This is a genomic window from Rhodovastum atsumiense (assembly GCF_937425535.1).
GTDB lineage: Bacteria > Pseudomonadota > Alphaproteobacteria > Acetobacterales > Acetobacteraceae > Rhodovastum > Rhodovastum atsumiense.
This window is the reverse complement of the sequence record NZ_OW485601.1, coordinates 3722700-3833721: the sequence shown is the minus strand read 5'-3', so window position 1 is coordinate 3833721 and position 111022 is coordinate 3722700. Positions and strand designations below refer to the sequence as shown.

Annotated in this window: 103 protein-coding genes (2 of these 103 only partly in view); 49 read left to right on the top strand and 54 right to left on the bottom strand. The window is 69.2% G+C overall.

The window, feature by feature from the left end; genetic code table 11:
• The 6 genes from NBY65_RS17475 to NBY65_RS17450 form a co-directional block, all read left to right on the top strand.
• A protein-coding gene (locus tag NBY65_RS17475) for a complex I subunit 5 family protein (protein WP_150045453.1) crosses the window boundary here: on the top strand, positions 1 to 962 show its 3' portion. 541 nt of this gene lie to the left of the window's left edge; 962 of the gene's 1503 nt are visible here — the last part of the coding sequence; its start codon lies off the left edge, out of view; it ends in the stop codon at positions 960 to 962.
• Positions 959 to 2584 carry a complex I subunit 5 family protein gene (locus tag NBY65_RS17470; protein WP_150045454.1) on the top strand — a complete coding sequence of 542 codons (1626 nt, stop codon included), beginning with the start codon at positions 959 to 961 and terminating at the stop codon, positions 2582 to 2584. The genes NBY65_RS17475 and NBY65_RS17470 overlap by 4 nt, the downstream gene beginning before the upstream one ends.
• Positions 2585 to 2654: 70 nt before the next feature.
• The gene (locus NBY65_RS17465) at positions 2655 to 3731 is read left to right on the top strand and encodes an efflux RND transporter periplasmic adaptor subunit (protein ID WP_150045455.1); all 1077 of its coding nucleotides are present in this window, start codon (positions 2655 to 2657) and stop codon (positions 3729 to 3731) included.
• Positions 3731 to 6799 (top strand): efflux RND transporter permease subunit, encoded by a 3069-nt coding sequence (locus NBY65_RS17460; RefSeq protein WP_150045456.1) that lies wholly within the window; start codon positions 3731 to 3733, stop codon positions 6797 to 6799. Before NBY65_RS17465 ends, NBY65_RS17460 begins: the two co-directional genes overlap by 1 nt.
• Positions 6800 to 6839: 40 nt before the next feature.
• Positions 6840 to 8054 carry a patatin-like phospholipase family protein gene (locus NBY65_RS17455; protein WP_150045457.1) on the top strand — a complete coding sequence of 405 codons (1215 nt, stop codon included), beginning with the start codon at positions 6840 to 6842 and terminating at the stop codon, positions 8052 to 8054.
• A gap of 72 nt (positions 8055 to 8126) precedes the next feature.
• A complete protein-coding gene (locus NBY65_RS17450; RefSeq protein WP_150045458.1) occupies positions 8127 to 8561 on the top strand; it encodes a GNAT family N-acetyltransferase in 435 nt (144 codons plus the stop codon).
• Between the two features lie 104 nt (positions 8562 to 8665).
• On the opposite strand, the gene NBY65_RS17445 is transcribed toward NBY65_RS17450, so the two are convergent.
• The 3 genes from NBY65_RS17445 to NBY65_RS17435 all read right to left on the bottom strand — a co-directional run bounded on the left by NBY65_RS17445 (position 8666) and on the right by NBY65_RS17435 (position 10853).
• Positions 8666 to 9412, bottom strand: coding sequence for an SDR family NAD(P)-dependent oxidoreductase (locus tag NBY65_RS17445; protein ID WP_150045459.1), 747 nt, complete (start codon positions 9410 to 9412; stop codon positions 8666 to 8668).
• Positions 9413 to 9478: 66 nt separating this feature from the next.
• Positions 9479 to 9829, bottom strand: coding sequence for an ArsR/SmtB family transcription factor (locus NBY65_RS17440; RefSeq protein WP_150045460.1), 351 nt, complete (start codon positions 9827 to 9829; stop codon positions 9479 to 9481).
• Between the two features lie 73 nt (positions 9830 to 9902).
• Positions 9903 to 10853, bottom strand: a complete 951-nt coding sequence (locus tag NBY65_RS17435; protein WP_150045461.1) for a GlxA family transcriptional regulator — start codon at positions 10851 to 10853, stop codon at positions 9903 to 9905.
• Between the two features lie 114 nt (positions 10854 to 10967).
• Between NBY65_RS17435 and NBY65_RS17430 the strand changes: the two genes are divergently transcribed.
• The 3 genes from NBY65_RS17430 to NBY65_RS17420 are packed head-to-tail and all read left to right on the top strand — an operon-like array spanning position 10968 to position 13824.
• A complete protein-coding gene (locus NBY65_RS17430) occupies positions 10968 to 11786 on the top strand; it encodes an SDR family NAD(P)-dependent oxidoreductase (RefSeq protein WP_250265690.1) in 819 nt (272 codons plus the stop codon).
• A 29-nt stretch (positions 11787 to 11815) separates the two neighbouring features.
• On the top strand, positions 11816 to 12580 hold the full coding sequence (locus NBY65_RS17425; RefSeq protein ID WP_150045463.1) for an SDR family oxidoreductase: 765 nt from the start codon (positions 11816 to 11818) through the stop codon (positions 12578 to 12580).
• Between the two features lie 56 nt (positions 12581 to 12636).
• Positions 12637 to 13824, top strand: coding sequence for an MFS transporter (locus NBY65_RS17420; RefSeq protein ID WP_150044677.1), 1188 nt, complete (start codon positions 12637 to 12639; stop codon positions 13822 to 13824).
• 584 nt (positions 13825 to 14408) lie between these two features.
• Here NBY65_RS17420 and NBY65_RS17415 read toward each other — a convergent pair.
• Positions 14409 to 14957 carry a cupin domain-containing protein gene (locus NBY65_RS17415; RefSeq protein ID WP_150044680.1) on the bottom strand — a complete coding sequence of 183 codons (549 nt, stop codon included), beginning with the start codon at positions 14955 to 14957 and terminating at the stop codon, positions 14409 to 14411.
• Between the two features lie 88 nt (positions 14958 to 15045).
• Here NBY65_RS17415 and NBY65_RS17410 point away from each other — a divergent pair, with 88 nt between their 5' ends.
• Positions 15046 to 15927, top strand: coding sequence for a DMT family transporter (locus NBY65_RS17410; protein ID WP_150044682.1), 882 nt, complete (start codon positions 15046 to 15048; stop codon positions 15925 to 15927).
• A gap of 25 nt (positions 15928 to 15952) precedes the next feature.
• On the opposite strand, the gene NBY65_RS17405 is transcribed toward NBY65_RS17410, so the two are convergent.
• The 5 genes from NBY65_RS17405 to NBY65_RS17385 form a co-directional block, all read right to left on the bottom strand.
• Entirely contained in the window at positions 15953 to 16471 is a 519-nt protein-coding gene (locus NBY65_RS17405) for a hypothetical protein (RefSeq protein ID WP_150044685.1), read from the bottom strand.
• Between the two features lie 30 nt (positions 16472 to 16501).
• On the bottom strand, positions 16502 to 17020 hold the full coding sequence (locus NBY65_RS33830) for a septal ring lytic transglycosylase RlpA family protein (RefSeq protein ID WP_275266336.1): 519 nt from the start codon (positions 17018 to 17020) through the stop codon (positions 16502 to 16504).
• A gap of 25 nt (positions 17021 to 17045) precedes the next feature.
• Positions 17046 to 17705, bottom strand: coding sequence for a hypothetical protein (locus NBY65_RS17395; RefSeq protein WP_150044687.1), 660 nt, complete (start codon positions 17703 to 17705; stop codon positions 17046 to 17048).
• A gap of 289 nt (positions 17706 to 17994) precedes the next feature.
• The gene (locus NBY65_RS17390) at positions 17995 to 18354 is read right to left on the bottom strand and encodes a hypothetical protein (protein WP_150044690.1); all 360 of its coding nucleotides are present in this window, start codon (positions 18352 to 18354) and stop codon (positions 17995 to 17997) included.
• Positions 18351 to 19127 (bottom strand): DUF2092 domain-containing protein, encoded by a 777-nt coding sequence (locus tag NBY65_RS17385; RefSeq protein ID WP_162530834.1) that lies wholly within the window; start codon positions 19125 to 19127, stop codon positions 18351 to 18353. Before NBY65_RS17385 ends, NBY65_RS17390 begins: the two co-directional genes overlap by 4 nt.
• Before the next feature lie 237 nt (positions 19128 to 19364).
• Here NBY65_RS17385 and NBY65_RS17380 point away from each other — a divergent pair, with 237 nt between their 5' ends.
• Both NBY65_RS17380 and NBY65_RS17375 read left to right on the top strand, forming a co-directional pair.
• The gene (locus tag NBY65_RS17380; protein ID WP_150044696.1) at positions 19365 to 20375 is read left to right on the top strand and encodes a DNA/RNA non-specific endonuclease; all 1011 of its coding nucleotides are present in this window, start codon (positions 19365 to 19367) and stop codon (positions 20373 to 20375) included.
• 248 nt (positions 20376 to 20623) lie between these two features.
• Positions 20624 to 22720, top strand: coding sequence for a methyl-accepting chemotaxis protein (locus tag NBY65_RS17375; RefSeq protein ID WP_150044699.1), 2097 nt, complete (start codon positions 20624 to 20626; stop codon positions 22718 to 22720).
• A 43-nt stretch (positions 22721 to 22763) separates the two neighbouring features.
• Here NBY65_RS17375 and NBY65_RS17370 read toward each other — a convergent pair whose 3' ends face one another.
• The 3 genes from NBY65_RS17370 to NBY65_RS17360 all read right to left on the bottom strand — a co-directional run bounded on the left by NBY65_RS17370 (position 22764) and on the right by NBY65_RS17360 (position 24158).
• A complete protein-coding gene (locus NBY65_RS17370) occupies positions 22764 to 23273 on the bottom strand; it encodes a GNAT family N-acetyltransferase (RefSeq protein WP_150044702.1) in 510 nt (169 codons plus the stop codon).
• Between the two features lie 83 nt (positions 23274 to 23356).
• A complete protein-coding gene (locus tag NBY65_RS17365; protein WP_150044705.1) occupies positions 23357 to 23947 on the bottom strand; it encodes a DUF924 family protein in 591 nt (196 codons plus the stop codon).
• Positions 23922 to 24158 (bottom strand): hypothetical protein, encoded by a 237-nt coding sequence (locus tag NBY65_RS17360; protein WP_150044708.1) that lies wholly within the window; start codon positions 24156 to 24158, stop codon positions 23922 to 23924. The genes NBY65_RS17365 and NBY65_RS17360 overlap by 26 nt, the downstream gene beginning before the upstream one ends.
• A 161-nt stretch (positions 24159 to 24319) precedes the next feature.
• Between NBY65_RS17360 and NBY65_RS17355 the strand changes: the two genes are divergently transcribed.
• Positions 24320 to 26188, top strand: a complete 1869-nt coding sequence (locus NBY65_RS17355) for a DUF3857 domain-containing transglutaminase family protein (protein WP_150044710.1) — start codon at positions 24320 to 24322, stop codon at positions 26186 to 26188.
• Positions 26189 to 26213: 25 nt separating this feature from the next.
• Here the strand turns inward: NBY65_RS17355 and NBY65_RS17350 are convergent, their stop codons facing one another.
• Both NBY65_RS17350 and NBY65_RS17345 read right to left on the bottom strand, forming a co-directional pair.
• Complete coding sequence (locus NBY65_RS17350) at positions 26214 to 27200, bottom strand: alpha/beta hydrolase (RefSeq protein ID WP_239003112.1); 987 nt, start codon at positions 27198 to 27200, stop codon at positions 26214 to 26216.
• A 122-nt stretch (positions 27201 to 27322) separates the two neighbouring features.
• Entirely contained in the window at positions 27323 to 27850 is a 528-nt protein-coding gene (locus NBY65_RS17345) for a shikimate kinase (protein WP_150044713.1), read from the bottom strand.
• 148 nt (positions 27851 to 27998) lie between these two features.
• On the opposite strand from NBY65_RS17345, the gene NBY65_RS17340 reads away from it, so the two are divergent.
• Positions 27999 to 28799 (top strand): transporter substrate-binding domain-containing protein, encoded by an 801-nt coding sequence (locus tag NBY65_RS17340; RefSeq protein ID WP_150044716.1) that lies wholly within the window; start codon positions 27999 to 28001, stop codon positions 28797 to 28799.
• Between the two features lie 217 nt (positions 28800 to 29016).
• Here the strand turns inward: NBY65_RS17340 and NBY65_RS17335 are convergent, their stop codons facing one another.
• Positions 29017 to 29550 (bottom strand): REP-associated tyrosine transposase, encoded by a 534-nt coding sequence (locus NBY65_RS17335; RefSeq protein WP_150044719.1) that lies wholly within the window; start codon positions 29548 to 29550, stop codon positions 29017 to 29019.
• A gap of 79 nt (positions 29551 to 29629) precedes the next feature.
• Positions 29630 to 30424 (bottom strand): AraC family transcriptional regulator, encoded by a 795-nt coding sequence (locus NBY65_RS17330; RefSeq protein ID WP_239003114.1) that lies wholly within the window; start codon positions 30422 to 30424, stop codon positions 29630 to 29632.
• Between the two features lie 70 nt (positions 30425 to 30494).
• On the opposite strand from NBY65_RS17330, the gene NBY65_RS17325 reads away from it, so the two are divergent.
• Complete coding sequence (locus tag NBY65_RS17325; protein WP_150044722.1) at positions 30495 to 31121, top strand: MSMEG_1061 family FMN-dependent PPOX-type flavoprotein; 627 nt, start codon at positions 30495 to 30497, stop codon at positions 31119 to 31121.
• 82 nt (positions 31122 to 31203) lie between these two features.
• Here the strand turns inward: NBY65_RS17325 and NBY65_RS17320 are convergent, their stop codons facing one another.
• On the bottom strand, positions 31204 to 32577 hold the full coding sequence (locus NBY65_RS17320) for a serine hydrolase domain-containing protein (protein WP_150044725.1): 1374 nt from the start codon (positions 32575 to 32577) through the stop codon (positions 31204 to 31206).
• A gap of 209 nt (positions 32578 to 32786) precedes the next feature.
• On the bottom strand, positions 32787 to 34472 hold the full coding sequence (leuA, locus tag NBY65_RS17315; protein WP_150044728.1) for a 2-isopropylmalate synthase: 1686 nt from the start codon (positions 34470 to 34472) through the stop codon (positions 32787 to 32789).
• A gap of 235 nt (positions 34473 to 34707) precedes the next feature.
• On the opposite strand from leuA, the gene NBY65_RS17310 reads away from it, so the two are divergent.
• The gene (locus tag NBY65_RS17310) at positions 34708 to 35502 is read left to right on the top strand and encodes an AraC family transcriptional regulator (RefSeq protein ID WP_203330705.1); all 795 of its coding nucleotides are present in this window, start codon (positions 34708 to 34710) and stop codon (positions 35500 to 35502) included.
• An 85-nt stretch (positions 35503 to 35587) separates the two neighbouring features.
• On the opposite strand, the gene NBY65_RS17305 is transcribed toward NBY65_RS17310, so the two are convergent.
• Positions 35588 to 35755 carry a hypothetical protein gene (locus NBY65_RS17305; RefSeq protein ID WP_162530835.1) on the bottom strand — a complete coding sequence of 56 codons (168 nt, stop codon included), beginning with the start codon at positions 35753 to 35755 and terminating at the stop codon, positions 35588 to 35590.
• Between the two features lie 289 nt (positions 35756 to 36044).
• Positions 36045 to 37571: an acid phosphatase gene (locus NBY65_RS17300; protein WP_150044731.1), complete on the bottom strand. Its 1527-nt coding sequence runs from the start codon at positions 37569 to 37571 to the stop codon at positions 36045 to 36047.
• Between the two features lie 210 nt (positions 37572 to 37781).
• Between NBY65_RS17300 and NBY65_RS17295 the strand changes: the two genes are divergently transcribed.
• A complete protein-coding gene (locus NBY65_RS17295; protein WP_150044734.1) occupies positions 37782 to 39020 on the top strand; it encodes a cytochrome-c peroxidase in 1239 nt (412 codons plus the stop codon).
• An 8-nt stretch (positions 39021 to 39028) separates the two neighbouring features.
• On the opposite strand, the gene NBY65_RS17290 is transcribed toward NBY65_RS17295, so the two are convergent.
• On the bottom strand, positions 39029 to 39757 hold the full coding sequence (locus NBY65_RS17290; protein ID WP_150044737.1) for an ArsR/SmtB family transcription factor: 729 nt from the start codon (positions 39755 to 39757) through the stop codon (positions 39029 to 39031).
• 181 nt (positions 39758 to 39938) lie between these two features.
• Here NBY65_RS17290 and NBY65_RS17285 point away from each other — a divergent pair, with 181 nt between their 5' ends.
• The 5 genes from NBY65_RS17285 (at position 39939) to NBY65_RS17265 (ending at position 44143) form a co-directional block, all read left to right on the top strand.
• Positions 39939 to 41225, top strand: a complete 1287-nt coding sequence (locus NBY65_RS17285) for an MFS transporter (protein ID WP_150044740.1) — start codon at positions 39939 to 39941, stop codon at positions 41223 to 41225.
• A 143-nt stretch (positions 41226 to 41368) separates the two neighbouring features.
• On the top strand, positions 41369 to 42517 hold the full coding sequence (locus NBY65_RS17280) for an FIST signal transduction protein (protein ID WP_162530836.1): 1149 nt from the start codon (positions 41369 to 41371) through the stop codon (positions 42515 to 42517).
• Positions 42510 to 43208 (top strand): GGDEF domain-containing protein, encoded by a 699-nt coding sequence (locus NBY65_RS17275; RefSeq protein WP_150044746.1) that lies wholly within the window; start codon positions 42510 to 42512, stop codon positions 43206 to 43208. Before NBY65_RS17280 ends, NBY65_RS17275 begins: the two co-directional genes overlap by 8 nt.
• A 158-nt stretch (positions 43209 to 43366) precedes the next feature.
• Positions 43367 to 43828: a DUF2269 family protein gene (locus NBY65_RS17270; RefSeq protein ID WP_150044749.1), complete on the top strand. Its 462-nt coding sequence runs from the start codon at positions 43367 to 43369 to the stop codon at positions 43826 to 43828.
• A 45-nt stretch (positions 43829 to 43873) separates the two neighbouring features.
• Positions 43874 to 44143, top strand: a complete 270-nt coding sequence (locus NBY65_RS17265) for a hypothetical protein (RefSeq protein ID WP_150044752.1) — start codon at positions 43874 to 43876, stop codon at positions 44141 to 44143.
• Positions 44144 to 44150: 7 nt separating this feature from the next.
• Here NBY65_RS17265 and NBY65_RS17260 read toward each other — a convergent pair whose 3' ends face one another.
• From NBY65_RS17260 to NBY65_RS17250, 3 genes are all read right to left on the bottom strand, one after another.
• Positions 44151 to 44798, bottom strand: a complete 648-nt coding sequence (locus NBY65_RS17260; RefSeq protein ID WP_150044755.1) for an aspartate/glutamate racemase family protein — start codon at positions 44796 to 44798, stop codon at positions 44151 to 44153.
• Positions 44795 to 46117 carry a dihydroorotase gene (locus NBY65_RS17255; RefSeq protein WP_150044757.1) on the bottom strand — a complete coding sequence of 441 codons (1323 nt, stop codon included), beginning with the start codon at positions 46115 to 46117 and terminating at the stop codon, positions 44795 to 44797. Before NBY65_RS17255 ends, NBY65_RS17260 begins: the two co-directional genes overlap by 4 nt.
• Before the next feature lie 87 nt (positions 46118 to 46204).
• Entirely contained in the window at positions 46205 to 47146 is a 942-nt protein-coding gene (locus NBY65_RS17250) for an N-carbamoyl-D-amino-acid hydrolase (RefSeq protein ID WP_150044760.1), read from the bottom strand.
• A gap of 141 nt (positions 47147 to 47287) precedes the next feature.
• Between NBY65_RS17250 and NBY65_RS17245 the strand changes: the two genes are divergently transcribed.
• Positions 47288 to 48196, top strand: coding sequence for a LysR family transcriptional regulator (locus NBY65_RS17245; protein WP_239003115.1), 909 nt, complete (start codon positions 47288 to 47290; stop codon positions 48194 to 48196).
• Between the two features lie 174 nt (positions 48197 to 48370).
• On the opposite strand, the gene NBY65_RS17240 is transcribed toward NBY65_RS17245, so the two are convergent.
• The 5 genes from NBY65_RS17240 to NBY65_RS17220 all read right to left on the bottom strand — a co-directional run bounded on the left by NBY65_RS17240 (position 48371) and on the right by NBY65_RS17220 (position 53330).
• On the bottom strand, positions 48371 to 49153 hold the full coding sequence (locus NBY65_RS17240) for an ABC transporter ATP-binding protein (RefSeq protein WP_150045574.1): 783 nt from the start codon (positions 49151 to 49153) through the stop codon (positions 48371 to 48373).
• 2 nt (positions 49154 to 49155) lie between these two features.
• A complete protein-coding gene (locus tag NBY65_RS17235) occupies positions 49156 to 49944 on the bottom strand; it encodes an ABC transporter permease (protein ID WP_150045575.1) in 789 nt (262 codons plus the stop codon).
• Entirely contained in the window at positions 49941 to 50999 is a 1059-nt protein-coding gene (locus NBY65_RS17230) for an ABC transporter substrate-binding protein (protein WP_150045576.1), read from the bottom strand. Before NBY65_RS17230 ends, NBY65_RS17235 begins: the two co-directional genes overlap by 4 nt.
• A gap of 249 nt (positions 51000 to 51248) precedes the next feature.
• Positions 51249 to 52301: an NAD(P)-dependent alcohol dehydrogenase gene (locus NBY65_RS17225; protein ID WP_150045577.1), complete on the bottom strand. Its 1053-nt coding sequence runs from the start codon at positions 52299 to 52301 to the stop codon at positions 51249 to 51251.
• Between the two features lie 42 nt (positions 52302 to 52343).
• Positions 52344 to 53330, bottom strand: a complete 987-nt coding sequence (locus NBY65_RS17220) for an aldo/keto reductase (RefSeq protein WP_150045578.1) — start codon at positions 53328 to 53330, stop codon at positions 52344 to 52346.
• A 121-nt stretch (positions 53331 to 53451) separates the two neighbouring features.
• Here NBY65_RS17220 and NBY65_RS17215 point away from each other — a divergent pair, with 121 nt between their 5' ends.
• Positions 53452 to 54348 (top strand): LysR family transcriptional regulator, encoded by an 897-nt coding sequence (locus NBY65_RS17215; RefSeq protein WP_150045579.1) that lies wholly within the window; start codon positions 53452 to 53454, stop codon positions 54346 to 54348.
• A 15-nt stretch (positions 54349 to 54363) separates the two neighbouring features.
• Here the strand turns inward: NBY65_RS17215 and NBY65_RS17210 are convergent, their stop codons facing one another.
• Entirely contained in the window at positions 54364 to 55299 is a 936-nt protein-coding gene (locus NBY65_RS17210; protein WP_150045580.1) for a LysR family transcriptional regulator, read from the bottom strand.
• Positions 55300 to 55394: 95 nt separating this feature from the next.
• Between NBY65_RS17210 and NBY65_RS17205 the strand changes: the two genes are divergently transcribed.
• Positions 55395 to 56627 (top strand): MFS transporter, encoded by a 1233-nt coding sequence (locus tag NBY65_RS17205; RefSeq protein ID WP_150045581.1) that lies wholly within the window; start codon positions 55395 to 55397, stop codon positions 56625 to 56627.
• Positions 56628 to 56648: 21 nt separating this feature from the next.
• On the opposite strand, the gene NBY65_RS17200 is transcribed toward NBY65_RS17205, so the two are convergent.
• Together NBY65_RS17200 and NBY65_RS33825 are read right to left on the bottom strand one after the other, a co-directional pair.
• Complete coding sequence (locus NBY65_RS17200; protein ID WP_150045582.1) at positions 56649 to 57092, bottom strand: hypothetical protein; 444 nt, start codon at positions 57090 to 57092, stop codon at positions 56649 to 56651.
• 67 nt (positions 57093 to 57159) lie between these two features.
• Complete coding sequence (locus NBY65_RS33825) at positions 57160 to 57759, bottom strand: glycine zipper family protein (protein WP_150045583.1); 600 nt, start codon at positions 57757 to 57759, stop codon at positions 57160 to 57162.
• A gap of 273 nt (positions 57760 to 58032) precedes the next feature.
• Between NBY65_RS33825 and NBY65_RS17185 the strand changes: the two genes are divergently transcribed.
• The 4 genes from NBY65_RS17185 (at position 58033) to NBY65_RS17170 (ending at position 62191) form a co-directional block, all read left to right on the top strand.
• Positions 58033 to 58758 (top strand): response regulator, encoded by a 726-nt coding sequence (locus NBY65_RS17185; protein WP_150045584.1) that lies wholly within the window; start codon positions 58033 to 58035, stop codon positions 58756 to 58758.
• On the top strand, positions 58755 to 60149 hold the full coding sequence (locus NBY65_RS17180) for an ATP-binding protein (RefSeq protein WP_150045585.1): 1395 nt from the start codon (positions 58755 to 58757) through the stop codon (positions 60147 to 60149). Before NBY65_RS17185 ends, NBY65_RS17180 begins: the two co-directional genes overlap by 4 nt.
• 172 nt (positions 60150 to 60321) lie before the next feature.
• Positions 60322 to 61017, top strand: a complete 696-nt coding sequence (locus NBY65_RS17175) for a DUF3313 domain-containing protein (protein ID WP_162530902.1) — start codon at positions 60322 to 60324, stop codon at positions 61015 to 61017.
• A gap of 13 nt (positions 61018 to 61030) precedes the next feature.
• A complete protein-coding gene (locus NBY65_RS17170) occupies positions 61031 to 62191 on the top strand; it encodes an efflux RND transporter periplasmic adaptor subunit (RefSeq protein ID WP_203330748.1) in 1161 nt (386 codons plus the stop codon).
• Positions 62192 to 62434: 243 nt separating this feature from the next.
• Here the strand turns inward: NBY65_RS17170 and NBY65_RS17165 are convergent, their stop codons facing one another.
• The 3 genes from NBY65_RS17165 to NBY65_RS17155 form a co-directional block, all read right to left on the bottom strand.
• Positions 62435 to 63358 (bottom strand): IS110 family RNA-guided transposase, encoded by a 924-nt coding sequence (locus NBY65_RS17165; protein ID WP_408895628.1) that lies wholly within the window; start codon positions 63356 to 63358, stop codon positions 62435 to 62437.
• A gap of 224 nt (positions 63359 to 63582) precedes the next feature.
• Positions 63583 to 64323 (bottom strand): substrate-binding periplasmic protein, encoded by a 741-nt coding sequence (locus NBY65_RS17160; RefSeq protein WP_150045854.1) that lies wholly within the window; start codon positions 64321 to 64323, stop codon positions 63583 to 63585.
• A gap of 61 nt (positions 64324 to 64384) precedes the next feature.
• Positions 64385 to 65095 carry a methyl-accepting chemotaxis protein gene (locus tag NBY65_RS17155; RefSeq protein ID WP_150045855.1) on the bottom strand — a complete coding sequence of 237 codons (711 nt, stop codon included), beginning with the start codon at positions 65093 to 65095 and terminating at the stop codon, positions 64385 to 64387.
• A gap of 92 nt (positions 65096 to 65187) precedes the next feature.
• On the opposite strand from NBY65_RS17155, the gene NBY65_RS17150 reads away from it, so the two are divergent.
• A protein-coding gene (locus NBY65_RS17150) for an IS630 family transposase (RefSeq protein WP_150045318.1) occupies positions 65188 to 66257 on the top strand; the annotation gives its coding sequence in 2 pieces (ribosomal slippage) (positions 65188 to 65674 and positions 65674 to 66257; 1071 coding nt in all).
• Between the two features lie 294 nt (positions 66258 to 66551).
• On the top strand, positions 66552 to 67175 hold the full coding sequence (locus NBY65_RS17145; RefSeq protein ID WP_250265689.1) for a hypothetical protein: 624 nt from the start codon (positions 66552 to 66554) through the stop codon (positions 67173 to 67175).
• Between the two features lie 75 nt (positions 67176 to 67250).
• Here NBY65_RS17145 and NBY65_RS17140 read toward each other — a convergent pair whose 3' ends face one another.
• Entirely contained in the window at positions 67251 to 67733 is a 483-nt protein-coding gene (locus tag NBY65_RS17140) for a hypothetical protein (RefSeq protein ID WP_150042629.1), read from the bottom strand.
• Positions 67734 to 67906: 173 nt separating this feature from the next.
• On the opposite strand from NBY65_RS17140, the gene NBY65_RS17135 reads away from it, so the two are divergent.
• Entirely contained in the window at positions 67907 to 68785 is an 879-nt protein-coding gene (locus NBY65_RS17135; RefSeq protein WP_150042630.1) for a LysR substrate-binding domain-containing protein, read from the top strand.
• Between the two features lie 565 nt (positions 68786 to 69350).
• Positions 69351 to 69833, top strand: coding sequence for a DVUA0089 family protein (locus NBY65_RS17130; protein ID WP_150042631.1), 483 nt, complete (start codon positions 69351 to 69353; stop codon positions 69831 to 69833).
• 114 nt (positions 69834 to 69947) lie between these two features.
• Here NBY65_RS17130 and NBY65_RS17125 read toward each other — a convergent pair whose 3' ends face one another.
• The 4 genes from NBY65_RS17125 to NBY65_RS17110 all read right to left on the bottom strand — a co-directional run bounded on the left by NBY65_RS17125 (position 69948) and on the right by NBY65_RS17110 (position 74486).
• Positions 69948 to 71156, bottom strand: a complete 1209-nt coding sequence (locus NBY65_RS17125; protein ID WP_150042632.1) for an L-dopachrome tautomerase-related protein — start codon at positions 71154 to 71156, stop codon at positions 69948 to 69950.
• A 58-nt stretch (positions 71157 to 71214) separates the two neighbouring features.
• Positions 71215 to 72228, bottom strand: coding sequence for a zinc-binding alcohol dehydrogenase family protein (locus tag NBY65_RS17120; RefSeq protein ID WP_150042633.1), 1014 nt, complete (start codon positions 72226 to 72228; stop codon positions 71215 to 71217).
• Positions 72229 to 72280: 52 nt separating this feature from the next.
• Positions 72281 to 73264, bottom strand: a complete 984-nt coding sequence (locus NBY65_RS17115) for a zinc-dependent alcohol dehydrogenase family protein (RefSeq protein WP_150042634.1) — start codon at positions 73262 to 73264, stop codon at positions 72281 to 72283.
• A 259-nt stretch (positions 73265 to 73523) separates the two neighbouring features.
• Positions 73524 to 74486, bottom strand: a complete 963-nt coding sequence (locus NBY65_RS17110; RefSeq protein WP_162530694.1) for a hypothetical protein — start codon at positions 74484 to 74486, stop codon at positions 73524 to 73526.
• Positions 74487 to 74651: 165 nt separating this feature from the next.
• Here NBY65_RS17110 and NBY65_RS17105 point away from each other — a divergent pair, with 165 nt between their 5' ends.
• Positions 74652 to 75008 (top strand): hypothetical protein, encoded by a 357-nt coding sequence (locus NBY65_RS17105; protein WP_150042636.1) that lies wholly within the window; start codon positions 74652 to 74654, stop codon positions 75006 to 75008.
• 74 nt (positions 75009 to 75082) lie between these two features.
• Entirely contained in the window at positions 75083 to 75337 is a 255-nt protein-coding gene (locus tag NBY65_RS17100; RefSeq protein ID WP_150042637.1) for a hypothetical protein, read from the top strand.
• 4 nt (positions 75338 to 75341) lie between these two features.
• Here NBY65_RS17100 and NBY65_RS17095 read toward each other — a convergent pair whose 3' ends face one another.
• The 7 genes from NBY65_RS17095 to NBY65_RS17065 form a co-directional block, all read right to left on the bottom strand.
• Positions 75342 to 76199, bottom strand: coding sequence for a hypothetical protein (locus NBY65_RS17095; RefSeq protein WP_150042638.1), 858 nt, complete (start codon positions 76197 to 76199; stop codon positions 75342 to 75344).
• 136 nt (positions 76200 to 76335) lie between these two features.
• Positions 76336 to 78627, bottom strand: coding sequence for an Ig-like domain-containing protein (locus NBY65_RS17090; protein WP_162530695.1), 2292 nt, complete (start codon positions 78625 to 78627; stop codon positions 76336 to 76338).
• Between the two features lie 388 nt (positions 78628 to 79015).
• The gene (locus NBY65_RS17085; protein WP_150042640.1) at positions 79016 to 79705 is read right to left on the bottom strand and encodes an SDR family NAD(P)-dependent oxidoreductase; all 690 of its coding nucleotides are present in this window, start codon (positions 79703 to 79705) and stop codon (positions 79016 to 79018) included.
• Positions 79702 to 80445: an SDR family NAD(P)-dependent oxidoreductase gene (locus NBY65_RS17080; protein ID WP_150042641.1), complete on the bottom strand. Its 744-nt coding sequence runs from the start codon at positions 80443 to 80445 to the stop codon at positions 79702 to 79704. Before NBY65_RS17080 ends, NBY65_RS17085 begins: the two co-directional genes overlap by 4 nt.
• A gap of 74 nt (positions 80446 to 80519) precedes the next feature.
• Positions 80520 to 82814, bottom strand: coding sequence for an ATP-binding protein (locus NBY65_RS17075; RefSeq protein ID WP_150042642.1), 2295 nt, complete (start codon positions 82812 to 82814; stop codon positions 80520 to 80522).
• 265 nt (positions 82815 to 83079) lie between these two features.
• Positions 83080 to 84759 carry a hybrid sensor histidine kinase/response regulator gene (locus NBY65_RS17070; protein WP_150042643.1) on the bottom strand — a complete coding sequence of 560 codons (1680 nt, stop codon included), beginning with the start codon at positions 84757 to 84759 and terminating at the stop codon, positions 83080 to 83082.
• A 104-nt stretch (positions 84760 to 84863) separates the two neighbouring features.
• Positions 84864 to 86258: a PAS domain S-box protein gene (locus tag NBY65_RS17065; RefSeq protein WP_162530696.1), complete on the bottom strand. Its 1395-nt coding sequence runs from the start codon at positions 86256 to 86258 to the stop codon at positions 84864 to 84866.
• 325 nt (positions 86259 to 86583) lie between these two features.
• Between NBY65_RS17065 and NBY65_RS17060 the strand changes: the two genes are divergently transcribed.
• Together NBY65_RS17060 and NBY65_RS17055 are read left to right on the top strand one after the other, a co-directional pair.
• Positions 86584 to 87537: an FHA domain-containing protein gene (locus tag NBY65_RS17060; RefSeq protein WP_150042645.1), complete on the top strand. Its 954-nt coding sequence runs from the start codon at positions 86584 to 86586 to the stop codon at positions 87535 to 87537.
• Positions 87513 to 88034, top strand: coding sequence for a hypothetical protein (locus NBY65_RS17055; RefSeq protein WP_150042646.1), 522 nt, complete (start codon positions 87513 to 87515; stop codon positions 88032 to 88034). The genes NBY65_RS17060 and NBY65_RS17055 overlap by 25 nt, the downstream gene beginning before the upstream one ends.
• A gap of 12 nt (positions 88035 to 88046) precedes the next feature.
• Here NBY65_RS17055 and NBY65_RS17050 read toward each other — a convergent pair whose 3' ends face one another.
• Positions 88047 to 88367, bottom strand: a complete 321-nt coding sequence (locus NBY65_RS17050) for an integration host factor subunit alpha (RefSeq protein ID WP_150042647.1) — start codon at positions 88365 to 88367, stop codon at positions 88047 to 88049.
• Between the two features lie 491 nt (positions 88368 to 88858).
• Here NBY65_RS17050 and NBY65_RS17045 point away from each other — a divergent pair, with 491 nt between their 5' ends.
• Positions 88859 to 89068 (top strand): hypothetical protein, encoded by a 210-nt coding sequence (locus tag NBY65_RS17045; protein ID WP_150042648.1) that lies wholly within the window; start codon positions 88859 to 88861, stop codon positions 89066 to 89068.
• Between the two features lie 33 nt (positions 89069 to 89101).
• Here NBY65_RS17045 and NBY65_RS17040 read toward each other — a convergent pair whose 3' ends face one another.
• Positions 89102 to 90850, bottom strand: a complete 1749-nt coding sequence (locus NBY65_RS17040) for an ATP-binding protein (protein ID WP_162530697.1) — start codon at positions 90848 to 90850, stop codon at positions 89102 to 89104.
• A gap of 273 nt (positions 90851 to 91123) precedes the next feature.
• The gene (locus NBY65_RS17035; RefSeq protein WP_150042650.1) at positions 91124 to 93064 is read right to left on the bottom strand and encodes an acetoacetate--CoA ligase; all 1941 of its coding nucleotides are present in this window, start codon (positions 93062 to 93064) and stop codon (positions 91124 to 91126) included.
• Positions 93065 to 93543: 479 nt separating this feature from the next.
• Between NBY65_RS17035 and NBY65_RS17030 the strand changes: the two genes are divergently transcribed.
• The 5 genes from NBY65_RS17030 to NBY65_RS17010 all read left to right on the top strand — a co-directional run bounded on the left by NBY65_RS17030 (position 93544) and on the right by NBY65_RS17010 (position 101670).
• On the top strand, positions 93544 to 95751 hold the full coding sequence (locus NBY65_RS17030; protein ID WP_162530698.1) for a hybrid sensor histidine kinase/response regulator: 2208 nt from the start codon (positions 93544 to 93546) through the stop codon (positions 95749 to 95751).
• Between the two features lie 150 nt (positions 95752 to 95901).
• Entirely contained in the window at positions 95902 to 97473 is a 1572-nt protein-coding gene (locus tag NBY65_RS17025) for an SGNH/GDSL hydrolase family protein (RefSeq protein ID WP_150042652.1), read from the top strand.
• 101 nt (positions 97474 to 97574) lie between these two features.
• Positions 97575 to 98777 (top strand): NnrS family protein, encoded by a 1203-nt coding sequence (locus NBY65_RS17020; protein WP_150042653.1) that lies wholly within the window; start codon positions 97575 to 97577, stop codon positions 98775 to 98777.
• A 138-nt stretch (positions 98778 to 98915) separates the two neighbouring features.
• A complete protein-coding gene (gene hcp, locus NBY65_RS17015; protein WP_150042654.1) occupies positions 98916 to 100568 on the top strand; it encodes a hydroxylamine reductase in 1653 nt (550 codons plus the stop codon).
• Positions 100569 to 100629: 61 nt separating this feature from the next.
• Positions 100630 to 101670: a 2Fe-2S iron-sulfur cluster-binding protein gene (locus NBY65_RS17010; protein WP_150042655.1), complete on the top strand. Its 1041-nt coding sequence runs from the start codon at positions 100630 to 100632 to the stop codon at positions 101668 to 101670.
• Between the two features lie 99 nt (positions 101671 to 101769).
• Here the strand turns inward: NBY65_RS17010 and NBY65_RS17005 are convergent, their stop codons facing one another.
• Together NBY65_RS17005 and NBY65_RS17000 are read right to left on the bottom strand one after the other, a co-directional pair.
• The gene (locus NBY65_RS17005; RefSeq protein WP_203330594.1) at positions 101770 to 103155 is read right to left on the bottom strand and encodes a metallophosphoesterase family protein; all 1386 of its coding nucleotides are present in this window, start codon (positions 103153 to 103155) and stop codon (positions 101770 to 101772) included.
• A gap of 27 nt (positions 103156 to 103182) precedes the next feature.
• Positions 103183 to 103971 carry an IclR family transcriptional regulator gene (locus tag NBY65_RS17000; protein ID WP_150042657.1) on the bottom strand — a complete coding sequence of 263 codons (789 nt, stop codon included), beginning with the start codon at positions 103969 to 103971 and terminating at the stop codon, positions 103183 to 103185.
• 213 nt (positions 103972 to 104184) lie between these two features.
• On the opposite strand from NBY65_RS17000, the gene NBY65_RS16995 reads away from it, so the two are divergent.
• The 4 genes from NBY65_RS16995 to NBY65_RS16980 all read left to right on the top strand — a co-directional run bounded on the left by NBY65_RS16995 (position 104185) and on the right by NBY65_RS16980 (position 108854).
• Entirely contained in the window at positions 104185 to 105096 is a 912-nt protein-coding gene (locus NBY65_RS16995) for a dihydrodipicolinate synthase family protein (RefSeq protein ID WP_150042658.1), read from the top strand.
• A 74-nt stretch (positions 105097 to 105170) separates the two neighbouring features.
• Positions 105171 to 106460, top strand: a complete 1290-nt coding sequence (locus NBY65_RS16990) for an MFS transporter (protein ID WP_150042659.1) — start codon at positions 105171 to 105173, stop codon at positions 106458 to 106460.
• A 56-nt stretch (positions 106461 to 106516) separates the two neighbouring features.
• On the top strand, positions 106517 to 108238 hold the full coding sequence (ilvD, locus tag NBY65_RS16985; RefSeq protein WP_150042660.1) for a dihydroxy-acid dehydratase: 1722 nt from the start codon (positions 106517 to 106519) through the stop codon (positions 108236 to 108238).
• Between the two features lie 163 nt (positions 108239 to 108401).
• Positions 108402 to 108854, top strand: a complete 453-nt coding sequence (locus tag NBY65_RS16980; protein WP_150042661.1) for a tellurite resistance TerB family protein — start codon at positions 108402 to 108404, stop codon at positions 108852 to 108854.
• A gap of 119 nt (positions 108855 to 108973) precedes the next feature.
• Here the strand turns inward: NBY65_RS16980 and NBY65_RS16975 are convergent, their stop codons facing one another.
• Complete coding sequence (locus tag NBY65_RS16975) at positions 108974 to 109348, bottom strand: hypothetical protein (RefSeq protein ID WP_150042662.1); 375 nt, start codon at positions 109346 to 109348, stop codon at positions 108974 to 108976.
• A gap of 161 nt (positions 109349 to 109509) precedes the next feature.
• On the opposite strand from NBY65_RS16975, the gene NBY65_RS16970 reads away from it, so the two are divergent.
• Together NBY65_RS16970 and NBY65_RS16965 are read left to right on the top strand one after the other, a co-directional pair.
• Positions 109510 to 110088 (top strand): DUF2975 domain-containing protein, encoded by a 579-nt coding sequence (locus tag NBY65_RS16970; RefSeq protein ID WP_150042663.1) that lies wholly within the window; start codon positions 109510 to 109512, stop codon positions 110086 to 110088.
• A gap of 39 nt (positions 110089 to 110127) precedes the next feature.
• Positions 110128 to 110334 carry a helix-turn-helix domain-containing protein gene (locus NBY65_RS16965; protein ID WP_456316134.1) on the top strand — a complete coding sequence of 69 codons (207 nt, stop codon included), beginning with the start codon at positions 110128 to 110130 and terminating at the stop codon, positions 110332 to 110334.
• A gap of 118 nt (positions 110335 to 110452) precedes the next feature.
• Here NBY65_RS16965 and NBY65_RS16960 read toward each other — a convergent pair whose 3' ends face one another.
• Positions 110453 to 111022 carry the 3' portion of an SDR family oxidoreductase gene (locus NBY65_RS16960; RefSeq protein ID WP_150042665.1) on the bottom strand. It continues 183 nt past the right edge of the window, so 570 of the gene's 753 nt are visible here — the last part of the coding sequence; its start codon lies beyond the right edge, outside the window — the gene reads right to left on this strand; the stop codon is at positions 110453 to 110455.

Below are 111022 nucleotides of genomic sequence, written 5' to 3'. Positions count from 1 at the left end.
TGCTGTATCTGCTGGGCACGGCCCTGGTCTACGGCACCTGGGGCACGCTCGACATCGCGCTGTTGGCGCAACGCATCCAGCCCGGCCCCACCGCCGCCATCGCGGCGACGCTGATGACAACCGGGCTCCTGGCCAAGACCGCGCTGTTCCCCCTGCATCTCTGGCTGCCGCCGGCCCATGCCGGCGCGCCCGCCGCCGCCAGCGCCGTGCTGTCGGCCCTGGTGGTCAAGGCGTCGTTCTTCCTGATCGTGCGCCTGTGGTTCGACGCGATGCCCGGCGTTTTCACCCAAAGCGCGGCGCAGTTTCTGGCCGCGCTGGGCGCCGGGGCGATCCTGGTTGGCGGCGTGCTGGCGCTGCGCCAGGCGCGGCTCAAGCCGCTGATCGCCTGGTCCACGGTGGCGCAGATCGGCTACCTGTTCCTGCTGTTCCCGCTGGCCTCCGGCACCTCGCCGACGTGGAACCTCGTTGCCTGGACCGGCGGATTGCTGCAGGCGATCTCACACGCCCTGGCGAAGGCGGCGATGTTCCTGGCGGCGGGGCTGGTGGCCGGCGCGCTCGGCCATGACCGCATCGCCGGACTGGCCGGCCTCGCGCGGGTGCTGCCGATGACCGTGCTCGCGCTCGGGCTTGCCGGATTGTCGCTGGTCGGCGTGCCGCCGAGCGGCGGCTTCGCGGCGAAATGGCTGCTGCTGCGCGCCGCCATCGCCAGCGGCCAATGGTGGTGGGCGCTGGTGGTGCTGGGCGGCGGACTGCTCGCCGGCGGCTACGTCTTCCGCATCCTCGCCCCGGCACTCGGCGGCGCCGCCGAACCGCCACACCTGCGCGCCCGCGTATCCCGTGGCCGCGAAGCCGTGGTGCTGGCCCTGGCGCTCTGTTCCGTGCTGATCGGGCTGTTGCCGCTGGGCGCCTTCGGCCTGCTGCGCATCGGGCGGCCGGAGCTGATGACGGTGGCACTGCCATGACCGGCACAGGGCTGCTGCTGCTGGCCACGCCGCTGCTGCCGCTGGCGCTGCTGCCCTGCTGCCTCATGCGGCGCCTGCGGCAAGGCCTGCCGGCGCTGCTGGTGCTGGCCCCGCTGCCCGGGCTGGCGGCGGCGCTGCTGGCCGGTGCCGACACCACCCTGGCGCTGGACTTCCCGCAGCTCCGCATGGTCCTTGCCCTCGACCGGCCCGGCGCGATGTTGCTCGGCGTCTCGGCATTACTGTGGAGTTGCGCCGCCGCCTATGCCACGCCCTGGCTGGGCCGCACGCCGCAGTGCGGGCGCTTCGCGCTGTTCTGGCTGCTGACGCTGGCCGGCAATCTCGGCGTCTTCGTCGCCGCTGACCTGCTGGGTTTCTACCTTGCCTTCGCGCTGGTCAGCCTCGCCGCCTACGGACTGATCGTGCATGACGGCACGCCGGGCGCACGCCGCGCCGGTGCCATCACCCTGGCGCTGGCGATCCTGGGCGAAGTGTTCCTGCTGCTGGCTTTCGTGCTGCTGGCGCAGGGCACGCCGGGTGGCAGCCTGCTGGTGTCGCAGACGGTGGCAGCGCTGCCGGGCGCGCCCTGGAGCACGCCGGCGCTGGCACTGCTGATCGCAGGCTTCGGCCTGAAAGCCGGGCTGGTGCCGCTGCATGTCTGGCTGCCGCTCGCGCATCCGGCGGCGCCGACGCCGGCCTCCGCCGTGCTCAGCGGCGCCATCATCAAGACCGGCATCATTGGGCTGATCCGCTTCCTGCCCTTCGCCGCATCCCCGCCCGGCTGGGGCGAGGCCCTCGCCGCGATCGGCTTCGTCACGGCGTTCTACGGCGCCGCGATCGGCCTGACGCAGGACAACGCGAAAACCGTGCTGGCCTATTCCAGCGTGAGCCAGATGGGCGTGATCGCGGCGGTGCTCGGCCTCGCCTTGCAGACGGGCAATGGTGGCGCCCTGATCGCGGCGGCGTTCTACGCCCTGCACCACGCGCTGGCGAAAGGCGCGCTGTTCATGGCGGTGGGCATCGGCGCGCGGCGTGCGTGGCTGGTGCTGCCGCTGGCGACGGTGCTGGCGCTGGGCCTCGGAGGATTGCCGCTGACGGGGGGGGCGCTGGCAAAGCTTGCAATCAAGCCGGTGCTCGGGGACGGAGTCGCCGGATGGCTGGGCGATGCGTCGGCAGTGGCGACGACGGTGCTGATGGCGCATTTCCTGTGGGTTTTGGTGCTCGCGGCGCGCCGGGATCCAAGGGCTTTGCCCTTGGTGGAGGTCCAGGAGGCAAAGCCTCCTGGTGGGGTCCGGGGCAACGCCCCGGCCCTCGCGTGGCTGGTCACCGCCGGCCTTGCCCTTGTGGTCCCCTGGGCGCTGGCCCCGGTGGTGGGTCCAGGCGATGTCTGGCCGGTGCTGCTCGGCGGCGTGCTGGTGCTCGCGCACCGCCGTTGGTGGCCGCGCCTGCCGCGCATTCCCGCAGGTGACATCGTGGTATTTGGCGAATCGGCTGTGTGGCGGGCCGTTACCTGGGGCGCGATGGTCGAGGGCGTGGAGCGTCGCCTGCGTGCATGGCCCGTGGCGGGCCTGTTGCTCCTGGCGGTGATGACGGTGCTGGGCGCGACGTTGCTGGTGCATCCATGACGTGCTCTTGATGGCGGTGCGTCTGTTCGCTTCGATACGCTCCACGCGAGCATCCAAGGGCAGGCCCGTCATGGCGAGATCGCGTGTGTGCCTTGTTTCCCTGGCCGTGGCGCTGCTGGCCGGCTGCGATCGGGAGCCGGCAACGAAGATCGTCGAGGTGCGGCCGGTGCGCACGATCGTCGCCGCCAGCCAGCCGGCCGGCGAGATGGTGGTACTGACCGGCCATGTGCAGGCGCAGGACGAGGCCTCGATCGGTTTTCGCATCGCCGGGCGCATGATCGAGCGCTCCGTCAATATCGGCGACCGGGTGGAGATGGGACAGGTGCTCGCCAAGCTCGATCCGGAGACCGAGGTGAACGGCCTGCGTTCGGCGCAGGCGGCGCTGAGTGCCGCGCAGGCGCAACTGACCCAGTCCCGTGCCGCCTTCGAGCGGCAGCGGTCCTTGCTCGCCACCGGGCACACGCCGCGGGCGCAGTTCGACCTTGCGGAGAAGGCCATGCTCAATGCCCAGGCCGCGGTTGACGACGCAGAGGCGCAACTGCGCATCGCCGGGCGCCGCGTGCGCTACACGGTGCTGGTCGCGGATGCCCCCGGCACGGTGACGGCGCGCGGGGCGGAACCGGGCGAGGTGGTGCAAGCGGGCCAGATGATCGTGCAGCTTGCGCGGCAGGGCGGGCGCGACGCCGTGTTCGACGTGCCCGCGTCGCTGCTGCGCTCCGCCCCCGCCGATTCCGAAGTGACGGTGCGACTGACTGATGACGCGGCGATCGTGGCCAGCGGGCGGGTGCGGGAAGTGGCGCCGCAGGCCGATCCGGTGACGCGGACCTTCCTGGTCCGGGTGGGGCTCGCCGATCCGCCTGGGGCGATGCGGCTCGGCTCGACCGTGAGTGGCAGCGTGCAGATCGACACCGCGCCGGTGGTCTCGATCCCAGCTTCGGCGCTGACACGGGTAAACCAGCAACCGGCCATCTGGATCGTCGATCCGAACAACCTCACTGTCGCGCTGCGCAACATCGAGCTGCTGCGCTTCGATCCGGGCACGGTGGTGGTGGCGCACGGGCTGGAGCCCGGGGAGATCGTGGTGGTCGCCGGCGTGCAGGCGCTGCATCCCGGCCAGAAGGTCCGGCTGCTCGGGCCGCAGGTCTGATGACATTCAACCTGTCGAAATGGGCCCTCGAGCATCGGTCCTTCATCGTCTACTGCATGCTCGCGGCGACCGTGGCCGGGCTGCTGTCCTTCGTGCGGCTCGGCCGCAACGAGGACCCGTCCTTCGTCATCAAGACCATGGTGGTGCAGGCGGCCTGGCCGGGTGCGACGCTGGCGGACACGCTGGACCAAGTGACCGAGCGGCTGGAACGCAAGCTGCAGGAGACGCCCAGCCTCGATTTCCTGCGCAGCTACACCAGCGCCGGCATCACCACGATCTTCGTCAACCTCAAGGGCGCCACCCCGGCGCGCGAGGTACCCGACATCTGGTACCACGTGCGCAAGAGCATCGGCGACATCCGCCACACCCTGCCGGCGGGGGTGGTGGGTCCCGGCTTCAACGACGAGTTCGGCGACACCTTCGGCATCATCTACGGCCTGACCGCGGATGGCTTCACCCATCGCGAGTTACGCGACCATGCCGAGGCGATCCGTTCGCGCATGCTGCGGATTCCCGACGTCTCCAAGGTCGAGATCCTCGGCGCCCAGGACGACCGCATCTTCGTTGAGTTCTCGGTGGAGCAGCTGGCCGGCCTGGGCATCGACCGCGCCGCCCTGATCGCGGCACTGCAGGCGCAGAACGCGGTGGCGCCCTCCGGCACGGTGCAGACCGGCAACGAGAAGCTGACGCTGCGCATCTCCGGCGCCTTTGAGTCGGAACAGGACATCCTGGCGGTCAATTTCGTCTCGGGCGGCCGGCTGATCCGGCTGCGCGACATCGCCGAGGTGCACCGCGGCACCGCCGATCCGCCGCAGCCGCTGTTCCGGGTGAACGGACAGGACGGGATCGGCGTCGCCATCGCCATGCGCGAGGGCGGCGACATCCTCACGCTCGGGCGCAATGTCCGCAAGGCGATGCAGGAGATCACCGCCGACCTGCCGGTCGGCATCGAGCCGTTCCTGGTGGCCGATCAGCCGGTGGTGGTCGACCACGCCATCTCCGACTTCACCACCTCGCTGTGGCAGGCGATCGCCATCATCATGGGGGTGAGCTTCCTCTCGCTCGGCTTCCGTGCCGGGGCGGTGGTCGCCCTGTCGATCCCGCTGACCCTGGCGATCGTGTTCCCGACCATGGAGGCGGCGGGGATCGACCTGCAACGCATCTCGCTCGGGGCGCTGATCATCGCGCTCGGCCTGCTGGTCGATGACGCCATGACCACGGTCGACGTGATGACCTCGCGGCTGGCGCAGGGCGACAGCAAGGAAACGGCGGCGACCTTCGCCTACCAGTCGCTGGCCTTCCCGATGCTGACCGGATCCTTCGTCTCGGCGGCCGGCTTCGTGCCGATCGGCTTCGCGCGCAGCTCTGCCGGCGAATACACCTTCTCGATCTTCGCCGTCGTGGGCATCACGCTGATCCTGTCCTGGATCGTCGCGGTGCTGTTCACGCCGCTGCTCGGGGTGGCGATCCTGCGCAAACCCGATCGCGTCGCCGACCAGCCGGGGCGGGTGCTGCGCGGCTTCCGCGCCTTCCTGGTCGGCGCCATGCGGCTGCGCTGGCTCACGCTCGGCATCACCCTGGTTTGCTTCGTGGGCGCGCTGCTGGCCGTGCCGCTGGTGCCACGGCAGTTCTTCCCGCCCTCCGACCGGCCGGACCTGATGGTCGACCTGCGATTGCCGCAGAACGCGTCCATCTACGCCAGCGAAGCCACCGCGGCGCGGCTGGATGCGGTGCTGAAGGCCGATCCCGATGTCGATCACTGGAGCACCTATGTCGGGCGCGGCGCGATCCGCTTCTACCTGCCGCTTGATGTGCAGCTGCCCAACGACTTCTTCGCCCAGGCCGTCATCGTCGCCAAGGACATCGCCGCGCGCAAGCGGCTGGAAGCGAAGCTGGAAACGGTGCTGGCGGAGCAGTTCCCCGGCGTCGTCGCGCGGGTGTCGCCGCTCGGGCTCGGCCCGCCGGTCGGCTGGCCGGTGCAGTACCGCGTCAGCGGCCCGGATGCGAGCGAGGTGCGCGAGATCGCACTGCGCGTCGCCGCGGTAATGACGCCGCATGCCGGCGTGCGGCGGGTGAACTTCGACTGGATGGAGCCGGGGCGCAAGCTGCGCATCCGCATCGACCAGGACCAGGCGCGGCTGCTCGGCCTGAGTTCCCAGGCGATCGCCAGTGTGCTGAACAGCGTGGTGTCGGGCGCGCCGGTGACGCAGGTGCGCGACGGCATCTATCTGGTTGATGTGCTGGCGCGCGCGACCGACGAGCAGCGCGTCTCGCTGGCGACGCTGCGCAGCCTGCAGGTGGCATTGCCGAACGGTCGTACGGTGCCGCTCAGCCAGTTGGCGAGCTTCGAGTTCGAACAGGAATACCCGCTGGTCTGGCGGCGCGACCGCGTCCCCACCCTGACCGTGCAGGCGGACGTGGCACCGGGCGAACTGCCGGAGGCGGTGGTCGACGCGCTGGCACCGGCGATCGGGACGCTCAACGCGGAGCTGCCCGCCGGCTATCGCGTCGTGGTCGGCGGCACCGTGGAGGAAAGCCAGCGCTCGCAGGCCTCGGTGGTCGCGGTGATCCCGCTGATGCTGTTCCTGATGATCACCTTCCTGATGATCCAGTTGCAGAGCTTCAACCTGCTGTTCCTGGTGCTCAGCGTGGTGCCGCTCGGCCTGATCGGCATCGTCGCGGCGCTGCTGATCTTCGGCAAGCCGCTGGGCTTCGTCGCCATCCTCGGCATCCTCTCGCTGCTCGGCCTGATCGCCCGCAACGCGGTGATCCTGATCGAGCAGATCGAGACGGAGAAAGCGGAGGGCCGCGGCCCCTGGGACGCGGTGATCGCGGCGAGCCTGTCACGGTTCCGGCCGATCACGCTGACGGCGATCTCGACGGTGCTCGGGCTGATCCCGATCGCGGCGACGATCTTCTGGGGTCCGATGGCGATCGCGGTGATGGGCGGGCTGCTGGTGGCGACCGTGCTGACCCTGGTGTTCCTGCCGGTGCTCTACGTCACCTGGTTCCGCGTGCGCGAGCCCGCCGCCCGCACGGAAACCATGGCGGAGGCGCACGGCGACTGAACCGGCGGCGCCCGCCCCGGCTCCGTCATGGGGGGAGGCGATGGCGCGCTGGCTCGCCGCGATGCTGCTGCTGGTCCTGCCGGCCGCCTGCGCGCTGACGCGGGTGCCGGCGCCGCCCGGCCCGGACACGGAGGCGATCGCGGTGCTCGGTCTCCCCAATGCCCGGTTCTGGGTCGACCGCAGCCCGGAAGGTCTGTTGCAGGAAGTCATCCGGCTGTCCGAACGCGAGGCCGCGACCACGCCGCCCGGCCCGGACGGGCGCCGTCCGACGACCAGCTTCCTTGCCATCTCCGGCGGCGGCGACGACGGCGCCTTCGGGGCCGGGTTGCTGGTGGGCTGGAGTGCGGCCGGCACGCGCCCGCAATTCCAGGTGGTCACCGGCATCTCCACCGGCGCGCTGACCGCGCCGTTCGCCTTCCTCGGCCCGGATTACGACACGCAACTGCGCGAGGTCTACACGGGTTCCGCGCGCCGCGACATCGTGCTGCTGCGCTGGCTGGGCTCGGCGCTGCTGTTCGGCGAGGCACTGGCTGATACCGCGCCGCTCTATCGCCTGATCAGCCGCTATACCAACGAAGACATGCTGGCCGCCATCGCCCGCGAATACGCCAAGGGACGGTTGCTGCTGATCGGCACCACCAACCTGGACCTGCAACGCCCTGTGCTGTGGAACATCGGCGCCATCGCCGCCAGCGGCCATCCCGAGGCGCTGGCACTGTTCCGCAGCATCCTGCTCGCCTCCGCCTCGATCCCCGGCGCCTTCCCGCCGGTGATGATCGATGTTGAAAGCAGCGGCCGGCAGTATCAGGAAATGCACGTGGACGGCGGCGCCACGGCGCAGGTCTTCCTCTACCCGCCCTCGCTGCAACTCGGCCGCCGCCTGCGCGACCGTGGCATCCAGCGGGAGCGGATCGCCTATGTCATCCGCAACGCCCGCATGGACCCCGAATGGGCGAGCACCGAACGCCGGCTGATGCGCATCGCCGCGCGCTCGATCTCGACGATGATCCATTTCAGCGGGCTGAACGACGTGGTGCGGATCTACCAGACGACACGACGCGATCACATCGGCTTCCGGCTGGCCTATATCGACGCGGACTTCCAGATGGAGCACAGGCAGTCGTTCGAACCCGCCTATATGAGGGCTTTGTTCGAGTACGGGTATGAGAAGGCGCGCAACGGCTATCCGTGGCGGCTGAGGCCGCCGGGATTTGCGCAGGAAGGCCAGGCTTCGCGGCCCGATCCCGTTCGTTGAGAGGGCGTTTCACCGTCTGGACGCTGGTCGCCGTCTGTGGCGTAATCGGCATGAAAATGCGGGCTATCGGGCATGGTGTCTGTCAAGCCGGACCTCATACTGACCAGCACGCCTGACGAGGTGGCGCGCAGTTGCATTCTGGACCCGCTTCTGGCCTTCAATGTTGGCCGGGCGGGGGAGCACGGACGCACTCCCCTTGCCGTGCTCATCAAGGAGCCCACCGAGGGTACAATCGTCGGCGGGCTTTGGGGCCGAACATCCTGGAAGTGGCTAACGATAGAGCTGCTTTTTGTTCCGGAGGTTTATCGGGGCTCGGGATTGGGGTCCGAAGTGATGAGGCTGGCAGAAAACGAGGGCGCCCGACGTGGCTGCATCGGCGCCTGGGTCGATACATTCAGTTATCAGGCGCCCGGCTTCTACGAAAAATCAGGATTCATACGCTTCGGCGAAATCGAAGATTATCCGCCCGGACATAGCCGTATCTTCTTCCAAAAGCGCTTCCGTTAGGCGGTATCGGGATCCGCCCCGCAGCAGAACCGCCGACGGATGGACGGCACACGCGTATGCCGTCCATCCGTCTTCACCCCGGTTTCGATGGCACGCGGGAACAGCTACATGCCGCCGGAGACGAACAGGATTTCGCCGGTCACCCAGCGGGCGTCGTCGGAGGCAAGAAACACCGCGACGGAGGCGATGTCGGCCGGCTGTCCGATGCGGCCAAGCGGCGTCTGCTGCGCCGCCTGCGCGGCAAAACCGCCGCTGATGATGCCCGCGGCATGGGTGCCTTCCGTCTCGACCACGCCCGGATTGATGGCGTTGACACGGATCCCGCGGGGGCCGAGTTCCCTGGCGAGGCTCCGCGTGATCGCATCCACGGCGCCCTTCGTGGCATTATAGATGGAGAAACCCGGCGGCGTCAGGCGGGTCACCAGCGAGCTGATATTGACCACGCTGCCACCGTCCGGGCCGAACTGGGCAACGGCCGCCTTGGTCGCGAGCAGGAGGCCAAGCACGTTGGTGTCGAATTGCCGGTGGAACTCCGCCTCGGTGACCTCCTCGATCGGGCCGGACCGGTAGACCCCGGCGTTGTTCACGAGGATATCGACCTTTCCGAAAGCGCTCCGTGCCTCGGCGAAGATCCGGTCCACGTCGGCGGCCACGGCGACGCTTCCCTGCACCGCCACCGCCTTGCCGCCCTGGCCCACGATGTCGGCGACCACCTTGTCGGCGTCCTCGCGGCTGCTCGCATAGTTCACCACCACCGCGGCGCCCTCGGCCGCCAGCGATCTGGCGATCCCGGCGCCGATTCCCTTCGAGGCGCCGGTGACGACGGCCACCTTGCCTGCCAGCTTGCTCATCGCTCTGCTTCGACCTTTGCGGATAATAGTTAGATGGGTGTCTAAGTGTTCCGCATTGGCCGGATGTCAAGGCGGCGGTCGCAGGGCGCCGGCAAGCTGCCGCAGGTAGGCCTCGAAGGTGTCGCGCCGGAAGGTCAGGCGCGCGAACTTGCCCTCGCGGACGACGGCAATCAGCCCGGCTGCCTCCAGGCTCTTGATGTGGTGTGAAATAGTGGCGGCGCTGACCGCCTCGGCCGCCTTCAGGGCGCAGCACGGCAAGGGGCCGGGGGCCGACGCGATCTCGCTGATGATGCCGTATCGCCGGGGGTCCGCCAGCGCCCTTGCGATCGCGGCGAACTGCCGGTCAGACAGGCGGGATGGTGCGTCGGCTACCTGCTTGCGCCGCGAAGGCCTGGTCAGAGGCGGGGTCCTGATCATGCAGGAAATCTAGCGTATCGGGACGGCATTCACAGTCCCGGGACCGGACGGGCCGGGAAGCGGAACCGCAGGCCTACGCGGCGCTGCGTTCCCGTGCCGCCCGACGCATCACCTGCGGCGGCTGCCCGTAGACGCGCAGGAAGGATTCGCGCATGCGCCGCGGGTCCAGGAACCCCGTCTCGCGCGCCACCACATCGAGCGGATGGCGGCTGTCCTCCAGCAGGATGCGGGCCGCCTCCAGGCGCAGTTGCTCGATCGCCCGGGCCGGCGTCTGGCCCGTCTCGGCGCGGAAGGCGCGGCTGAACTGGCGCGGACTCAGGCTGGCCACCTCGGCCAGCCGCTCCACCGTCAGCGCCTGGCCGAGATTTTCCTTCGCGTAGATCAGCGCCTTCTGGATGCGGTCGGAACTGGCCGCGAGTTCCAGCAATTCCGAATGCTGCGACTGCCCGCCGGCGCGGCGATGGTGCATCACCAGCTTGCGCGCGACCGAGCGCGCCACCTCCGCGCCGAGGTCCTTCTCCACCATCGCCACCGCGAGATCGAGCCCGGCGGTCATCCCCGCCGAGGTCCAGATGGGGCCTTCATTGATGAAGATCCGGTCCTCCTCGACCTCGACCTCCGGGAAGCGCAGCTGCATCTGCCGGCCGAACAGCCAGTGGGTGGTGGCGCGGCGCCCGCGCAGCAGCCCCGCCTGCGCCAGCACGAAGGCGCCGGTGCAGATGCCGGCGGTGCGGCGGGCCTCCGCGCTGTGCCGGCGGATCACCGCGAGATCCGCCGCCGTCAGCCGGTCATTGGGCAGGTTGCCGCCGGTGATCATCAGCGTGTCGAAGGACGGATGCGTGGCAAGCGCCTGCGTCTCCACCTGGAAACCCAGCGAGCTGCGCACCATCCCGCCGGGGATCGAGGTCAGCACCAGCGTGTAGAACGGCTCCCGCGCCACCAGGTTGGCGAATTCGAACGCCGCCTGGGCGGAGAGCGCGGCGACCTGGAAGTCCGGGAAGATGACGAATCCCACCTGCGGCATGTGGGTCCCTCCTGCGTCAGCCGATGTCCTGAAAACGTATGTTATACGTCATTTCGGCCATGGGGAAGCCGGCCTACGGTCCGGCCATCGCAAGCAAACGATGGAGCCCCCGACATGACCCGCAACGACACCCACAGCGACAAGGGCACGGCCGTCGTTACCGGCGCGTCCTCGGGCATCGGCGCGATCTATGCCGACCGGCTGGCCCGCCGCGGCCACGACCTGATCCTGATCGCCCGCAGCCGCGACCGGCTGACGGCCCAGGCGCAGCGGATCAGCAACGAAACCGGACGCGCCGTCGAGGTGCTCGCCGCCGATCTCGCCGATCCCGCCGCGCTGGCCGGGGTGGAGGCGACGTTGCGCCGGGACGCCAGCGTGACACTGCTGGTGAACAATGCCGGCTTCGGCACCTTCGCGCCGCTGCTGGACAGCGACGTCGACACGATGGAAGCGATGATCCGGCTGAACGTCATCGCCCTCACCCGCCTGACCTATGCGGTGGCGCCGGGCATGGTGGCGCGCGGCACCGGCGCGATCATCAACATCGCCTCGATCGTCAGCCTCGCGCCGGAGCTGCTGAACGGCGTCTATGGCGGCAGCAAGGCGTTCGTGCACGCCTTCACCACCTCGCTGCAGCACGAGCTGGGCGGCAAGGGCATCCGCGTGCAGGCGGTGCTGCCCGGCGCCACCGCGACCGAGTTCTGGCCGCGCGGCGGGCTGAACCTGGAGCAACTGCCGCCCGGCATCACCATGCGCGCCGAGGACATGGTGGACGCCGCGCTCGCGGGCTTCGACCAGGGCGAGGTCGTCACCATCCCGGCGCTGGCCGACATCACCGAATGGCAGCGCTTCGAAGCCGCCCGCACGGCGATGGCGGCGCACCTGTCCGCGACCGCCCCCGCCCCCCGCTACGGCCTGCACCGGGCCGCCTGACCCCCTCTCCACCCCTGGGAGCAAAGACCATGGACCTGACCGGCAACACCATCTTCATCACCGGCGGCACCTCCGGCATCGGTCGCGGCCTCGCCGAGGCGCTGCACCGGCGCGGCAACCGGGTGATCATCTCCGGCCGGCGGCAGGATCTGCTGGATGCCGTCGCCGCCGCCAATCCGGGCCTGCGCGGCATCCGCCTGGACATCACCGACCCGGCCGACATCGAGGCGGTGGCGGCACGGCTGCGGCAGGAAGAGCCCACGCTGAACGTGCTGCTCAACAACGCCGGCATCATGACCTTCGACGATGCCTCCGCCGAAATGGACGACGCGGCGGCGCGGCGGCTGATCGAAACCAACCTGCTCGGGCCGATCCGCATGACCTCGGCGCTGATCGAAACGCTGAAGCACCAGCCGCGCGCGACCATCCTGTATACCAGTTCGGTGCTGGCCTTCCTGCCGCTGGCGGCGACGGCGGTCTATTCCGCCACCAAGGCGGCACTGCATTCCTATGCGCTGTCGCAGCGCTTCATGCTGCGCGAGACCAATGTGCGCGTGCAGGAAATTGCCCCGCCCTGGGTGGATACCGACCTGATCCACAAAAGCGGCGACGACCGCGCCATGCCGCTCGATGCCTTCATCGCGGAGACGATGGCCGCCCTCGCCACCGACGCCGAGGAAGTGCTGGTCGAGCGCGTCCGTCCGGCCCGCGCCAATCCCGGCCCCGGCGAGCACGCCCTGGTCAACCAGTTCAACCTCTCGCTGGTAGCCCGCCCCATCCCCGTGGCCGCCTGACCCACCGCACCGCGCCCGCCCACCTGTGGCGGGCGCCCCCCCTGCCGGAGCCCCCCATGCCCCCCGCCCTTCCCGCGCGCAGCCTGACCGCGCTGCGCATCCTCAGCCTCGCCTATTTCGTGCAGGCGACCGGTGCCATGGCGGTGATCGCAGCCCTGCTGCCGATCACCGCGACCTGGCAGCTCTCGCTCGCCCAGGGCACCTTCCTGATGACGGCCTTCGGCATCACCTTCGCCCTCGCCGCGCCGCTGCTGCAGGTGGCCATCGGCCATGTCGCCCGCCGCCGCCAGGTGCTGACCGGGCTGGCGATCTTCAGCCTGGCCGCGCTGGTGCTGGCGCTGGCACCGGACTACCCGGTGCTGGTGGCGGCGCGCATCGTCATGGGGCTGGGGGCGGCGCTGATCGGGCCGGTGCTCGGCGCGCTCGCCGCCGATCTGGTGGCACCGCAGCTGCGCGGCGCGGCCATCGCCACCGTGCTGCTGGGACTGAGCGTCGCGGGCGTGGCCGGCCTGCCGCTGGCGGCGTGGCTGGCAACGCATGCCGGCGTGCGCGTGATGTTCGCGGCGATCGGCGCCACCGGGCTGCTCACCGCACTGCTGATGCGGGCCCGGGTGCCGGAAGGGGCCAGCGGCGAGGGCACCAGCCTGCGGACCATGGCGCGGCTGCTGGCGGACCGGGGCAACGTGGCGGCGCTGCTGGTGGCGTTCTTCCTTGCCGCCGGGGTCTACACCAGCCTGTCGGTGATCGGCCCGGCGCTGCGGGACGCCTATGGCGCCGACGAGGGCATGACCTCGATCGCGCTGGCAGTGCTGGGGATCGCCGGCATCCTGGGCAACCTGGTGGTCACCCGCCTCGCCACGCGCCACGACGCCGGGCGGCTGCTGGCAGCAGGCATCGCCCTGCTGCTGGCCGACATCGCCCTGCTCTGCGTGCTGCCGCGCCACCTCGCGGTGCTGTTTCCCGCCCTGGTGGTCTGGGCCTTCGCCACCGACATCCTCTGGCCCTCGCAGCAGCGCCGCGTGGCCGAGGTGATGGCGGCCCACCGGGGCATCGGGCTGGCCCTCACCGCCTCGCTGATCTTCACCGGCATGGCCACCGGGGCCGCACTCGCCGGCCAGCTTTATCCGCGCCTGGGGGCCGGCGGCGTGCTGGGCGCCTCGGCACTGCTGCTCGGCCTGGCCTGGTCGAGCCTGCTGGTCCGCGGCCGGTGCGGGGGCGGCGTGCCCTCGGGCTGCACGGCCTGAGCCGGCGGAGGGCGCCCGGCCCGGGCAGGGCCGCGGCGCTTGACTCGGGCGCAACGGCGGAATTCATGCTCCCGTACGGCACCCGCAGCCAATTTCCCGCATGGATTCCGTTACATAAGCGATGATGGCCCGATCCTTCCTGTTGACCGCTTCCATCGGGGTTTTCCTGGCTTGCTCCGTGGCGACCGCCCAGGCACAGCTCACGAAACCTCCGCCCCCGGCCCCGGCCCCCGCGCCGCTGCAGCCCGAGGAAGGGGATATCTGGGCCGACGTGCGCGGCTGGACCCGTCCGTCCACACCACCGGGTGCCAGGCCGTCGAGCCGCCCGGTGGCGCCCGGTACCACCGCAAAGGCACCGGCGGGACAGTCCCAACCGGCAGGACGGCGCCCGGCTCGTCCTGCCCCCCCTTCGACCCTGGGCGCCCGATGAAGGGCCAGGGCGCTGGCGCTGCCCAAAAAATTCATGGGTTCCAAGGGCGAAGCCCTTGGCAGGTCCAGGGCGGAGCCCTGGTCGGGTGCGGGGTGAAACCCCGCCAACAGGATCACGATAGTTTCCAGCCCGGCGCCGGTTGGCACGGCCGGGGCTACAGGCTCGGGGGCGTGGCCGCCGCCACCACGACACAGGTCTCGGTGCCGATGTTGCGGAACCGATGCGGGATGCGGCTTTCGAAGAAATAGGCCTCGCCGGGGCCGAGCACCCTGACCTGGTCGCCGACCGTCACCTCCAGCTCGCCCCGGATCACCAGCCCGGCCTCCTCGCCGGCATGGCTGAGCATGGCCTCGCCGGTATCGGCCCCCGGCGCGTAGGTGTCTTCCATCATCTGCAGCGCATGGCGGCTGAGGTTGCGGCCGATCTGGCGGATGGTATGCCCGCCGAAGGTCAGGCACGTCAGGTCCTCGCGGCGGAAGAAGATCCCCTCCGGCGCGCCGCCATCCTCGCCGAGCAGCGCGGTGATCGGCAGGTTGAAGCTGGCGGCGATCTTCTGCAGCGAGGCCACGGTCGGGCTCATCGCCCCGCGCTCGATCCGGGCGATCGCCGTATGGCTCAGCCCGGCCCGGCGCGCGAGGTCACGCTGGGTCAGGCCATGGGCCGCGCGGATGGCCCGCAACCGGGCCGGGATGCTGACCTCCATGGCCACGCCCCCTTGCTTGACTCCGGCAACTTTAGTTTCCAGTCTCGGTGGTGACAAGCCAGCCCGGACCGGGAGCGCCATGGCCACCATGACCCATCCTGCACCGCCTCTTGCCTATGCCGCGGGCGCGCTGGCAGTGCTGTTCTGGGGCGCGACCCCGGCCGCGACGGCGCTGCTCGCCCGCGACATGCCGTCCTCGCTGGTCGGCGCCGCCCGCCTGCTGGCCTCGGCCGCCCTGCTGGTGCCGGTCGTGCTGGTGCTCCGGCCCCGGTTGCCGCGCGACGCGGGCGGCTGGGCGGCGCTCGGCATCAGCGCCCTGGTCGGGTTTGCCGCCTCCTTCGTGCTGCAGGGCCTGGGCATCGCCCGCACCAGCACCGCGCATGCCGCGCTCGTGCTGGCGGCGGCCCCGGTCATCACCGCGCTGCTGCAATTCCTGCTGTCCTGGCACCGGCCACGCCCCGTGTGGTGGCTGGGCAGCGCACTCGCCCTGTCCGGCGTCGCCGTGCTGATCCTCGGGCGCGGCCTGGCGACGGCCGCCGGCACCGCCTCGATCGCCGGCGACCTGATCGTGTTCGCCGGCACCGTCACCGTCAGCATCGGCTATCTGGCGGGGGCCCGGCTGTCGGCACGGATCGGCCTGTTCGCGGCCACCGCCTGGTCGATCCTGGCCGGCGCCCTGGTCATGCTGCCGCTGCTGCCCGCGCTCGGCAGTGCCGTGCCAGCCCTGACCCCGGTGGGGGGCGCCGCACTCGGCTTCCTCGCCGCCGGCTGCACGGTGATCGGCTTCGCCGCGTGGTTCTGGGCGCTCGACCGGGGCGGCGTGGCCTCGATCGCGCTGCTGCAATTCGCGCAACCGGTGGTGAGCCTGCTGATCGCCGCCGCCTTCCTGGCCGAGGACGTATCGCCGACGCTGCTGCTGGCGCTGGGGCTGATCCTGTCGGGCGTGTCTCTCTGCCGGCGCGGGCGCTGATCCCCTTTGCACCGGCGGGGCCCGGTCACGGCCACGCCCGAAACTTCGCGATGGCGCCATCAAAGGTCGCGACCTCGATCAGCCAGTAGACCAGCCCGCCGGTCGCGCCGGAAATCGCGTAGAGAGGCCATCGCGACGCCAATGTCTCGTACAGGTCGGTCAGGAACGGGGTCGGATGGGTGGCCAGGAAGTCCCCAAGCCCGTACAGCCATACCACGAAGGGAAGCATGGTGAGGCCCAGCAGGGCGCCGAACGCCATGGCACGCCAGGCGGTAGCAACACAGCGAAAGCCGATCAGCATCCGCAGCAGGGCGAAGGGGACCGACGCCACCAGCCACAGCAGCAACAGGATCATCATTTGCAGCATCAGGCCGAGGGCCAGGCTGTCGCCTTCGGGGACGGAAATGGAGACGTGGTTCCAGGCGATGGCACCGAGGACGAAGGTCACATCGGCAACAACCACCGCCGCCGTGTAGCCGAGCACGAAAGTACATTCACCCTCAGGACCAGCCGGCGGCGCGGCGTCGGCCCCCGGTTCAGTCATGCACGCCTGCCCCGCCGGCGCACCGGAGCCCTACCGGGCCGGGACCGGCTCGACCATGACATAGGCGATGCCGTGCCGGTCCATGCCCAGTGCACTGGCCGCCGCCGGGCTCAGGTCGATGATCCGCCCGCGCACATAGGGCCCGCGATCCACCACTTCGACCACCGCGCTCCGGCCGGTGCGCAGGTTCGTCACCCGCGCCGTGCTGCCCAGGGGCAGGCTCTTGCTGGCCGCGACGTGTTCGGTGGGACGGAAGCGCCGCCCAGACGCGGTGGGCTGCCCGACGAGGCCAGGCGAATACACCGAGGCACCGCCATGTTGCACCACCCCCGACATCACCGCCTGCTCCGGGTGCACCACCCCCCGGTCGTGACGGAACCGGGTGCCCCTGACGGCGGCGGCATGGTCGGGCGCATGCGCCCCCTTGCCGGGCTTGGCCGCACGCTGCTCGCCGGAATGATGGGGGGGCCGGGGGACGCCGGCCACAGCGGCACCGGCCGCGGACACGATGGCCGCGGCCGTGCAAACCGCGAGGAAACGCCGTCTCACGATCCGGGCCTGTGCGGCAGGAGCTTCAATCTGCCGGAACAGCCGTACGAGCGGCTGCCGGCCGGATGCGCTGCCCCTGCCAGTCGGGCAGATGATCGCCCCGATGGTCGGCAGGGATGTACCACCCGGTCCTGAACCCCGTCGGGTAAAGCGCGCGCAGCCGGGGATCGTTCTGGATCGCCAGGAAGACCGCCGTCCGCCGCGCCACGGACGCGGGCACCGGATCAGTCGCCGTCTCCATGGAAATCCAGGGGAACTGGTCAATCTTGCAGATGGTTTCCTCGCTCACCAGCACCAGGGCCGGCTTCAACCAGAGACGGACACCATCTGCGCCAATCGTCTTAACATAGTGCTGATGCAGCAACGTGTGGCTCCACCACACCGTGATGTCGGTCGCGGTCAGCAGCGCGCGCAAGCCGTCGCCGCTCTGCTCGCCAGCCGCCAGCGCCGCCGAGAATTCCGCGAAGGTAGGGTTCCGCCACACGATATGTGCCATCCTGTGCGCCTTCGCGGTGGCCAGTATTTCGGCAACGCCCGGCACGGCTTCCGCTGGCGCACCTGGCTGGCCTGCCGCAATGGCGGGTGGTTTGTTGTTACCGGTCACCGCGTCCTTCCCAACGGGCACAAAAAATACATTGGAGATCAGCCAATGAATACCGCATGACATTATGTCTGCCTGTTTCATGCTGGCTTTTACTTCAATGAATCCCGCTTATGCCTGTATACGTTTCATTCCGCGATCACGATGGGACATTTCCCTCTCAATCTCATTTCAAATCCGCAAGAGCGGCCTGAATGGGCTGGGCGCGGGCGGCCGCAGCCCGGCCCATTCAGGCAGGCAACGCCTGCTCTGCAAAGAACGTCACCGCCCCCGATGACTTCGATTGCAACGGGCGCGACGCCAGGATCTGACAGCGTTGTGAGCGGGCCGGCCGGCCCCCTCGGGGACCGGGTCCGGCCTCACGGTCACGGCCTCAGGGCACCACCACGACGGTGGGCGGCCGGTAATAGGCCGGCGGCGGAGGTGGCGGCGGCGGATAGTACGGCCGCGTCGCCGCGGCGCCGATCGCCGCCCCGGTGGCCACCCCCGCGGCGAAGCCGGCCGCCGGCGGCGGTGGCGGGTGATAGCCATAGGCGGGCGGACGATAGGCGGCCCCTCCGCCGGGGCCGACCGCCACCGCCGCCCCCGAGGGCGCCCGCACCGCCGCGCCACCGGCCGGCCCGCGATAGGCCGCGCCGCCATAGGCCCCCTGCACCGCGCCCCAGGCCAGTGCGGGCGGGGCCGCCAGCACCAGGCCACCGCCCAGCACCAGCCCGGCCAGGACCATCCTCATTCCGCCTGCTCCTGCCCGATCGCGACCCGGGTCGCCCCGGCCGGCACGCGGAAGACGAAATCCGCATCGGGCGGACGCAGGCCGATCTGCCAGTCGGAGATCTCGGCGATGAAGCGCGGCGCGCCGGCCAGCGCGCGATAGGTGACGATCACCCGGCGCGGCAGCGCCTGCTCGTTGTCCTCGAGCCAGAGCTCGATATCGATCCCCGGCGGCTGCGTCAGCACCAGGTGCTGGCAGGGCACGCCGTCGACCAATGCGCCGCCGATGACGGATCCCGCCGTCACCTCCGACAGCACCGCCTGCCCGGGCGATTCCGCCAGCAGGTCGGCCAGCGGGAAATCGGCCCGCAACTTCTCGGCGGCCACCCGCAGCATCGGCTCGATGCCGCCGGGCGCCGGCAGGATCGCGTACCGGTTGCTGTCCTCGTTGAACGCGACCAGGGCCTTGCCGTCGTACAGCAGCCTGACCGTGCCGTCATCGCCGGTCAGGTTCACCAGCAGCCGGTCGGGGCGGCGCACCACCACGTCGCCGACATGGAAGATGTGCAGCGTTTCCCCGCCGGGGCCGACATATTCGCGGATCGTGCGGTTGCGGAAGGAGAAACTCTCGGCGGACAGCGTGCGGCCCATGCGCAGCACCGCCTCCCGCGCCGCCTCGGCGACAACCGGCTTCTCCTCCGGCGTGGCCGCCCTTCCTGCCCCGGCCGTGAGTGCCACGGCACCGCCGATGGCGAACGCCATCAGCGCACGGCGACGAAGCGCATTCGTGCCCACTGCGTGCCCCTCCCTCGGGATGGCTGCTGCGGCGAGTGTCGGCATGGGGGCGCCGGCTTGTCCATGCAATTCCGGCAACGACCGCACCACGGCGGCGCGATGTCGCCGGGACGGCACAGGACTGCGCGCGCGACGATCGTGCCGCCGCCCGAGCTCGCGCGGCGGCGCAACGGCTGGTGCAGGCTGACGGATCGTGTGTGTCGGCCAGGCACGAACGCCCCTACAAACGCACGCATCATGGTCAAAGACTCCGATTCGTCCCGCCCCGCGGGCAGGCGCGGCCTGCGCCTGGCCCTGTTCGCCCTTCTGCTCCTCCCCGGCCTCGCCGGCTTCGGCCACACCGCCGCCGCCTTCTGCGCCGGGCAGCATCCCGGCGGGGTGGCGCCGGCGATCGTCCGCCCGCAGCTCGCGGCCGAGACGCGCGAGCTGTGCTTCCGCGAATTCGCGGTGATCCACAGCGGCATCTCCCGCACCCCGCTCGCCGTCGCCGAGCACCTCACCCGCGCCCAGGTGCAGGCGGCGCGCAAGATCGGGCGGGAGAACAATTTCCACGATGAGGACGCGCTGCCGCCCGAGCATCGCGCGCGGCTGGGCGATTACGCCCGCTCCGGCTTCGACCGCGGCCACATGGCGCCCTCCGGCGACATGCCCACGCCCGAGGCGCAGGCCGAGAGCTTCTCGCTCGCCAACATGGTGCCGCAGCACCCCGGATCGAACCGCTGCCTGTGGGAAGGGATCGAGAGCAGCGTGCGCGAACTGGCGATGCAGGACGGCGAGGTGTGGATCCTTACCGGCCCGATCTTCGAAGGCGGCAACCTGCAGCGGTTGAACGGGCGCGTGCTGGTGCCGACCAGCCTCTACAAGGCGATCTACGTGCCGTCGCGGCAACAGGCGGGGGCCTATGTCGCGCCGAACGCGCCGGGGATGGAATGGCGCGCCGTCTCGCTCGCCGAGTTGCGCGGCCTGACCGGCATCGACGCCTTCCCCTCGCTGCCGAAGGCGGTGCAGGACCGGGCCATGACCCTGCCGGAGCCGAAGCCGAGCAACGTGCGCGGCAGTTGCGACCGCGAGGGCGCGGCGGTGGCCTCCACCCAGCCGCGCGGCGGGTCATCCGGCCGCGGCCACGCCGCGCCGCAGGGTGGCGGCGGCCAGGGCATGAGCACGGGCGGCATCGTCTCACTGGTGCTCGCCGCGCTGTTCGCGCTGGGCGCGGGCGTGGTGCTCTACCGCATTCTCGGCCGGCGCTGAGGCGGCCCGCGACGGCGGCCCGGCCCCGCCGCCGTCGCACCGGGCAGGGTGCAGGACAATCGAAACCAGACCGTTATTTGGCAGGGCGTATTATTTTCGCGACAGGATGCTTGAATACGTTAAATCAATCTGAGGTTGATTTTTCTGGTATTATAGTAATAGATCATACCATCATTCCTGGCCAAGCGGCGGATCCCCCCCGACGGCGTCCGGTCGCGGCCCATCCTGCCCTGGCGGAGTCGGTTATCATGTCCTTGTCCCGCACCACCCCGACCGCCTGGTCGCTGGGCACGTTGTTCCAGGTGGTGCTCGGCGTGCTCGGCGCGTTGCTGCTGCTGGCCACCGTGCCAGAGACGCTGGATGCGACCCGTCGCCTGCAGGCCGCCGACGAAGCCACCGCCGTCGCCTTCGCCGCCCGCGACGCCTTCTCCGCCCTGCAGGCCGAGCGCTCCGAACGCGGCCCGCTGCAGATCGCCCTGCGCGCCCCGGAGCCGGTCTCCGACCTGTCCCGCTACCAGGCGGTGCCGGCCGCGTTGAACCCCGCCCTGGACCGGCTGCTCGCCGCCTGCGCGCGGCTGTCCTGCGGCCCGGCCGCCGAGGGGCTGCGCGGCGCGCGCACCGAGGTGGACACCGCCCGCGACGCCGCCTATGCGGCCCTGCGCCAGCCTTTGGCGGGGCGCCCGGCGGGGCTGGCCGATCGCTGGTACGCCACCGCCACGCGGCTGGTGGAGCCGACCGAGCAGGTGGTCGCGGTGCTCACCGATCGCCTGCGCGCCGGGTCGATGGCCGGCGCCCGCATGGCGGCGGTGAAGGATGCCGCCTACGCCCTGCGCGACGCCGCCGGGCTGGAGCGGACCGTGATCGCGACGATGATCCGCGACGGCCGCCTTCCCGCCCCCGCGGCGCGGCAGCAGATGCTGGAACGCCGCGCCGCGGCGGCGACCGCCTGGAAGCTCACCCTCGCCGCCATCGGCACGACGGAGGTGCCGCCCGCGCTGGCGGCCACGCTCGCCGAGGTGCGGGAGGCGTATTTCGGCCGCTTCGTCGCCCTGCGGGATTCGATCGAGGCGGCACTGGCGGCGGGGCAGGCCTCGCCGGTCGGCGTCGAGGCGATGGACCGGGCCATGGATGCCGCGCTGGCACCGCTGATGCGCCTGTCCGAGCTGCCGTTGCGGCTGGCCGGCGAGGCCGCCCAGGCCGAGGCGGCGCAGGCGCTGCGCGAGGTCGTCTGGTCCTGCGGCCAGGCCCTGCTCGCGCTGCTGGCGATCCCCGCCCTGCTGCTGCTGACGCGCCGGCACATGCTGCGCCCCCTGGCCCGGCTGGCCGAGGCGATGCACCTGCTGGCCCGCCGTGATTACGGCTTCGCCCTGCCGGACGGGCGGCAGCCGGCCGAGATCGCCGCGATGGCGGCGGCGGTGATGGTCTGCCGCGACGGGCTGCGCCAGGCCGACGCCCTCGCCGCCACCCAGGCCGCCGACCAGCAGGCCCGCGCCGCGCATGCCGACCGGCTGGAGGCCCTGCTGCGCCGGTTCGAGGGGCAGATCGGCACGCTGGTGACGCCGCTGCTGGGCGCCGCCTCCCGGCTGGAAGGCACCGCCACGGCCATGACCGCAGCCGCGAACGGCGCCGAGCGCCAGGCCGCCGAGGTGGCAACCGCCGCGGGCGCGGCCAGCGCCAGCGTCCAGGCGACGGCGACGCTGACCCGCGAGCTTGCCGCCTCGATCAACGAGATCGGCCGGCAGATGGCGCAGGGCAACGCGATCACCGGCCGCGCCGTCGCCGATGCCCGCCGCACCGATGCGATCGTGCAGGCGCTGGCCGGCAGCACCCAGCAGATCGGCCGGGTGGTGGAGCTGATCAACAGCATCGCCGGCCAGACCAACCTGCTGGCGCTGAACGCCACCATCGAGGCAGCGCGCGCCGGCGAGGCCGGGCGCGGCTTCGCCGTGGTCGCCGGCGAGGTGAAGAACCTTGCCACCCAGACCGCGCGGGCCACCGACGAAATCAGCAGCCAGATCCAGCAGGTCCGCGAAACCACCGGGCAGGCGGTGGCGGCGATCCAGGGGATCGTCGCCGCGGTCGAGGAACTCAGCGGCATTTCCACGACCATCGCCAGCGCGGTGGAGCAGCAGGGGGCGGCCACCGAGCAGATCGCGCGCAACGTCGCGCAGACGGCGACGCGCACCCAGGATGTCACCGGCAGCATCGGCGAGGTCAGCCAGGCGACCCGCGACACCGGCGCGGCCGTGCAGGGCGTGTTCGACGCCGCGGCCCAGGTCACGCGGGGCGTCACCGAGCTCAACCGCGAGATCGACGGCTTCGTCACCGGGATCCGCGCCGCCTGAGCCACGGCCGCAAGGCCAGGGCCCCTGGCGGGCTTCGGCCTGGTCAGGCGGCGATGGCCTGCCGGCCCTGCCAGTCCGGGCGCAGCAGCGACATCACCACCAGATCGGCACGGCTGCCGTCCGGGCGCTGAAAGGCGGCGCGCAGCCGGCCTTCCTCGACGAAGCCCTGCGCGGCATAGACATGCCGGGCCCGGGCATTCTCGGCCAGCACGTCGAGCCACAGGCGATGCGCCCGCGTCGCGGTGAAGATCCGGCGCACCACCCGGGCCAGGAACACGCTGCCGACCCCCTGGCCCGGCCGGGCCACGGCGATCCGCCTGAGGCAGACATTGCCATGCGCGTCGTGCAGATCGTGGATGAGGGCGAAGGCGCAGGGATCGCCCGCCGGGTCGGTGCCGATCAGATAGGCATGGTCGTCCGACGCCATCGCCGCCCGGTGCTGCGTTTCCGACCATTGCGCGATGATCCGCTCGAAGCCGGGCACGCGCTCGGCCGCCATGATGAAGTGCAGATCGCTGCGCCTGGCTTCTCGCACGACGACGCTGGGTTTCATGACTGCGGCCTCCCCCTCCCTGGTCGGCAAAGGTGATACCGTTCCGGCGCGGCCGTCAATTCCGGCGCAACGTCCTGATCCTGTCAGCCGGAATAGCCGCCCTCGTCGAGGAAGCGCTGCTCCTGCACCGTCATGGCACGGCCGAGGATCGGGTTGCGGTGCGGGAAGCGGCCGAACCGCCGGATGATGTCGCGGTGCCGCCGCGCGTGGGAAAGGTCCGGTTCGCCGAGGCGCGCGGCAAAGGCGACCGAGCGGTCCTGATCCACCGGGTCTTCCGAATGGCCGAAGGGCAGGCAGAAGAATTGCCGCAGGGCCGGCGCGACGCCGGTATCGGCGCCGACCGCGATCGCCCTGGCGGCGACGACGCGCGCCATCGCGTCGGTCGCGTACATCCGCGGGGTGCCCCGGAAGGCGTTGCGCGGGAACTGGTCCAGCAGCAACAGCAGCGCGAGGGCGCCTTCGGGCGTGGCGATCCAGCCGTCGCAGTCGCCGCGCGCCGCCGCCTCGTGCCAGGCGAGGAAGCGGTCGCGAAACCTGCGGTCGAAACCGGCATCCTTGGCGAACCACAGGCCAGGCCCGGCGTCGCGCCAGAAATCGACGACCGCGCGCGCCTCGGGCGGTACCGGCGGCGGGGCGGAAGACTTCGGATCACCCGGCTGCCCGGTCGCGGCCATCGCGCTCCCTCATCGCTGCCCCGGCACCGTCCCGGCGCCGGGAATACCGATCCCACCAACGCTGCACCGCTGCCAGCGCCCGCATTGCCGGCTTGCGCAGGAACGGCACGTCCCCGGCCAGCAGCAGCAGGCCGACCGGCACCATCCAGAAGCCCAGGATCGGAAGCAAGCCCAGGAAGCCCCCCGCGATCAACAGCAACGCCAGCGGCACGCGACTGCGGCATGGCGTTTGGCTTTCCGTTGCTTGCCGCAGATAGCGTGCCCGGGAAGGGCGGGTTTCCGCCCGGGCATATTGTTCCGGTTTGGCTATTTTCGCACGGACGGTCCCCATGCTATGCCGAACGTAACGAAATGTAAGTGCGGAGGCCTGGAATGTCAGTTTGGGTCCGGCTCGGGATCGTCGCCTCGGCTGCGACGTTCTCCGGCCTCGCGCTTGCGGCCGAGCCGCCGCTGCGTACCCGCGCGTTCCTCTGGGATATCGAGGTCCACGAAGACGGCACGGCGGTGGGAACGCAGCACCTGGAATTCGCCGTCGCTAACGATGCCATCGCCCGGCGCCAGGCCCAGCAGGCAAGGCAGTTCTCGGAAGCGATCGAGCAGGTGGAACTGGTCGAGGGCTACACGCAGAAACCGGACGGGCGGCGCATTCCCGTCGAGCCCCGCGCGGTGCGGACGCAGCTCGCGCCAGGCACCCCCAACCTGCCTTTGTATACCGACCGCAAGCAGATCGTGGCGGTGCTGCCCGATGCCGCCGGCGGGGACCTGCTGGTCACCACCTGGCGCTGGACCCTCACGCATCCCGTGGTCCCGGGCGAATTCTCCTTCGGCTGGGCCTTCCCGCGCACCACCCCCTGGGATAGCGTCGAGGTCCGCATCACCACCCCGGCCGGCAAGCCCTTGCGCACCGAGGCGCACGGGCCGGTGCTGGAAGAAAGCACGGCGACGGATGGACGGCATGTCTATCACTGGCATTACCGCGCGCCGGATGCGCTCGCCGAGGATCCCGCCGCGCTGGCGCCGTTCGACCGGGCGCCGCGCCTGTTCGCTTCGACCTTCGCCGACTGGCCGGCGTTCTCGCGCGACTACGCGGCCGTGGTGGCGCCGCAGGCGGCGGTGACGCCACGCCTCCGCACGCTCGCCGAGGAAGTCACCGCCGGCACCACCGACCGGCGCGAGCAGGCGCGCCTGCTGTACGACTGGGTCAGCCGGCATGTGCGCTGGGTGGCGATCTGGCTTGGCAACGATGGCTGGGTGCCGCACACCGCCGAGTCCGTGCTCGACCGCGGCTACGGCGACTGCAAGGACCAGGCGACGTTGCTGGTCGCCCTGCTGCGGGCCAGGGGCATCGCCGCCGAACCGGTGCTGATCAACCTCGCCCCGACCTATACCCTGAGCGAGCCGCCGGTCTTCCGCTTCGACCACACCATCACCTACCTGCCGGACTGGGACCTGTACGCGGACACCACGGCCGGCGGCGCGCCCTTCGGCACGCTGCCGCTGCGGGAATACGGCAAGCCGGTGCTGCGCGTCACGGCGGCGGGGGCGGCACCGGGCCGCATCGCCCCGCTGCCGCCCGAGGTGGCGACCGAACATCTGTCCACCCGCGCGACCCTGGCCGCCGACGGCACCGTCAGCGGCACGAGCACGACGCAGGCGAGCGGCCCTTATGTCACCGCGCTGCGCATCGTCGGGCGCGCGATTGTGGCGCAGGAACCCCGTGCGGCCGCGGCCCGGCAGTTGCGAACCCTGCACCAGGACGGCGAGGGCGAGTTCACCGCCGTCGCGGCGGAAGGCACCGAGCCGCAGGCCAGCAGCGAGGGACGGTTCGCGCTTGTCCCGCATCCGGGCTGGGTGGAGGGTGACAGCTTCATGATGCCGACCGGGCTGCGCCTGCTCCAGCGCACCGGTGATGGGCCGATCGGGCCACTGGAACGGCATGACCTGCCTGCACTGGAACCGACCCCCTGCCATGCCGGACGCCAGGAAGAAGAGCTGACCCTGATGCTGCCCTCCGGCACCCGTCCGGCGCGCCTGCCCAGGGACGTGGCAGTGGACGGCAGCTTCTTTCGCTACGAGAGCCACTGGAGCTTCACCGAAGGCGCGGTCAGGGTACGACGCTCGCTGGTGTCCACGACCGACCAGGCGCTCTGCGAGGGCGCCCGGCGGGCCGAGGCGGCGCGGGCGCTGCCGGCGATCCGCCGCGACATCGACGCGCGGATCAGCCTGGAAAAGATCGACTGAACGGCCGGGGAACACACCGCCCGGGTCAGCGGCTTTCCGTGTTGCTGGCGATGAAGCCGGCAATGGCATCGACCACGCCCGGCGCCAGGGGCCTGTCCGGATCCTGGTAGGCCGCGATGTTGTCGGAGCGCCCATCGCTCGCCACGGCCTTGAGGACATGGTTGGCCGCATCGACGAACACCAGCCTCGCCTCCAGGCGGGCGAGGCCCAGGCGTTCCGCATCCACCCGCCCGACCTGAAGATCCCGCAGGCCCTGCAGAATGAGCACGCGCCCGGGAACGGAGGCAATCAGCCGCGCCGGATCGCGTGCGAAGGCATCGATCAGGAAGCCCTGCACCTCGGGGCGGAACAGGGAGCGCAACGCGGGATCAATCTCCTCTGCCGCTACTCTCTGCCCGGCTTCGAGGGTGGCGATCACGGCCTCGACCTGGGGCAGCAAGACGGCGTTGGCGGGGTTTGCCCCAAGTTGGTCGCGCAGCACCTGGCCGAGCAGGCGGCCAGCGGTGGCGACCAGGATCAGCCCGCAGATCGCGCCGGGCTGCTGCGCCGCGACCAGCGCCACCAGCCCGCCTTCGCTATGGCCCAGCACCCAGACGCAGGCGGCCCCGGTCCGCTGCCGGAGGACGCCGATCCAGGCCCGCACATCGGCGGCATAGTCGTCGATGGTCACGGCATTGGCGTCGGGGATGGCATGGTGGCTGCCGAACAGGCCGCGCTTGTCGATGCGCAGCGAGGCGATCCCCCGCGCCGCCAGATCCTCGGCGAGCAGCCGGTAGGTGGACGCCCTGATCCCGAACGGGCTGTTGCCGTCGCGATCGGTCGGCCCGGAGCCGGGGATGATGAAAACGACGGGCGCGCCGGGAACCGGCGGCACCAGCAGCGTGCCCGCGAGCGGTCCGTTCGGTCCGGGTGCCTGCAGCGTGGTTTCCTGCGACATGTTCGGTTCTTCCGCCCGGCCAGGCCAGGCCAGAAGCAGGCAGGCCAGCACAAGGATTTCCAGCTTGGGCCGCATCCGCCCCTTCTGGCCGCGCTGCACCTTGCGCGAAAACCGATCTTGTCCGCAATGAAACAAACGCTGCACCGCGACCGGTGCCCGCATCGTCGGCTTTCGCGGGAAGGGCGGGCTTTCCCGATTCAGCTCATCGGCCCGATGCCGTTGCGCGAGGGCCGGTGCGCCACCCACACGGGCAGCAGGCGGGCGATGCGGCGGGCGGTCCCGGCGGCAGAGGACGCGGCATTGGCCAGCGTGGCCGTGGCGAAGGGGCGGCGGTGATAGCCCTCCGCGCGCATCACCCGCACCCGCGCCCGTTCCGGCGGTGACAAATTCCTGCCGCCACGGCCACGCAACGTCATGGCCAGCGGCGGCGCGAGGTTGAGCACCACCAAGGCCCGCCGCCCCCGGCCGCACACCGTCCGCAGCCGCCGCCATCCGGCCGCGTCGAGCGGATAGGCGATCACCAGCGCGGCCTGGCGCCCCGGCCGTGCCGCCGCGCGCAGCAGGGCATCCAGGGCCATGCGCCAGCGCCGGGGATTCGGCAGATGTGACGGCCCGGCAAGGTCGTCACCGTCGAGGAACCGCGACGCCGGCAGCCGCACGGCCAGGGCCTGGCCCACGGCGCTCTTGCCCGCCCCGATGGTGCCGTTGAGCCAGATGACCGGCATGGTTCCCTCGTCATGCGTTGGGCGATCAGCACGTTGCGCGAAAACCGATCTCCCCCGCAATGGCGGCGCAGGACGCCCTGGCTGGAGGATTGCCGCATATCCCGGCGCGGCGTTCAATATCGTCCCGTAACCACGGAGCGACTCCCCCATGCGCCATCTGCTGCGCCCGATCCTGCTGGCCCTCGTGCTGGCGGCTACGCCCCTTGCCTTGTTGCCCGCCGCCTCCACCCCGGCCCACGCGGAAAGCTCGAAGCTCGACGCCATCCTCGCCCGTGGCACCATCCGCGTCGGCCTGACCGGCGATTACCGGCCGTTCTCGCTGCTCGACAAGGCCAGCGGCACATTCGAGGGCCTGGATGTCGACATGGCCGAAAGCCTCGGCCGCGCACTTGGCGTGAAGGTGGAGCTGGTGCCCACCACCTGGGGCGGCCTGCTCGGCGACCTTGCCGCGGACCGGTTCGACCTTGCCATGGGCGGCATCTCGGTGACGCTGGAGCGGCAGAAGACCGCCTTCTTCTCCACCCCGCTGGTGCGCACCGGCAAGGCGGCGATCGCCCGCTGCACCGACAAGGACCGCTTCGACAGCCTCGCCGCCATCGACCGGCCCGGCGTGAAGGTGCTGGCCAATCCCGGCGGCACCAACGAGCGCTTCGACCGCGCCAACCTCAAGGCCGCGGAGATCGTGATGATTCCGACCAACACCGCGATCTTCGACGCCCTGGTCGCCGGGAAGGGTGACGTGATGATCACGGACTCCGTGGAGACCCGGCTGCAGCAGAAGCTGCATCCGCAGCTCTGCGCCATCCATCCGGACCGTCCCTTCGATTTCGGGGAACTCGCCTATCTGCTGCCGCGCGACGCCGTGCTGAAGGCATGGATCGACCAGTGGCTGCACGTCAGCCAGGAAACCGGTGAATACGCCCGCCTGACCGCCAAATGGCTGCAATGACCGGCGACTGATGCCAGGCCGCATCCGTCCGCCGGGACACCGGCCCGGCGGACGGATGCGGCAATCGATGCCGGGCGGCACGTTGCGATGGCGGATTGCGCTTCGCTTATCCGCCCTACGGCCGTCAGAGGCCGGTTGGTGTAGGGCGGATAAGCGAAGCGCAATCCGCCGATCGGTCCTCAATCTCCGCCCGCCGCTTGTTTCTTGACCAAGCCCCTCACGGCCGCTCGCCTGTCCCAGCCGGCTCCGCACAACCGCCGCTCCATCCGGCCGGATAGAGTCCCTGCATCACACAATGCCGGAACGTCGAATAAGCCCAATCCTGCGGCTGCGTGACGTAACCGTGCTTCACCGGATTGAAATGGATGTAATCCATGTGAGCGGCATAGTCTCTCTCGTCGCGGATCGTGTGCTCCCAATAGCGCCGTTGCCAGATGCCCCGTTCGCCACGGGCGATCATCACCGTCGACCGCGGCTCGCCGGCAGGCAACCTTTTGGAAAAGGCGGTCTTGATCGCGCGCCACCGCCCCGGAAAATCGGCATCGCCCGGCGGCAGGGTCCAAAGGCAATGCATGTGGTCGGGCAGCACGACCCAGGCATCGATGTAAAATGGCCTCCGGGCACGGACCTCGCGCACCGTGTCGCGCAGGGCCTCGATGCGGCGGACCAGCAAGTCGGAATCTCGGTCGCACAGAGTGACCGTGAAGAAAAATATTCCGCCCACGACGCGATTGCGACGATAGTCCGGCATGCGGGGAGTATGCGGTGATACCGGGGATCGCGGAAGGTGCTGATGGCGGATGGCGCTGCGCTTATCCGCCCTACGCTTGCTACCTTTGGTACCGCCCGAAATAAGCCGAGGGAGTCATGCCCAGCGTACGCCTGAACAGGGCGATGAACGCGCTGACACTGTCATAGCCGAGATCCAGGGCGACGGTGGTCACCGGTGCTCCGTCCGCCAGCAGTTCGAGGGACCGCATCAGCCGAACGCGCTGGCGCCAGGCGGTGTAGCTATATCCGGTCTCCGCGGCAAAGCGGCGGCTCAGGGTGCGTTCGGAAACAGCGGCCCAGGATGCCCACGCATCCATGCCGCGACGATCACCGGGATCGTTGAGGAGGGCACGGGCGATCCGGAGCAGGCGTGGATCCTTCGGCATGGGCAAGCTGAAAGATTCAACCGGAGCCGCGTGAAGTTCGTCGAGGATGATCAGGGCGACACGGAGACGCCGTTCGTCAAGCACCGGATCCTGCCAACTCGCCGCATGCAGCACCGCTTCGCGCAGCAGGCCCGAGGCCCGTATCGTGCAGGGGCGCTCCGGCAGGCCGGCACAGGACGGCTCGGCGACGTAGCAGCTCCAGCTGTCGAACAGGCCGTGCGAATAGCCGAAATGCAGCTGGTGCGGCGGCATCCACACGGCATGGTCGGGCGGGACCACCCAGGCTTCGGTCTCGGTCCCCGCGGTTACCACGCCACGCCGGATCGCCGTGATCTGGCCACGGGCGTGGCTGTGCAGTTCGGTGCTGCGAATGGCCTGGCGGGCATCAGCAACCGCGACGATCAGCGGTTCGCTGGCATTGCGGGCGGCGAGGCTGAGCTTGCCCTCAAGAATGGCGGGAACTCGCAATCGATTGGCCGGTACAGCTTAGCGGCGCCAGCCCCCATCGGCTATCCTGAAAGACCGACAGGAGCCCGCCATGATTGAACCCCCCCTTTCCTCCGATAGGCCCGATCTCGACCTGCTCTACGATCCACCCACGGAACGTATCCGGAAGGCGGTGATGCCAGCGCTGATCCCCTTCCATGTCCGGTATCTGGAGAAGGCCACCTTCTTCTGCCTGGCAACCGGGCGCAGCATCGGGCTCGACGCCTCGCCGCGCGGCGGGCCTCCGGGGTTCGTGCGGGTCATCGACGCAAAGACGGTGGCATTCGCCGATTGGCCCGGCAACAACCGGATCGAGTCGATGCGCAACCTGCTGGAGGACGACCGGCTGGGCATGCTGTTTCTCTTCCCCGGCCTCGATGTTTTCATGCGGATCAACGGGCGCGGGCGTGTCACCGCCGATGCCGACCTGCGAACGGCGCTGGCCGAAGGACCCAAGCTGCCCAGGACCGCGATCGTGGTGACGGTGGAAGAGGTGCTGTTTCATTGCGGCAAGGCCGTGAACCGCGCCCGGCTATGGGATCCCGCGGCCCGGATCGATCGCAGCAGCCTGCCCACCCCCGGCCAGATGGTGGCCGCGATGAGTGGCGCGGATGCCGCCGCCGCCGAGGCAATCGATGCGCATTACGACCATGCGATGCGCCATGACCTTTATGGGTAGATGGATCGGGACGCCTGCTCGGGAACGGATGACCTGCCGCCCCGGAAAGCACCGGGGCCCGGCAGCCCCCGGGCCATGCGTATCAGGAGGTAAAGGAAACCTGGGATTTCGTGATGAAGTCGGCAAAAGGCAGTGCGGTGAAGGCGGCGAATTTCGCCTCGACGATCTTCTCCCCGTCCCGTTTGAATCGGACAGCCTCCCCCACGCTGCTATATCCGCTGATGTCGTCACTGGCGTAGGTGCCGTCAGCACGACGTTCCAGGGCGGTGCAGTCGCCGAACCCCCACCCTGACACGGAGAAGAGCAAAGCCCGTCGGGGCGAGACGGCGTAGAGGCTTGCCCCCCACCAGTTCATCAGGATATCGGAAGTGATGACGGTGCCGGATTCGACGTCGTCGAAATTCCGCGCCAGGTTATGCAACAGCCTCGCCACCGAGCAGACGATGCTCGCCGCGACCGGCTCGCTCCCGTTGACCACCACGCTGAAAACATAATCGGTCCCGGCCAGATAGCGTGTCTGGGAGTAGAACCCCGGCGTGCTTCCGGAATGCCCTGTCAGGAACGTGTCCTTGAACGGCGAAAACATCGTGCCAAGGCCATAAAATTCCTCAGTCAGGTTCTTGATGTTCCACTTTGAACGGGTCAGCTCCTCCCGAAGGGCCGGAGTCAGGAAGTCGTTGCTGCAGTAGTAGCGCCAGGCAAACAGCGATGCCGATTCCGCGTTCCCGCAAAGGCCGACCGCCGGGGCCAGCGCGTTCGCGCACACATGCCGGAAGGGCTTGCAGGCACCATCATAGATTTTCTTGGAATATCCTGTCGCGAAGGGGAATTGTCCCTCCGCATGGTCAGGAAGTAGTTCCGAAATCCGCCACCGTCGTGCGGCCGCCTCTGCGACCAGGGCATGGTACGGCTTTCCCGTCACCTCTTGCAGGACAAGGCCGAGCAGAGCGAATCCGTAATTGGAGTACTTCGTGCAGGTATCCGGGGCATAGACCAGAGGCGTTTCCTTCAGTTCCGCGATAAATTGTGCCTCCGATGGGAAATCCCGGAATAATTCCCAATAGCTTCCTTCACTGCCGTTGCTGCACAGCCCCGAGCGGTGCGAAAGCAGATCACGAACAGTGATGTCGCGGAATCTGTTGTCCTTGTGCGCGCCGGCCCAAGGAACAAGCTTCGCAAGCCGTTGATCCAGCGTCAGGACCCCGTCCTGGACAAGTTGCATCGTAAGGCACGACGTCACCATTTTGCTCTGGGAGGCCAGATGCCCGAGATGGCGGGGCGTATAGGCTTCAGCCCCCTCGAGATCAGCCAGGCCATAAGATTTTGAAAATATTAACTTTTCTTTTTTACGGACAGCAATCTGCAAACCAGGAATGTCCGAATACGAGATGGCAAAGGCCAGCCATTTGTCCAGGACGATGCAGAATAACCGGTCAGAGGATTCAACTTCGAACATTGTCGTTTCCTTGGCCTTTGAACCCAACAATCAACCCGGAATCGCATCTAAACACGCATCCCAACCGTAGAAGCCACTCAGGTTAATGATGCCTGATATGTCGTTATTTAGGAACGTTCTGAAACTTGACAGGTTGCCGGCGATCCTCTCGCCGCAGACCTTCCCATCCGGACAGCCCCGGGGCCTGCCAGGCCCCGGGGCGCTGCGCCTCAGCCCGCCGGCGACGACAAGGCCGCGTTGGCGGCGCCGATGAACGCCTCGATCGAGGCGGAGGCGCTGTCGGCGTCGATGCCCACGCCGAAGACGATGCGCCCGTCCGGCAGCGCGCATTCCACATAGGCCGCCGCCATGGCCTGCACACCCTGGCCGATCGCGTGTTCCTGGTAGTCCACCACGTCCAGCCGGAGGCCGGCGTCCCGGGCCAGCGCATCGGCCAGCCCGGAAAGCGGGCCGTTCCCCTCCCCCGCGATCACCAGCATCCGCCCGTCCAGCACCACCCGCCCGCTGAACCGGCGTGATCCCCCCTTCCGTCCCGGTGGCGCCAGCGTGTAACCGGCCAGCGCCAGCCGCTTCTCGCCCTCCAGCCCGTAGGTCCTGCGGAACAGCGCGACGATGTCGGCGGCCGCCATCTCCCGCCCGCTCGCATCGGTCGCTGCCTGCACGACGCGGCTGAAGGCGACCTGCAGGCGGCGCGGCAGGCGCAGCCCCTGCTCCTGTTCCAGCACCCAGGCGACGCCGCCCTTGCCGGACTGGCTGTTGACGCGGATCACCGCCTCGTAGCTGCAGCCGAGATCCGCCGGATCGACCGGAAGATAGGGCACCTCCCAGGTCGCATCGTTGCCGCTGGCCCGGGCGGCGAAGCCCTTGCGGATGGCGTCCTGGTGCGATCCGGAGAAGGCGGTGAAGACCAGTTCGCCCGCGTACGGATGGCGGGGATGCACGCCGATGCGGGTGCAGTCCTCGATGGTGCGGACCACCGCGCGCATGTCGGAGAAATCGAGCCCCGGATCGACGCCCTGCGTGTAGAGGTTCAGCGCCAGGGTGACGAGATCGACATTGCCGGTGCGCTCGCCATGGCCGAACACGCAGCCCTCGACGCGATCCGCGCCGGCCATCACCGCCAGTTCGGCCGCGGCAACCGCGGTGCCGCGGTCATTGTGCGGATGCACGCTGATCGTCACCGCGTCCCGCCGCGACAGGTGCCGACAGATCCACTCGATCTGGTCGGCATAGACGTTGGGCGTCGCCACTTCCACGGTGGCCGGCAGGTTCAGGATCATCGGCCGCGCCGGCGACGGGTCCCAGGCCTCGATCACCCGTTCGCAGACCTCCAGGGCGAAATCCGGCTCGGTGAAGCAGAAGGTTTCCGGCGAATACTCGTAGGTCCAGCGCGTCTGCGGCGCCGCCTCGGCCCGCGCGCGGATCAGGCGCGTGCCGGACACCGCCAGCGCGATCGTGCCCGCCTCGTCCTGGCCGAACACCACGCGACGGAACACCGGCGCGGTGGCGTTGTAGAGATGCACGATGGCCTGCCGGGCACCACGCAGGGACTCGAAGGTCCGCTCGATCAGCTCCGCGCGCGACTGGGTCAGCACCTGCGGCGTCACGTCTTCGGGGATCAGGTCCTGCTCGATCAGCAGGCGGACGAAATCGAACTCGGTCTGCGACGCCGCAGGGAAGGCGATCTCGATTTCCTTGAAGCCGATGCGCAGCAGCAGATCGAAGAAACGCCGCTTGCGCGCGACGTCCATGGGATCGACCAGCGCCTGGTTGCCGTCGCGCAGATCCGTCGAGCACCAGCGCGGCGCGGCGGTGATCACCCGGTCGGGCCAGCCGCGATCGGGCAGGGACATCGGGGAAAAGGGACGGTACTTGGTCTGGGGGTGACGCAGCATGATGCCACCTTGTGCCGGAGGGTCGTGCAAAGGAAACGCGAAGCACGGCGCGACTACGGCCACCGGGTCGCCGTCAGGCCCGGCGGCCGCACCGAAGTCGCAGCCCGCCACGGCAGCACGACGCGAGGCACAGGGATGCGGGCAACAGGATCACCATCCGCCTTCAGGTCCGAAGCAAAAGCCAGTATAGCCCCCGCCCGGGCGACACGCGCGCGCGGAAGGGCCAAGGATCGTCGTGAAAGGGCCAGACATCCCGGTGGCGGAACGCATCGCGCGGGCGCTGGCCGACCCGGCGCTGCCGGTCATTCCCTTCATCCATGACTCGTCCGACCGCTTCGTCAGCCCGCCGCACCGGCATGGGCGCGCGCAACTGGTCTGGGCCAGCGCCGGCATCGTCACGGTGCGCACCGGCCAGGGCGAATGGGTGATCCCGCCCAACCGCGCCGTCTGGATCCCGGCGGAGACCGAGCACGTCACCGGCAGCCGCGCCGCGGTGGCGTTCCGCACGCTGTATCTCCGCGCCGACGCGGTGCCGGACGCGGCGCCGGATCGTTGTGCCGCCGTCGCGGTCTCGCCGCTGCTGCGCGAGCTGATCCTGCGCGCCACGGCCCTGCCCCGCGCCGACCTGTCCGGCCGCTTCGCCACGCAGCTTTTCGCGCTGCTGCGCGAGGAGCTGCGTTTCCTGCCGGATCCGCCGCTGCATCTGCCGCTGCCGCAGGATGCGCGGCTGGCGGGGTTCTGTGCCGGTCTGCTGGCAGACCCGGCGACAGCGCCGGATCTCATCACGGCGGCAGCGCGACTGGGCATGAGCCGCCGCAGCTTCATCCGGTTGTTCCAGCGAGACCTCGGTATGAGTTACGGGCATTGGCGCCAGCAGGCGCGGCTGCTGGCCAGCCTGCCGATGCTGGCGGAAGGCCGGCCGATGCTGGGGATCGCGCTCGACCTGGGATACCAGAGCCCCAGTGCCTTCAGCGCGGTGTTCCGTCGTGTCTTCGGCGTCGTGCCAACCCGGTATTTCCGCCCGGAGTAAGAGGCCGATTCGAAATGCCCGGAGAATAATATGACATGACTGCCCTGATTTTGCTCTGCCCGAGCAAGGTCGTCGGCTTTACGGGTCAGTCATTTGCCCGTTCAACCTTCCAACCAGCAGCAGCAAGGTCATGCAACAGATCGGCAGCGACGTCTTCGGCCAGTTTCGGGCTGCCGTGGAAATCAGCCTGGCGCATCAGGATTTTCGCCAGCGCCAGAACGGCCGATGTCTCTGTGGTCTCCGAAATACTCATACCTGCCTCCGCAGCCGGTTGGCGAAGCGCCGCAGCTCCTACCCTTGGTGGATAGCATCGCGCCAGGGCCAGCTTGAGAGGATGGGGCACAACGCCGTGGAGGCAAGGAGATCAGGTGTGAGACCCCCTGTGTCAACCCATTGGGTTGAGAACGGCTGCGGCGCGGTGAATGGCCGGGTCATGCTGTCGCCGCGCAGCGAGACCGGGGTGCAGGGGCCGTGTGGGCGTCGCGCGACTGCGCGCCTTCGCGCGACGCCGGATCGAGGGCAGCGCCCTCGCCTTCCCTTTCTTACGGCGTGAGCGTCAGTGCGTTGGTCAGATCCCCCAACGGCGTGCCGCCATGGGCGGCGATGGCGTGGTCACGTTCGGTCAGCCCCGGCAGCACCGGCAGGGAGAAGCGGTGCGTGATCAGCCGCAGGATCGAGGTGGTATCGTAGGGCGTGTGATCGACCACGCCGCGCCTGGCGAAGGGCGAGACGATGATGGCCGGAATGCGGGTTCCCGGCCCCCAGCGATCCGCCTTGGGGGGCGCGACGTGGTCCCAGAACCCGCCATTCTCGTCGTAGGTCACCACCACGACCATGTGCGACCATTGCGGGCTGGCCTGCAGATGCGCGATCACGTCGGCGAGGTGCTGGTCGCCCGACAGCACGTCGGCGTAGCCGGGGTGTTCGTTCAGGTTGCCCTGCGGCTTGTAGAAGGCGACCTGTGGCAGCTTGCCCTGGTCGATCGCCGCGATGAAGGCCGCGCCGTTCAGGCCGCCATCGAGCAGGTGTTCCTCGCGGGCCTTGGTGCCGGGCGCATAGGCGGCGAAGTAATTGAAAGGCTGATGGTGGGTCTGGAAATTCGGCGTCGCGCCGTTGCCCTTCCCGTCCAGCGCCGCCTGCCAGGCGCCGGCGTACCAGGCCCAGCTGACATGGGCCGCGCTCAGCAGGTCGCCGATCGTGGTCGCGGTCTGCGGCGGCAGCGTGCTGGGCACGGCGGGATCGGCGAAGCGGGCATCGCCGCCGGCGGCGGGTTTGCTGGCGCTGGGCTGGTAGGGCGGCTGCATCGTGTTGACGGCGTAGAAATCCGGGGTGAGGCCACCGTCATTGACCCATTTCGGCCCCCCTTCCCTGGCGGAGGCCGGCGAGTTGGCCGCGGTCTTCAGGGTCACGCCGTCCTCCTCGACCACCGAGATCTGTGCCTTGCCCGGGCTGGTGGCGGCGTTGGGATAGAAGGGCGTACAGGCGCAGATGAGCCATTGGTGGTTCAGGAAGGATCCCCCGAACGCGGCCATGAAGAACCGGTCGGCCAGGACATAGTCCCTGGCGATCTTCCACATCGGCAGCTGCGCGCCGTCATAGAGCCCCATGGCCAGCGCGCCGTTGTCACCCCAGGCGACGAAGCGGTCGTTGCGCCCGCCGTTGATCTGCATCTGGTTCTGGTAGAACCGGTGCACGAGGTCGCGCGTGGGCACGGCGATCGAGGTCGCGAAGCTGTCCGCGGCATCGATGGCGAAGGGCTTGTTGGCCAGATCCGTGGTCATCCCCTGCGTCACCGCCGGCGTCACCCCGACGGCGGTCAGCCCGCCCCAGATCGGCGGCAGGGTCGCCAGCGGGGAGCCGTTCCGATCGACCTGCGCGGACGCCGAAGCCGGCAATCCCTCGACGCCCTCGGCCCCCGGGAAATGCCCGTACAGGTTGTCGAAGCTGCGGTTCTCGGCATAGATCACGACGATATTGCGGATCTCGTCGAGGCCCGCCGCGCGCGCCGTGCCACCGGTGATACCAAGTCCGGCCGCCAGCGCCGTCGCCAGCAAGAGATGCCGTTTCATCATCGGGCTTTTGTCCCCCTGTCGCGTCGAACCGTTGCAAATCAGTTCATATATCGCGTGAAGAAATAGCCCGCCTCGTGACATCAAGAATGGCATTTCGGTGAAATCAGGAAACCGCCTGGTTCCAGTATGGACCCGCCGCGCCCCCCGGCGCTAAGGGCCGGGTCCGACAGCGGGCCGCCTTCCCGGCCCCGGCGGCGCAGGCAAACCATGGCACATTGGGTCACCCGAATTTCCTGGACGCTGATGCCGGCCGCCTGCGCCGGCTGGCTGCTGGCGGCCGCCCCCGCCCCGGCGGAGCAGGCCGGGCTCTCGCGGGCCGAGGTGTACCGGCGGGCCGCCGCCCTCACCGATCTCGGGCGGCGGATGTTCTTCGACACCCGGCTGTCCGCCTCCGGCCGGCTGTCCTGTGCGTCGTGCCACGATCCGGCCTTTGCCTATGGCCCGCCGAACGGCCGGGCCGTGCAGCTCGGGGGGGAGGACATGCGCCAGTCCGGGCCACGGGCGGTTCCCGGGCTGAAATATCTGCGGGCGACGCCGCAGTTCCAGGAACATTACCACGATTCCGACGAAGAGGCCGACGAGAGCGTCGATAACGGGCCGACCGGCGGCCTGACCTGGGACGGGCGCGTCGATTCCGGCCATGCCCAGGCCCGGCTGCCGCTGCTCTCCCCCGCCGAGATGGCCAATGCCTCGGTGGCGGCGGTGGTGGAACGCGCACGCGCCGCCGGCTACGACGCGGAGCTGCGGCGCCTGTTCGGCGAGACCCTGTTCGACGATGCGGACCGGGCCTTCGACGCCATCACCATGGCCTTCGAGAGCTTCGAGCAGGATGTCGCCACCTTCGAGCCCTACAGCAGCAAATACGATGCCGTGCTGGCCGGGAAGGCGACGCTGACGGAGGCGGAGGCGCACGGGCTGGCGCTGTTCAACGATCCCGCCAAGGGCAACTGCGCCAGTTGCCACATCAGCGAGCGGGCCAAGGACGGCACGCCGCCGCAGTTCACCGATCACGGGCTGATCGCCCTCGGCGTGCCGCGCAACCCGGAGATTCCGGCGAATGCCGATCCCGGCTATCACGACCTGGGTCTGTGCGGGCCGATGCGGACGGACCTGCAGGACCGTCCGGAGTATTGTGGCCTGTTCAAGACGCCGACCCTGCGCAACGTGGCGCTGCGGACGACGTTCTTCCACAACGGCGCCTTCCACGACCTGCGGGAGGTGGTCCGCTTCTACGTGCAGCGCGACACCAACCCTGAGAAATGGTATCCCCGCGCCGCCGACGGCAGCGTGCGCAAATTCGACGACCTGCCCGCCCAGTACCACGAGAACGTCAACATGGAACCGCCGTTCGGCGGGCAGCCGGGGGACGAACCCGCACTGACGGACAGCGAGATTACCGATCTGGTGGCGTTCCTCAGGACCCTGACCGACGGCTACGGGACCTAATCCGCGCGCTACCGATCCTCCCCCAGGGCGGACCAGGCGAAGGCCTGCCGCAATGCCATCTCGCCGACCGGCGTCACCGCGACGGCGCGGGTGCCGTCGATGCGCCGCAGCCAGCCTTGCGCGAAGCAGGCGCCGCAGAGGGCCGCCCCCAGCGTCCCGGCGATATGCGGGCGCCGCTCGCTCCAGTCCAGGCAGGGCCGGCAGAACATCCGGCCGCCCCCGCGCCGGGGCGCCGGGGCAAGATCGACCCCGAGCCCGCGCAGGAAGGCCGCGCCGGCCTCGGTGACGGCGCCGCCATCCGCCGAGAGTTCGAGCTGCCCGCGCTCGACCATCCGGTCGGCCATGGCCACGGCGAGTTGTCCGGCCAGGTGGTCGTAGCAGGTGCGGACGCGCCGGAGCGCCCGGTCGCGCGGGCCGACCACCGGGGACGGGCGCCGCCGGACCGCGCCCGCGCCATCGGACGCGGCGGCCACCGCCATGATGCTTTCCAGCATGGTGGCCACCCCGGGCGAGGCGAGGCGGTGATAGCGATGCCGTCCCTGGCGCTGCACCGCCAGCAACCCGGCCTCCGTCAATTGTGCCAGGTGGCCGCTGGCGGTCTGCGGCGTGATCCCCGCCGCGCCGGCCAGCTCGGTCGCGGTGAGGGCGCGGCCGTCCATCAGGGCGGCCAGCATGTTGGCGCGGGCCGGATCCCCGACGAGGGCGGCGATCCCGGCGAACGCTGAGATACTGAGCATGGCGCCATCGCCCCTGGTGCTGCGTCCACGACCGATAGGGCCGTGGTGCCCACGGCGCCACCCCCTGGTTGGTCGCGGCCGGAACCCTGGCACGGCGGCGGCGCGGTTGCTTCGGCCGCGCCCGAAACGCCCTGGCGCCGCGACGGGGAGACTTCACCCGTCCCCGCAACGGAGTCTCTCCATGACCGCATCCCCGTTGATCCCCGTGCAGGCCCCCGCCGGTTCCTTCTTCGGCTGGCGCGTGGTGGGGGCGGCCTTCGCCCTGGCCGTATTCGCCTGGGGCATCGGCTTCTACGGCCCGCCCATCTTCCTCGGGGTGCTGCACACCACGCGGGACTGGCCGGTGCCGGTGATCTCGGCCGCGATCACCGCGCATTTCCTCTGCGGCGCGGCGCTGGTCGTCCGCCTCGCCACGCTGCACCGCCGCTTCGGGGTGATGGCAACGACGCGGGCCGGCGCCATCCTGACCGGCCTCGGCGCGCTCGGCTGGGCGATCGCGCCGGCCCCGTGGCTTTTGTTCCTCGCCGCCCCGGTCAGCGGGGCCGGCTGGGCGCTGAGCAGCGGCGCCGCCCTGAATGCGATGGTTTCGCCCTGGTTCGACCGCCGCCGGCCGGCGGCGCTGAGCATGGCCTTCAACGGCGCCAGCATGGGCGGCATCGTGTTCTCGCCGCTGTGGGTGGCGTTGATCAGTGGGCTCGGCTTCCCCGTGGCGGCGCTGCTGGTGGGGATCACGGCGGCCGGGGTGGCATGGGTGCTGGCCGGCCGCTATCTCGGCCGCGGCCCGGCGGAGATGGGCCTGCGGCCGGATGGCGACCCCGCCGCTCCGGCGCATGGCCCGGCGCGACCTGACCGGCAGGCCCTGGCGCCGCTGGTGCATCCCTGGCGGGACCGGCGCTGCGTGACGCTGGCGGCGGCGGCAACGCTTGGGCTGGTGGCGCAGATCGGGCTGGTGGCGCATCTGTTCTCGCTGCTGGCGCCGGTCCTGGGCGACAGCAGCGCCGGGCTGACCATGGGGGCGGCGACGGCCTGCGCCATCGGCGGACGCTCCCTGCTGGGGGCGCGGCTGCCGCCCGGGGCCGACCGCCGCCGCGTCGCCGCGGCCAATGTCGGGATGCAGGCGCTGGGCTCGGCGGTGCTGCTGCTGGCCGGCGGGTCGGTGCCGTGGCTGTTGCTCGGATGCGGGCTGTTCGGGCTGGGCCTGGGCAATGTCACCTCCCTGCCGCCGCTGATCGCGCAGGCCGAGTTCCGTCCCGCCGACGTGGCCCGCGTCGTCGCCCTGGTCACCGCCACCAGCCAGGCGGGCTACGCCTTCGCGCCGGCGCTGTTCGGCCTGCTGCGGCAGGACGGGACCGGCGGTGCCGCCCTGTTCGCCGCCGCGGCGGCGATCCAACTGGCGGCGGCGGCAGTCGTGCTGCTCGGCCGGCAGCCACGCCGGAGCGGTCGGACAGGGTCATCAGGCCCACTTTAGCCGCGCACCGCAGACCGGTGCCCGCATCGTTGCAGATCCGGGCCACGCCGCGTGTTTGTACGCCCCCCTCCCGAAATACCCTTTAAAACACAGCCATTGGTAGATATACGATTACATAAGACAACTTGAGGATGCGCAAAAGAATGTGGACCCGACAGCTTCGCTGGAAGGCCAGGCAGGGTTGGGATCCCGATTGCGCCCTCGAGAGCGATCCGGCGGATCTCGTTCTGTGCTTCGGGGATACGGACGCCTACGAAGCAGGGGCGTTCGAAGCCTTGCGGGCCATGTTCCCGAAGGCACGCATTGTTGCCTCCACCGCCGTGGCGTCCATCCAGGGACACGCCGTCATCCAGCAGGGGGCCGTCGCCGCGGCGGTTGGCTTCTCCTACACGCGCATCGAGGCCAGCTGTATCCAGGTCGGCGCCGGGGCGTCTTTCGAAGCGGGCCGGCGTCTGGCCGCGCAGTTGGCGGCAGGCGACCGCCCGGCCGGCATCCTGCTGCTGGCCGATGGCCTTGGGGTGAATGGCAGCGAATTGCTCGCCGGGCTGCGATCGGTTGTCCCCGCCGGCTGCACCGTGTTTGGCGGCATGACCACCGGTGCGTTCGGCAGCCCGAGCACCTCGCTCGGCCTTGACGCACGCCCCGGCCCGGGAAATGCCGCTGCCGTCGGATTCTACGGCCCCCGGCTGCGCATTGGCGATGGGACGGCCGCCGGATGGGACGTGTTCGGCCCCGTACGACACATCACGGGGTCGGACGGCAACCTGCTCAAGACGCTGGACGGGCGACCGGCCCTTGACCTCTACCGCCGCTACCTGGGCGATGAATACCTCGGTCCCGAGGGACACCTGCTCTTTCCCCTGCTCGTCTGGCCGGTGGGGCATCCGGAACAGGCGGTTGTGCGAACGCTCATCCGGCACGACGACGAAGGCGGCAAGATGCTGTTCGCCGGGAACGTCCCCGAGGGATACCTGGCGCGCCTGATGCGCGGCTCCCTCGACCGGGTGGCCATGGCAGCGGCCGATGCGGCCCGCATGGCCATGCATGCCCTGCCGGCTGACGCCGGCCCCGGGCGGCTTGCCTTGATGGTCAGTTGCATCGGACGTCTGCGGCTTCTCGGACAGAAAGCGCCGGAGGAGGTCGAGGACGCCGCCGCGGAACTCGGGGATGCCGCCGGCATCGGGTTCTACAGCTACGGCGAAATCTGCCGCAGCGAACGGGATGCGGAGCCGCAACTGCACAACCAAACCATGAGCGTGACGCTGCTCGCCGAGGCAGCCGGCCATGGATGAAGGGTTTCATCGCCTGCTGCGCCGGCAGATTCAGCGGGCGCGCACATCCTCCGGGGAAATCGACTACGCCGCGCTTCTGGCCGAGATCAGCGCCGCGTACGAGGAGGCGGACCGGGATCGCCGCCGGACCGACCGGGCGGCGACGCTCATGTGCGAGGAGATGGAAGAGCTGCACGAGACACTGCGCCGCCAGGCCCTGCAGGACGCCCTGACAGGGCTCGGCAACCGGCTGCTGTTCCGGCAATACCTGCACGAAGCCGCCCAACGTGGCAGGCGGGGCCTGCCTTTCGCGCTGATCCTGATCGACCTGGACCGCTTCAAGGCCGTGAACGACAGCCTGGGTCATCAGGCAGGGGATCGACTCCTGGTGGAGGTCGCGGTGCGCATGCGGGCACATGTGCGCGACCACGACACGCTGGCGCGGCTGGGGGGCGACGAGTTCGCGATCCTGCTCGATCCCATCAGGAATGCGGCGGACGCGGACGCGGTCGCCGCGCGGATTGTCGGTGTGATCTGCAAACCTTTCGAGCTGAATGGGAGCACTGCGGTGATCGGCGCGAGCGTCGGCATCGCCGTTCACATGGGCGAACACCCGTGCGACCCGGAGCGCCTGCTGGAGCGCGCCGACAAGGCTCTCTACCAGGTCAAGGAAAACGGCCGGAACAACTGGCACATTGCCGAATCCGCCTAGCTGTCCGCTGGAATTGGGATGCACCGGGCAAACTGGCGGGCCTCCTCGCCACCGGGCCTGGTCCTGAACCACGTCCTCAAGGCCACTTTAACCGCCCGCCGCAGAACGGCACCCGCCCGCCGGCGTTCAGCCGCCTGTCTCTGCGGACAACCCGGACCATGTATCTCCTGTTCAAGGCACTCCACGTCGTCGGCGTGGTGCTGCTGCTCGGCAACGTCACGGTGAGCGCCGTCTGGAAGCTGCTGGCCGACCGGACCTGCCATCCGGCGATCATGGCCCATGCGGTGCGGCTGATGATCCTCACCGACTGGTGGCTGACCCTCACGGGCGGCGCGCTCACCATGGGGGCCGGCTATGCGGCCGCCATGGTGAGCGGGCTGGATCCGTTCCGCACCAGTTGGATCCTCTCCGGCCACGTCCTCATGGCTGTCTCGGTGGCGATCTGGCTGGTCGTGCTGGTGCCATTACAAATCCGTCAGTCCCGGCAGGCACGTGCCTTCCGCGACGGCAGCCAGGTGGACGCGCAGTACTGGCGCGACAGCGCGACGGGCATGGCCTGGGGCGTGGTGGCCACCGTTCCGCTGTTCATTGCGGTCTGCATCATGGTCCTCAAGCCCTGACATGCTTTAGCATCGCCCCGCACAACCACAGAGGAGCGGGGGAACATGGAAAACCTGGTCATCATCAGCATGTTGCTGGGCTATGTCTGGGGGGTTGCCGGCATCGTCGCCTGGCCGGGCGTTTCCTGGAAGCCGGGGGCGGCCGTGGTGGTCGGGGCGGCCGCCTGGCTGATCGCGCATGAGGCGATGCCGCCCGAGCCGGCCGTCGAAGCCGCCGCCATCCTCATCTTCCTGGTCGTGATGTTCGCGCGCGAAAGGCTGCACCCCTTCCCCACCGAGCGCCGCAAGCCATCCAAAGCACCGGAAGCGGACTAGCCGCCGCCTACCCCAGTACCGCCAGCAGCGCCTGCGCCGCGGCGGCCTGACAGGGCTCGATCACCGGCAACCCGATCGCGGCTTCGACGAAGCCGCGATGCGCGGCCATGCCGGCGCAGCCCAATACCACGACCTCGGCCCCGCGCGCCTTCAGCTCCTGGCCGACCGCCACAAGCCGCGCGCGCGGTCCCTCCGCGCTGGTCAGCACCTCCATCGGCAAATCGAGCGGCAGGCTGCCGACCGAGCGCGCCTCCAGCCCCATCGCCTGCAGCACGCGGCGCTGGCGCTGCACGCTGGCGGCGACGAAGGCGATGATGCCGAAGCGCTCGCCGCGCGCCACCGCGGTGGCAATCCCGGAGCGCAACGCGCCGAACACCGGCCGGTCGGTCGTGCTGCGCAGCAGGTCGATGGCGGGGTCGGAGACGCAGGCCACCACATAGGCATCGGCGTCCTCGCGACCGACCAGATCACACAGCGGCGCGGCAACATCGTGCCAGTCACGCCAGTTCGCGATCGCCGGCGGTCCCTCCGCCAGCGACACCACGTCGAGGCGCGCCCGCCCCGGCAGCGCGAAGGGCGCCACGGCATCACGGATCGCCGCGGTGCAGGACACCGAACTGTTCGGATTGACGACGAGAACGCGCCGCGCCGTCATCGGAACGCCACCGCCGCGCCGACCGGCGTGCCCAGCACCTCGTCCTCCCGCATCACCACGTTGCCGCGCACCACGGTCGCCTTCGGCCAGCCGGTGCAGCGATGCCCGGCGAAGGGCGTCCAGCCACAGGGCGAGGCAATCCAGCTCTCCTCGATGGTGCGGCGATGCCGCGTATCCACCACGGTGAAGTCGGCATCATAGCCGACCGCGAGCCGCCCCTTGCGCAATGCCCAGTAGACGCGGGCCGGACCGGCGCTCATCAGCTCCGCCAGATGGGTCAACGACAATTTGCCGGCGGCGACATGGTCCAGCATCACCGGCAACAGCGTCTGCACCCCGGTCAGCCCGGACGCCGTCTCCGGCCAGGGCCGCTCCTTTGCCGCGCGGCTGTGCGGCGCGTGGTCGGAACCGATGCAGTCCACCCGCCCGTCGCGCACCGCCGCCCAGGCGGCGTCCAGATGGCGCCGCTCACGGATCGGCGGACTCATCACCGCATAGCCGCCGAGTTTCTCGTACGCCTCCGGCCCGACCTGGGAGAGATGGTTGACCAGTACCTCGACGCTGGCGATGTCGCGATGCTCCGCCAGGTAGTCGAGTTCCTCGGCGGTGGAGACATGCACGATATGCGCCGGCCGCCCGGTCGCCCGCGCCAGCGCCACCACCCGGCGCGTGCCGAGGAAAGCACATTCCACGTCGTGCCAGTCCATGTGCCGCGCCGGCGGATCGCCCACCTCGAACAAGGCGCGGCGCTCGGTCAGGCGGAAATGGTCCTCGGCATGGTAGCAGACGCGGCGCCGGCCGCTGCGCATCAGCGCTTCCAGGCTGGCATCGTCCTCCACCAGCATCTCGCCACGCGCCGAACCGGTGAACACCTTGATGGCACAGACGCCGGGCTGCTGCTCCAGCGCGGCGAGGCCGGGGATGTTGGCCTTGGTGGCGGCAACATAAAGGCCGACATCACACCAGGCGCGGCCGGCCAGGCCGGCCCGCTTGCGATCGAGCCGCGCCGTGTCGGTGATCGGCTCGGCGGTGTTGGGCATGTCGAACACCGTGGCGATGCCGCCCAGCACCGCGGCCCGGGTGCCGTCGGGGATGGTCTCGACCGCCGGGTCGCCGGGATCACGCAGATGCACATGCGGATCGATCAGCCCCGGCAACACATGCAGGTTACGGCATTCCAGCGTCGCCGCCGCCGGCACCTGGCCGAGATCACCCATGGCGGCGATGCGCCCGGCACGCACACCAACATCAGCCTGCTCGATGCCCCAGGGCAAGACCAGCCAGCCGCCGCGCAGGACCAGATCGAAACCATCCATCATCGCCCCTCCTTCCCGGGGCGCTGCCCCGGCCCCGCCAGGAGGCTTTGCCTCCTGGACCTCCACCAAGGGCAAAGCCCTTGGATCCCTTTAGCGGGGCAGTTCAGCCCCGACCTGATCGATGATCCGGCGGTAATGCTCCGGCCGGCGATGGGCGGCGAAGTTGAACATTTTCTCCTTGCCCTGGCGGCAGGCATCGAGATCACAGGATGCCACCAGCACTTCGTCACCCTCGCCCTGCGCCGCCGCCACGACCACGCCGTTCGGATCGACGATGCAGGAACCGCCGATCAGTCCGGCCCCGTCCTCGACACCGGCCTTGGCCGCGGCAACCGCCCAGGTCGCGTTCATGTACGCATTCGCCTGCACCGACAGCGTCGAGTGAAACACCCGCCGCGCCGGGCTTTCGCTGTTGCCGCCATTGGGATCATAGGCAGCGGAGTTGTAGCCCATGACCATCAACTCCACCCCCTGCAGGCCGTAGACGCGCCATGCCTCCGGCCAGCGGCGATCGTTGCAGATCAGCATGCCCATCACCGGACGGCCCCAACCTTCCGCGCCGTAGAAGGCCGGGAAACCCAGGTCGCCATATTCGAAGTAGCGTTTTTCCAACTGCTGGAATCGCTCGCCGGGGCGTGGCTCGACCGAACCGGGCAGATGCACCTTGCGGTACTTGGCCAGGATGGCGCCGTCCGGCCCCACGGTAATGGCACTGTTGAAGCGCTGCCCTTCGGCGGTGAGCTCGGCATAGCCGACATAGAAGCCGACCCCGAGCGCGCGGGCGCGGTCGAACAGCGGCTGCACCGCCGGGTTCGGCATCGCCGGCTCGAAGAATCCATCCAGTTCGGCCGGATCGAGCAGCCAGCGCGGAAAGAAGGTGGTGAAGGCCAGTTCCGGGAAGACGACGAACTCCGCGCCACGGCCGGCCGCCTGCTCGAGCAGGGCGATCATGCGGGCTAGGACGGCAGGCCGCGCATCGGCGCGTTGCGTCGGTCCCATCTGCGCGGCGGCGATGCGAACGAGACGGGTCATGGGAAGGGCTCCCTGCTGAAGGGGAAGGACCGCGATGCGGTCGGGGATGCGGCAGGTTCAGCCTTTTCATTGAGCGTATCAACGGTTCTGCTTATGATATTTGCCGGATAATCATTCGCCCAGGTTATGGGGTGCCCAAGATTGACGCTTCGCCAGCTTGAAATCCTGCGCGCGGTCATGCGCTTCGAAACCACCATGGCCGCGGCCCGGCACCTGGGGATGTCGCAGCCCGCGGTCAGCAACGCCATCCGCCAGATGGAGCTGCAATCCGGCCTCGCGCTGTTCGAGCGCGTGAACAACCGCCTGTTCCCGACCGAGGCGGCGCGGCTGGTGCAGGAGGAATCCGATCCGCTGTTCGCCATGTACGCGGCGCTGGACAAGCGGCTGAAGGATCTGCGCGAGGACAAGGTCAGCCGCCTGCACATCCTCAGCACGCCGCCGCTCGGCCATGGCGTGCTGCCGCTGGCGCTGCAACGTTTCACGCGACATCACCCGCGGCTGCGCAGCTTCTTTCACGTGCGCGAACTGGACGACGTCATCAAGGCGGTGGAAGCCGGCACCACCGACCTCGGGTTCGGCCTGGGCATGTCGCCGCACCCGGCGTTGCAGATGGAACCGCTGTTCGAGGGCCGCATGGTGTGCGTCTGCCCCCATGACCATCCGCTGGCGCGGGTGGAGGTGGTGACGCCGGCAGACCTGGCCGGGCATGGCTTCGTCGCCCTCGAGGCCGGCACGCGCATGGGGGCGGCGGTGCGTCGGGCTTTCGCCGATCTGCACCAGCCTTTCACCTTCACTGTCGAGGTGCGCTATTGCGAAACCGCCTGCGTCCTTGCCGCGGCGGGGCTGGGCGCTTCGGTGGTCGACCCGTTCTCACCCTCCGGGCTTGCCGGCGGCGGGTTGATGGTCAAGCCGTTCGAGCCGGTGATTCCCTCGGTCGCCTATGTGTTCTGGTCGGCGCGGCGGCAGATCTCGCCGACGGCGCGACGATTCCTGCAGGAAATCCGCGACGTGCTGGCACAGACCACGGCGGTGCTGCGGGGCCAGCACTGAGGAATGGGATCCAAGGGCCTTGTGGCCCTTGGTGGAGGTCCAGGAGGCAAAGCCTCCTGGTGGGGTCTGGGGCGAAGCCCCGGTGCCTGAACCACCGGGGCTTCGCCCCAGACCCCACCAGGGCGCTGCCCTGGACCTGCCAAGGGCCACAAGGCCCTTGGATCCCGTTCTTTTTCAGATCACCCCCAGCTTCTGCACCTCGGCACGCAGGATCTGCTTGATGTGCCGCTCCATCTCGATGAACCCGGCATGGGTGCGGTCACGCGGATGCGGCAGGTCGTTGTCCAGCACTTCCTTGATGCCGCCCGGCCGGGTGCCCATGACGACGATGCGGTCGGCGAGGAAGATCGCCTCGGAAATGCTGTGGGTCACGAACACCAGCGTCTTGCGCTCGCGTTCCCAGATGCGCAGCAGTTCCTCCTGCATGGTCTCGCGCGTCTGCGCGTCCAGCGCGCCGAACGGCTCGTCCATCAGCAGCACCGAGGGATCGTTCGCCAGCGCCCGGGCGATCGCCACGCGCTGCTTCATGCCGCCCGAAAGGCTGGACGGGTATTTGTCCTCGTGCCCGGACAGGCCGACCAAAGCGAGGTATTTCCGCGCGATCACCTGCTGCTCGCGCCGGGGCAGGCGTTTCAGCATCGGCCCGAAGGCGACGTTCTGCAGCGCCGTGCGCCAGGGAAACAACGCGTATTCCTGGAACACCACGCCACGGTCGGCATCCGGGCCGTCGACGCGCCGCCCGCCGACCAGCACCTCGCCCGCGGTCGGCGCGGCGAAGCCGGCGATCATGTTGAGCAGGGTGGACTTGCCGCAGCCGGATGGCCCGAGCAGGCAGGTGAAGCTGTTCTCGGCAAGATCGAGGTCCACCCGCTCCAGCACGGGCACGTTGTCGTAGCTCTTGCGCACGCCGCGGAAACTGATCTTGGCCGGCGCCCCGGAAAGGTCGACACCGCTCATGCTCATACTGCTCCACGCCAGCGCAACAGGCGCCGCTCGACCTGCCGCAGGCCGATATTCACCACGAACCCGATGATGCCGATCACCAGCGCGCCCAGGAACATGTGCGAGACCATGAAGAAGGTGCGGGCATCGTTGATCATGTAGCCCAGGCCGGAATCGGCGGCGATGAACTCGGCGGCGACGATGACGAAGAAGGACAGGCCGAAGCCCAGCCGCAGCCCGGTGATGATGGAAGGCGTCGCCGCGGGCAGGATCACGTAGCGGAACATCTCCCCCCGCGTGGCGCCGAGGCTGGCCGCGGCCCGGACCAGCACCGGATCGACGTAGCGGATGCCCTCCAACGTGGTGGTGAAGATCGGGAAGAAGGCGGCATAGGCGATGAAGGCGATCTTCGATATCTCGCCGATGCCGAACCACAGCACCATCATCGGCAGGAAGGCCAGCGGCGGGATCGGCCGCAGCAGCTCGATCAGCGGCTCGACCAGGCGTTCGAGCGGGCGCCAGCTTCCGACCGCCACCCCGACCGCCACGCCGAGCACGCCCGCCAGCGCGAAGCCCTGCAGCACGCGCGCCAGGGATGCAAGGATGTTGCGTTGCAGGGCGCCGGACTGGATCTCGTCGATGCCGGCCTGGATCACCTCCAGGGGCGAGGGCAGCAGCATCGGGTTGAACGCTTTCCACAGATGCGCGTTGCCCAGGCTCACGCCCCACCAGATCGCCAGGAAGAGCAGGATGGACCCTGCCCTTCCGCCGAAAGCCACCGCCCGTTCCGTCCAGCCGCCTTTCATGTAGCCGGTTTCCAGGTGACCAGCGCGGGGGAAACCATCTGCGCGATGCGGGTGCTGAAGCAGGCTTCCGGCGGGGCGATCTCCTGGATGCGGTTGATGCTCTTCGCCCAGTTGCTCTGGAAGCGATGGCTCGCGATCAGCGCCGGGGTGATGCCCAGCTCGTATTTGTTGGCGGTGGTCATCACCTTCAGCGCCTCGGGATCGATGCGCAGCACGCGCTGCAGCACGGTCAGTGCCTTCGCCCGGTCCTTCAGCAGCACCTCGTTGGCCTTGACCAGAGCGCGCAGCAGCGCCGCCAGCGTATTCGGCTTCGTATCGATCCAGTCCTGCGTCGCCACCAGCAGGGAATGGTTGAACAGCAGCAGGTCGCCGTCCGGGCGTGGCTCCGGCTTGCCGCTGACATAAACCGTCGAGCCGGTGGCGTAGAGCGTGCCGCCCATGCTGACCAGGCGATACAGGTTCGGCTCCCAACCCAGCAGCCCCTGCACGTCCCCGCGCGAGGCGGCGACCACGCCCTCGCTCTGGTTCATGTTGACCAGTTGTATCCTGGTCGGATCGAAGCCGTAGATCTCGCCCAGCTTGGCCAGCAGCAGCACCTGCGAATTGCCCTGGGTGAAGGCCAGGCGCTTGCCTTCCAGCTCGCGCGGATGCGACAGCTTCACCCCCGGGCTGAGCACGAAGCCCTGGGTGCCGGCGATGTTGGCGAGCGAGGAAATGGTGCGCACCGGCAATTTCTGCCCGCTCAGCACCACCTGGGTGAAGCTGCTGCCCACCGCGACATTGGCCGCGCCGCCGCCCATGATGGTCAGGGTATCGGCCGCCGACTGGGTCCAGCGCACGGTGACGTCGAGCCCCTGTTCCTTGAACAGGGACAGCGCCTCGGCGACGGCGAGCTGGGCGCCGAGCTGCGGGTCGCGCACGCCGATCACCTCGAAGCTCGGTGTCTCCACCTGGGCCGCCGCGGCGCCGCGCCGCAGCGCCGGCAGTGCCAGCCCGGCGGCCAGGGCGGTGGTGACCGCGCGGCGTCCGATGCCGCGCCCGGTGTTATCCTGCATGCCGATCCCTTTCCGGTGCCTCGCATTCCGGCGAACTGCCCCGTCGTGACGAGGTCGTGCGGACGGGGCTGCGAAGAATGCGAGGCACGTATGTGCGACCTTTTTCGCCAAACCCGGCTCCACGGACCCGGGCGGGGCGAATTTTCGCACATGGATTGGGCCGTTCAAGTCGAAACGTTATACATTTATCGCCGTTTCTAATCGTCCAGGTTATAGTGCGCCCAAAATCAATGCTCGGCGCCGCCGGCCTCAGGCCGGCTGCCGCAGCGACGCCATGTCGATGACGAAGCGATAGCGCACGTCGTTGCGCAGCAGGCGCTCATAGGCGGCGTTGATGTCCTGGATGCGGATCATTTCCACATCGCTGACGATGCCGTGTTCGGCGCAGAAATCGATCATCTCCTGCGTCTCCGCCATGCCGCCGATCCCCGACCCGGCGAGGCTGCGCCGCCCATGGATCAGGTTGATGCCGGCCAGCGGCTCGACCGGCGTCAGCACGCCGACCAGCACCATCACGCCGTCGAGCCGCAGCAATCCCAGGTAAGGATTGACGTCGTGCCCGACCGGAATGGTGTTGAGCAGGAAGTGGAAGCTGCCGCGCGCTGCCGCCATCGCCGCCACATCGGTCGAGACCAGCACCTCGTCGGCACCGAGGCGCAGCGCGTCCTTGCCCTTCTCCGGCGAGGTGGTGACCATGACCACACGCGCGCCCATCGCGCGGGCGAATTTCACCCCCATGTGGCCAAGGCCGCCAAGGCCGATGACACCGACCTTCTGCCCGGGGCCAACCTTCCAGTGTCGCAGCGGCGAATAAGTGGTGATGCCGGCGCAAAGCAGCGGCGCTACCGCCTTCAGCTCCATCGTGTCGGGAATCTTCACGACGAAGCGTTCCTCGACGACGATCTGCTCCGAATAGCCGCCGAAGGTCAGTTCCCCGTTGCGGGGATCGCGGGCGTTGTAGGTGAGAAGGCAATCCGGGCAGTACTGCTCCAGGTCCGCCTCGCAGGCCTCGCACCGCCGGCAGGAATCGACCATGCAGCCGACGCCGGCGACATCACCGATCCTGAATTTCGTCACATGCGCGCCAACGGCGACGACGCGACCCACGATCTCGTGCCCCGGCACCATGGGATAGAGCGAATTGCTCCAGTCGTTGCGCGCCTGGTGCAGGTCGGAATGACAGACGCCACAATAGAGGATCTCGATCTGCACGTCGTGCGGACCGGGACGGCGGCGCTCGAAGCGGAAGGGAACCAGCGGCGTGGTGGCGGAATGGGCGGCGAAGCCGCGAACCGGGATCATGATGGGACCTCGACTGGAAATGACAAAAGGGGACGCGCGCGTTCAGCGGTCGATCATCTGCTGCTGCCGCTCGGGGTAGCGCTCGCCCTGCAGCGGAATCTTCGCGGCCGCTTCGTCGATCTCCCGCAGCTCGTCGGCCGAAAGCACGATCGCGGCGGCGCCGAGATTCTCCTCCAGCCGGTGCAGCTTCGTGGTGCCCGGGATCGGCACGATCCAGGGCTTGCGGGCGAGCAGCCAGGCGAGCGCGATCTGCGCCGGCGTGACCTGCTTCCTCGCCGCGACGCGGCCGACCAATTCGACCAGCCCCATGTTCGCGCGGCGGAACTCGGGGGCGAAACGGGGCACGACGTTGCGGAAATCGGACGCGTCGAACTGCGTTGTCGCGTCGATCCGGCCGGTCAGATAGCCCTTGCCGAGCGGGCTGAACGGCACGAAGCCGATGCCCAGCTCCTCCAGCACGGGCAGGATCTCCGCCTCGGGCTCGCGCCAGAACAGCGAGTACTCGCTCTGCAGCGCCGTGACGGGCTGGACCGCATGCGCCCGGCGGATCGTCCGGACCCCGGCTTCCGACAGGCCAAAATGCGCCACCTTGCCCTCGGCGATCAGCGCCTTCACCGTTCCGGCCACTTCCTCGATCGGCACCTCCGGATCGACGCGGTGCTGGTACAGCAGGTCGATGCGATCGGTGCGCAGGCGCTGCAGCGACGCCTCGACCACCTCGCGAATATGCGCGGGACGGCTGTCGAGCGCCGAGGGAAGGCCGGAGCCGACGGCGAACCCGAACTTGGTGGCGATCACCACCTGGTCACGCACCGACGCGAGCGCCTCGCCCACCACCTCCTCGTTGGTGAACGGGCCATAGACCTCGGCGGTGTCGAAGAACGTGACGCCCAGATCGACGGCCTTGCGGATCAGCGCGATCGCCTCCGCCCTCTCCGTCGCCGGGCCGTAGCCGAAGCTCAGCCCCATGCAGCCAAGGCCGATGGCCGAGACCTTCAGCCCGCTTTTGCCCAGTTCGCGCTGTTGCATTGCTCATCTCCCATCGGGGGGGGGCGGCCATCCATGCCGCTGTCGTGGCCCGGAGATAACGCGTGCGATTGCCCGCGATTAGTGGGTAAATATGGCAAGGACCTATATTCGGGATTCATGAATGCGGCGGGAGGACCTGGTCGACCTGAACGCCTTCCTCGTGGTGGCCGAGGAACAGAGCTTCACCCGCGCGGCGGCGAAGCTGGGTACGTCGCAATCAGCGCTCAGCTACACGTTGCGGCGCCTGGAGGCACGGCTCGGCGTGCGCCTGCTGACCCGCACCACGCGGCGGGTCGCCGCCACCGGGGCCGGCGAGACGCTGCTGCGGACCCTCCGCCCGGCGCTCGACGACATCGCGGCGGAACTGGCTTCCCTGGGCGAGATGCGGGAGAGGCCAGCGGGGTCGATCCGCATCACCGCCTCCCGGCACGCCGCCGAGGCCGTGCTCTGGCCGGCCTTGGAGAAACTGCTGCCGGCCTATCCGGACATCCAGGTCGAGCTGAGCATCGATTCCCGGCTGACCGATATCGTGGCGGAACGCTATGACGCCGGGGTCCGGCTCGGCGAACACCTCGCGCGCGACATGGTGGCGGTGCGGATCGGGCCCGAGCTGCGCATGGCGGTCGTCGGCGCGCCATCCTATTTTGCGACGCACCCCCGGCCACGCACGCCGCAGGACCTGGCCGCGCACCGTTGCATCAATCTGCGGATGCAGACCCTCGGCGGGCTCTATGCCTGGGAATTCGAAAAGAACGGCCGGGCGCTGAAGGCACGGGTGGAAGGCCAGCTCATCTTCGACGATGCCCGGCTGATCCTGCAGGCTGCCTGTGCCGGCTTCGGACTTGCCTGCGTGCTGGAAGACCAGGTCGAGGCCGACGTGACGGCGGGCCGTCTCCTGCGCGTGCTGGAGGACTGGTGCCCGCCCTTTCCCGGCTACCATCTTTACTACCCGAGCCGCCGGCAGCCTTCCGCCGCCTTCGCCCTGGTGGTGGAGGCACTGCGCCATCGCGGCCCATGACCGACAGCGGCCGGCTTATCCCCGCGCCGGCGCCATCCCGACCACGTTGGACATGCAGCCGCGCATCAGCTCGATGAAATGCCGCAGCTTGGCCGGCCTGAAACGGCCCGCCGGGCAGATCAGGAAGACCGGCAGCGGTGCTGCCGTCCAGTCGGGGACCAGTTGTTCCAGCCGCCCCTCGCGCAGGTCATCGGCGACGATCCAGGCGGAAACGATCGCCGCCCCCAGCCCGGCCAGCGCGGCGGCACGCAGCGCGTGCAGGCTGTCGGTGCCGAGGCGGGGACGAATGGGGAAGCGCTGCTCCTCGCCCCGCCCGGCATGGGAGAGAACCACTTCGTCCCGGTAGTAGGTGGTCAGCGCCAGCCAGGGCAGCCCCGCCAGTTCGGCGGCCTCGGCCGGCGGCGGACGGTCGCCCCGCAGCCCCGGCGCCGCCACGACGATGCGCGGCACCTCCGCCAGCCGGATCGCCACCACCGAGGGATCCTCGATCCAGCCCACCCGGATGGCGCAGTCGATGCCGTCGGCGATGAAGTCAGGCGAGCGGTCGTGCAGCTTCCATTCGACCGACACCTCCGGATGCGCGCGCAGGTACTCGGCCAGCGGCGCGACCAGTTGCTCCTGGCCGAAGGCGTGCGGCGCCTGCACCCGCAGCAGCCCGCGCGGCCGGTCCTGCGCGCCGCGCAGCTCGGCCTCCATCGCCCCCCAGCTATCCAGCAACTCGCGGGTATGCGCCAGGCAGCGCTCGCCATCCTCGGTCAGCGCCAGGCCATGGGTGGAGCGCTGCAGCAGCCGCACGCCCAGCATCCGTTCCAGTAGCTGCAGCCGCCGGCTCACCGTGGGCTGGCTGGTGCCCAGGTGCTGCGCCGCGGCCGAGAGCGTGCCAGCCTCGACGATGCGCAGGAAGGTGCGCAGCAGGTCGATCCGGTCGGCGCCGCCAGTCTGGTCGATCATACGTCGCACGTATCATGATTCTACGGCGCCGGCCACTACACCGGTCGGGAGGCTGCGGTTATCTGGCTACCGACACCAATCGGGGGCCTGCCATCATGGCGAATATCCAACCTTCCCATACGCTGCATGCATCTTCGGTCAGGGAGCCCTCCAACGCCCTGGTCCTGCTGCTGGCCAGCGGCGCCGGCTTCAGCGTGGCGGCGCTGTATTACGCGCAGCCCTTGCTCGGCGTGCTCGGCACGGAGATGAGTGGCGGGGCCGGGCTGGTCGGCCTCGCCCCCATGCTGGCGCAGACCGGCTACGCCCTGGGCATCCTGCTGCTCGCCCCGCTGGGGGACCGCTATGACCGCCGCCGCATCATCCTGACCAAGGCCAGCCTGCTGGTCCTCGCCCTGCTGCTGTGCGGCCTGGCACCGACCGTCCCCTGGCTGCTGGCCGGCAGCCTGCTGGCCGGCCTGACCGCGACCGCGGCACAGGACATCGTGCCCGCCGTCGCCGTGCTCGCCCCGCCGCATCGCCGCGGCCGCCTCGTCGGCATGGTGATGACCGGGCTGCTGCTCGGCATCCTGCTCTCGCGCGTGGCCAGCGGCCTGATCGCGGAACAATACGGCTGGCGCGCGGTGTTCTTCCTGGCGGCAGCGGCGGAAGCCGGCATCGTGCTGGCGAGCTGGATCTGGCTGCCACGCTTCAAGGCCACCACCTCGCTGCCCTATGGCAACCTGCTGAGGTCCATGCTGCATCTCTGGCGGGCCCAGGCACCGCTGCGCCGCGCCACCTTCGCCCAGGCCACGCTGTCCATCGGCTTCAGCGCCTTCTGGTCCACCCTGGCGATCATGCTGCACCAGCAGCACCACGCCGGCAGCGCCCTCGCCGGTGCCTTCGGGCTGGCCGGCGCCGCCGGCACCCTCGCCGCCCCGCTGGCCGGCCGCCTGGCCGACCGCCATGGCGCCGAGATCGTGACCCGGCTCGGCGCCGCGCTCTGCGCCCTCTCCTTCGCGGTGCTGCTGGGAGCACAATTCATTCCCCTGTCCCTCGGGGCACAACTGGCGCTGCTCGCGGTGGGGGCGGTCGGCTTCGATTTCGGCATCCAGGCCACGCTGGTGGCGCACCAGACCATCGTCTACGGGCTGCAACCGGAAGCACGCAGCCGGCTGAACGCACTGATGTTCACCGGTATCTTCATCGGCATGGCGCTCGGCACCGGCCTTGGCAGCCTCGCCCAGTCCTTCGCCGGCTGGGGCGGCGTCATGGCGCTGGCCAGCCTCGCCTCCCTCGTTGCCCTGGCGATCCGCATGGCGCGAGGGCACGGCCGACCGGTAGCGGTATAGACGAAAAAGCCCTGCCGCCAGTCAGAACCGGCGATAGGAAATGTAACCCGGGTAATAGACATAATATCCACGATACGGGTAGTACCCGGAATACACATAGTATGTGTCATAGGCCGGTGCCGGCGCAGGCGGCGCCGGCCGTTGATGCACCGGTGCCGCCGGGGACGACCGGCGTGGCCGGGGAGCCACCGCTACGGCACGGGATTGCTGCGGTGCCACCGTCCTGCCCGGCTTCACGCCCTGCGGGCGAGGCTTCACCGCTGCAACCGGCGCCGAAGCCTGGCACGGCGGCTCGGCCACGGCCGGCGTCGGCGGCAGGTGCGGCGCCACCACGGCCGACGCCGCGATGGCGGTCGGTGGCGCCACCGCGGGCTGGCGATGCAATGCCTGATACGCTCCGGCCCCCACGCCGCCGACCACCATCAGGCCGCCGAGATACCACACCAGAACACCACGCACCGTCATCACCACCCTCCTTCGTCGGGGCCGCCTCGGGCATTGCGGGACGACCGTCCGTCCTGTCCCGCCCTCATCAGGGCCTTGCGGGAAGCGGCACGACCGGCACATAGGCAACGCCGGCCGGAGGCGCCGCGTAGACCACGGCGGGAGGCACGGCATAGACCACGGGCGGCGGCGCCACATAGGCCACGCGCGGTGGCGGCGGCGCCGGCGGGGCGATCTGTTCCCCATTCGCGATCATGCATTGCGTGTAGGCATTGTTGTACCGGGACTGCGTCGAGGCCGCCACGTTGCGTCCGGCGCCGGCCCCCAGCGCCGTGCCGGCCAGCAATCCGCCGCCCGCCCCGATCGCCGCGCCGGCGCCGGCATGTCCCGTCGCCGAGCCGATCAACGCACCGGCGGCCGCGCCGACACCGGTTCCGACCGCCGCACCGGCCACGCCGCTCCTTGCGGCGGCCTGCCCCGGCGATTGCCCGCCGACCTGCCCGGCGGCGTACTGCCGGCAGGTCACATCGTGCTGCTGAAACACGGTGAAATTCTCGCCCTTGGCCGGAACCGCCAGAACGGTCGGACCCAGCGGCGCAGGGGCGGCACATCCTGCCACTCCCGCCGTCACGATGGCGGGGAGCAGTCTCGCGATCCAGGCGCGGCCACCGGAGGCCGTTGCACTCATGGCTCTCTTACCCTCGCACGCATCAGCCGGCTCATTGGCACCGGATGCCGGCCGTCCCGTTCCACTTTCATTTCGGCATGATTGGTGGCGTCCCGGCGGATGCCGGCACAGCCGGCCCTGGCCTGACATGATACGGGCCTCGCACCATTCCCCCCCCCGGCCGACCGGTCATGCCTCCAGTCCGGACATGATGCCGGCATAATGTGTATGACCTGAAACATGCTGCTCCATTCCGGACATCAAGCCGTTAGAATCGGCTGCCAGTGTTTGGGAATGGATGCCATGCCCCATCTTCTGCTGGTCGATGACGACGAGGACATCCTGTCCCTGCTGACCACGTTCTTCCGCCGGCACGGCCACGAAGTCACGACCGCGCAGGACGGGACCGCGATGTTCCGGACCATCGCCGCGCAGCAGCCCATCGACCTGGTGATCCTCGACGTGATGCTGCAGGGCGAGGACGGTTTCAGCCTGTGCCAGCGGCTGCGCGCCGTCTCCCGCGTGCCCGTCATCATGCTCACCGCCATGGCGGACCATACGGATCGTGTCGTCGGACTGGAAATCGGCGCCGACGACTACCTGACCAAACCCTTCGACCAGCGGGAATTGCTCGCGCGGGTCAAGGCGGTGCTGCGCCGCACGAGCATGATGGCCGCGCCCCCCGCCGCCGGCACGATGCGGCCAACGCTGTGCTTCGCGGGCTGGCGGCTCGACGTGGCCCGGCGCGAACTGCGATCCGCCGACGACGCGCTGGTGCTGCTGTCCGGCGGCGAATTCGACCTGCTGCTGGCGTTCGTCGAGCATCCGCAACGGGTGCTGACCCGGGAGCAATTGCTCGACCTGGCCCACGGGCCGTCCCACGATGCCTTCGACCGCAGCATCGACGTGCAGGTCAGCCGGCTTCGCCACAAGCTGGAGGAAGATCCGAAGAACCCGACGATCATCCGCACCGTCCGGCAGGGGGGCTATGTCTTCACCCAGGCCGTAACCCGCAGATGAAGCCGAGGCTCTGGCCCCGGGACACGATCGCCCTGCGCTTCGCCGTGACCATCGTGCTCGCGATCGGCGTGACGCTCGGCTGCATGGGGCTGTTCTTCATCTTCGGCGGCGAATGGGCGCAACCCGATCCCGAAAGCCTGGGCATCCCCAAAACGGTCACCACCGTCGCACGCCTGACCAACGCCGCCCCGCCGGAGTTGCGCCCCAGCCTGGCCGCCGCGGCGTCCACCGATGGCCTTCTGCAGGTTGAATGGTATGACGCCGCCAGCCCCACCGGAGCAGCGCTGCGGGACAGCGCCGCCCATGCCATTCCGTCCCCCCGGAGGCTTCCCCCCCTGGACCAGGCCGGTCCGGTGATGAAGTTGTTCCTGCCGGAAGATCCGGTCGCGACCATTCCCGGGCTCGACAAGACACGGGCGCGCTATCCGCAGTCCTATTTCCTGGCGATCAGGCTCCGCGACGGAAGCTGGGTGGTCTTCAGCGCCCCGACCCGGATCTGGGGCGTCAGCCGGCAGGCGCGATGGATGATCTTCGGCGGCATCTGCCTGCTGTCCATCGGTGTCGTTTCCACCCTGGCCGCGCGCCGGCTCGCCAGGCCGGTGCGGCAACTCGCCGAAGCCGTGCGCACCTTCGGCCTCAATCCCCAGTCCCCCGCGATCGTGGAATCCGGACCGCAGGAAATCCGGCAGGTCATCGAAACCTTCAACACCATGCGGGCACAGATCCACAGCTTCGTCACCCATCGCACCACCATGCTGGCGGCGATCTCGCATGACCTCCGCACCCCGCTGACCCGCATGCGGCTGCGGGGCGAGTTCATCGAGGACCCGGACCAACAGGCGCGGCTGTTCCACGACGTCGACGAGATGCAGGCGATGATCGACGGCGCCCTGGCCTTCTTCCGCGACAATGCCGCCGACGAGGCGCCCACGACCTTCGACCTGCCCGGCGTGCTGCAGACCATCATCAACGACTATGCCGACCAGGGCATCGAACTCGGATACAGCGGCCCGCCGCGCGGCATCTGCCGGGGGCGCCCCTTCGCGTTGAAGCGCGCCATCACCAATCTGGTCGAGAACGCCATCAAATACGCCACCCCCCCGGACATCGCGTTGTCGCGCGAGGACGAAGCCCTGGTCATCGCCGTGCGCGACCGTGGTCCCGGACTGCCGCCGGACGCCCTGACGCGCGTGTTCGACCCCTATTTCCGTCTCGACCGGTCGCGCAACCGGGCAACGGGCGGCGTCGGCCTCGGCCTGACCGCGGCGCAGGCCATCATCCACGAACATGGCGGAAAGATCACGCTCGCCAACCGGCCGGGTGGCGGGCTGGAAGCGCGCATCGTGCTGCCGAAGACCGGCAGGCCGGCCGATCCCGGGCGGCCGGGCTGACCCGTCTTGTGTCAGTGCTGAAACATCATGCGATGGCGCAAACAAGCCCGACATCAGGGGATGAAATTCGCCGGATATCCTGCCGCCCGCGGACGGGGAAAGCACCGAAGGCCCCGCCCCGGCTCGTTGCACGCGAAGGATCCGGCGGATGTCATTCCGATTTAAAAATATCATGCCCCGATGCCCCCGCAGCCGCGGCGCGGCGTTCGCGGCGGTGGTCGCGACATGTCTGGCCGCGACCGGCTGCACGTCGCCCGTGCCACACCAGAACCTCGCCTCGGCATCGCGCCTGTACCAGGTGGACAACCGCGAGAAGCCTTACCTGTACAGCAATCCCCAGATCCCCCTTGGCAGATACACGAAGATCATCGTCGATCCCGTGACCATCTACGATGGCCATGACGCGCAGTTTCATTCCTTCATCGGCGATGTCTCGGCCGAGGACCGGCAGATCATCGCCGATTATCTGCGGGCACAGTTCGTGGAAGTCCTGGGTAGGACGTATCAGGTCGTCCAGACCGCCGATCCGGCGACGGCACGGCTGCATCTGACGCTGACCGGCATCGAACGCAGCACCCCGGTGCTTTCGACCGTGTCCCATCTCACACCGGTGGGCCTCGCCATCAACGGCGCCCTGCAGGTTGCCGACCGGAACGGCACGAATTTCGGGTCGGTGTCGTACGCCGTGGAACTGTCCGACAGCACCACCAATGATCTCCTCTACGCCTACGTCACCAGGCAAACGCCGGATGCGCTCGATGTGACCGCCACCATCGGATACCTGGACGCGGCGAAGACAGGCGTCCGGATCGGGGCGAAGCACTTCCAGCAGGATCTCTCCAAGGCCGGCTTCGCCGCGGCCAAGTGACGCACTGGCCTCGATGCGCAACGCCCTCCCCTCCGCCATGAAGCCGCGGAGGCCGCCCCAGCTTGCCCTGCCCCTGCTGCTGTCGCTGACGCTGCTCGGCGGCTGCAAGCCACGCGACGAATACCAGGCGCCGCCGCCCGACGTGACGGTGGCACCGCCCCTGCAGCGCGACGTGACGGAATATCTCGAAGCCAGCGGCCAGCTCGCCGCGGTGAACACGGTGGAACTGGTGGCGCGGGTCCAGGGCTCGCTGCAGGCCATCGGTTATCGCGATGGCGAGAAGGTGCGCCAGGGCGACCTGCTGTTCACCATCGAGCCGGCCCCCTATCTGGCACAGCTGGAACAGGCGAAAGCGAGCCTCGCCTCGGCGGAGGCAAAGGCGGCGTTCAGCGAGCGCCAGTACCGCCGCCATGCGGACCTCGCCAGGACCGATGCCTCTTCGCGCCAGCAGGTGGACCAGGCGCTCTTCGAGCGCGACGCCAACCGCGCCACGGTGACGCAGGCGCAGGCATCCCTCGCCCAGGCGGAGATCACCTATGGCTATACCCATGTGCTGGCGCCGTTTGCGGGTCTGGTGACGGCGCATCAGGCGAATGTCGGGGCACTGGTGGGCGGGGGCCAGCCGACGCCATTGGCAACGATCATCCAGCTCGACCCGCTCTGGGTCACCTTCACCATCCCCGAGCAGGACGCGCTGCGGCTTCGGGCCGCGCGCATGGCGCAGGACGTCGCGGTCGAGATCGGATTGCAGGACGAGGCCGGCTATCCGCATCGGGGCAGCATCGACTACGTCGCCCCGCAGATCGATGCCGCCACCGGCACGCTGACGCTGCGTGGGCAGTTCGACAACCCCGATCATGCCCTGTTGCCCGGCGCCTTCGTCCGCATCCGCGTGACGATCGGCCTGCGCAAGGCGGCGCTGCTGGTGCCCGACGCGGCAATCCACCTGGATCGGGGCGGCTGGACCGTGCTGACCGTCACCGACGATGACGTCGTGCAGGCCCGCACCATCTCCCCTGGCGTCCGCGAGGGCGCGATGCGGGTCGTCGCATCCGGGCTCGGGGCGGATGACCGCATCATCGTGGAAGGGTTGCAATATGCCAGGGCCGGCCAGAGGGTGCGGCCGCGCGAAACGCCCCCCGGTGCCGATGCGCATGGGGACGACAACCGGTGATCTCCCGCTTCTTCATAAGGTCAGCGCGGCCGATCCGGGCGCCAGCGCCACCACGCTCGCCTGTACCGTCAGGAAAACCTAAGCCGCCGCGTTGGCGGGGCGTTGCCCCGCGCCCCACCAGGAGGCTTTGCCTCCTGGACCTCTACCAAGGGCTTCGCCCTTGGAACCCATTCTGTGCCGCGCAGCGCTTATGGGGTGCAGGGGCCTTGTGGCCCCTGCCGGGTCCAGCGACTGTCTTGCGTGTCAAGCGGCTTGCCACGGTTGCTGGTCCCGGATGATGGCATTGAGGATTGTGAGAAGTTTGCGCATGCAGGCGACGAGGGCGACCATGTGTGCTTTGCCCGCGGCGATCAGACGCTCGTAGACCGACTTGAGGATGGGGTTGCGGCGTGTGGCGACCCAGGCAGCCATGAAGAGGGCGGAGCGCACCACGGTGCGTCCGCCGCGAATGCTGCGTTTGCCGCGATGGGTTCCGCTGTCGTGGTTGAACGGAGCGAGGCCGGCGAGAGCGGAGATATGTCGTCGGTCGAGCGTCCCCAGTTCAGGGAGTTCGGCCAGCAGGGTGCGGGCGGTTGTCTTGCCAACGCCTGGCACCGAGTCGAGCAACGCCTCATTGCGTGACCACACGTCACTCTCGCGAATGGCGCTATCAAGATCCGTATCGATGTCAGTGAGTTCCTGCTGTAACCAGGCGAGGTGGGCGTTGATGCCGCGCTGCAGCTTGCGGGCGGTGGCCTGCTTGAGGCGCATGCTTTCGGCGGAGATCATGTCGATGATCTGGCGGCGCCGCGCGGCGATCTCGCCCAACATCTGGGTTGCGGCATCCGGCAACGGCCGCAACTCTGGACGGATACGTTCGGCGAAGCGGGCGATCACCGCGGCATCGAGCTGATCGGTCTTGGCCAGCCGGCCGCAGGCGCGAGCGAAGTCGCGGATCTGGCGGGGATTGACCGCCAGCACCGGCAGGCCAGCGCCAGCCAGAGTGGCCAGCACCACCTTTTCGTATCCTCCGGTCGCCTCCAGAATGATCAGCGCAGGCGACAAGCCCTGCAGCCGATCGCGTAAATCATCCAGGCCGGCACCGTCCCGATCGACACGAAAACTGGTCGCCGCCGGTAGCACATGCACATCAAGATGCTTCTTGGCAACGTCGATGCCAACAAACATCGATTGCTCTTGAGCCGTCTGGTCCATCACCCGTCCTTGCGTATGCGGGATCGACTTGCGCCGTCCCTGGCGACTGTTCGGGCTTACGGACATAGCCGCGGAAGGGGCACCGTGCTGGACCACGGGCTCGATCACCCCAGGGCAAGGCGGGCTCCCTTCCGCTCCCGAGCGCGTTACCCTACGCGCTCGGGTGCCTGTTGAGATACAAGGGCAGAGCCCTGGCCTTACTTCGCCAGGGCGGCTGCGGTAATCCGCTCGAAGCTGCCATCCCGCCGCATCGCGCCCAGGGCCGTGTTGAACCGCCCCAGAAGCTCGCCCTTGCCGGCCTGCCTGCTGAAGGCCAGGAAGGACGGATTGCTCGACAGCGGCGGGTCGAGCGCGGTCACTTTCTCGCCGACGCCCTGGGCGGCCATGGCCACCTTCCCTGCCTCCCGGATCGCCAGCACGGCGTCGATGCGACCCAGCGCGAGCTTGGCGAAGTTGGAAGCGTCGCTGGCGGTTTCCTCGGTCCGGATCGTGCCGGCCTTGACGGCTGCGTCGAAATCGTCGCCGTAGCTCCAGCCCCGGATGACGCCGACCGTCTTGCCCTTGAGGCTGTCGACGCCGCTGAAGCCGAAGGCCCGGGCCTTCGGGACGTAGACGACGATCACCTCGTCGAACAGCTTGTCGGAGAAGTCGTATTTCCGCTGCCGCTCGGCATTGCTGTAGATGCCGCCGACGCCGTTCTCCGCGGCATCGAGCCCGGCAATCGCGCGTTTCCAGGGGGCGGCGGACATGTCGGCCGCGAGGCCGATGCGCCTGAATGCCTCTGAGATCAGGGCATTGTAGATGCCGGCCGGCTTGCCGGCATCTGCGTACATGAATGGCGGATTGGCCTCGTCGATCAGGATCCGCTCTCCGGCCCGCGCCGGTGACGCCGTCGCGATCGCCAGGCCGAGCAGCAGGCCCGTCATTGCTCTGAACATCCATTGCCTCCTTGGTTCATGGGCACGGCTCGACCGGCACGCCCGGCGATACGGGCCGGGATCACGCCGCGACGAGCCGGCTGACAAACCGGTCGGCTTCTTGTCGCAGCTCGTTGAAGCGCACTTCGAGACTGGCGGCGGCGTCGAGCAGGATGGCGGAAGCCTCGCTGTTGCGTTCCGCCGTTCCGGCGACGCCGTGGACCGTCTCGCCCAGTTCGGCCGAGCCCTGGGCGGCATCGGCGAGGGCGCGGCTGATTTCATGGGTGACGGCATTCTGTTGCTCGACAGAGGCCGCGATCGCGCCGCTGGAGGTGCCGAGCGTGCCGACGGCGTCGCTGACCTGCTCGATTTCCCGGGCCACCGCCCGGATCGACGCCTGGATCGCCTCGACCTGGCCGGAAATCGTCTCGGTCGCCCGGGCCGTCTGGGACGCCAGGCCCTTGACCTCGCCTGCGACCACGGCGAAGCCCTTGCCGGCCTCGCCGGCACGCGCGGCCTCGATCGTCGCGTTGAGCGCCAGAAGATTGGTCCGGGAGGCGATGCTGGTGATCAGGGCCACGACATCGTCGATCCTCGCTGCCGCGTCGACCAGGCCCCTGACCAGGGTCATGGTCTGGCCGGCCCGGGTCCTGGCGGCCTCCGCGGCCTGGCTCGACATCTGGGCCTGGCGGGTGATTTCCTGGATCGACGCCGCGAACTCCTCGACCGCGCTGGCCACGGTCTGGACGCCGAGGCTGACCCGGTCGGCGGTCGTGACCGCGGCCGCACTCATACCAGCCGCCCAAAGTGTTGACTCTTATGTGAGTTTCGGACTGGCGCTGGTTCGGTTCACTCTGGTTGTCGGGTCAAATGACGGGAGGGGACATGGGCCGGGCGGTGACGATCACGCGGCGGGAGTTTGATGCGGCTGACCTGCGGCGCGAGGCATCGCGCACGCGGGATGGGCGTGTGTCGTGTCGCTTGCTGGCCCTTGCGATGGTTCTGGAAGGCGCTTCGCGGGCCGAGGCGGCGGCGGCCGGCGGGATGGACCGGCAGACGCTGCGGGATTGGGTACACCGCTATAATGCGGAGGGGATTGCCGGACTGGCAGACCAACCGCGCGAAGGCCGGCCACCTGTGCTGACGGCCGAACAGATGCAGGAGCTGAAAGCGTTGGTGGTGGCGGGTCCAGACCCGGAGCGCGACGGCGTAGTTCGTTGGCGCTGCGTTGACCTCCGCCAGCAGATCGCCACGCGCTACGACGTGGACATCCATGAGCGTACGGTCAGCAAGTTGTTGCATCGGCTGGATCTGGTGCCCCTGAAGCCACGGCCTTGCCATCCCAAGAAGGATGCTGATGCCCAGGAGGCTTTCAAAAAAACTTTGCCGACCTGGTAACCGCGGCGCTGCCACCGGGTGCTACCGACAAGCCGATCGAGATCTGGTTTCAGGATGAAGCCAGGGTCGGACAGCAAGGTACGCTGACCTACGTTTGGGCGCCGCGTGGTTCGCGTCCGGGGGCGGTACGCGATAATCGTCATGATTCTGCCTACCTGTTCGGTGCCATCTGCCCCGAACGGGCTGTTGGTGCCGCGATCATCATGCCGGCGGTCAACAGCGAAGCCATGGCCGAGCATCTGATCGAGATCAGCCGGCAGGTGGCACCCGGCGCGCACGCTGTGTTGGTCTGTGACGGGGCCGGATGGCACCAGCCCAGCCAACGCCTGCCTGTGCCCGACAACATCAGCCTGCTGCGCCTGCCAGCCTACGCGCCGGAATTGAACCCGATGGAGAACGTCTGGGAATATCTGCGGGCCAACAAGCTCAGTCTGCGCGTATGGAACAGCTACAACGCCATCCTGGTCGCTTGCCTGGATGCCTGGAACTTTCTGATGGCTACCCCAGACACCATCAAGTCCATCACTCAGCGTGCCTGGGCATCGGTCAAAATTTAGGGCGGTTGGTATCAGGCGCGTGTTTCCCGTGGCGGTATCGGCGACGGACCGGGATGCGGCGCCGATCGCCTGCGCGGTGCCCGAGGCGGCAGCCAGCACCGTCTTGATCTCGCCATCGAAGGCCTCGGCGACCCGGCGCAGGGAGCGGCCGCGCTCGATCTCGGCCTCGCGCTTCAGCTGTTCCGCCTCGGCTTCCAGGCGCAGCCTGGCGATGGCATTCGCCTTGAAGATCTCGACCGTCGCCGCCATCCGGCCCAGTTCATCGGCGCGGCCGAGCGCCGGCACCCTGACGTCATGGATGCCGTTGGCCAGCGCGCCCATCGTGCGGTCGAGGGCAACGATCGGCCTGATGATGCCACGGACGATGAGGGCAAGGGCGCCACACACCACGAGCAGGACGAAGCTGCCAATGCCGACGATGGTCCAGGCCCGCTGGCGCACCTGGGCATCCGCGCGGGTTGTCGCCAGATGCAGTTCCAGGATCCCGATCTGCTCGGCTTTTCCACTGCCTTCGGCCCGTTGGATCGGCACGCGCCGGACGATCAGGCCATCCCGGTCAGCGGCATCCGCGCTGTCGCGCACGAAGATCCTGCCATCCTGATCGAACAGGATGGCCCCCGCGTAATCCGCGTCCTGGCCGAGCGGCGCCAGCAAGGCCCTTGCGGCATTCGCGTCCAGGTTCCACAACGCGTCGCCCGCGCCACCGGACAGGAGCGCGGCGGTGAGACGCACGCGATCTTCCAGGGCATTGCGGCCGTCCAGGGTGGTCACATAAACCGCCCCGAGCACCGCCATGACAATGGTCGCGGCCAGCAACGCGCATATCGGTGTCACCGTCCGGATCATCAGGCTTCGGGTCAGAACGGCAGGCATGGCGGACTCCGGCGACGCCCGCCAAACCTGGGCCGGAAATCTTGACAAATGATTTACGGCCGCGGCGACCGCGGTACGGCCTGGACATGTCCGCCCGGGCCGGTTGCCCGGGCGCTGTCGTCAGCTCGCCGCCTCGCCCGTTGCCCCCGCCCGGACTTCGGCCAGGAAGGCATCGATCTCGTCCCTGCCGGCGACAGCCTTGTAATGGACATGCGTCTTCGGCTCGCCCGCCTCGCCCGGCGGGGCGGCGTCCGCTCCGGCCGCCCATGACGCGGCCGCGCTGTGCGAGATCTCAAGGATGAATCCCCGCGCATCGGGATTCTCCTGGGCCTCCCTGGACAGCAGGCAGCACGAAATGATCAGCGGCGCGATGTTCTTGCTGGTCTTCTCGTTGCGATGCAGGTTCTTGCGGAAGGCTTCGGCAATGGCCTTCTCGCCGTTCTCGATGGCCGCGGCGAGACTGGCCTTGTGCTTCTTGATGCCTTTCTGGGTTGATTCGACGATTTTCTGCCCCAGTGCCGTCGGGATGCCGAACTTCAGGTTTTCATCCCCAAAGCAGACGTAGAAGAAGTAGTAGGTGTTGCCGTCCGATGTCGTGCTCATCGCTGCGCAGGTGCCATGGTTTCATTGCCTGCCGAGAGCGTGTGCGCGTCGGCTGAGTCCGTGTCAACCGCGCCATCCCGGGCGCGCGGCATGACGCCGGACCTGCATGTCGCTTGCCATCAAGAAGGCAAGCACATAGATCTGACGCCATCAGGCAGCGGAGTTTCTTGATCATGTCCGCCCCCGACCTCGAACTCGATCTTCTGCGGGCCTTCGTCGCGGTGGCCGAGACCGGCAGCTTCACCGCCGCCGCCGAGGTGGTGGGGCGTTCGCAATCCGCGGTCAGCCAGAAGGTCTTGCGCCTGGAGGAAATCCTGGGACGGCGCGTCTTCGAGCGCACCAGCCGCTCGCTGAGCCTGACCGGCGAGGGCGAGCAGTTGCTGGCAGGCGCCCGCCGCATGCTGGAATTCAACGACGCGCTGATGCGCCAACTGCGCGAGCCGCCGCGCATCGGCACGCTGCGCCTGGGCATCTCCGAGGATTTCGTCCCCGGCGAGCTGCCCCGGCTGCTCGCCCGCTTCTCGCGGCTGCATCCGGGCGTGCAGGTGGATCTGATGACCGGGCTGAGCTGCGAGCTGCTCGCTGCCTGCGACGCCGGCCGGCTGGACGCGGCGATCGCCAAGAAGGACGGCACCGCCCAGCGTGGCCGGGTGATCTGGCGGGAGCCGCTGGTCTGGATGGCCGCCGCCGATTATCAGCTCGATGTCACGCGTCCGGCACGGCTGGTGATGCTGCGCCCGCCCTGCACCTATCGCGAGACCATGATCGCGGCGCTGGACGCGGTGCGGCGGGACTGGGTCACGGTATGCACGGCCAGCAGCCTGATGGGCGTGCAGGCGGCGGTGGCCGGCGGGCTGGGCGTCACCGTGCTCGGCCGCTCCTTCGTGCAGGACGGCATGCAGATCCTCGAGGCGCCGGAACACTGGCCGCCCTTGCCGATGACGGAGATCACGGTGATCGGGGAAGACGGCCCGGCGGCGCCCCTGGTGCAGCCGCTGGTCGCTTTCCTCACCGAAAGCCTAGGAACACGGCGACGGGCGATGGCCGCCTGACGCCGCTCAGCCCTTGGGGCTGCCGGCATCAGCATTGAAGAAATGCTAGCGCTATCACCGCCCAGCAACGAATTCACAAGATCCTGTAAATAAATCCACAAACAAAAGATCATTAGGTCACATTTATATTAATCAGACCGCCCTAATTGTTTGCTAAAGAGACACTAATAAAAAATCCCTTCTATAAACTCCATTTTTAGGAAAATACCAATTTACGCTAACCTAGATGTCGCGGTCATGTGATTAATTTCCTTTATAATGGGCTTTAAAATATAAAAAAGTTATGCACAATGACTGTTAAATATAATTATAAAGAAAATAGAAAAAATAAATCATTTGCCGGTTTATATGCCATAAATTCGGACAAGCTCAAAGTATATTTGTAGTATTTGCAATACAATGTCCAAATTTGACATGTATTATACGAACACAAAGCACATTACAGACATGTCGCTAACGACAAGCAAGGCGTTACCAGACAAGTATGTGCAAAAAAGATCAGGAAAGGCCATTTTTTCAACACGGCCAGAACTGGGCACATCCCTAAAAGCAACAGGAGGTAAAAATGCCTGCACCTGATACCGCCACACCAGATACACACACGACCGCCACGATCAGTTTGGGAAACATAGGCGGCTCTTCCACACCGTCGGGGCCAACCTTCCACAACGCCGGTGGCGGCGGCGGCAATGCCGGTCAGCAAGGGGGCGGTGGATATGGCGGCGGTGGCGGAAGCGGAAGCGTCACCGGAAGCATAAACTATCCATATGATCACGATTGGTACAGAATATCATTGAGCGAATATAGCCGTTACACAATCAGGGTTATAGGAAGCAATGGATTTGATCCAACACTGGCCATACACGACAGAAATGGAGATGAAATTGCGTACAATGATGATGAAAGTAACAATTCTAATAACTCTAGATTGGTATTAAGTCCAGATTATAGTGGAAATTATTACGTTGATGTCGGTGGATACGGTTCAAGCACGGGCGATTATACGGTACGTGTCTCGGTAGCCCCACCCAACATTACCCCGGCATAGGTACGCACTGGCCCAGCCGGTTCCCACCAGACCGCCTCAGACCGGTCGGTCGAAAGGCCGACCGGTCTGCGCGCGGGGATCTCGGGGCGGCTGCCTGGCCGCGGCTTCACCGGTTCAGCGCAGCGCCACCGGCCCGGCGCCGATGCGAATGCGGAACAGGCTGTACGGCTTCTCGCGCAGATCCTGCCCGGCATGAAACTGCTTCTGGCGCTGCAGTTGGTTGACGGTGAAATAGAGATAGCCGTCGCGCGCCACCGCCAGCGTGTCCGGCCACAGCAGGCGCGGGTCATGCGCGATGGTCCGCCAGCTCCCGTCGGTGCCGCGCTGGCGGATGCTGTTGTGTTCGTAGTCGCCGGCATAGATCCGGCCCTGGTCGTCCGCCTCCAGCCCGTCCGAGGCCCCCTTCTCGCCCAGGTCGACCACCGCTCGCGCCACCACCTCCGCCGGCGCCGCGCGATCGCGCAACAGCGCGGTCGGCACGGAGAACAGGTGCCGGCTCGATAGCGGCGAATAGAACAGCGTGGCCCCGTCCGCCGACAGCGCGATGCCGTCGGAGGCGACCCGGAACGGCACCGGCGCCTGGCCCGGCTGGCACAGCACCAGCGTCTCGCCCTCCACCACCGGCACGAAGGCGGGATCCGGCGAGGTCGAGGCGTGGCCGCTCAACTTTCGCCACGCCGCGCCGCTGTCGAGATCGACCACGATGATGCCCCCCGGCCCCGAGGTCGAGGAATCGGTGATGTAGGCCACCCCCGCCCGCCCCTGCCGCAGGTCGAAGCGCACATCGTTCACGTAGGTGCTTGGCAGCACCACCGATGGCGGCAGGATGACGGCCTTCACCACCTTGTTGGTCCCAAGGTCCACCGCCACCAGCTTCACCCCACCCGCGAGCGGCGGCGCGAAGGACGGCGCGGCGGTGTCGAGGATCCACAACCGGTCGGCAGGATCGACGACCACACTCTGCACGCTGACCAGCGTCGCGCCGGGGCGCTGCGGATCGGCACGATTGATCGCCACGTCCGGATAGGCAACCTCCTTGCCGCCGCGCAGCTCGGCGACGGTGAAGGGAACCTCGTCGCCCCAGCGTGGATAATTGACGAAGATGCGCCCGCGTGCCGAAACCGTGACCCCGGTCGGCATCGCGCCATGGAAGGCGAAGACAGGCTCGATCTCACCGATGCCGCGCTCGGATGGCAGGGCGGCGAAGACGGGATGCCGTGCCGTCCAGCCCGGCTCCGCCAATGCCGTCTGTGCCCGGGGGGGCGGCGCGATGCCCGGCAACAGCGCCAGGGCCGCCACGACGGCGATTCCTGCAGTCCTCATCACGCATGTCCTTCTCGCTGCGGGGACGGAAGGCCCGGACACGAACGCTGCGCCTCGTTCAGAAGCCGGCGAGCACGATCTTGCCAATGCCGCGCCCGCTTTCCAGCGCGGCGTGGGCACAGCGCAGATTCCCAGCGGAGATCGTGCCATACTCCGCCTGCTTCGTCGTGCGCAGCACGCCCGCATCCACCAGCGCCGCCACTTCCGTCAGGATGCGGCCCTGTTCGGCCAGATCGGGCGTGCCGAACAGCGGGCGGGTGAACATCAACTCCCAGTGGACGGACAGGCTTTTGCGCTTGAACGGCACGACGTCGAAGCTCGCGGGATCGTCGATCAGCGCCAGTGCGCCCTGCGGCGCCAGCGCCTCGACGATCGCGGCGGCGTGGCGATCGGTCGCGGTCAGCCCGGCGACGTAGCGCACCTGCGGGATACCGATCGCCTTCAACCCCTGGTCGAGCGGCTGGCGATGGTCGATCACGTGATGCGCGCCCATCTCCCGCGCCCAGGCGATGGTTTCCAGCCGGGACGCGGTGGCGATCACTGTCAGCCCGGTCAGGCGGCGGGCAAGCTGCGTCAGGATCGAGCCGACGCCACCGGCGCCGTTGACGATCAGCAGCGCGTCCCCGCCGGTCTTGCGGCCATACGGCACGCCCAGCCGGTCGAACAGCAATTCCCAGGCGGTCAGCGCGGTCAGCGGCAGCGCCGCGGCCTCGGCGAAGGAAAGCGACGCGGGCTTCGGACCGACGATGCGCTCGTCCACCGCGTGGAACTCGGCGTTGGTGCCGGGACGGTTGATCACGCCGGCATGGAACACCGCATCGCCCGGCCGGAACCGCGTCACCGCGGCGCCGACCTCCACCACCGTGCCGGCGGCATCGAAGCCGAGCACGCGCGGCGTCCCGTCGGGCGGCGCCGCGGCGGCGCGCAGCTTCACGTCGACCGGATTGACCGACACCGCCTCGACCTTGACCAGCAGGTCGTGCGGCCCGGGCTGCGGGCACGGCAGGTCAAGTTCGACCAGTGCCTCGGTGTCGGCGACGGGCAGCGGACGGAAATAACCAATGGCTTTCATGACCGGGATCTCCGGAACTGTCGGGGGCGGAGCTTGTAGAAGGAAAGCGGGATCAGGCGATGTCGATCACAACCTTGCCGCAGGCCTGGCCGGATTCGAGATGGCGATACGCATCGGCGGCGGCGGCCAGGTCGAAACGCGCCGGATCCAGCAGGGGTCGCAGCGTTCCGGCCTCGACCAGCGCCGCGGCCTCGCGCAGCAGCTGGCCGTGCCGCTCGCGGCCGATGTCGTGCAGCATCGGGATCAGCATGAACACGACGTGCAACGACAATCCCTTGGCGTGCAGCGGCGACAGGTCGTGCGTGCTGCGCGCGGCGATGGCGGCGACCCGGCCGCCCAGCGCCGCCGCGGCGAAGGATCGATCGAGATTAGCGCCACCAACCGTGTCGAACACCACGTCGAAGCCGCGCCCACCGGTCAGCCGCGCCACATAGTCGGCGACCGCCTCCTGCCGGTAATCGATGGTCGCGTCGGCCCCGAGCTCGCGGGCGATGGCGGCGTCCTCCGCCGAGCCCACCGTGGTGGCGACGCGCGCGCCGCGGGCCTTCGCCAACTGGACACCAATATGCCCGACCCCGCCGGCACCGCCATGCACCAGCACATGGTCGGCTTCGCTGACGCCGGCCCGCTCCAGCGCTTCCCAGGCGGTGATGGTCACCAGGGGCAGCGCCGCGGCCTCGCGCATGGACAAGGCACGCGGCTTCGGTGCCAGCAGCCGCGCATCGGCGACGATGGCCTCGGCCAGGGTGCCCCCCTGCCCGCGCACGCCGCCGGCACAGCCATAGACCTCATCGCCGACGGCGAAGCCGGCGACGCCAGGCCCCACCGCCTCCACCACCCCGGCCAGGTCGCAGCCGAGAACGGCCGGCAAGGTCGGGCCGATCGGCAGGCCGTCACGGATCTTGATGTCGATCTGGTTCACCGAGGCCGCGGCGATCCGGACCCGCACCGCACCCGGACGCAATTCCGGCTCCGGGATGTTGACCAGCTCGAAATTCCCGGCCCCTCCATGGGCCCGCAGCACCTGTGCACGCATTGTCCCCTCCTGGGATTCGCTGCGGACAGGCTGGGGGATGCGGGTGAAGAAGGGAAACAAATAGTTCTTATGGAACCTAGCAGAAAAGCATTTGGATAGTGTAAGGCAAGGGCTTTGCCCTTGACCCACCAAGGGCCACAAGGCCCTTGGATCCCAGTCTCGCTGCGCGGCACAGAGTCATGGGTTCCAAGGGCGAAGCCCTTGGTGGAGGTCCAGGAGGCGAAGCCTCCTGGTCGGGTGCGGGGCAACGCCCCGCCAATCAGAACAAAGGCCGCCCCAGTCGCGGCGCGATGACGCCAAGCCCGATCTTGAGCTGTGCGATCACCCCGACATTGCGTCCGGAGGCGCGATTGCCGGGGATCAGGGCCTCGATCCCAAACTGCCAGTTTTCATTCGACCAGATCAGCCCCGGTGCGATCAGCCATTGCGTGCCTTCGCGGCTGGGCCTGGAGGCCGGCGACGACCACAGCACCTCGACGATCGGGGTCAGCCCGATCATCCAGTCGGGCAGGTTCAGGTGCCTGACTTCGGCGTCCATGTAGAGCAGGCTGTATTGCACCGAGACCCCGCCGACCCAGCGATTCTCCAGTCCCTTATTGAAGACTGTTCCGGCCGGGTCGTCATCGTCGCCGCCGGTGATCGGGGTTGCCTTCAGCTTGCGGTCGGCGATGGCGTAGCCGAAGGACCCGGTCACGGCCAGCGGCCGCAGCGCGTCCACCTGCAGGTCGCCGAAGCCCTTGCCGAACAGCAGCAGCGGCGTGGTCACGCCGGTCTGCCCGGCCTCGAGGCGGGCCGCGCCGGTATTGCCGATCAGGCGCTGCACCCCAAGCGAGAGCACGAATTCATGCGTGGGGCTGTGGATCACTTCGTATTTCGCGCCCAGCACCAGCGACTGGAAGCCGGTCTGCGTCTTCAGGCCCGGGGCGGTAACGATCGCGTAGCCATCCGACAGCGACAGGCTCAGTCGCGAGGTGATGCGTTTCTCCAGCTCGAACCCGATCTCGTATTCGCGCGTCGGCGGGGCGTCTGCCTCGCCGTTGAAGCTTTGCATGGAGAAGCCGGGAAAGGTGAGCGAATCGTCCGGTTCCGGGTCGTCGAACAGCATGGTGTCGGCGAAATCCCGGCGCCCGACATCGGCGAGTGCCGCGCCAGGACAGAGCATCATCGCGGCGACGGCCCCCCATGCGGGCAGGCCGGGCCTGCCCCGGCTCCGGTGGCGCATGTTTCCTCCCTTGCTGCGCTTTTGTCACGAAAGCTGACCACGCCGGCCACGGCCCCACCATGGGGCCGTGGCCGGCCATCCAGCAGTTGTGATCCGGTCCGGAGCCGGACCCTGCGGGGGAGAGACTATTCTGCCGCGAACAATATCAGGCAGGGAGGAACCGCAATGAACACCGCGCGAGGACAGGCCGTGCTGGCATCCGTGATCGTCGCCGGCCTGGGCTGGCATCCGGCGCAGGCGGCGGATCGGCTCTATGTCTACAACATGACCACGGCCACCGAGTTCAAGGGGGTCTATCTCGCGCCGGCCGGCACCACCAACTGGGGCGCCAACCAGGCGCTCAACGACAAGGATCACAGCCTGGACGTCTCGGAACGCCTGGCCATCACCGGCCTGTCACGGGGCCGCTTCGACGTGCGGCTGCAGGACGACAAGGGGCGCACCTGCCTCAAGCGCGGCGTCGACCTGACGAAGGACGCAAGCTTCGAGATCCGCGAGGAGGATCTCGCGACCTGCCACTGATGCCGTGACGCTTCCGGGCCGGGCGCGAATGGAGGAGACTCCGCGCACCGACACCCCCTGAGGACAAGACGGCAATGACTCTCACGCCCTTCGCCGACGAGGCCACCGCGCTCTGCATCGCCGGGCTGACCATCGAGAACCGGCTGGACCGGGTCTCGATGTTCGGCAGCATCGACCTGACCCGCGACCGCGCCGGGCTGCGGCAGGCGCGCGAGCTGCGTGCCCTGCTCGATGCGGTGGTCACGACACTGGAACGCGAGGGCCCCTCCCTGCCGGAGGCGGTCGCGGTCGGGCAACGCATCGACACGGTGAAGAACCCGTTCGACTGATCCCTCAGGCCCGCCGCGCCCCACCGTGCTGGCCCGGGCGTTTCTCCTGGGCCCGCCTGAGCATCTCCTCGTTCGCCTCGGTCGCCACGGCGCGGGCCTCCGCGGAGGCCGCCTCGGCGGCGGTGGCGCGCCCCGTGGCGGTGGCGAGTTCGGCGCGGGCCTGCGCCAGCTCGCCCCCGGCCCGGGTCCGCTGCGCCTCCATCTCCGAGATGGCGGCGGCCAGGGCCGCTTCCAGCCGGGCGACGTGCTCCCACATCAGCTCGACCTCGCGTTGCGCCGCCACCGTGCCCGCCTCGGCGGTGGCACGGGCCTGCTGCGCCGCCACCGCGGCGGCCCCGAACTGGCGCGCCTGCGCCTCCAGCGCGATGATCTGCGCCTCGGCCTCGCTCGCCTGGACGGCAAGCTGCGCCCGCAGCGCCGCCGTCTCGGCCAGTGCCTCCGCCAGCCGCGCCTCGGTCGCCTCGATGCTGGCGGAGGCGCTGGCGAGATCCTCCGCCATCTGCGCGCGCTCGGCGGCGAGCCGGTCGAAATCGTCCTTGTAGCGCGCCTTCAGGCTTTCCTCGCTGCTGCGGACCAGGGAGAACAGCAGCCCGTCGAAACGGGCGACCAGCTCCAGCCGCGCCTGCTCCATGGCCTCGGCGATGCCGGGCGGCAGCACGATCGCGGTGCCCTCGGCCGGGCCCGCCGACTCCGCCAGCCCCTCCGAGCGGGCCTGCTCCCATTCCGCCATCAGCAGTTCCGGCTTGCCCCGATCGCCGATGGCGCGGCGCAGGCTCCAGCCATTCACCTTCTTGCCTTCCCCCAGCAGGCGCTGGCCCGCATCGAGGACTTCGGCACGCGTGATCTCGGCGAGTTGCATCATGGCCCAGGCTTCCCCCCTCTTGCTGCAACGCGACCGCTGCGGCGCGACGCCCGCGCGGGCTGGGAGAAGGGTGAAGGTTCCGCCTCGCCGCATCAAGCCGCGCCCGCGGCACCGCGCGGGTGCCGCGGGCGCGTGATCACAAGGCCCAGGCCAGGTGCTGCTGGCCCTCCAGCGAGGTGGCGATCCCCAGGGTGACGCCGCCGCGGTCGAGGCTGCCGCCGTCCAGCAGCGACACCCAGTGCCGGGAGCCCGCCGCCTCGGGGGCGCGGCCCAGGCCCCCCTGGTAGAGGCTCGCCACGAAGTCCACGTTCGACTGGCCGTCGTGCAACGCGCGGAACTCTTCCGATCCGGCGATGCCGGAGGCGAAATCCTGCAGCGTCATGCCCCGTGCGAAGGCGCCGATCCAGAAGCTCAGCCCGCCCGCTTCCGCCTCGCGGCCGAAGGCGGTGGCATAGACCTGGCGCACGATGTCGGCGTTGGGATCGTAGGCGAACACGCCCGCCGAGGTCACGCCCGACCAGTACGCCTGCGCCTCTTGCGAATCGGCGAAGCCGGCTGCCACCTGGCCGCGCGTCGCGCCCCCGCCGAGCGCCTGCGTCCAGGTACCGATCTCCGCGCCGCTGGCCTCGCGCCCGAGCATCGAGCGATAGAGGCCGGCGACGAAGTCGATGTCGGAGAGGCTGCCATGGCTCGACTGGTATTCGATGCTGCCAAGGAAGCCGCTGGCGACATCGCCCTTGGAATGCTGCGTCAGCGTGGCGTTCCAGTGGGACAGGCCGGCGGTCTCGCCCGCGCGCCCGAGCAGGCCCTCGTAGAGTCGCTCGATGAAGGCGAGGTCGGTGCAACTGCCCAGGCTGAGCTCGCCGTCGGCGAGCCGGACGATGTCGGTGCCCGGAGCGGCGAGGTAGGTGGCGCCGGCGTGCAGGCTGGCGCCGAGGTCGCTCGAGGTCAGGCCGGGGGTGACGGTGCCGCCCTGCGGCGTGCCGAGCGCGATCACGTTGATGCCGAGCGACGCGGTCGCGGTGTTGCCGGCGAGGTCCGTACCGCTCGCCGTCAGCGTGCGCGCCATGCCGGCCAGGCCGGAGGCGTCGAAGCTCCAGCGGCCGCCGGCGTCGCTGCCAGGCGTGCCGAGCGTGGTGCCGCCATCGGTCAGCGTCACCGTCGCGTCGGCGTCGCCGCTGCCCTGCAGCGTGACTCCCCAGACGATCCTGCCGATAGCCGGATTGCCGTGCGTGTCGAGCAGGCTGACTGACTGCGCCGCCGTGGTGTCGATCGTCACCGCGTAGGCGGCGGAGGCCGCGCTGGTGTTGCCGGCGATGTCAGAGGCCACCGCAACGAGGCTGTGCACGCCCTCGGCGAGCGCGGCCGAGGGAATGATCGTCCAGGCGCCGGAGGCATCGGCCGTGGCCTGGCCGAGCAGTGTCTCGCCCTCGTAGAGCGACACCGTGCTGTTGGCCTCGGCGGTGCCGGTGACGCCCGGCCGGGTGTCGCGGGTGATGCCGTCGCTGGAAGAGGCGCCGGTATCGGTCGCTTCCGTCAGCGAGGCGATCACCGGCGCGGCCGCCGGGGTGGTGTCGATGGTCACCGCACAGGCCAGGGACGCGGCGCTGGTCACGCCCGCCGTGCTCGCGGTGGCGGTGATCGCATGCGTGGCGGCCGCGAGGGCGGTGGCGGGCGTGAAGCGCCACGCGCCGGTGTCGTTGTCGGCGATGGTGGTGCCGAGCAGCGTGCCGTCGGCGTACACCGCCACGGTGCTGCCGGCGGCGGCGGTGCCGATGATGGTGGGGGTGGCGTTGGCGGTGATGCCGTCGCCGGAAGAGGCGCCGGTATCGGTCGCCGCGGTCAGGCCGGTAACGATCGGGGCGTCCGGTGTGCCGATGACGATGTCGATGCCCCAGGACGTCCCCTGGAAGACGGTGCCTTCCTTCACCTCGAACCGGGTGCCGGCGGGCAGGCCGTTGATCGGCAGGCGATAGGTGGTGGTGCCGTCCACATAGGTCAGCGTGGTGCCGTCGAAGCTTGCCTGCGCCTGGCCATAATTGGCGACGCTCGACAGCCACAGGTAGTCGCCGGCATCCATGTTCAGGATCGTCACGGTGCCGGTGGGCGGCACGCCGAAATTCAGGTTATTGCCGGTGCCCTCGCCGAAGACGAAGGTATCGGTGCCGACCGGGGCCTCATCGAAGCCGACATGCCCGCCCTGGCTGATGGTGACGCGGCTGTCGGGGCCGCCCGTGTACACCCCGTCGACGCCGAACCAGCCGCCCTCGACGGCGATGGTGCCGTGGTTGACGGTATCGCCGATGCTGCGCAGCGTGGCGCCGCTGGTGAGGGTCAGGGTGGCCGAGGCCGCCACGGCAATGGTGGCGACATAAAGGTCGCCGCTGCTCATCACCGGCATATTGGCGGCGATGGCAGGAATGATCACGTGGTCGGCCGACCTGGGGACGCCGCCGCCGGGGCCGGCATCGGTGCACCAGTTCGCCGGGTCACTCCACTCCGCGCTGACTGCGCCAGTCCAAGTATATGTCGTCATATGCCCTGGTTTCGTGTGTGGAAAATCGAAATGACGCGGCATGATTGGTTCCCCGTCGTTTCTTTTCTCCGTTAACACGAAATTAACCATTGGCTGATCACATCGGACGGAATTCAATTTCAAATAAAGGAGATAAACTGCGGGCGTTTTGCGCCTTTTGGGCGAAACAAATTGTTACGATATGCAGGGACTGCCGCTCCGGCTTTTCAGTCCGGCCGGTCTGTCTCTTCTCGCGCGTGGCCGCGATGGCGGCGCGCCGGGCACCCCAGGACAAGGCGCCTCAGGGCAGGGCCAGACCCCCGCCATCGATCGGCAGCGCCTGCCCGGTGATCGCCGCCGCCCCCGGACCAGCCAGGAACGCCACCGCCTCGGCCACCTCTTCGGGGCTGGTGATGCGTCCGCGCGGCACGCCGGCGGCGGCCTGCGCCGGGGTCAGCCCCAACTCCTGCCAGCGCCGCTCCGCCATCCCGGTCGCGACCCAGCCCGGGCAGACCGCGTTCACCGTGATGCCGCGCCCGGCCACCGCCAGCGCCAGCGCGCGCGTGAAGCCGATGACCGCATGCTTGGCCGCGCAATAGGCGGTCTGGTCGGCCACGCCGCGCAGCCCGAGCACGGAAGCGATGGTGACGATGCGCCCGCCGCCGTCCGGCATCCGCGCCAGCGCCGCGCGGGCGCAGTGATAGGTGCCGTGCAGGTTGGTGGCGATGATGGCGTGCCACAGCGCCGCGTCGTCCAGCGCATTCGCCCCGGCGAGCCCGGCATTGTTGACCAGCACGTCCACCCGCCCGAGCCCGGCGAAGAAGCGGTCGACGGCGGCGGCGTCGGTCACGTCCAGCGCCGCGCCCTCCACTCCCTCGGGCGGGTCGGGCCGGCGCGAGGCGGCGATGACCCGCGCCCCTTCCGCCGCCAGCCGCAGCGCGATGGCGCGGCCGATCCCCCGGCTGCCGCCGGTCACCACCGCGACCCTCATGCGGCGGTGGTGCCCCCGTCGACCGGCAGCACCACGCCGGTGATGAAACTCGCCGCGTCGGAGGCCAGGAAGGCGATCGCCGCGGCGATCTCGGCGGGGGTGGCGAAGCGGCCCAGCGGCACCGCGTCGCGATAGGCCGCCGCCGGGTCGGCGCCGGGTGCCACCCCCGGCGGCGTGGCCCCTGGCAGCGCGCCAAGGCCGCTGATCACCCCGGCCAGCATGGGCGTGTCGGTGCTGCCGGGGGCGACGCAATTGAAGCGGATGCCCCACGGCGCCCAGTCCAGCGCCGCGCTGCGGGTGAACTGCGCCAGCGCCGCCTTCGAGGCGCCATAGGCGGCACTGGCCTTGCGGCCGATCAGCGCCTGGTCGGAGGCGACGTTCACCACCACGCCGCGTCGCTGCGCCGCCATCCCCGGCAGCACCGCCCGCACCAGGGCGTAGGGGGCGAGGAAATTGACCTGGAAGACCCGCTCGCAGGTCGCCACGTCGGTCGCCAGCACGGTGCCCAGCACGGTGGTGCCGGCACAGTTCACCAGGATGTCGACGGGGTGCTCGCCGATCAGCGCGCTCGCCCGCCCCTCCACCGTGGCGGCGTCGGCAAGATCGAAGTCCGGCAGGTCGAGCCCGATCACCTCGGCGCCCTCGGCCATGAACAAGGCCGCCACCGCGCCACCGATGCCGCCGCGATGACCGGTGACCACCGCCCGCCGTCCGGCGAGTCCGAAACGAATCCCTGACATGCGCCGCTCTTGGCGCGGGCGGCGCGCGATTGGCAAGGCCGCGCCGGATCACGACGCCGGCATGGCCCGCCCTTTCAGGCGCGTTCGCCCTGCGGCGCGGCCAGGTTGCGTCCGGCCAGCAGATGCAGCAGGTCCATCCGCTCGTAGGGTTTGGAGAGGAAGGCGAACTCGGCGCGCCGGTCGATGCCGTGCTCGGCCATCTGCGAATAGCCGGAAGCGAGCAGGACGCGGATGCCCGGCCGCAGCGAACTCGCCTGCCGCGCCACATCGACCCCGCTCACGCCGCCCGGCATGACCACGTCGGTCAGCACGGCGTCGAAGGGCTGCTCGGAGCGCAGCAGGCCGAGCGCCTCCCGGCCGTTGCGCGCCGTCGTGACCTGGTATCCCGCGTCCTCCAGCGTGGCCTTCAGCACCTCCAGCACGCCGGGATCGTCATCGACGACCAGGATGCGCTGCTGGCTGCCCGGCAGGTCCACCACCGGCGCGGCCGGCGGCGCGCCGTTGCCCTGCGCCTCGCGCGGGAACAGCATGCTGACACTGGTCCCCGCCCCGGGCGTGCTGCTGACCGCGACGCCACCGCCGGACTGGCGGACGAAGCCGTCGACCTGGGACAGGCCGAGGCCGGACCCCTCCCCGATCTCGCGCGTGGTGAAGAAGGGCTCGAACACGTGGTCCAGCACGTCCTGGTCCATGCCGATGCCGGAATCGGCGACCGTGACCTCGATATAGTCCCCCGCCGGCACCCCGAAACGCCCCGCGGCGGCGGCGTCGAGCCGCAGGTTGCCCATGCGGATCTCGATCTTCCCGCCCTCCGGCATCGCATGCCGGGCGTTCATGACGACATTGAGCAGGGCGGTCTCGAAATGCGCGGCATCGAGCCGACACGGCCAGATGTCGGGGACGGTGTGCCAGGAGACGGCGATGTCGTCCGGCAGCACCGGCACGATGCGCTCCATGATGTCGGCGAGCAGGGTGGGCAGTTGCACCAGCCTGGCATGCAGCACCTGACGGCGGGAGAAGGACAGCAACTGCCCGGTCAGCCGCGCGCCGCGCCCGACGGCGCGCAGGGCGGTGCCCAGCATCCGCGCCTCGCGCGCGTCGCCGCGCCCGCGCGCCGCCTTCTCGACCAGTTCGAGATTGCCCGCGACCACCTGCAGCAGGTTGTTGAAGTCGTGCGCCACCCCGGCGGTGAGCTGGCCGATCGCCTCCATCCGCTGCTCCTGGGCGAAGCGGTGCTGCGCCGCCTCGGCGGCCATGCGCGCGGCCTCGGCTTCGCGCAGCCGCGCCTGCTGCTGCGCCAGTTCCTGGCCGGTGACCACGGCCTCGTCGCGGGCGGCGCGCAGGTCCTGCTCGCGGCGCTCGCTGGCCGCCGCCATCTCGTCGAGCGCCCGGCCGAGCTCGCGGAACTCGAAGGGGCCGCCGAGCTGCCCCACCCGGGCCGCAAGCCTGCCCGACCGCCAGGCCGAGGCGGCGGCGAGCAGGCGGCGGAACGGCCGGCCGATGGTCCGCGAGGCTGCGGCACCGGCGATCAGCAGCGCCAGCGTCGTGCCGAACAGGATGAACACGCCCGCCCGCGCCGCCTCGACGCGGATGGCGCCGCCGCCGGCGGCGGGATCGAGGCCGACGGCAACGCCAAGCTCGAGCCCGCGCGCGCCCAGCGGCGCCAGGCCGTACAGCCGTTCCTCGCCGTCCATCCCGGCCAGCAGCAGGGTCCGCATCTCCCCGCCCCGGAGCGCGGCCATGAACCGCTCCGGCGCCGCCGTGCCGATGTCATTGGACTGCCGGGGGCGGCGGTCCAGCACGATCCCGTCGCGGTCCACCACGAAGCTGGCGGCCCCGGGCGGCAGCGGCAGCCCGTCAAGCTGCCCGCGCAGCCAGCCGAGGCTGAGCAGGGCGACCAGCGTCCCCGTCGTCTGGCCATAGGCGTCGCGATAGGGCAGCGCGAAGGCCAGCGCGGCCGGCCGCGCCCCCTGCGCGGGAAGGTGGCCGCCGATGACAAAGCGGCCGGCATCGACGGCCTCGCGCACGAAGCGCGGGGCGGAGAAATCGAGGCCCATGTCCTCCGGCCGGGCGACGCAGCGCGGGCGCCCGTCCAGGCTGACCGTGAGCAGCGCGACATAGCGCCCGGACTCGGCAAGCACGTTGGCAAGGAAGCGGTCGCATCGCGTGAGGTCGCTCTCGCGGATGGTCGGCGACGCCGCCAGCGTCGCGAGCACCTGCCGCACGCCCTCGGCGGCCTGGCGCTGCTCGGCGGCGACCAGCGTGGCGAGGCGGAGCGCCTCGCCATCGAGGCTGCGCATCATCGCCGTCCGGGCCCGTACTTCGGCGAGCAACTGAAAGCCGAGGGCCGGCAGCAACGCACCGGCCACGATCAGCAGGACCTGGAGGCGTATGCTTTTGCAGATGCTTTTGCAGAACGCCAAGCTGATGGGAAATTCCCCCGAGATCTGTATTGGGCATCGGTTATTATTGGCAGATCGCAAACAACCCATGCTTTCCCGCGGCGCCACCAGATAAGCCGGTTGGCCGGAAAGAGGCAACATCAACCCCGGCGCCCGCGCGATCCTGACGCAGGGAATGACACGCACCAAACGAAACCAAACAATCAAAATAACTATTTGGGCCAGGCAGGCTTCAGGCCCGGCCCAGCCCCCGCCCCGGCGCGGCCAGCAGGGCGGCGGTGCGCGCGACCAGCTCGGATGGCTGGTAGGGCTTGGACAACAGCGCGAAATCGCTGTCGAAGCCGTGCTGGACGGCCAGCGCGTCACGGGTATAGCCGGAGGTGATCATGATCCTGACCTGCGGGCGCAACCGCCGCACCTCGGCGCCGAGCTGCAGCCCGTTCATGCCGCCGGGCATCACCACGTCGGAGAACATCAGGTCGATCGGCTGCCCGCCACGAAGGATCTCCAGCGCCTCGAAGGCATTGGCGGCGGCGAGCACCCGGTATCCGGCATCGGCGAGGGTCTCGACGGCGATGGAACGCACCGCCTCGTCGTCCTCCACCACCAGCACCGTGCCCTCGCCCTTCGGCGGCACCGCCGGCGAGGCCGCCGCTTCCCGGACGGGCTCCTCGGGGTGGGGCAACGGCTCGTGCGCGGGCAGGTAGAGCCGTACCGTGGTGCCGACCCCCGGCTCGCTGTAGATCGCCGCGTGCCCGCCGCTCTCGCGCGCGAAGCCGTAGACCTGGCTGAGCCCGAGCCCGCTGCCGCGCCCGACCTCCTTGGTGGTGAAGAACGGGTCGAACACCCGCGGCAGGATCTCCGGCGGGATGCCCTCGCCGTTGTCGCTGACCGCGACCATCACGTAGGGGCCGGGCTTCACCTCCGGATAATGCGGCGCCTGGTCTGATCCGATCGCCACGTTGCCGGTCTCGATGCTGATCCGCCCGCCCTGCGGCCGCGTGATCGCCTCGCGGGCATTGATCACCAGATTCAGGATCGCCGACTGGAACTGGGTCGCGTCCACCAGGGTGAGGGTGAGCGCCGGGCGCAGCCGCACCACCATCTCGACATCGGTGCCGAGCGCACGTTCCAGCAGCGGCTGGAATTCCGACAGCAGCTTGTTGGCGTCGACCACCTCGGGAAACAGCACCTGCCGGCGGGAGAACATCAGCAATTGCTGGATCAGCCGCTCGCAGCGCTCGACCGCGGTGACGGCGTTGCGGGTCAGCCGCAGCACCCGCGCCACGTCGGCGGGATTGTTGTTGATCAGCTCCAGACTGCCGCGCACCACCGTCAGCAGGTTGTTGAAGTCGTGAGCGACGCCGCCGGTCAACTGGCCGACCGCCTCCATCTTCTGCGCCTGGCGCAGCGCCTGCTCGGCCAGCTCCCGCTCGGCCACTTCCGATTCCAGCCGCCGCAGCGCCGTGGACAGCGCCGCGGTGCGGCTCGCGACCAGTTCCTCCAGCTCCTTGCCATAGGCGCGCATCCCCGCCTCGGTGCGCTGGCGCTCCATCACCATCTGGATGGTGGCGTGCAGCTCGCGTTCCGAAAACGGTTTCACAAGATAGCCGAACGGCTTGGTGGCCCGGGCGCGCGTCAACGTCGCCTCGTCGGAATAGGCGGTCAGGTAGACCACCGGCACGTCGAGGTCGGGTGGGATGCGGGCGGCGGTCTCGATGCCGTCGATCTCGCCTTCGATATGGATGTCCATCAGCACGAGGTCGGGGCGGTGCTGCTCGATGGCGCGCAACGCCGTCGCCCCGGAAGTGGCCAGGGCCGGCACCTCGTAGCCCAGCCGCCGCAACTGCTGCTTGAGGTGCAGCGCCACGATGCGTTCGTCCTCGACGATGACGATGCGGTTTGCACGCATGCTGTCCTCCACGGCCGGCCCTTCAGGCGATCGGTATCACACGCGCCACTGCCCCGCCTGGTTGCGTGGCCGCGACGAAAAACCCTGCCCCGCGGCCCGCGCCATCAGTGCCGCGCGGGGAAGCGCAGGGTAAAGCGGGTCGGGTTGGCCGGATGCACATCGGGCTCGCAGCCCAACTGGTCGGCCAGCAGGGTCACCAGTTGCAGCCCGAGCGTCTCCGACAGCCCGAGGTCCAAATCCGCCTGCATGCCGATGCCGTCGTCGCTGACCGACAGCACCACGTGCTCGGCCCCGTCCATCGCCAGCCGGATGCGGATCTCGCCGCTGCGCCCGTCCGGGAAGGCGTGCTTGAGCGCGTTCGAGACCAGCTCGTTGACCACCAGGCCGCAGGGAATGGCGAGGTTGATCGGCAGGCGGACCGACACGGCCTCGGTGATCACGGCGATGCGGGCGGGATCGACCGCGTAGGACGACACCAGGATGGGCACCATCTTCTCGAGGAAGGTGGCGAAGTCGGTGTTGGCGAAATCCTTGGATTCGTAAAGGTTCTGGTGAATCAGCGCCATCGAGCGGATGCGGTTCTGGCTCTCGCGCAGCATCTCCAGCGCGCGGCGGTCCTCGATGCGCGCCGAGCCGAGGTCGAGCAGGCTGTGCACGATCTGCAGGTTGTTCTTCACGCGGTGATGGATCTCGCCCAACAGCACGTCCTTCTCCAGCAGCGCCGCCTGGATGCGTTCCTCCTTGTGCTTGCGGTCGGAGATGTCGACGATGGCCGAGAGCACCATCGGCCCGTCCTCGGTCTCGACGGGACTGAGGCCGATCTCGACCGGAACGGTGCTGCCATCCTTGCGGCGGGCATAGAGGTCCCGCCCCGCCCCCATCGGCCGCGCGCGCGGATCACGGAAGAAGCCGTGCCGCAGGCCCGGATGGCGCCCCTGCGCGGGCGGGGGCACCAGGATCTCCACCATCTGGCCGATCAGGTCCTGCCGGTCGTAGCCGAACAGGCGTTCGGTCTGCGCATTCACCATCTCGATGCGCCCGGTCGCGTTCACCATCACGATCGCGCTCGGGGCGGATTCCACGATCTGGCGCAGCCGCTCCTCCAGACGACGGCGGGGGGTGACGTCGCGCAGGACCTTGGCGAAGCCGCAGAGCCGGCCGTCGCCGTCGCGCACCGCGGCGAGCGTGAGATGCGCGCGGAAGGTGGTGCCGTCCTGGCGCAACTGCCACGCTTCCGTCTCGACCCGATCCCCCGTGGCGGCGGCGCGCAGCAACTCGCGCGGGCGGTCGCGCGCGCGTTCCTCGGGGGCAAAGAAGATCTCCACATGCCGCCCGATCACCTCGGGGTCGGCATAGCCGAGGAAGCGTTGCGCGCCGGCGTTCCAGCCGGCCACCCGGCCCTCGCGGTCGAGCAGCAGCATCGCCAGTTCGGTCGCCGCCTCGGCCAGCAGGGCGAATTGCCGTTCGCCGGTCAGCACCGGCGGGTCCAGGTCCTCCATGTTCTCGTCTTCCTCCGCAGGCGACGATCCGAGCCCGGCATGAAGCCGGCGGCAAGGAAATTTGGCATCGCGCGCGGGCCGCGGACCGGTGCTCATGATAAATTGAAAGTAGAACAGGGAAATGGCTCTCCGCCCGGACCGGACGCACCAACGGTGGGCGGGCGAAGGCGGATCTTCGCCTGCTTGTGAGCAACACGGCTGTTGCTGCGGTGGCGTCAATGCGACCAAAGTGCCGCCGCCCCATGCGCCCCGCCTCGCTTCGGAACGCGCGACCGACGCAGCTTTTCTTCCGCACGGCTTTCGTGGCGTTACCGGGATTCCTCGCATGACGCGCATCGTCATCCGGCACCTGGCCGGCCCGCAGCCTCCCCTGGTCGAGGCCTTCCCGCTCGCGCGGATCACCGGGCTGCTGCTCGAAAGCGGCCCGCGCGTCGGCATCCGTCCCGATCCCGACCCGGGCGATCCCCCGCTGACCGATCCCCTGCCGCCCGATCCACCGCCGGCCGATCCGCCGCGGGCCGGGCGCTCCGGCGGCCGTGCCGGCAGGATCGTCATCGAGCCAGGCGCGGTGCCACGGTTCCGGCTGGTCGAACTGGACCGCCGCAACGGCCTGTTCATCAACGGCAGGCGGGTACCCGGACAGGCCGTGCTGCGCCCGGGCGACGAGGTCCGGCTGGGAGCCGCCGGCGGGCCGGGTTTCATCTTCGACCTCGATCCGCGCCCCGCCGCGCCGGCGCCGCGCCCGGCCGTCCCGCCGGACGACGACACATTCCCCCCCATCCCGCCGATCTTCGACGCGATCGCCCCCATGCCCGGCGGCCGCGGGCCGGCCGGGCACATGCTGGCCGGCCTCTGGCCGCCGGGCCGCCTGACCGCCCGCATCGGCCTCGCGGCGATCCTTGGTGCCATCGGGGCCGGGCTGGGACTGGCGCTGATAACCCCGGGGCGACCGCCCCCCGTCCGTCCGGCACCGCCCATGGCACTGCCGCTGTCCTTCCATGACGCCCCCCCCGACCGCCCCCCGGCCGGGCTGCCGGCCGCACCGCCGGAGCCCGACCAGGGCACGACGGAGGGGCAGCGGACGGACACGGCGCAGCCCGCGCAGCCCCGGCCACCCGTGCCGCTGGCAGTCCCGATGCCACCGCCCCGGCTCGCCGCCGTCCAGCCCGCGCCCGACCGGGCGGCGCCGCACGGGCCGAAGCGCGCGGCCTCCCCCCGCGAGAAGAAGGCGCCAGGCTGGGAGATCGTCCCGGGATGGGGCATCCCGCAGCCGCGCTGATGTCCCTGTCGCATCCCCCCGTGGCGCGGGTCGCCGCCCTGCTGCTTGGGTGCGGGCTCTGGCTGGGCGGTTGCGTCGCCGCCCCGCTGCATACGGACCGCACGCCGGGGGAAAAGCCGGATGCGGACCCCGCGGCCGTCTGGGCCGAGCTGGGCTGCGCGACGCACCGCCTGCCCCTGCTGCGGGTGGTCACGCATGAGCTGGTGCCGGCCACCGTCGCCCCCGGCGGCGGCGTCAGCCATCGCTTCGTCTACGCGCTGTGCCTGCCGCCCGGCCAGAAGCCGCTGACCGGACGGCTGCGCACCCAGGTGCTGCGCGACGCAGTGGTGATCGGTTCGGAAACGGTGCCGCAGGCGCGGCTGCGGCCGGGGCGCTGGATCGTCGATTCACGCATCACCGTGCCCGCCACGGCGGCGGCGGGCACCTACCGGGTCAGGGTCGTCTTCGATGGCCCCATCACCTTCCGTGACGAGATCACCCTGACCGTGCGGCCCTGAGGCCGCGGGGGATCAGTCTTCCTCCTCCTCGTCTTCCCGCAGTGGCGTGGCATGATTGACGCGGGCCTTCAGCGTCTGGCTCGGACGGAAGGTCACCACGCGCCGCGGCAGGATCGGCACTTCCGCGAGCGTCTTCGGATTGCGGCCGATGCGCTGGCCTTTCTGCCGCACCGCGAAAGTCGCGAAGCCGCTGATCTTCACCGACTCACCGGCTTCCAGCGTGCTCGCCACCCGTTCCAGCACGGCTTCCAGCAGGTTGGCGCATTCGCTTTGCGAAAGGCCAACTTCCGTATGGAGTTTTTCGGTCAGATGGGCGCGGGTCAGTGTGCTCATTCCCTTGCCTCTATAAACCGCGGCACCGACCGTCAATCGCGCCCCCGCCGGCAGAACGGCACGGATCGCGCCAGGATCACATTGCATCGAACGACACTGCCGCAGCGGGCGTGAACCGTTCCCTTCCCTGTCCTGGAAAGCGCCGGATTCCCGGCCTCGCGTCCGCAAAACCTGCTTTTTCCGTCAGCAACATTCCCCCATGACGGCGACATGGCGACCCGCGCGCGCGCGGTTGTGAAGAGCGTGCCCGACCACAGATGTTCAACCGTGCGTCCCTGCACACCCCGACGATGGAATGGCCGCATGGACAGCAATCATCGATATGCACATGGATCCCTTCCGAAGATACCGCTCTTGTGATCGCCCCGGCCGGCAAAAGCCCGGCGGAGATGCCACGGGGCGGTTCACACCCCCGGCCGTTCTTGCCATACCGCAATGGCCCTGGCCGAACGCCGCGAACCCGTTCTCACTCGAACCACGAGGTGCCGCTGATGACCCTGGCTGGCGCTTTCCACATCGCCACGAAGCCGATCGTCGACCTGCGCAGCCGCCGCCGGCGCCGTTCGTTGCTGCAACAGGCCGAGAAGATCGCGCAGCAGCGCGGCCTGCTGTACCTCCGCGCCGTGCTGGCGCGCCATGGCGCGGTCACGCTCGCGGACCTGCCGACCCCGGCCCTCGAGCTGATCGCGGCCAGCAAATAGCTTCATCATCCCGCCGCTTCAGGCGTGTCCGCGTCAGGCGCGGGGGAAATACATCGCCACCACCGCACCACCCTCCGTCGCGTCCTCGATCCGCGCGAGCCCCCCTGCCTGCAGGGTGAAGCCGTAGACCTGGGCGAGGCCGAGGCCGGTGCCCTTGCCATGCGGCTTGGTGGTGAAGAACGGTTCGAAGGCACGCTCGCGCGTCCCGGCCGGGAATCCCGGCCCGGTATCGGCGACCGCGAGGCGCACCCAGTCGATCTCCCGCTGCAGCCCCGGCGGGATCGCAGCGGCGCCGGCGGCGAGATTGGCCGCGCCGATGGTGATCGTCCCGCCCTGCGGCATGGCGTCGCGCGCATTCACCGCGAGGTTGACCAGGGCGGCTTCCAGCAGGCCCGCCTCGGCGCGGATCCCCCAGATCCCTTCGTGCGGGCCGATCCGCAGCAGGGTGGCGGGGCCGAGCAAGGGCGGCAGCAGCGCCTGCATGTGGGCGATGATCACACCGGGATCGATCACCGCGACCGGCCCCGCCGGCGGGCGGGCGAATTGCAGGACGCTGCGGGTGATCTCCGCGCCGCGCCGCGCCGAATCGAGGATGGCGCGCGTCATCGGCTCGATCTGCTCGATCGCGCCGGCGCGGGCACGGGCCTGGATCCGCTCCACCCCGCCCATGACGGCGCCGAGGATGTTGTTGAAGTCGTGCGCCATGCCGGCGGCAAGCTGCCCGACCGCCTCCAGCCGCGCTGCCTGGGCCAGCGCCTGTTCCGCCTGCGCGCGGGCCTGCCGCTCGGCGCGGGCCTGCGCCTCGGCCCGCTCGGCGGCAAGCGTGCGCCGCAGCGTCAGCGCCGAGAGGCAGACCAGCGCCGCCGTCGCCGGCACGCCGAAGCCCACCGGCACCACCATGGCATCCAGGAAAGCCTGCCGGATCGCGCCCCGCGACACCGAGGCCACGACATAGAGCGGCAGCGTGCCGACCTGGTGCACCAGGAAGCGACGGCCCTCGGTCTCGCCAGCGCCGCCCATGATGGTGCCGAACCGGTCCGGCGGGGTGTCGCGGGTCGCGGTGGCCGGAGTGACCGGCAGCATCGGCAGCCCCGCCGGCGCGCCGGCGAGCAGCGCGTTGTCGGCGCGCACCAGCGCCATGGTCTCGCCGCCATCCGGCGCGGCCAGCTCGGTTTCGAGGTAGCGGCGCTCGAAATAGCCGGGATTGATCGAGACGCCGATGAGGCCGTTGAACCCGGGCACCGGACCGGCGCGACGGCGGGAGACATTGAAGAACCGCACGTTGTCGAGCCGGCCGGTCATGACCGGGCTGACATGCGGCTCCGCCGCGCCCGCCTGCAGCACCTGGAAATATTCCCGGTCCGACGCATTGGCCGGCGGCGCCGGAAATTGCGTGCCGGTGGCCAGGACACGACCGTCACGGCCCCAGACGAACACGTTCCACACCTGCGGCAGCCCGGCGATCAGCTCGCGCAGCCGCACATGGATCTCCTGTTCGTGGCGGACGATGTCCGCATCGTCCAGCCCGCGCGTCAGCCGCTCGATCTCGCCCAGGATGAGCAGATGAGTCTCGAACACCCGCTCGGCGTTCTCGACGGCGATGTCGGCCCGCCGCCACAGGTCCTGCATCGCCTCCCGATCGGCCGCGCGCCAGGCCAGCACACCGCCGAGGCCAAAGGCGAGCGCCGGCAGCACCATGACGCCGACCAGCAGCAGCCGCAGCATCGTCACCGGGCGGCCCAGGCGCGGGCGACGCAGCGTCGTGGCCCAGGAGAGAGACATCACAGCCACGCCGCGTCCGACCATGCCCCCGCCCCATCCCGTTCGTACCCGCGATGGTTGACATAGCACGCGATCCGTTCCGCGCAACGCTGCCCGGGGCGCTGCCCCGGACCCTGCGTCGTGCGAATGCGCGCCTGCGCGCGACGAGGCTTTGCCTCCTGGACCTCCACCAAGGGCCACAGGCCCTTGGAACCCGATCTTGTGCCGCGCAGCGCGATTGGGGTGCAGGGGCCTTGTGGCCCCTGCCGGGTCAAGGGCGGAGCCCTTGCCTTCCTAGTTCCTCAACTCCGGCAAATCGCGAAAGGCCGCCAGTGCATCGGGATTCTGTAGCGCCTCGGTATTCTTCACGCGCCGTCCGTGGATCACGTCGCGCACCGCGAGTTCCGTGATCTTGCCCGAGAGCGTGCGCGGCAGGTCGGTGACCTGGATGATGCGGGCCGGCACGTGCCGGGGCGAGGCGTGGTCGCGGATGCGCCGGCGGATGCGCTCGCGCAGCGGATCATCCAGGGTGACGCCCGGGCGCAGGCGCACGAACAGCACGACACGCACGTCACCGTCCCAGTCCTGGCCGACGCACAGCGCTTCCAGCACTTCATCGATGCGCTCGACCTGGCGGTAGATCTCGGCGGTGCCGATGCGCACGCCGCCGGGGTTGAGCACGGCGTCGGAGCGGCCGTGGATGATGATGCCGCCGCTTTCGGTCAGCTCGGCGTAGTCGCCGTGGCACCACACGCCGGGGAATTTCTCGAAATAGGCGGCCCGGTAGCGCGTGCCGTCCGGGTCGTTCCAGAAGCCGAGCGGCATGCAGGGGAACGGCTTGGTACAGACCAGTTCGCCTTTCTCGCCCCGCACCGGCCGGCCTTCGTCGTTCCAGATCTCCACCGCCATGCCGAGGCCGCGCATCTGGATCTCACCGCGCCGCACCGGCCCCGCGGGATTGCCAAGCACGAAGCATGAGATGATGTCGGTGCCGCCGGACATCGAGATCAGTTGCACCTCGCGCTTGACGGATTTGTAGACGTAATCGAAGCTTTCCGGCAGCAGCGGCGATCCGGTGGAGAGGATCGCGCGCATTGCCTTCAGGTGGAAGCCCTCGCGCGGGCGGTAGTCGTATTTGCGCAGCGTGTCGATGTATTTGGCGCTGATGCCGAACACCGCCACCTGCTCCTGCTCGGCCAGTTGCCACAGCGCTTCCGGGCCGGGATGGAAGGGGTTGCCGTCGAACAGCACCAGCGTCGCCTCGGCGGCGAGCGCGCCCACCAGCCAGTTCCACATCATCCAGCCGCAGGTGGTGAAATAGAACACGCGCTCGCCCGGGCGGATGTCGCTGTGCAGCCGGTGCTCCTTCAAATGCTGCAGCAGCGTGCCGCCCTGGCCGTGCACGATCGCCTTCGGCTTGCCGGTGGTGCCGGAGGAATAGAGCACGTACAGCGGATGGTTGAAGGGCAGTTGCGCGAAGGTCAGCTCCGGCACTTCGCCGCGCCCGGCCTCGTCCCAGCGCAGGCCGTCGGCGACGAAGCCGGCATCGCGCCGCGGATCGAGGAAGGGCACGACGATCACCTGCCGCACCGAGGGCAGCGCCGCGCGCACCTCCTGCACCTTGGCGGTGATGTCGATCGCCTTGCCGGCGTAGTGATAGCCGTCGACGGCGACCAGAACCTTCGGCTCGATCTGACCGAAGCGATCCAGCACGCCCGGCACGCCGAAATCGGGCGAGCAGGATGACCACACGGCGCCGAGGCTGCTGGTGGCCAGCATGGCGATGACGGCTTCGGGCAGGTTGGGCAGGTAGGCGCCGACCCGGTCGCCGACGCCCACGCCCGCCGAGCGCAGTGCCGCGGCGATGCGCGCGACCTCCTCGTGCAGGCATGCCCAGGAGACTTCGCGCCGGCTGCCGTCCTCGCCGCGGAAGATCAGGGCCGGGGTGTCGTCGCGCCGACGCAGCAGGTTCTCCGCGTAGTTCAGGCGGGCGCCGACGAACCAGCGCGCGCCGGGCATGGCGGTGGGGTTTTCCAGCACGACCTCTGCCGGTCGTGCTGCCCGCACCCCCATCGTGGTCCAGATCGCCTCCCAGAAGGCCGCGGGCTGGTCGGCCGACCATTGCCACAGCCGTTCCTCGGCATCCGCCCCGGTGAACCCCGCCGCCACGGCGAATTGCCGGATCTGCGTGTGCCCGATCTGTTCTGGCGAGGGTTGCCACAGAATAGTGCTCATTGCGCGATTTTCTCCTGGACGTTTGATGCGAGAGGATAACACCACAGCGGCACGATCGGAGAAGGGCCCGGCGCGGACACGCCGGAAGTGATCGTCGGGACGGCCTCCGCGTCGGCGCAAGCGCCTCATTTTTTCGACAGGCCGTCATACCGGGAGAAGCGGCCATGGGCCGGTACATCCCCACAATAAGAGAGAGATTTTTCCGGAAAATCTGCAAATCATTCTCGCAAGACTTCAGTTTCGTGAAGTCAATGCTCAAGCAAAAGCACAATACCATAGAATGAAACCACGCAAAAATATTCGCGTTTTACTTGACAGTTGGCGGCGCGCAGCGAGAATCCGCGCGCGTGCCGGCGCCCGCCACAGTGTTTGAAGGGATGGAGAGTTTTATGAAAAACATCACCAAGGCCCGGAAGCCAGGGTCACCTTCACATTCCTCAGCCAATGCCCCTTCGCTTCACCCCCCCGGACCACGCGGCATGATGGATCTTGCCGTCATGGTGCGTGACGATGGCGGCATCATCCGGCAGTGGTCGGACGGATGCCGGCGCCTCTATGGATGGGATGCGCTCGACGCCATCGGCCAGCCGGCGCATGCGCTGCTGCAGACCATCTTCCCGGTGCCGTCCGCCGGCATCGAGGCGGCGCTGCAGAGCGCCGGGGAATGGAGCGGCGAGCTGCGCCAGCGCCGGCGCGACGGCAGCGAGGTGATCGTCGCGGTGCACCAGGTGCTGCAACGCGACGCGGCGGGCGGCAAGGCCCAGGTGCTGGAAAGCATGACCGACATCACCCGCCAACGCCTGGCCGACACCGAGGCACGCGACAACGAGATCCGGCTGCGGCTGGTGCAGCAGGTCGGCGGCATCGCCTGGTCCGACCATGCCTATCCCGACGACCAGGCCCTGGTCTCCGAGGGGTTCGCGGTGCTGTACGGCCTGCCCCAGGGCCAGACCCACATCTCCGACCAGGCATGGCTGATGCTGGTGCATCCGGATGACCGCCTGCGCATGGCCGCGATCATCGAGCGGATGCTCGGCCATGGCGGCAGCACCGCGTCGGAATTCCGCATCCAGCGCGCCGATGGCTCGATCCGGTGGGTGTCGATGCGGGCCGAGGCGTTCCTGCGCCAGGACGGCAGCCCGCTGCGGCTGATCACCGCGCAGCAGGACATCACCGAGATCATGCTCGCCCGGCGCACGCGCTTCCGCGGCATCTTCGATTCCCAGTTCCAGTTCATCGGCGTGATGACCGACGATTCGCCGGGGGCCGAGCCGGCGGAGGCCACCGCGCCGTGGAACGCGGGCGAGGCCACGGCCGCGCCGCCGGAGCGGATGTGGCAGCGCCTCGGCCAGGCCGCCCGGGAAGTGGCGGGGGGCCGCCGGGACGCCCCTCCCGAAGACGCCGAGCGCCGCCTGCTGGTGGATTTCTCGCTCCGCTCGGTGCGCGACCCGGGCACGGGCGAGATCAGCTGGGTGATCGCCGAGGGCCAGAACCTCGCCGAGCGGCACGACCTGGCCGAGCGGATGGCGCAGGCGCAGACGCTGCAGGCGCTCGGCCAGCTCGCCGGCGGCATCGCGCACGACCTCAACAACATCTTCCAGACGGTGTCAGGGGCGGCCGACCTGCTCACCCGGCGGCCGGGCGATCCGGAACGGACCGGGCGGCTCGCGCGCCGGGTCGCCGATGCCGCCGCGCGCGGATCCTCGGTGGCGCAGCGCCTGCTGTCCTTCGCCCGCCGCGTCCCTGGCTCCACCGAGGCCGTCGAGACCGCCGACATGCTCGCCGGCATCCGCGAGATCCTCGCGCACACGCTCGGCCAAACGATCGACGTGCGGGCCGAGGTCGCCGCGGGGGCGCCACGCCTGGTGGCCGATCGCGGACAGTTGGAAACCGCCCTGGTCAACCTCGCCACCAACGCCCGCGACGCGATGCCGGATGGCGGCACGCTGGTGCTCTCGGCCGAGCCGGAACAGGTGGTGCCGGGCGTCCCGCATCCGGCCGGCCTGGCCCCGGGCAGCTATGTGCGGCTGAGCGTCGCCGACACCGGCGCCGGCATGGACGCGGCCACGCTGCTGCGGGCGAGCGAGCCGTTCTTCACCACCAAGCTCCCCGGCCAGGGATCCGGGCTCGGGCTGACCATGGTCCGCCGCTTCGCCGAGGAGGCCGGCGGGGCATTCCTGCTGTCCAGCCGGCCGGGGGCGGGCACCACCGCCGTCATGTGGCTGCGCCAGGCGGCGGAGCGTGCCGGGGTGGCGCCGGTCGCCGGCGGCACGACGGAGATGACGGCGCCCTCGCAGGTGATGCTGGTCGATGACGACGACATGGTGCGCGAGACGCTGGCGGCGGATCTCGAGGACCTGGGTGTCGCCACGCTGGCCGCCGCCGGCGGGCCAGAGGCGATCGCCCGGCTCTCCGCGGGCGAACCGGTCGACGCCATCGTGACCGACTACTCCATGCAAGGCATGGACGGGCTCGCGGTGATCCGCAAGGCGCAGGCGCTGCGCCCCGGCCTGCCCTGCTTCCTGCTCACCGGCTTCGCCGACCCCCGCGTCGCGCTGACCGACGCGGACGCCTTCACCTTCGTCCGCAAGCCGGTCGCGGGACGTGACCTCGCCGTCCGCATCACCGCGGCGGTGCAGAAGGCGCGGGCGAGCCGGCATCCCGAGCAGGCATCCGCGCATCATTGACGGCGCGGCGGTGGGGGCGGCATCCCGCCCCCACTCCTCAACCAATAAGAAAAACCATCAGAACCGATATAGAATCAGCGTCATTCCACCAAATAATCTTGTTTCATATGCTATGCATGGCTCACGGCACCCCAGTCAATTGGCGTGAACATGCCCAGAACTTCCGGTGATTTCACCAATCTCGTTGTCTTCGGCGACAGCCTGTCCGACAACGGCAACCTGTTCGCACGGATCGGCCAGCCACGACTGCCCTATTGGCAGGGGCGGTTCTCCAACGGGCCGGTCTACGCCGAGCAGTTGGCCGCATGGTCCGGGGCGCGCCTGACCGATGCGGCGTACGGCGGCGCCACCGCCAGCCCCGCGGCGCCGGGCACGGCGACCGATCCCGCCACCGGGCGAAAGCTGCCGATCAACCTGCCCGACCAGGTTGGCCGGTACATCGCCGGGTTGCACGGCGCCGCCCCGCCCCCCGGCACCGTGGCGCTGATCAATATCGGCAGCAACGACCTGAAGAATGACCTGGAGAGCGGCCAGGCGAAGGACCCGACCTCGGCGCAGGCCGTCCTCACGCGCAGCCTCGCCGCCATCGGCGGCGCGATCGCGCGGCTGCGCACGGCCGGCGTCGGGCCGGTCGTGCTGTTCACCCTGCCCGATCTCTCCATCACCCCGCGCGTCCGCGCCGCCGGGACCACGGCACAGGCCCAGACCCGCCGCCTCGAACAGGCGTTCAACGCCGGCCTGCGGCAACTGGCGGCGAGCGGCACGAATATCCGGCTGGTCGATGCCTCCGCCCTGTCGCAGGCGCTCGCCGCGGATCCGCGCGCCTTCGGGCTGGCCGACACCAGCGTGCCCTGGCTGACCCACGCCGCCGCCGGCCACGCCACGCTGGCGCCGAACCAGGTGCTGTTCTTCGACGACCTCCATCCGACGACGGCCGCACACGCGATCCAGGCGGCCTTCGCGCAGGCGGTGCTGGGCACGCGGGACGTGCAGCTTCCCGACGCGACCCGGAGCGTGGTCCAGGCGGCACCGGGCGGCAGCTTCATCTTCGCCGCCCCGCACGCGAGCACGGGCCTCACCATCGCGGGCGGACCGGGACCCGACACCATCTATGGCGGCGCCGGCGACGTCACCGTGCGGGGTGGCGCCGGGTCCGACATCATCTTCGCCGGCGCCGGCACCGCGCGGCTCGACGGCGGGGCCGGCGACGACGTGCTGGCCGCCAGCGGACCCGGCCGGCACACGCTGCGGGGCGGCGCCGGCGACGACCTGCTGATCGCCGGCCGCGACGGCAGCAACACGCTGGCCGGCGACGCGGGCGACGACCTGATCGTGTTGAAGGAAGGCGCCGGGCTGGTCCATCCCGACGGCCGCTTCGCCTTCGCGCCGCAAACGATCACCGGCGGGCCGGGGCAGGACACGCTGCGCTTCATTGTCAGCGACCGGGTACCCGCCGCCGAACAGGCGCTGGCCGCCGAGTTCCGCCGCATCGCGCGGGCCTTCGACGCCACCCGCGCCACCGGGGCGCATGTCCGGCTGGATGGGCTCGACATCTCCGGCATCGAACGGCTGGAATTGCAGGTCGATTCGGTTTCGACCGATCCGGCGACGCCGTACCGCATCACCCACGCCATCACGCTCTCGGCCGGGCACACGGCGACGGAAGGCCCGCCCGCCTCCCTGACGGCGTCCGCCGAGCACTGGGGACTGCTGACCGTCTGACCCCCTGCCGTCTGACGGCCCCGCCGTAATTGGTATTGACAATACCACATTACGGCGTAGGGTCCCCCGGCGTTTGGAATGCCGGTTGGGCCTGAAGCACCATGACAGCGATCCCGCGATACCGCCCCGTGGCCGGTCCGGCCCTGTTCTCCGCCGGGTTCCGTCCGTTCTTCCTCGCGGCGGCGATCTGGGCGGGACTGGCGATCCCGCTCTGGCTGGCCGCCATCGCCGGGTTCGACTTCGCGCCGATGCCCTCGCCGACCTGGCACGTCCACGAGATGACCTTCGGCTTCGGCGTCGCCACCGTCGCCGGCTTCCTGCTCACCGCCGTCCCCAACTGGACCGGCCGCATGCCGCTGCAGGGCGCGCCGCTGGTCGGGCTGCTGCTGCTCTGGATCGCCGGGCGGCTGGCGATGCTGGCCTCCGCGCGGATCGGCGCCGCGGCCACCGCCGGGCTCGACCTGCTGTTCCTGCCAGTGTTCCTGTGCGCCATCGGGCGCGAGATTCTCGCAGGCCGCAACTGGCGAAACCTGCCGGTGCTCGCCGCCCTGGCGCTGCTGTGCTGCGGCAATGCCCTGGTCCATGTCGGCCTGGTCACCGGCGCCGACACGGAAACCACCGGCAATCACCTCGGCATCGCCACGCTGCTGGCCCTGATCACCCTGGTGGGCGGCCGCATCATCCCGAGCTTCACCCGCAACTGGCTGGCGAAGCAGCGTCCGGACCTGCCGCCGCCGGCCGCGTTCGGCGCGATCGACCGCCTCGCCATGGGATCGACCGTGCTGGCGCTGGGACTCTGGACGATCCTGCCCGACGCGGCGGCGACGCCCTGGGCGGCGCTGGCGGCGGGGTTCGCCAATGCCCTGCGCCTCGCGCGCTGGCGCGGCACCGCCGTGCTGCGCGAGCCGCTGCTGTGGATCCTGCATCTCGGATATGCGTGGCTGGCACTTGGACTTTTGCTGTTGGCCGCAAGCCGCTGGACCGACCTGCTGCCCGCGACCGCATCGCTGCACGCGCTCACCGCCGGCGCCATCGGCACCATGACGCTGGCCGTCATGACCCGCGCCTCGCTGGGCCATACCGGCCGCCCGCTGGTGGCCGGGACGGGAACCACGGCGATCTACCTGCTGGTGACCGCCGCCGCGGGGCTGCGCCTGCTCGCGCCGATCGCCGGCGAGCAGTACCTGCTGCTGCTCACCCTCGCCGGCCTGGCCTGGAGCGGCGCCTTCGGCGGGTTCGTCCTGCTCTATGCCAGCCCGCTCGCCCGGCCGCGCGTGACGACAGCAGCGGTCCGTCCGATCTGAGGCATTTATAAAACTTCCTTTTCTCCGCGCAAAGAATTTGAAATCGACATTGACGGCATTCTGATATCGTTATATTGGTGTTTTAAATACCAATTTACAGACTTCCCCCTCCGTCCTGCACCCCAAAGGGAACCTCCGATGTTCTGCCATCAATGCGAACAAACCGCCCGCTCGGCGGACGGTGACGGCTGCGCCTCGACCCGCGGCAATTGCGGCAAGGACGCCACCACGGCCGACCTGCAGGACCTGCTGATCCATGCGGTCAAGGGTCTCGCGCAGGTCGCCAGGGCAGGACGCGGCGTCGGCATCGTCGATCGCGAGGTCGGCCGCTTCATCTCCCATGCCGTGTTCACCACGCTCACCAACGTCAACTTCACGCCGGCCCGCTTCATCGCCATGATCGGCGAGGCCGTCGCGCACCGTGAGCGCCTGCTCGATGCCATGCGCGCAAGCGGTGGCACGATCCCGGCCCTGGCCGGCCCGGCCACCTTCCGCCCCGCCACCGACCTGCTCGCCCTGCTGGCCCAGGCCCCCGCAATCGGCATCCGCGCCGGCGAGGACGTGGTCGGGCCGGACGTGATCGGGCTGCGCTCGCTGCTGCTGTATGGGCTGAAGGGCGTCTCCGCCTATGTCTACCACGCCCGCGTGCTCGGCGCCGAGGCGGACGAGGTCTATGCCGGTCTCGAGGACACGCTGGATTACCTGGCGCAGGACCCGACCGACCTCGAGGACATGCTGGCGCAGGCGCTGGCGCTCGGCCGGCTGAACCTGACCGTGATGGAGATGCTCGACGCCGCCAACATCTCCAGCTTCGGCATCCCCGAGCCGACCGTGGTCGCGGTGACGCCGCGGCGCGGCAAGGCGATCCTGGTGTCGGGCCACGACATGCTCGACCTGACGGCGATCCTGGAGGCCACCGCCGGCAAGGGCATCAACGTCTACACCCATGGCGAGATGCTGCCCGCCAACGCCTATCCGGTGTTCAAGAAATATCCGCATCTGGCCGGCAACTACGGCGGCGCATGGCAGGAACAGCAGGCCGAGTTCTCCGCTTTCCCCGGCCCGATCGTCATGACCTCCAACTGCCTGATCGAGCCGCGCCCGGCCTATCGCCAGCGCATCTTCACCACCGGCCCGGTCGGCTGGCCCGGCCTGCGCCACATCGAGAACCGCGACTTTGCCCCGGTCATCGCCGCCGCCCTCGCCTTGCCCGGCTTCACCGAGGAACCGCAGCCGCAGACCATCACCATCGGCTTCGCCCGCCACACCGTGCTCGGCGTCGCCGACAAGGTGATCGATGCGGTCAAGGCCGGCGCCATCCGCCACTTCTTCCTGGTGGGCGGCTGCGACGGCGCCGCGCCCGGCCGCAACTACTACACCGAGTTCGCCGAGGGCACGCCGCAGGACACCGTGGTCATGACGCTCGGCTGCGGCAAGTACCGCTTCAACCGCCACGAATTCGGCGACATCGGCGGCATTCCGCGCCTGCTCGACCTCGGCCAGTGCAACGACAGCTACTCGGCGATCCGCATCGCCGGCGCGCTCGCCGAGGCCTTCGGCTGCGGCATCAACGACCTGCCGTTGTCGCTGGTGGTGTCGTGGTTCGAGCAGAAGGCGGCCGCCGTGCTGCTGACCCTGGTGGCGCTCGGCGTGCGCAACATCCGCCTTGGCCCGACCCTGCCCGCCTTCCTCACGCCGACGCTGATCGGCGTGCTGGTCGAGCGCTTCGGCATCCAGACGATCACCACGGCGGAAGCGGACATCGCCGCCTCGCTGCAGCGCGCCGCCTGATCCCCGCCCCTGGGGCGCGGTATCCCCGCGCCCCAGGGGCCCTGCTTTGCCGAGAGTTCCGATGACCCAGCATCAGGTCGACCTGCTCACCCGCGACGGCCAGTCCGTCCGCTTCGACTGCGCCGAGGACGAGACGCTGCTCGACGGCGCCGCGCGCGCCAGCATCTTCCTGCCCTCCGTCTGCCGCAACGGCAGTTGCGGCGCCTGCCGCGTGACGCGTACCGGGGGCGAGGCCGTGCTCGATTCCTGCAGCGACGAGGCGCTGCCCACAGCGGCGCGAGCGCGCGGCGAGGTGCTGCTGTGCCGCACGCGTCCGCTCGGCGACCTCGCTTTGGCCGCGCCGTTCGACCACGCGGCGATCCAGTTCGAGCCGGTGCCGGTGCGCAACGCCACCGTGCTGGCCTGCGAGGATGTCGGCGGGGCGACGCGCCGCCTGCTGCTGGGCCTGGAGGACGACCCTGCCTTCGGCCGTGCCGCCACCTTCGCGCCCGGCCAGTTCATGGAACTCGGCGTGCCCGGCACGTCGCTGGTGCGCGCCTATTCCCTGGCCAATACCACCAACTGGGACGGCCACCTGGAATTCCTGATCCGCCTGCAGCCGGGCGGGCGCTTCTCCTCCTGGCTGCGCGACGCCGCCCGGCCGGGCGAACGACTGCTGGTGCGCGGCCCGCTCGGGGCCTTCACCCTGCGCGAAGGCAGCCTGCTGCCGCGCTTCATGGTCGCCGGCGGCACCGGGCTCGCCCCGATGCTGTCCATGCTGCGCTATCTTGCCGAATGCGGCGACATGACGCCGACCCATCTGTTCTTCGGCGTCAACCGCTTCGAGGACCTGTTCGGCCAGGACCTGCTGGCGGAGTTGAACCAGTCCCTGCCGGCGCTGACGGTGACCCCGTGCGTCTGGCAGGCCGATCCGTGCTGGAACGGCTTCGTGGGCACGCCGGTCGACGCGCTGCGCGGCGTGCTCGCCCATGTGCCGGGCGGGGCCGAGATCTATCTCTGCGGCCCGCCGGGTCTGGTCCGCGCCGCCGAGGACGCCGCCACGCAGGCCGGCGTGCCGGCGGAGCACATCTTCAGCGAGCGGTTCACCCCGGCCGTTACCTGATCCGATCCTGAAAGGTCACGCCGTCACGTAGGGCGGACGCAGTCCGCCAACGCAAGCCGGCCGTTGTGCGGAAGACTGCGTTGGCGGACTGCGTCCGCCCTACTCTTCCTTCACCGTGGTCATGAAGGCACGTAGGCCGGATCCCAGGAATTTGCGATCCGCAGGACCGGCCGGCGCGTGGCCGATGCTCCAGCGTTGCGGCCAGCTCAGCCGCTCCGCCCCCCAGGGCGAAGCGGCCATGAGCGATGACCATCGTGGCTCCGCGCCCAGGCGATACAGCACGCCACCGGGCCCCATCCCGGCATGGATGACGAGGTCGATGCTGAACGGCGCGCCAGCGGGAATCGCCGGGCCGTGCCAGGAATGCGGGCTACGGCGTGGCTCCGGGCCGATGATGACCGCCAGGCGCTGGTCCGACCCGTGCAGCCCGATCCAGAGCGGTGGCTGTATCCCGGGCTGGAAAGCGCAAAGCAGCGTCTGCGCGCCGCTGCTGCCCTTCGGCGCCGCGCGGCCGGTGAAACGGAAGGCAATGACCCGGTCCGCGGAGGCGGCACTCACCACCATCGCATCGCTCTCGCCCGCGGGCAGAGGCAGCCAGACCTCGCGCGGCGGCAACACGATCGGCCAGGACAGGCGCTCGCGCACGCGTCCGGCGGTATCGAACACCTGATAGCGCAGCCCGCCCCCGTCCAGCGCCGCCTGCACGCAATGCAGATACTCGATGCCTTCGGGCATGCGGTGCGTCGTCCCCGCGCCGGCGCTGCAGACCTGCAGCACGCCCCGATGCACCTGCACGTCGAAGGCCAGGATATGGCTGCAGAGATAAGCGAGCACGCCGCCCTCGACCAGCACATCCCAGAACGTCGCGGCATGCTCCGGCCCCACCTCGCGCTGATAGGCACCGGAAAAGCCGTTGACCGGGTGCACCGGATGGTGCCCGAGCACCAGCTTGTACCGCGCATCGCCCTGCGATCGCAGCACCCCGCGCAGCCAGTCCGTCTCGACATGCCCTTCGCCGCCCAGGCCACTCCAGAGCGTGTGCACGAACACCAGCAGCAGGTCGCCACGGCGCACCCAATAGGACAGGCCCTCCTGGCCGGGCGGGCCGTTGCGGGGCAGATGATCCAGCACCTCGCGGAACACCGCCTCGCTCATCGGGTCATAGGCAGTGTGGTTGCCGGTCGTGTGCCAGAGCGGGATCGCCTGCCGGTCGAGCCACCCCATCTCCCGTTCCAGCCAGTGGCGCCACTGCGCCCGCAATTCGTCCGGGTCAGCGGTCAGGCCGGCGATCTCGTCGCCCGGAAACAGGATGAAGTCGGGCGCGGGATCCAGACGGCGCAGCACCGCGTTGACGGCGGCGAAACTCGCCTCGTGCGGGGCGCCCGGAATGCCGGAACAGGCATCGGCATAGAGCACGAACTGATGCCCCGCCCCCCGCGGCAGCAGCGAGCGGATCGGGGCAGACGTTGCGGTGTCGGATATCACGTGCGAGTGCCCTGCCCCCATTCGTTTCTACGCGGCCTGATGCTGCCCCGGATGACCGAGATCCGTCGAGATCTCGCGCGCCGTCGCCGCGACACGGTCCGCCAGCGGCGCGAACCGGTCGGTGTCGATGTCGAGTACCGTGCCCACCGCGCTGATCGCCGCGACCACCCGCCCCTGCATGTCGCGCACCGGGGCGGCGACGCAGCGGATGCTCTCCGCATCCTCCTGGTCGTCAAAAGCCCAGCCCCGCGCACGCACTTCCCGCAGATGCGCGCGGAACAGCACCGGATCGGTCACCGTGTTGGCACAGCGCCGCACCCACTCCACCCGCTGCAGGATCGCCGCCTGCTCCTCCTCCGGCAGCCAGGCCAGCAACACCTTGCCCAGCGAGGAGCTGTGCAGCGACAGCCGCTTGCCGACCCAGGTGTTGACCCGGATCTGCCGCTGGCCTTCCACCTTCAGCAGGTAGATCGCCGCCATCCCCTCCATCACGCCGAGATGGCAGGTCAGTTGCACATCCTCCGCCAGCCGCCGTAGCGCCGGCAGCGCGATCCGCTCGATCGGCCGCTGCCCGGCCGCAACGGTACCGAGTTCCAGCAGCCGCAGGCCCAGCACGTAGCCGCGGTCGGGCAACATCTGCAGCGCCCCCAACTGGCACAGCGTGCTGATCAGGTGATGGCAACTGCTGTTGGGCAGGCCGAGCTTGGTACGGATCGCCGCGAAGCCGAGCCCCGGTTCGCGTGCCAGCAGATCGAGAATGGCGAAGCCCTTGGTCAAGGCCGGCGCCGCCGATTTCTCCTCCTCGTTCTGCTTCATGCCCGATCCTGCCTCATGTCCATGCCCACGCACCGATCCTCGTCCACCGACCTACCACCCGCGCAACCGGGCCGGCAATCACGCCATCCGCGCCTGCTACGCAGTGTTGCGGAGCGTCGGGAATGTCTTGTCGCCGAACAGAACCGCTGATAGAGTTTTGTCTACGGAATTCGAGTTCCACATATGGAAATCGACCGTTTTGGAGACACGTGCATGCCCCAAGCTGCACTTCGCGGCGTCATTCCGCCGGTTGCGACCATTTTCGACGACAACGGACAATTCCATCCGGCCGGCATGGGCGTCGTCATCGACCGGGTGCTCGCCTCGCCGGTCAATGGCATGCTGTTCCTCGGCAGCGCCGGTGAATTCGCCCATCTCGCGACGCCCGTGCGCAAGGCCATCGCCGAGTTCTGCATCGACCGCGTCGCCGGCCGCCGCCCGGTGATCGTTGGCACCGCCGCCGCCGGTACCGCCGAGGCGATCGATCTCGCGCGGCACGCCGAGAAATCCGGCGCGGACGCGATCATCGTCGTCAATCCCTATTACACCACGCTGTCCGAAGCGCGGCTGGAGGCGCATTACCGCGCCATCGCCGACGCGGTGGAACTGCCAATCCTGCTCTACAACTTCCCGGGCATGACCAAGCAGGAACTGTCGGTCGAGCTGGTGCAGCGCCTCGCCCTCGCCTGCCCGAACATCGTCGGCATCAAGGATACCGTCGACTGCATGAGCCACATCCGCCGGCTCATCGTCGAGGTCAAGGCCGCGCGCCCGGACTTCCTGGTGTTCTGCGGCTATGACGAGTACCTGCTCGACACGCTGCTGCTCGGCGGCGACGGCGTCATCCCCGCCAGCGCCAATTTTGCCCCGGAACTGACCTGCGGCATCTACGCGGCCCAGCAACGCGGCGACCTCGCCGCCATCGTGCCGCTGATGCGGCGCCTGGCCGTGCTGTCCAGCATGTACGCCATCGACACCCCCTTCTACGGCCTTCTGAAGGAAGCGCTGCGCCTGACCGGCAGCGACATCCCGACCGGGGTCGTCGCCCCCGCCACCCCACCCGATGCGGCGACGAAGCAGCGTCTCGTCGAGGTGCTGGTGCGCGCGGGCATCCTGCCCGGCTGATCTTGCCTCCGCCCGGTCCCACGCCACGCCAACGGGACCGGCCCCCCCTTTCCCCACACGACAGGACAATAACCGTGGAACAGCAGGACTCGCGCAGCATTCCCAGCGCGCGCTGGTGGCGCATCATTCCACCGGCCATCCTCGTCTACATCTTCTCGTTCATGGACCGCACGAACATCGGCTTCGCCATGGCCGGTGGTATGAACGAGTCGCTGTCGATGACCGCCTCGATGTCGGGCCTGGCCGCCGGCATCTTCTTCGTCGGCTACGTCCTGCTGCAGGCCCCGGCCGGCCACTGGGCCGAGCACCGCAGCGCCAAGCAGTTCATCGGGCTGTCCATCCTGGTCTGGGGCGGGCTGTCGATCCTGTGCGGCTTCGTGCAGACCTCGACCCAGTTGCTGGTCGTGCGCTTCCTGATCGGCGTCGCCGAAGGCGGCGTCTGGCCGGCGATGCTGGTGATCCTCAGCCACTGGTTCCCCAATGAGGAACGTGGCCGGGCCAATGCCTACTTCATCATGAACATCGCCATCGCCTCGATCATCACCGGGCCGCTCTCCGGCTGGATCATCAGCAGCTTCGGCTGGCGCTGGGTGTTCATCGGCGAGGGCCTGCTGTCGCTGCTGCTCATCCTGGTCTGGTACCCGCTGATCAGCGACACCCCCGCCAAGGCGAAGTGGATCTCGAAGGAAGAGCGCGAGTACATCGAAACGCGCCTGGCCGCCGAGCAGTCCTCGCTCAAGACCGACGCCCCGGTCTCTTATGGCGTGCTGCTGCGCGACTGGAAGCTGTGGAAGCTGATCCTGCTCTACTTCTTCTACCAGGTCGGCATCTACGGCTTCGCCATGTGGCTGCCCACGCTGCTGAAGGAACTGACCGCGACCGGCATGACCGGCATCGGCTTCCTCTCGATGTTCCCCTACATCGCCATGATTGCCGGGCTCTACGGCTTCGCCCAGCTCTCCGACCGCAGCGGTAACCGTCGCCGCTACACCGCCCTGCCGATCCTGGGCTTCGCCGTCTGCTTCCTGCTCTCGACCCTGCTCAAGGACCAGATCTGGGTGTCCTTCGGCTTCCTCGTCGCCTGCGGCCTGTTCATGCAGTCGGCATCCAGCATCTTCTGGACCATCCCGCCGATCATGTTCCCCGCCCAGGTCGCCGGCGGCGCCCGCGGCATCATCAACGCGATCGGCAACCTTGGCGGCTTCATCGGTCCCTTCGCGGTGGGCTGGTTCCGCACCAGCTTCAACAGCTATGACGCCGGCATCTACTTCCTGGTCATGATGCTGGGCGTGGGCTTCCTGCTCGCCATCTCGCTGCCCCGCGAAACCGCCGGCCGCCGCAAGCCGGTCCTGCAAACCGCCTGACGCAACCCGCCCGGTGGGACGGGTCCCCGTCCCACCGGAGCGAAAGGATCACTGCCATGCCTGAACAGAAATGCGCCCCGGTCCGTGACCTCTGGGCCCAGGTCGATGCCCTGATGATGGGCATGAACTGGACCGAAGAGGATCTGGAAAAGCCGCAGATCCTGATCGACGACGTGCAGGGCGACAGCCACCCCGGCAGCTACCATCTCGACGTGCTGAACGAGGAAGCCTCGATCGGCGTCTACGAGGCCGGCGGCAAGCCCGCGAAGTTCCACGTCACCGACATCTGCGACGGCTGGGCGCAGGGCCATGACGGGATGAACTTCATCCTGTGCTCCCGCGGCATCATCGCCGACATGGTGCAGATCCATGCCTCGGTGATCCCCTGGGACGGCATGATCCTGCTGTCGGGCTGCGACAAATCCACCCCCGCCCACCTGATGGCCGCGGCGCGGATGGACATCCCGACCATTCATATTCCCAGCGGCGCCATGCGCTCCGGCCCGGGCAACTCCACCTCCGGCCTCGCCGGCCCGCTCTCGGCGCGCAAGAAGAAGGGCCAGGTGCAGCCGCGCGAGCTGCAGAACTACCGCCTGACCGGCTGCCCCTCCTGCGGCGCCTGCCAGTTCATGGGCACGGCCAGCACCATGCAGTGCATGTCCGAAGCCCTCGGCCTCGCCTTGCCCGGCACCGCGCTGATGCCCGCGACGATGACCGATATCCGCCGCATGGCCCGCTCGGCCGGCAAGCGCATCATGGACCTCGCCGCCCGCGGCCTGACCGCGCGCAAGATCATGACCGAGGCGGCGCTGCGCAACGCGATGAAGGTGCACGCGGCGATCGGCGGCAGCACCAACGCCTATATCCACATGCCCGCGATCGCACATGAACTGGGGCTGAAACTCGACCCGCGCGAATTCGACCGCATCGGCCAGGAAGTGAAATACCTCACCTCCATCCAGCCCAGCGGCAAATACACCGCCGAGCTGTTCTGGTTCGCCGGCGGCGTACCGATGATCCAGTGGCTGCTGCGCGACCAGCTCGAACTCGACGCCATGACGGTGACCGGCCGCCCGCTCGGCGAGAACCTGGAGATCCTGCAGCGCGACGGCTTCTTCGACCGCTGCCGCAGCCACCTCGCCAGCTTCAGCATCGCCCCCGACGACGTCATCCGCCCGCTGGAGAAATCCACGAAGTACGGATCCATCGCCGTGCTAGGCGGCAACCTCGCCCCGGACGGCGCCGTGGTGAAATACTCCGCCATCGCCCCGGCGATGCATCGCCACGTCGGCCCCGCCGCGGTGTTCGACAGCGAGGAACAGGCCCAGACGGCGATCGTCGGCGGCAAGATCAAGCCAGGTGACATCGTCGTCATCCGCTACGAAGGGCCGAAAGGCTCCGGCATGCCGGAAATGTTCATGACCACCGACGCCCTGCTCTACGACGCGACGCTGAACGGCACCGTGGCGCTGGTCACCGATGGGCGCTTCTCGGGCGCCTCCAGCGGGCCCTGCATCGGCCATGTCTCGCCCGAAGCCGTGGACGGCGGACCCATCGCCCTGATCGAGAACGGCGACCTGATCGAGATCGATATCCCCGGACGCACCCTGCGCATCATCGGCATCGCCGGCGAACAACAGGACCCTGCCCAGGTCGAGGCAACACTGGCGGCACGACGGGCCACCTGGAAACTGCCGGAACGGCCGGCGCGCAAAGGCGTGCTCAAGCGCTATACCGAGGGTGCGGTTTCGGCGATGGCGGGTGCTTATCTGCCTTAGGCAAGAAAAAGCAGGCAAGGCCAGGGCTCTGCCCTGGACCCGGCAGGGGCCACAAGGCCCCTGCACCCCATTCGCGCTGCGCGGCACAGCGTGTGGAATGAAACCAAACCCCTTCTCCCGCTTTCGTCATGTCGAGGGACAAAACCCTGAGGGAGACCCCGACATGACCATCTGGGACACGCTCACCAACACGGCATCGAGCATCCGCAAGGGACTGAGCGACGAACTCAGCCGCTATCGCAGCCAGGGCTTCCTGGACGCCGTGGCGGCGGCCTGTGCCCTGGTCTCCACCGCGGATGGCAGCATCAGTGCGGCGGAAAAGGAGAAGATGCTGGGATTCATCCGCCAGTCGGATGAGTTGAAGGTCTTCGACCTGCAAACCGTGATCGACACCTTCACCCGCTTCGCCGGAAAGATCGAATTCGACTTCGCGCTCGGGGCCAGCGAATGCCTCGCCACCATCGGCAAGCTCAAAGGCAAGACCGAGGCACGGCTGCTCGTGCGCGTGTGCATCGCCGTCGCCGGCGCTGACGGCAGCTTCAGCGACGACGAGAAGAAGGTCGTGCGGAACATCTGTACCGAACTCGGCATCGACCCGAAGGACTTCGATCTGTGACGTTCTCCGCCTGCCCGCTGCCGGGCAGATGAGAAGCCTGCCCACGCATTCGCCTTGTCCCGGTGCCGCCCGGCCGGCAGCATCGGGACGAAGCAAGCGAATACCCCGCCACCCCGCCGTCAGGGGCAGGGATATTTCGCGATCAGAAGATCGACGATGACCGGCGTCGCTTCGGCCTGCCCCCAGCCTGCCTGGTCTGGCGCGGCCCTGTGGAACGCCTCCATCAACTCCGCCCCGTCCAGGCTCCCCGCGGCCGGCTTGCAGTACAGGCGGTGCCCGGTCAGCTTCTGCACGCGATCGTTCATCACCGCCATCGTCTCCACGAGCCCGCTGACATAGGCCCCCATCCGCTCACGGATGGCCGGGTCCGCGCCGGCCTTCTGCAGCGCCTCGGCCACCATCGCGATGCTGACCTTGCGGCTCGCACTCCGCGACGGCGGATCCGCCATGGCCTCGCATGGCGGCACACCGGCCACAATGACGGCCAGCATCATCAATCCGGCCTTTCCCATCGGCAGCCTCCATCCTCGATATTCGATGCCGGGCCGGATAGGCCCGCAACTGCTTATTGTAAAGCATCAAAAAATTATTGAATTACGATAATTCGCCTGCTAATGGCGGTCGCATCGCACGCTTTCCCATCAGGAGCCCGCCGATGCACACCGCCCAACCCGAGCTGCCGACAACACCATCGCGCCATGTGCGTCGCCTGAGCCTGCTGCTGTCGCTGGCATGCCTCGTTGCCATTCTGGCATTGCCTGTCCTCGTGATCGGGAAATGGGCCACCGCCGAGCCGACCGAGCTTTACCGGATGGTGGTCGCGGCCAACGGCTCGGCCCCGGTGGCGAACCTGCCGGACCGGCTCGACGCGTGGCAGCGCGTCCTGGGCGTGATGCTGGCCATGGTCCCATGCGCGTTCACGATGCTGGCCCTGGGGCACGCCCGCCGCTGCTTCGGCCTGTTCGCCCGCGGCGTTTGTTTCGATCACCGGATCGTGAGCGCCCTGCGTGGCTTCGCCGGCGGCATCACGCTCTCGGTGGGGCTGGAATTCCTGATGCAGGCGCCGCTGAGCGCGCTGTTGTCCTGGCACAACCCGGTCGGACACCGCTTCATCACCTTCGGCATCGGCACCGAGCCGGTGCAATCCCTGCTCTTCGCCGGCGCGGTCTGGATCATCGCCGCGGTCATGGCCTCGGCCGAGGCGCTGGCGCAGGAGAATGCCGCGTTCGTCTGACGCGGCACGCCGATGCCAATCATCGTCACGCTGGATGTCATGCTGGCGCTGCGCAAGGTCAGGTCGAAGGATCTGGCCGAGCGCGTCGGCATCACCGAAGCCAATCTGTCATTGCTGAAACAGGGCAGGGTCAAGGGCGTGCGCTTCGAGACCCTGGCCGCGATCTGCGCGGAGCTGCAATGCCAGCCGGGTGATCTGCTGCGCTTCGTCCCGGATGAGCCTGCCCCGCCCGGAAGCAAAACATAAACCAGACAGCGGCCACACCTGTCTTTCGCAAGGGATCCAAGGGCCTCCGGCCCTTGGTGGAGGTCCAGGAGGCAAAGCCTCCTGGCGAACGGTCCGCTGCGCGGACCGATGCGGCGGGTCAGCCCCGTGTCGCCAGCCGCCCCCATTCCTCCAGCCCGATGCCGCCGAGGCGGGCCTCGCCCAGTGGCACCAGCGAGAATTCCTCGACCCGTCCCCCGAAATAGCGGGCTTCGGGATCGCTCACCACCTTGCGCGGATCGCCCTTCGCCTGCAGGTGTCGCGCCACGATCCCGTCCAGGGGCGCGCGCTCCGGGCCGGCGATTTCGACGATGCCGTTGCGGGGCGGCGCCAGCGCCAGTTCGGCCACGATGGCGGCCACGTCATCGGCGGCGATGGGCTGGAACAGGCCAGGCGACAGCCGCACCGTGTCGCCCTCGGTGCCCGCGGCGGCGATGCCGTCGAGGAACTCCAGGAACTGGGTGGCGCGGATGATGGTGTAGGGAAGGCCGGACTCCCGGATCAGCCGTTCCTGCACCAGCTTGGCGCGGAAATAGCCGTTGTCAGGCATGCGGTCGACGCCGACGATCGACAGGCAGAGATGGTGCCCGACCCCGGCCGCGCGCGCCGCCGCCAGCAGATTGTGGCCCGCCGTCTCGAAGAAGGCCAGCACCGCCGCGTCTTCGAAGGA

Excerpts from the sequence above, each read along its gene's own strand:
- NBY65_RS17250 (WP_150044760.1), bottom strand. The coding sequence starts at position 47,146 with ATGACCCGTCTCGTTCGCATCGCCGCCGCGCAGATGGGACCGACGCAA.
- NBY65_RS17380 (WP_150044696.1), top strand. The coding sequence starts at position 19,365 with ATGGTCAAAGACTCCGATTCGTCCCGCCCCGCGGGCAGGCGCGGCCTG.
- NBY65_RS17325 (WP_150044722.1), top strand. The coding sequence starts at position 30,495 with ATGATTGAACCCCCCCTTTCCTCCGATAGGCCCGATCTCGACCTGCTC.
- NBY65_RS17445 (WP_150045459.1), bottom strand. The coding sequence starts at position 9,412 with ATGAGCAAGCTGGCAGGCAAGGTGGCCGTCGTCACCGGCGCCTCGAAG.
- NBY65_RS17420 (WP_150044677.1), top strand. The coding sequence starts at position 12,637 with ATGCCCCCCGCCCTTCCCGCGCGCAGCCTGACCGCGCTGCGCATCCTC.
- NBY65_RS17175 (WP_162530902.1), top strand. The coding sequence starts at position 60,322 with ATGCCCCGATGCCCCCGCAGCCGCGGCGCGGCGTTCGCGGCGGTGGTC.
- NBY65_RS17030 (WP_162530698.1), top strand. The coding sequence starts at position 93,544 with ATGATGGATCTTGCCGTCATGGTGCGTGACGATGGCGGCATCATCCGG.
- NBY65_RS17275 (WP_150044746.1), top strand. The coding sequence starts at position 42,510 with ATGGATGAAGGGTTTCATCGCCTGCTGCGCCGGCAGATTCAGCGGGCG.
- NBY65_RS17060 (WP_150042645.1), top strand. The coding sequence starts at position 86,584 with ATGACGCGCATCGTCATCCGGCACCTGGCCGGCCCGCAGCCTCCCCTG.
- NBY65_RS17280 (WP_162530836.1), top strand. The coding sequence starts at position 41,369 with ATGTGGACCCGACAGCTTCGCTGGAAGGCCAGGCAGGGTTGGGATCCC.
- NBY65_RS17340 (WP_150044716.1), top strand. The coding sequence starts at position 27,999 with ATGCGCCATCTGCTGCGCCCGATCCTGCTGGCCCTCGTGCTGGCGGCT.
- NBY65_RS17200 (WP_150045582.1), bottom strand. The coding sequence starts at position 57,092 with ATGACGGTGCGTGGTGTTCTGGTGTGGTATCTCGGCGGCCTGATGGTG.
- NBY65_RS17410 (WP_150044682.1), top strand. The coding sequence starts at position 15,046 with ATGACCCATCCTGCACCGCCTCTTGCCTATGCCGCGGGCGCGCTGGCA.
- NBY65_RS17010 (WP_150042655.1), top strand. The coding sequence starts at position 100,630 with ATGACCCAGCATCAGGTCGACCTGCTCACCCGCGACGGCCAGTCCGTC.
- NBY65_RS17040 (WP_162530697.1), bottom strand. The coding sequence starts at position 90,850 with ATGTCTCTCTCCTGGGCCACGACGCTGCGTCGCCCGCGCCTGGGCCGC.
- NBY65_RS17390 (WP_150044690.1), bottom strand. The coding sequence starts at position 18,354 with ATGAGGATGGTCCTGGCCGGGCTGGTGCTGGGCGGTGGCCTGGTGCTG.
- NBY65_RS17370 (WP_150044702.1), bottom strand. The coding sequence starts at position 23,273 with ATGAAACCCAGCGTCGTCGTGCGAGAAGCCAGGCGCAGCGATCTGCAC.
- NBY65_RS17055 (WP_150042646.1), top strand. The coding sequence starts at position 87,513 with ATGGGGCATCCCGCAGCCGCGCTGATGTCCCTGTCGCATCCCCCCGTG.
- NBY65_RS17415 (WP_150044680.1), bottom strand. The coding sequence starts at position 14,957 with ATGGAGGTCAGCATCCCGGCCCGGTTGCGGGCCATCCGCGCGGCCCAT.
- NBY65_RS17465 (WP_150045455.1), top strand. The coding sequence starts at position 2,655 with ATGGCGAGATCGCGTGTGTGCCTTGTTTCCCTGGCCGTGGCGCTGCTG.
- NBY65_RS17170 (WP_203330748.1), top strand. The coding sequence starts at position 61,031 with ATGCGCAACGCCCTCCCCTCCGCCATGAAGCCGCGGAGGCCGCCCCAG.
- NBY65_RS17125 (WP_150042632.1), bottom strand. The coding sequence starts at position 71,156 with ATGAGGACTGCAGGAATCGCCGTCGTGGCGGCCCTGGCGCTGTTGCCG.
- NBY65_RS17255 (WP_150044757.1), bottom strand. The coding sequence starts at position 46,117 with ATGATGGATGGTTTCGATCTGGTCCTGCGCGGCGGCTGGCTGGTCTTG.
- NBY65_RS17440 (WP_150045460.1), bottom strand. The coding sequence starts at position 9,829 with ATGATCAGGACCCCGCCTCTGACCAGGCCTTCGCGGCGCAAGCAGGTA.
- NBY65_RS17140 (WP_150042629.1), bottom strand. The coding sequence starts at position 67,733 with ATGAGCACGACATCGGACGGCAACACCTACTACTTCTTCTACGTCTGC.
- NBY65_RS17450 (WP_150045458.1), top strand. The coding sequence starts at position 8,127 with ATGGTGTCTGTCAAGCCGGACCTCATACTGACCAGCACGCCTGACGAG.
- NBY65_RS16965 (WP_456316134.1), top strand. The coding sequence starts at position 110,128 with ATGCTGGCGCTGCGCAAGGTCAGGTCGAAGGATCTGGCCGAGCGCGTC.
- NBY65_RS17135 (WP_150042630.1), top strand. The coding sequence starts at position 67,907 with ATGTCCGCCCCCGACCTCGAACTCGATCTTCTGCGGGCCTTCGTCGCG.
- ilvD (WP_150042660.1), top strand. The coding sequence starts at position 106,517 with ATGCCTGAACAGAAATGCGCCCCGGTCCGTGACCTCTGGGCCCAGGTC.
- NBY65_RS17300 (WP_150044731.1), bottom strand. The coding sequence starts at position 37,571 with ATGAAACGGCATCTCTTGCTGGCGACGGCGCTGGCGGCCGGACTTGGT.
- NBY65_RS17355 (WP_150044710.1), top strand. The coding sequence starts at position 24,320 with ATGTCAGTTTGGGTCCGGCTCGGGATCGTCGCCTCGGCTGCGACGTTC.
- NBY65_RS17425 (WP_150045463.1), top strand. The coding sequence starts at position 11,816 with ATGGACCTGACCGGCAACACCATCTTCATCACCGGCGGCACCTCCGGC.
- NBY65_RS17285 (WP_150044740.1), top strand. The coding sequence starts at position 39,939 with ATGACCGCATCCCCGTTGATCCCCGTGCAGGCCCCCGCCGGTTCCTTC.
- NBY65_RS17345 (WP_150044713.1), bottom strand. The coding sequence starts at position 27,850 with ATGCCGGTCATCTGGCTCAACGGCACCATCGGGGCGGGCAAGAGCGCC.
- NBY65_RS17205 (WP_150045581.1), top strand. The coding sequence starts at position 55,395 with ATGGCGAATATCCAACCTTCCCATACGCTGCATGCATCTTCGGTCAGG.
- NBY65_RS17120 (WP_150042633.1), bottom strand. The coding sequence starts at position 72,228 with ATGAAAGCCATTGGTTATTTCCGTCCGCTGCCCGTCGCCGACACCGAG.
- NBY65_RS17235 (WP_150045575.1), bottom strand. The coding sequence starts at position 49,944 with ATGAAAGGCGGCTGGACGGAACGGGCGGTGGCTTTCGGCGGAAGGGCA.
- NBY65_RS16980 (WP_150042661.1), top strand. The coding sequence starts at position 108,402 with ATGACCATCTGGGACACGCTCACCAACACGGCATCGAGCATCCGCAAG.
- NBY65_RS17240 (WP_150045574.1), bottom strand. The coding sequence starts at position 49,153 with ATGAGCGGTGTCGACCTTTCCGGGGCGCCGGCCAAGATCAGTTTCCGC.
- hcp (WP_150042654.1), top strand. The coding sequence starts at position 98,916 with ATGTTCTGCCATCAATGCGAACAAACCGCCCGCTCGGCGGACGGTGAC.
- NBY65_RS17430 (WP_250265690.1), top strand. The coding sequence starts at position 10,968 with ATGACCCGCAACGACACCCACAGCGACAAGGGCACGGCCGTCGTTACC.
- NBY65_RS17210 (WP_150045580.1), bottom strand. The coding sequence starts at position 55,299 with ATGATCGACCAGACTGGCGGCGCCGACCGGATCGACCTGCTGCGCACC.
- NBY65_RS17215 (WP_150045579.1), top strand. The coding sequence starts at position 53,452 with ATGCGGCGGGAGGACCTGGTCGACCTGAACGCCTTCCTCGTGGTGGCC.
- NBY65_RS17180 (WP_150045585.1), top strand. The coding sequence starts at position 58,755 with ATGAAGCCGAGGCTCTGGCCCCGGGACACGATCGCCCTGCGCTTCGCC.
- NBY65_RS17155 (WP_150045855.1), bottom strand. The coding sequence starts at position 65,095 with ATGAGTGCGGCCGCGGTCACGACCGCCGACCGGGTCAGCCTCGGCGTC.
- NBY65_RS17050 (WP_150042647.1), bottom strand. The coding sequence starts at position 88,367 with ATGAGCACACTGACCCGCGCCCATCTGACCGAAAAACTCCATACGGAA.
- NBY65_RS17020 (WP_150042653.1), top strand. The coding sequence starts at position 97,575 with ATGACAGCGATCCCGCGATACCGCCCCGTGGCCGGTCCGGCCCTGTTC.
- NBY65_RS17230 (WP_150045576.1), bottom strand. The coding sequence starts at position 50,999 with ATGCAGGATAACACCGGGCGCGGCATCGGACGCCGCGCGGTCACCACC.
- NBY65_RS17225 (WP_150045577.1), bottom strand. The coding sequence starts at position 52,301 with ATGATCCCGGTTCGCGGCTTCGCCGCCCATTCCGCCACCACGCCGCTG.
- NBY65_RS17145 (WP_250265689.1), top strand. The coding sequence starts at position 66,552 with ATGGATGCCGTTGGCCAGCGCGCCCATCGTGCGGTCGAGGGCAACGAT.
- NBY65_RS16995 (WP_150042658.1), top strand. The coding sequence starts at position 104,185 with ATGCCCCAAGCTGCACTTCGCGGCGTCATTCCGCCGGTTGCGACCATT.
- NBY65_RS17270 (WP_150044749.1), top strand. The coding sequence starts at position 43,367 with ATGTATCTCCTGTTCAAGGCACTCCACGTCGTCGGCGTGGTGCTGCTG.
- NBY65_RS17110 (WP_162530694.1), bottom strand. The coding sequence starts at position 74,486 with ATGCGCCACCGGAGCCGGGGCAGGCCCGGCCTGCCCGCATGGGGGGCC.
- NBY65_RS17470 (WP_150045454.1), top strand. The coding sequence starts at position 959 with ATGACCGGCACAGGGCTGCTGCTGCTGGCCACGCCGCTGCTGCCGCTG.
- NBY65_RS17065 (WP_162530696.1), bottom strand. The coding sequence starts at position 86,258 with ATGGAGGACCTGGACCCGCCGGTGCTGACCGGCGAACGGCAATTCGCC.
- NBY65_RS17185 (WP_150045584.1), top strand. The coding sequence starts at position 58,033 with ATGGATGCCATGCCCCATCTTCTGCTGGTCGATGACGACGAGGACATC.
- NBY65_RS17025 (WP_150042652.1), top strand. The coding sequence starts at position 95,902 with ATGCCCAGAACTTCCGGTGATTTCACCAATCTCGTTGTCTTCGGCGAC.
- NBY65_RS17350 (WP_239003112.1), bottom strand. The coding sequence starts at position 27,200 with ATGCGGCCCAAGCTGGAAATCCTTGTGCTGGCCTGCCTGCTTCTGGCC.
- NBY65_RS17130 (WP_150042631.1), top strand. The coding sequence starts at position 69,351 with ATGCCTGCACCTGATACCGCCACACCAGATACACACACGACCGCCACG.
- NBY65_RS17290 (WP_150044737.1), bottom strand. The coding sequence starts at position 39,757 with ATGCTCAGTATCTCAGCGTTCGCCGGGATCGCCGCCCTCGTCGGGGAT.
- NBY65_RS17265 (WP_150044752.1), top strand. The coding sequence starts at position 43,874 with ATGGAAAACCTGGTCATCATCAGCATGTTGCTGGGCTATGTCTGGGGG.
- NBY65_RS33825 (WP_150045583.1), bottom strand. The coding sequence starts at position 57,759 with ATGAGTGCAACGGCCTCCGGTGGCCGCGCCTGGATCGCGAGACTGCTC.
- NBY65_RS17260 (WP_150044755.1), bottom strand. The coding sequence starts at position 44,798 with ATGACGGCGCGGCGCGTTCTCGTCGTCAATCCGAACAGTTCGGTGTCC.
- NBY65_RS17070 (WP_150042643.1), bottom strand. The coding sequence starts at position 84,759 with ATGCGTGCAAACCGCATCGTCATCGTCGAGGACGAACGCATCGTGGCG.
- NBY65_RS17460 (WP_150045456.1), top strand. The coding sequence starts at position 3,731 with ATGACATTCAACCTGTCGAAATGGGCCCTCGAGCATCGGTCCTTCATC.
- NBY65_RS17035 (WP_150042650.1), bottom strand. The coding sequence starts at position 93,064 with ATGAGCACTATTCTGTGGCAACCCTCGCCAGAACAGATCGGGCACACG.
- NBY65_RS16975 (WP_150042662.1), bottom strand. The coding sequence starts at position 109,348 with ATGATGCTGGCCGTCATTGTGGCCGGTGTGCCGCCATGCGAGGCCATG.
- NBY65_RS17000 (WP_150042657.1), bottom strand. The coding sequence starts at position 103,971 with ATGAAGCAGAACGAGGAGGAGAAATCGGCGGCGCCGGCCTTGACCAAG.
- NBY65_RS17305 (WP_162530835.1), bottom strand. The coding sequence starts at position 35,755 with ATGAGTATTTCGGAGACCACAGAGACATCGGCCGTTCTGGCGCTGGCG.
- NBY65_RS17080 (WP_150042641.1), bottom strand. The coding sequence starts at position 80,445 with ATGTCAGGGATTCGTTTCGGACTCGCCGGACGGCGGGCGGTGGTCACC.
- NBY65_RS17165 (WP_408895628.1), bottom strand. The coding sequence starts at position 63,358 with ATGTTTGTTGGCATCGACGTTGCCAAGAAGCATCTTGATGTGCATGTG.
- NBY65_RS17455 (WP_150045457.1), top strand. The coding sequence starts at position 6,840 with ATGGCGCGCTGGCTCGCCGCGATGCTGCTGCTGGTCCTGCCGGCCGCC.
- leuA (WP_150044728.1), bottom strand. The coding sequence starts at position 34,472 with ATGCTGCGTCACCCCCAGACCAAGTACCGTCCCTTTTCCCCGATGTCC.
- NBY65_RS17335 (WP_150044719.1), bottom strand. The coding sequence starts at position 29,550 with ATGCCGGACTATCGTCGCAATCGCGTCGTGGGCGGAATATTTTTCTTC.
- NBY65_RS17365 (WP_150044705.1), bottom strand. The coding sequence starts at position 23,947 with ATGGCCGCGACCGGGCAGCCGGGTGATCCGAAGTCTTCCGCCCCGCCG.
- NBY65_RS17115 (WP_150042634.1), bottom strand. The coding sequence starts at position 73,264 with ATGCGTGCACAGGTGCTGCGGGCCCATGGAGGGGCCGGGAATTTCGAG.
- NBY65_RS17375 (WP_150044699.1), top strand. The coding sequence starts at position 20,624 with ATGTCCTTGTCCCGCACCACCCCGACCGCCTGGTCGCTGGGCACGTTG.
- NBY65_RS17095 (WP_150042638.1), bottom strand. The coding sequence starts at position 76,199 with ATGATGCAACTCGCCGAGATCACGCGTGCCGAAGTCCTCGATGCGGGC.
- NBY65_RS17220 (WP_150045578.1), bottom strand. The coding sequence starts at position 53,330 with ATGCAACAGCGCGAACTGGGCAAAAGCGGGCTGAAGGTCTCGGCCATC.
- NBY65_RS17295 (WP_150044734.1), top strand. The coding sequence starts at position 37,782 with ATGGCACATTGGGTCACCCGAATTTCCTGGACGCTGATGCCGGCCGCC.
- NBY65_RS17045 (WP_150042648.1), top strand. The coding sequence starts at position 88,859 with ATGACCCTGGCTGGCGCTTTCCACATCGCCACGAAGCCGATCGTCGAC.
- NBY65_RS17100 (WP_150042637.1), top strand. The coding sequence starts at position 75,083 with ATGACTCTCACGCCCTTCGCCGACGAGGCCACCGCGCTCTGCATCGCC.
- NBY65_RS17405 (WP_150044685.1), bottom strand. The coding sequence starts at position 16,471 with ATGACTGAACCGGGGGCCGACGCCGCGCCGCCGGCTGGTCCTGAGGGT.
- NBY65_RS16970 (WP_150042663.1), top strand. The coding sequence starts at position 109,510 with ATGCACACCGCCCAACCCGAGCTGCCGACAACACCATCGCGCCATGTG.
- NBY65_RS17320 (WP_150044725.1), bottom strand. The coding sequence starts at position 32,577 with ATGTTCGAAGTTGAATCCTCTGACCGGTTATTCTGCATCGTCCTGGAC.
- NBY65_RS17085 (WP_150042640.1), bottom strand. The coding sequence starts at position 79,705 with ATGAGGGTCGCGGTGGTGACCGGCGGCAGCCGGGGGATCGGCCGCGCC.
- NBY65_RS17105 (WP_150042636.1), top strand. The coding sequence starts at position 74,652 with ATGAACACCGCGCGAGGACAGGCCGTGCTGGCATCCGTGATCGTCGCC.
- NBY65_RS17395 (WP_150044687.1), bottom strand. The coding sequence starts at position 17,705 with ATGAAACAGGCAGACATAATGTCATGCGGTATTCATTGGCTGATCTCC.
- NBY65_RS17435 (WP_150045461.1), bottom strand. The coding sequence starts at position 10,853 with ATGCCGCAGGTGGGATTCGTCATCTTCCCGGACTTCCAGGTCGCCGCG.
- NBY65_RS17160 (WP_150045854.1), bottom strand. The coding sequence starts at position 64,323 with ATGTTCAGAGCAATGACGGGCCTGCTGCTCGGCCTGGCGATCGCGACG.